Raw genomic sequence first — 96,517 nt, 5'->3', positions numbered from 1 at the left:
GTGCCGCCCGGAGTCGGAACGGGCGGCACGAAGTGCGACCGGAGTGCGACCGGAGTGCGACCGGAGTGCGACCGGAGCCTGACCGGAGTGCGACCGGAGTGCGACCGGAGGGCGGGGGAGGGCGGCGGGAAAGTGACGGCGGTTGGCACTTCCGGTGGTCGACCGATGTCGGAGGCCACTGGGAGGATCGGAGGATGTCACGAGCCACGTCCGGCGACCCCGGGATCCGCACCGATGCCGGAGCGCCGAAGGCGCAGGGGCCGCTCGTACTCATCGCCGCGCTGGTCACCGTGGTGCTCTGGGCCTCCGCGTTCATCGGCATCCGGGGTGCGGGGCCGCACTACGACCCGGGCGCCCTCGCGCTGCTGCGGATGGCGGTCGGGACGGTGGTGCTGACGATCATCGCTCTGCGCCACGGCATCCGCCTCCCCGCGCGTCGCCACTGGCTGCTCATCGCGGTGTGGGGCGTGGGCTGGTTCTGCGTCTACAACCTCGCCCTGAACAGCGCGGAACTCACCCTCGACGCCGGCACCGCGGCCATGGTCGTGAACCTCGCACCTCTCATGGTCGTGGTCTTCAGCGGACTGTTCCTGCGCGAGGGCTTCCCGAAGCCGCTCGTGATCGGGGCTCCCATCGCCTTCCTCGGAGTCGTGCTCATCGGCATGAACTCCTCCACGAGCGCGGGCCCCGACATCACGGGTCTGCTCCTCGCCCTCCTCGCCGCGGTCATGTACGCCGGGTGCACGCTCGTTCAGAAGCGGCTGCTCACCTCGGGTGTCGACCCGACCACTCTCACCTGGCTCGGCGCGGGCGTCGGCACCATCGCGCTGTTGCCGTGGAGCGGCCCCCTCATCGGCGCGCTGCAGACCGCACCGCTCGATGCGACGCTGTGGGTCGTCTACCTCGGCATCTTCCCGACGGCGATCGCCTTCACGACCTGGGCCTACGTGCTGCAGCGCAGCACCGCGGGGCAGACCTCCGCCACCACCTATGTGGTCCCGGCCATCGCGATCCTGATGTCCTGGGCGATCCTCGGCGAGGTGCCGACGCCGCTGATGTTCCTCGGCGGCGCGCTGTGCCTGCTCGGCGTGCTCATCACCCGACTGCGGTGGGGCCGACGAGCCTGACGCCGATCAGCGACCGGTGATCACGCCGCGCGCGATCCCGAGCTCGGCGAGCCGCGAGGCCGCCAGACTGCGCTTGAGCTCGAGCGACTCCCCGATCTCGGCGGCGAGGCGGGGACGCGTACGAATCAGTGCGTCGATCGTGGTGAGCGGCAGCACGACCACTGTCAGGATCTCGCCGGCGACGGTCACGGCCTGCGTGCGCTCGCGGGTGAGGGCGGTCTGCCCGATGAGATCGCCCTTCTCCGCGGCGGCGAATTCCACCCGACCCTCGTCGACCTCGAGGGCGAGCACCGCCCGGCCCGACAACACCACGCGCACCTCGTCGGGCACGACTCCGCTCGGCAGCACGATCTCGCCGACGCCGTAGCGCTCCAGCCGGGCCTCCGAGAGGATCGCCTCGATGTCGTCGTCCCGCAGATGCAGCGTCGGTGCGATCTCGTGCATCGCCTCGACCAGACGCTGGGGTTCGGCGAGCGGATCGGTCGAGTCGCCGTCGAGCGCGAAACTGCGACGTCGCGCGGCGTACCAGAGCCAGGACAGGTACATCGACAGCGCGCGAGACGCATCGGCCGGACCCGCGACGGGGATCGACACCGCGTAGGCGCCGGCGCCCGAGTAGTCGACCGTCGCCCGCTGCCGCTGCAACCGCATGGGCAGCGAGTCCGCCACCTCGACCAGCAGCGCCATCACCTCGTGCGGCGGATCGTCGGTCGAGAACTTCACGGCCGCTTCGGCCGAGTACGGCCCCTCCGGCTCGCTCAGGTTCGTGAACGATGCCCCGGAGAGGGACGAGTTCGGCACGATCTGGATGCCCGAGCCCGTGTCGATGTGCACCGCGCGCCAGTTGACCTCGACGACCCGGCCCCGCACGCCAGCGGCATCCAGCCAGTCGCCGATCTTGAACGGCTGCTCGAACAGCAGCAGCAGACCCGAGATGACGCCTCCCACGGCGTTCTGCAGGGCGAGACCGATCACGATCGAGCCGACACCGAGCGCGGTGAACAGTCCGCCCACGTCCGCGTCCCACACCCACGAGAACAGCAGCGCGAGCCCGACGCCCACCAGGACGAGCCGACCGATCTCCACGAAGATCGACGGGATGCGCTCCCGCCACGAACCCGGCTTCGCGTTCGCGAACAGGGCCACGTTGAACGCCGAGAGCACGAGCAGGATCACGAGGAACCCGAACACCGTCGCGACCACGCGCGTCCACACCTGATCGGCCGGGGACTGGATGGCGAACACCAGCAGCGCGAACAGTGCGCCCACCGGGATGACCCAGTTGCGCAGCATCCGCAGCGGCTTCGCGACCGGGTTGCCGCGGCGGGTCAGAGCGCCGATCAGCTCGGTGAGGACGACCAGGAGCACGGGGACTCCGACCGCGAGCGCGAGCACCCACCAGCCCCAGCCGCCCGTGAACACGTCGCCCATGATCAGACCACCTTCCACACGGTCTCGGTCCTGCCCTGCGTCTCCACCGTCCCCGCCTCGACGTAGGTGACCAGCTCCTGGGTGCGGTCGCGCACGGTCTGGCTCACGTAGATGCCCGGCTCCCCGCTGACCGAGCGCACCCGGTAGGCGAGGTTCACGGCATCGCCCCAGAGGTCGTAGGCGAGGCTCGTCCGCGCGACGAGTCCGCTCGTGACGGTTCCGGTGTCGACGCCGGCGCGCAGCGAGATCTGCGTGCCGTTCTGCGCGTTGAAACGCTCGAGGACCCCGAGCAGACTCCGCGCGAACTCGACGGTGCGGCGGATGTTGTCGACGCGCGGCACGATGAGTCCCGACGACGCGAGGTAACCGCCGCGCAGCGTGCGCACCTTCTCGACGCCGGCCTTCTCCGCCGCCTCGTCGAACCCGCGCATCAGCGTGTTCAGGAGTCCGATCTCCTCCTCCGCGCTCATCTCGCGCGCGAGGTCGTCGAATCCGACCAGCTCGGCGAACACCACCGACACGTTCTCGTGCGCCTCGGTGATGGCCTCCTCGCCCTGTTTGTACTTCGTGGCGACGCTCGCCGGCATGAGCGTGTGCAGCAGCTTCTCGTTCTCCTTCTGCTGCTCATCGATCAGCTCCTGCTTGATGCGCAGACTCGACGCCATGTCGTTGAAGGCGCTGCCGAGGTCGCCGAACTCGTCGCGCGATCCCTGCGGCACCTGCACGTCGAGATCGCCCTCGGCCACCCGGTGCACGGCGCCGACGAGACGGTGGATCGGACGCGTGAACACCTGGGCGAGCAGCAGTGACAGCAGCGAGACGCCGAGCATGATGCCGAGCAGGGACAGCAGCACATTGCGGGTGAAGACGTTGACCGGCTCGAACGCCTCCGCGGTGTCGATCCGCGCGATGACGACCCAGTCGAGCCCCTCGATCTCGAGCGGGGCGTAGGCGGTGACGCTCTCCCCTCCGATGAAGTCCCGGCCGACGACCGTGCCGCTGCGGCCGGCCTGCGCCTCCTGCACTGCCCTGGTGTTCACCGGCTGCAGCAGGACGGTGCCCTTGATGGCGGCGACGCGGTCGACGATGGTCGGCGCCATGCCTCCGGCGATCAGGCGCTCCACATAGTCGTCCGGGTCTTCCACGAGGCGGCGGGCGGTGCTGCGCATGAGGTCGTCACGTCCGACCAGGTAGACCTCACCGGTGTCTCCGAGGCCCTGCGCCTTCCAGTTCTCGTTGCCGGTCATCACGTCGTTGATCGTGTCGATCGAGATCTGGAACGCCATGGCGCCCGTGATGCCGCTGTCGTTCCCGACCGGTGACACGACCCACATGCCGGGAACGTTGAGGGAGGGGATCCAGCGATCGAAGTCGGTGAGGACGACCGTGTTGACCGAGTTCGTGGCGATCGCCTCGGAGTATGCCCGGGACAGCGCGGAGTCCCGATACGGCCCGGTGAGGAGATTCGTGCCCAGCTCGACGCCCTTGTATGCGGAGTAGGTCACGTCGCCGTCGAGGTTCAGCAGCAGGGCATCCTCATATCCCGCCTCCTGGACGAGGCGCGTGAAGTAATCGCCGTAGCGCCCGGTCGCCGCCGAATAGGTGCTTCCGTCGCCGCTGTCGTTGAGCGCGAGCTGGGCGTCGTAGTCGGCGTCGAAGTCCTTGTTGCCGGTGACGTACTGGGACTGCACGTACTTGCCGGCATCGGACTCCGGGATGAAGGCCGTGTCGCCATACTCCTCACCCGAGCGCTCCTCGAGCTTCGGGATGAAGACGTCGCCGTAGTAGGCCTCGAGCTGCGCCTGGGTGCTCTCGTCGAGCTCCACGTCGGCGAGGTCGGCGAATCCCGCATTGACGGCCGAGGACATGTTCTGTGCGCTGAGGTTGCGGGAGTTCAGAGACGCGTCGCGGCGCACGCTCTCGATCGCGGTCGTGATCTCGGCGGCCCGCATCGAGCGGATGGTGATGAGCTGATCCACCGCCGAGTCGTGCAGCGACTGCCGCCCGTTGACGAAGCCGATGGCCCCCACGATCACGGACGACACGAGACTCACCGCCAGCAGCATGATGAGGAGTTTGGACTGGATGCTGAGCCCTGCGCGCTGGAAGCGTCGTCTCTTCTTCACCGCGCCCGCGTCGACCGAGTCCCTACCGCTGTCGCTCATCTGCCCCTCCGCCATGCGCGCACCTGCGTGAACGGTCCGACGATATCGATATATCAGTCCCGCGGTCTATGGATTTCTGCCGCTACAGTTGCGACCGGAGGCGAACATGACGACGACCTGGTGGCCTTATGTGCGAATCGCCGCAGCCGTTCTGGCTGTCGCGGCGATCGTGGCGCAGCTCATCCGCTCCCTCGAGATCGCCGGCGCGGCGACGACCGAATGGGGCGCGCACCTGCCCACCGTCGTCGCGAACTTCTTCAGCTTCTTCACCATCGAGGCGAACGTGCTGGCGGCGATCGCGCTCGCATGCGGCGGTTTCTGGGCGCTGGCGCACCGGAGCACGACGACCGCCGAACCGCGCTGGCTGGCGGTACTTCTGATGTGCGCGAGCACCTACATGATCGTCACCGGCGTGGTCTACAACCTGCTTCTGCGCGGCATCGAGCTGCCGCAGGGGTCGACGGTCGGCTGGTCGAACGAGGTTCTCCACGTGGTGATCCCGATCATCATGCTGGCCGACGTGCTCTTCGCGCCGAGACGCCGGGCTCTCGGCTGGGGCACCGTCGGCATCGCCGCGATCTTCCCGATCGTCTGGGTGATCTACACGCTCATCCGCGCGAACCTCGTCATCGCGCCGGCGACGGGGAACGCCTGGTGGTACCCGTATCCGTTCCTCGACCCTCGGGTGAGCGGCGGCTTCGTCGGCGTTTCTCTCTATGTGCTCCTCATCGCCGCGATCATCATCGCGGCCGCCGCCCTCGTGGTCTGGGTCGGCCGACGCCGGGCCGTCGTGTCCGACTCGACGGCCGATGCCACCGTGCCGCCCGCCGACCTCGCGCTCTGACCTCGCGCTCTGACACCGCGCTCTGACATCGCGCTCTGACCTCGCGCTCGACGGCACGCGTGGGGCGGAGATCTCACCGTAGGGCGGAGTCTTCCGGATGAAAGCTCCGCCCGACGGGGAGGATCCCGCCCCACGCCGCAGTGCGAGGGCGGGCGAATCCGCGATCAGACGGCGGCGAGCGCCTCGCGGTCGTCATCGCGCGGCTGCCCCGCGATGAGGCGCGCCTGTTCGACAGCATCCGGATCCACGTCGAGGTAGCGCTCGAGCGAATCGTCGAGCTCCTCCAGCCACGGGGTGTGGTGCACGACCGCGAGGGTGCCGGTCATGACCGACTCGTACACGCGGTCGCGGTAGCCCATGATGTCGTCCTGCTTGTCGTGCTTCCACGCGAGGAAGATCTCGACGACGCGGTCGATGTCGAACTCCGGGTAGTCGGTGAGCTCCAGCAGGTCGCGGATGTAGTCGGCCTGGAAGCGGATCTCCGCTGCCGCCGAGTCGATCTGCCCGAATCGCGTGCGCCACTCGGCGATGGATGCCGCGCGCTGAGCCTCGTCCGGCAACGCGATGCGGCCGAGGATCAGGTCGCGCACGTACCAGGCCTGCACGTCGAACATGTTGAACGTGAACCACTGGTCCTGCGCGCCGAGGTAGGTGAGGCGCGGATTGCCCTGCCAGACCACGCCGCGGTAGAGGCCGTCGGGGTAGACGTTGTTCGGCGACGAGAGAGCCAGGTCGTCGGGCAGGAACGGGTACTTGTGCAGGTACCCGGTGCACATGATGACCGCGTCGACGTGTTTCGAGGTGCCGTCGACGAAGAAGGCGGTGCTGCCCTCGAAGCGCTCGACGACCGGGCGCTCCTCGATGCCCTCCGGCCAGGCATAGCCCATCGGTGCCGAGCGGAAGCTCGCCGTCACCGAACGCGCACCCATCTTGAACGCCTGGCTGCCGATGTCCTCCGCCGAGTAGCTCGCGCCGATCACCAGCACGTCCCTGTCGGCGAACGCCTCGGCGCCGCGGAAGTCGTGCGCGTGGCTGATGTATCCCGGGAAGGTCTCGATACCGGCGAAGTCCGGCATGTTCGGAAAGGAGAAGTGTCCGCTCGCGACGATGACGCGGTCGAACTCCTCGACGGTCGACTCACCGGTGGGCAGGTGCTCGCTGGTGAGCGTGAACACCTCGCGCTCGTCGTCGAACTCGATCCAGCGCACCACGGTCTGGAAGCGGATCAGGTCGCGCACGTCGCTCTTCTCCAAGCGGCCGGCGATGTAGTCCCACAGCACCGGACGCGGCGGGTAGGAGGAGATGGGTCGGCCGAAGTGCTCGTCGAAGCTGTAGTCCGCGAACTCCAGCGCCTCCTTCGGGCCGTTCGACCACAGGTTGCGGTACATGCTGGAGTGCACCGGCTCCCCGAACTCGTCGAGCCCGGTGCGCCAGGTGAAGTTCCACTGTCCGCCCCAGTCGGCCTGCTTCTCGAAGCAGACCAGTTCGGGGATCTCCGCCCCCGCACGGGCTGCGGACTCGAAGGCCCGCAGCTGCGCCATACCCGAGGGGCCGGCGCCGATGATCGCTACTCGTTCTCTACTCGTCACGTATCGTCCTCATACTCTTCAGTCATGTATCGGTCAGCGGCCGCATCCGAGCGAGGAACAGTTCTGTCCCGGTGGGAGCGAAAGGCTCGACCTGCCCGGAAAGCGGCTGCCCTTCGACGCTATCAGTGTCGGTCGTCGACGCCGGCGGGTGGGGGCCGGGTGGGGGTACGCCCCGGGGCGGAGATCTCGACGTGGGGCGGAGAGTTCGCGATCAGAGCTCCGCCCGACGGGGAGAAACCCGCCCCACAGGCGCAGCTATTACGCTGGTCGGCGGGGGGACGCGCCGCGCTCCTCAGGAGGAGAGAGCATGCATGACGTGAACGCCGCATCCCCGTATCCGGCCGCACCTCCGCCCCCGCCCGCTCCGGCGCGCACTCCCTCTCCCGCTGCCGCCCCGACCGCGACGGCGACACCCGCGAACGGCGCACCGACGGATGCCGAGATGGCCAGGGCCACCGAGGTCCTGCGCATCATCTCGACCTCTTACTCGGCGAAGATGGTCGGCCAGGAGCGGCTGCGCACCAGCCTGCTCGTCTCGCTCATCGCCGGCGGCCACATCCTGCTCGAGAGCGTGCCGGGCCTGGCCAAGACCACCGCGGCCAGCACGCTCGCCGACACCGTGAAGGCGCAGTTCAAGCGCATCCAGTGCACGCCCGACCTGCTGCCCAGCGACATCACCGGCAACCAGATCTACGACGCCGCGACCGGCTCGTTCCGCACGGTGCTCGGCCCGGTGCACGCGAACTTCGTGCTGCTGGACGAGATCAACCGCTCGAGCGCCAAGACGCAGAGCGCGATGCTCGAGGCGATGCAGGAGCACCAGACCACCATCGGCGGCGAGATCCACCACCTGCCGAAGCCGTTCCTCGTGATCGCGACGCAGAACCCGATCGAGCAGGAGGGCACGTACGAGCTGCCCGAGGCGCAGATGGATCGCTTCCTGCTCAAGGAGATCGTCGAGTACCCGAGCCCCGCCGAGGAGCTCGAGGTGCTCAGCCGCATCGACTCGGGTGTGCTCGACCCGGATCGGCATGTGACCAGCGCCGTGAGCCTCGACGACGTGCGCCTGCTGCAGAATGTCGCGAGCCGCATCTACGTCGACCCCGCGATCCGCAACTACATCGTGTCGATCGCCTACGTCACCCGGAACCCCGCGCCGTACATCGGCGAGGAGCGCGCCCGCTTCATCAAGTACGGCGCGAGCCCGCGTGCGAGCATCGCGTTCCTGCAGGCGTCCCGTGCGCTGGCCCTGCTGAAGGGCCGCTCCCACGTGCTGCCCGAAGACATCCGTGAACTGCGTCACCTGGTGCTCCGACACCGCGTGCTGCTGACCTTCGAAGCGGATGCCGAGGGTGTGCGCAGCGAGGAGATCATCGACCAGATCTTCGCGTCGGTCCCCACGCCCTGACCCCTCCGATGGCCAGCCTGATCACGCAGGTGAAGAGCAAGCTCTTCATCCACTCGACGCGCAAGTCGCTGCACGCGCTCGACGGCGCCTACGCGTCGCTCCTGCACGGGCGGAGCCTCGACTTCGAAGATCTGCGCAAGTACGAGTACGGCGATCAGGTGCGCGACATCGACTGGCGGGCGACCGCGCGCCTGGGCACTCCCCTGGTCAAGCGCTCCCGCGCCACCCGCATGCACACCGTGCTGTTCGTGGTCGACACGGGTCGCTCGATGTCGGCCCTCGCCGCCGACGAGCGATCGAAGAAGGAGCTGGCGACCCTCGCGACCGGGGTGCTCGGCGTGCTCACGCTGCGCCACGGCGACGACTTCAGCACCGTCTACGGTGATTCGGCGAAAGTGCGGCGTCTCGCCCCCGGCCGCAGCGAGGGTGCGCTCGAACACGCCCTGCGCACGATCGACCGGGCGATCGACGACAGCTCGGCGCCCAGCGACCGCGACGCCCTGCTCTCGTTCGTGACCCGCACGATCTCCCGCCGCATGATCGTGGTCGTCATCACCGACGAGGCCCCCGTGACGAGCGAGACCGAGCGGATGCTGCGCCGCCTGCGCGTGCAGCACGACGTGCTCTGGCTCACGCTGCGCGACGCCGACCCCGTGCTGGATCACTCGACCGGACGCATCCGCAGCGATGCCGACAGCCGCTGGCAGGTGCCGGATTTCGTGCAGGGCGACCGCGCCATCGTGCAGGAGCTGACCGCGCAGCACGATGCCGACGCCGCGCGCCGCGATGAACTCCTCACCCGCCTCGAGATCAGCCACTCCTCCCTCGACGGGCAGGACGACGCCGTCGCGCAGCTGCTGCAGCTGCTGAACCGGAGGTCGAATGCCCGGCTCTGAAGAGCTCTACCCGCCGGCGCAGTACGGCTGGGGCTGGATGCTGCTCGCGATCGGCATCCTCGTCCTCCTGGTCCTCGGCGCGTGGCTGCTGATCGTGCTCACCCGTCCCCGCCGCACCCTGCCAGCGGATGACGCCACTGGGCATCCGCCGCTGATCATCGACGTGCTGTCGCAGCTGCGCACCGAGTACATGGGTCGCATCCAGCAGATCGAGAACGACTACCGCGAGCGTCGACTCAGCGCCCGGCAGGCGAACCTCGAGCTGAGCCGCGTCGTCCGCACGTTCGTGAACGAGTACAGCGGCCTGGAGGCTCCGGTGCTCGCGCTCGACGATCTCGTGGCGCGGGGCGTGCATCCCGCGCTCATCGACGCCATGGGCCGGCACTACTACCCCAGCATCTTCCGCCCGGGGCCGGCCATCGATCCGATCGCGGGTGCCGAGGCCGCACGAACGGTGGTGCGGGCGTGGCACTAGCGAACGTGTGGATGCTGGTCGCCGCGGTCGCCGTCGTCGTGGTCGCCGTCGCGATCGGCCTGGTCCTCGGCCTGCGGCGGGGCGGGCGCGGTGGCGGCGGGGATACGGCGCGCGTCGCTCGGGCGGAACGGCTGCGGTCGCTGCCGACGTTCCGCAGGGCACTGGCTCGGCGAGCCCTCGCCCTGTCCGGCATCCTCGCCCTGGGCGCGGTCACGGCGATCGTCGCGGGGGTCGTGGCCGCTCGGCCGATGTCCGCGCAGACCATCCAGCCGGTCAACACGAGCCGCGACATCATGCTGTGCCTCGATGTCTCCGGCTCGATGTCCGAGGTCGACGTCGAGGTGCTGACGGTCTTCGAGGAGCTGCTCGACGACTTCGAAGGAGAGCGGATCGGGCTGACGATCTTCAACAGCTCGCCCGTGCAGATCTTCCCCTTGACCGACGACTACGACTTCATCCGCGAGCACCTGGACAGCATGACGCGGAGCTTCGACTATGTCGACGAGATCCCCGAGCACTGGGTCGGCACCCTCAACGGCGACGGCGCCTCCCTGATCGGAGACGGTCTCGCCGCCTGCACGATGGGGTTCGATCGCCCAGGCGATGACCGTTCGCGGTCGGTGATCTTCGCGACCGACAACGAGGTGAACGGCGCCTCCATCGTCACGCTCGAGGAGGCCGCGGCGTATGCGGCCTCGAAGGAAGTACGGGTGTTCGCACTGAATCCGGTGCAGGGGAAGGATGCCGACGTCAGCGCCGAGCTCTCCGCCGCGGCCGAGTCCACCGGCGGGGCCGCGTTCGGCCTGCGCGACACGACGACGGTCTCCGACATCGTCGAGCAGGTGCAGGAGCAGGAGGCGACCGAGCTGCGCGGCGAGGCGCAGGTGGTCTGGACAGACGCCCCGAACCTCTGGATCGCGGTCCTCGCGGTCTGCCTCCTCGGCTTCGTCGTGGTGCTGTGGAGGGTGCGGCTGTGATCTTCCAACCCGTGCTGAACCCGCTGCTGATCCTGCTGCTGTGCGCGCCCGTCGCCGCACTCGCGATCTGGGTCCTGGTGCGACCGCCCCGGTCCGCCGGAGGGGCGCCCGCCGACACGCGCACGATCGCCGGACACCGTGCGCTGTGGGCGATGCGCCTGGTACTGGTACTCGCCTGCGCCGCGCTGCTGCTGCGCCCCGGCCTTCCCGGCGGCGCCACTCAGACGCTCGCGACCGACACCGACATCGTGCTCGTCGTCGACACGACCGCGAGCATCGTGGCCGAGGACTGGGGCGACGGCGAACCGCGGCTCGACGGCATCCGCGACGACGTGCGAGCGCTCGTCGAGGAGTACCCGGGAGCGCGCTTCGCCCTCATCACCTCGGATGCGGCGGCCGAACTGCGGATGCCGCTCACCACCGACACCACGGCGCTCATGGGGTCGCTGGAGGTGCTACGGCCCGAGGTGACGAGTCAGTCGCGCGGCAGCTCGATCGGCATCGCGGCACCCCTGCTGACCGAGACCCTCGCGTCGGCCGCGGAATCATCCCCCGACCGCTCGCGGATGGTGTTCTACTTCGGCGACGGCGAGCAGACGGTCGACAGCGAGCCCGAGTCGTTCAGCTCAAGCGAGAAGTACACCGACGCAGGGGCCGTGTTCGGCTACGGCACCGCGGAGGGCGGGCCGATGCGCATCACCACGGGTGGACTGTCCGAGGGCGGTGCTGAGTACATCCAGTACGAGGGCTCCGACGCGCTCTCGGTGATCGACGAAACGAACCTGGGGGCCATCGCCGATCAGCTGGGCGTGGACTACGAGCATCGAACGGCGGAGGCCGAGCCCGCACTGCCGGAGGCGCCGGCCACCACGACCAACTACGCCGAGTCTGGCGAGGTCGGCAACGTGACCGAGCTCTACTGGGTCGCCGCGCTGGTCATCCTCCTCATCCTCGGCATCGAGCTCGCCCGTGCGACGACCCTGATCGCGAAACTCCGGCACCTGCGTCCGACCCGGCAGCGGCACCCCGGCGGCTCCGCGCGGTAGCACCGGCCGCGACCGGTGCTACTTCACGGAAACCGGTATGCAGGGGCAGGATCCGTGGCGCTCCCGCCCACCGTTCCGTATCGTCTTACCTGCCAGCGGCTGACCTGCCGTGGCATGGGTTCGTCGCTGCAAACCGACCGGATCAGGGGCTCGTGGGGAAGCCGTCTCGGTCAGGGGCGCACGGCGATGTCATGTCGACCCGAGGGTCGACATCGAACACTGGGGAACACAAATGGGGAAGAACCTTGCGCGCAAGCGCGTCCGGAAAACGGTTATCGGCGCCGTCGTCGGTGTCGTGGTCGTGAGCGGGCTGGTCTCGTTCGGTGGCGGAGCGGCTGCGGCGGAGGCCTCGCCGCCACCATTGCTGCAACGCGACGACACGGTCGTCTCGTCGGATCCGATTCCGACGGTCCAGATCGACAACGGCTACGTGTGGGCGCAGACGACGATCGGATCCACCGTGTACGCGGTCGGCAAGTTCGACAACGCCCGGGAGCCGAAAGCCGCACCCGGCACCGCCGTCACCGCACGCTCGAACGTGCTCGCCTACGACATCGAGACCGGTGCTCTGCTGCCCTTCGCACCCCAGGTCAACGGGGTCATCAAGGCCGTCGCCGCCTCACCGGACGGCAGCCGGATCTACATCGGCGGCTCGTTCAACTCGGTCAACGGCAAAGACCGTTGGAACATCGCCGCTCTCGACGCGAAGACCGGCGAACTGGTGCCGGGGTTCGCCCCGTCCATCGGCGGATCGGGCGTGTATTCGCTGACCACCTCGGGATCGTCGGTGTACGCCGGCGGTCTGTTCACGCAGGCCAGCGGCACCGCGCGGAAGAACCTCGCCGCATTCGACTCCACCAACGGGACCGTTCTGCCCTGGGCGCCTCAGACCGACCAGCAGGTCGACGCGATGGTGATGGACCCCGCCGGGGCGAACGCGATCATCGGCGGGCGGTTCACGCAGATCAGCGGCGACGCCACACGGCGGGGCATCGGCGCCGTCGACGGCGCCACCGGTGCGGTGGACTCCGCCTGGCAGGCCTCCGAGACGATCACGAACGTGCAGACGGCGAGTGCCGCGGGCCGAGCCGGCGTCTTCGGCCTCGCCACCGACGCGACCGGCGTCTACGGAACTGCATGGTCCTACGGCACGGGCGCGACGGTCGGCCTGGAAGGGGCGTTCGCCGCCGAGGCCGGCACCGGCGCGATCCGCTGGGTCGCCGACTGCCTCGGTGACCACTACGGCGTCTACTCCACCGGCACGGTCGTCTACACGACGAGCCACACCCACGCCTGCGAGACGGTGGGCCTGCACCCGGAGCAGCGGCAGCCCACGCATCGGTACTCCGAAGCCTTCACGGCCGACGCACGGGGGACGCTGGGCCATCAGCCGAACGCCAACTACAAGGACTGGGCGGGAACGCCGGCCCCGTCGGCGTATTCCTGGACTCCGGACTGGGGCGTCGGTCAGACCACCGGGATGGGCCAGGCTGGTCTGTCGATCACCGGAACGGGGAACATGATCTCCATCGGGGGTGAGTTCCGCTCGGTCAACAACGGGCAGTTCGAGGGCATCGTCCGCTTCTCCACGACGCCTCCCGGCGGAGCGAAGGACGGTCCGCGCCTCTCCGGCGACAACTGGACGGGAAGTTCAGAACCGAGCGCCGTCGCCTCCGAGGGCGTCACCGTCACCCTTCCCGCCAACTGGGACCGCGACGATCTGGCCCTGACATATGAGCTCTACCGCTCGGGCGTCTCGACTCCGGTGGCGACCACCACGGCCGACGCGACCTGGTGGAATCGACCGGGCGTCACGCTCGTCGACACGACAGCGACCGGCGAGACACCGCGGGAGTACACCGTGGTGGCGAAGGATGGCGACGGCAACACCGCCACCAGCGGCGGCATCACCTGGAACGCTCCGAACTAGCCGAACTTCTCCCGGCACCTGCTCCGCGCCTCCGCGACGGAATGGCAGAGAGCCGACCTCGGGCTGCCCCGAGGTCGGCTCTGCTGCCCCCGCCGCGGAGGCCGAGGACGTCGGATTCGCAAACCAGCATCCGATATGCTATTATTTTACATGTCGATAGCTATCATGCTTCGACCTGGGGGTTCGTCGTTGCGAACCGACCGAGCATGGCTTCTGGGGAGCCGTTTCCGTCGGTAGCGCACGGCGATGACATGCCGATCTGGGGTCGGCGAACAACACACTGGGGAATCAAAATCATGGGGAACAACTCTGCGCTGAGGCGCGCCCGGAAGGCGGCCTTCGGCGCCGTCGTCGGTGTCCTGGTCGTCAGCGGCCTGGTCTCTTTCGGCAGCGGAGCGGCGGTGGCGGCGGAAGTCTCGCTGACGCCGCCGCCGTTGCTGCAACGCGACGAGAACGTCGTGACGTCGGATCCGATTCCGACCGTCCAGATCGACAACGGCTACGTATGGGCGCAGACGACGATCGGATCCACCGTGTACGCCGTCGGCAAGTTCGACAACGCCCGGGAGCCGAAGGCCGCACCGGGAACCGCGCTCACCGCGCGCTCGAACGTGCTCGCCTACGACATCGAGACCGGGGCGCTGCTGCCGTTCGCACCTCAGGTCAATGGAGTGATCAAAGCGGTCGCCGCCTCACCGGACGGCAGCCGCATCTACATCGGCGGCTCGTTCAACTCCGTCAACGGCAAAGACCGCTGGAACATCGCCGCCCTCGACGCGAAAACCGGCGAACTCGTCCCCGGGTTCGTGCCGTCGATCGGTGGAACGGGCGTCTACGCCCTGGCGACCTCGGGCACCAGCGTCTATGCCGGCGGCCTGTTCACGCAGGCCAACGGCACCGCGCGGAAGAACCTCACCGCGTTCAATGCCTCCGATGGCGTTCTGCTGCCCTGGGCGCCGACGACTGATCTGCAGGTCGACGCGATGGTGATGGATCCCGCTGGGGCGGACACGATCATCGGCGGACGCTTCTCGCAGGTGAGCGGCGACACCACGATGCGGGGACTCGGTGCCGTGGACAAGACCACCGGCGCCGTGGACACCGCCTGGCTGGCATCCGACTCGATCAAGAACGGATCGAACAGCGGCACCGCCTCAGGCAAGGCCGGAATCTTCGCGCTCACGGCCGATGCCACCGGCGTGTACGGCACCGGCTGGGTATACGGGGGTACTGATGTCGGAAACCTCGAAGGCACGTTCGCGGCCGAGGCCGGCACCGGCAAGGTCCGCTGGATCGCCGACTGCCTCGGCGACCACTACGGCGTCTACTCCACCGGCAAGGTCGTCTACACGACCAGCCACACCCACGCCTGCGGCACCGTCGGCCTGCACCCGGAGCAGCAGCAGCTCACGCACCGTTACGCCGAAGCATTCACTGCCGACGCCAGGGGCACTCTGGGGCACCAGCCCAACGTCAAGTACAAGGACTGGGCAGGGACCCCGGCGCCGTCCGCATACAACTGGTCTCCGGACTGGGCCGTCGGCGTGACCTCCGGACTGGGTCAGGCCGGACTGTCGATCACGGGCACAGGGAACATGATCTCCATCGGTGGCGAGTTCCGCTCGGTCAACAACGGCCGGTTCGAAGGCATCGTCCGCTTCTCCACGCAACCTCCGGGCGGGGCGAAGGACAAGCCGCGCCTCTCCGGAGACACCTGGACGGGAACCGTGGCGCCGAACGCCGCAGGCACCCAGGGCGTCACCATCACCATCCCCGCCAACTGGGATCGGGACGACCTGACGCTCACGTATGAGCTCCACCGCGCGGGCAGCTCGACGCCGGTGGCCACGACGGCCGCCGACGCGACGTGGTGGAACCGATCGACGATCACCCTCGTGGACCCGACAGCGACGAGCGACACACCGGCGGAGTACACGGTGGTGGCGAAGGACGGCGATGGCAACACCGTCTCGAGCGGCGTCATCGCCGCGAACGCGACGGGCTAGTCGGGAGTCCGGGACGAGCCCGTAGACGCACTAGCGTCCCATATGCTATTATTTTACATGTCGAGAGCTATCGTGCTCCGACATGGGGGTTCGTCGATGCGAACCGACTGAGTCCGGTCTCGTGGGGAAGCCGTCTCGGTCAGGAGCGCGCGGCGATGTCATGTCGGCCTGAAGGTCGGCATCAGATCACTGGGGAATCAAAATCATGGGGAACTACCTTGCGCTGAAGCGCGCCCGAAAGACGGCCATCGGCGCCGTCGTCGGTGTCCTGGTCGTCAGCGGCCTGGTCTCTTTCGGCAGCGGAGCGGCGGTGGCGGCGGACGAGCCGGCGTCACCGCCGCCTCTGCTGCAACGGGACGAGAACGTCGTGACGTCGGATCCGATTCCGACCGTCCAGATCGACAACGGCTACGTGTGGGCGCAGACGACCATCGGCTCCACGGTCTACGCCGTCGGCAAGTTCGACAACGCCCGCGAACCGAAAGCCGCACCGGGAACCGCGCTCACGGCGCGGTCCAACGTGCTCGCCTACGACATCCAGACCGGTGCTCTGCTGCCCTTCGCACCCAAGGTCAACGGAGTGATCAAAGCCGTCGCCGCCTCGCCCGACGGCAAGCGGATCTACATCGGCGGCTCGTTCAACTCGGTCAACGGCAAGGACCGGTGGAACATCGCCGCCCTCGACGCCGCAACCGGCGAACTGGCTCCCGGCTTCATCCCGTCGATCGGCGGATCGGGCGTCTACGCCCTCACGACATCGGGATCGTCGGTCTACGCCGGCGGACTGTTCACGCAGGGCAACGGCACCGCGCGGAAGAATCTCGCCGCATTCGATGCCTCCAACGGCGCGTTGCTGCCCTGGGCGCCGCAGCCCGACGCACAGGTCGACGCGATGGTGATGGATCCGGTGGGGAAAGACACCATCATCGGCGGACGCTTCTCGCAGATCAGCGGCAACACCGAGTTGCGGGGCATCGGCGCTGTCGACAAGACGACCGGAGTCGTCGACGCGGCCTGGGAACTCCCCCGCACGGTCAAGAACGGCCTGACCACGGGCGCCACCGCGGGAAAGTCCGGAATCTTCGGACTCGCAGCTGACGCGAACGGCGTGTACGGCACCGGATGGGCCTATGCCGGGGTCGAGACCGCCAACCTCGAAGGCACGTTCGCCGCCGAGGCCGGAACCGGCAAGGTCCGCTGGATCTCCGACTGCATCGGCGATCATTACGGCGTCTACTCCACGGGCAAGGTCGTTTACACCACGAGCCACACCCACGCCTGCGAGACCAATGGCCTCCACCCGGAGCAGACGCCGCGCACGCACCGGTATTCCGAAGCCTTCACCGCCGACGCACGAGGCACGCTGGGCCACCAGCCGAACGTGAACTATAAGGACTGGGCCGGAACCCCAGCCCCCTCGGCATACGCCTGGACACCCGACTGGGCCGTCGGCGTCACCACCGGGATGGGCCAGGCCGGCCTGTCGATCACGGGCACCGGCGACATGATCTCCGTCGGCGGCGAATTCCGCTCGGTCAACAACGGCCAGTTCGAAGGACTCGTCCGCTTCTCCACGGCACCTCCCGGAGGAGCCAAGGACAAGCCCCGCCTCGCCGGAGAGAAGTGGGGCGCCACGGCCACGCGGGCAGCGGACGACGCCCGCCGCGTCACCGTCTCGATCCCGGCGAACTGGGACCGCGACGATCTGACTCTGACCTACGAGCTCTACCGGTCGGGCACCTCGACACCGGTGGCGACCACCACCGCCGATGCGACCTGGTGGAAGCGTCCGAACCTCGCGCTCGTCGACACGGCGGCCCCGACGGGTCCGCTGCCGCAATACACCGTCGTCGCACGGGACAGCAACGGCAACACCGCCACGAGCGGCGTCGCCACGGTCGCACCACCCACCGGAACCGTCGCACTCGTCGCACGGGACAGCGGGAAAGCGGTCGGGGTCTCCGGCACCGCATCTCCCGCCGTGCAGCAGGCGATCACCGGAGCCGCGTCCCAGCAGTGGACCGTCGTCCCGAAGGCGGACAACAAGTTCCAGCTGAAGAACGTCGCAACCGGAGCCTGCCTGGCCGTCTCCGGCTCGGGCCAGGCCGACGGCACACCGGTGCTCCAATGGACCTGCTCCGACAGCCCGAACTTCCTCTGGAGCCGCAACGACGTGGGCAACGGCTACAGCCAGCTCGCCGCCAGCCACTCCGGCAAATGCCTCACCCTCCGCGACGGCAACATCGCCGACGGAGCGAGCTACGGCCAGTGGAACTGCGGCGTGACCTCCGGGGCCAGCTACCTCCAGTTCGAACTGCGTCCCGCCGGCACGATCACGATCGTCGCCGAAGAGAGCGGGAAGGCCGTCGGGGTCTCCGGCACCGCATCTCCCGCCGTGCAGCAGACGATCACCGGAGCCGCATCCCACAAGTGGACCATCGTCCCGAAGGCGGACAACAAGTTCCAGCTGAAGAACGTCGCAACCGGAGCCTGCCTGGCCGTCTCCGGCTCGGGCCAGGCCGACGGCACACCGGTGCTCCAATGGACCTGCTCCGACAGCCCGAACTTCCTCTGGAGCCGCAACGACGTGGGCAACGGCTACAGCCAGCTCGCCGCCAGCCACTCCGGCAAATGCCTCACCCTCCGCGACGGCAACATCGCCGACGGAGCGAGCTACGGCCAGTGGAACTGCGGCGTGACCTCCGGAGCCGACTACCTGAAGTTCGAACTGCGCCCCGCGGCCTAGTCGAACGCGTCAAGAGAAGGGGCGGGGCGGGATCTTCCCACCCCGCCCCTTCTGGGATGAAGCCGAAAGCATCCGCGGATAGGATGTTCAGCGCCTCGTCCGCGCCCATTCCGAGGATCACTCGTCTCCCACCGCGCGGTCGACGACCGGTGAGGGGGTGGGCGTGACCGAGCTTCGCACACACCCCGTCACGCGCTCGTCCGGCCCCTCGGATCAGGCGGAACGTGCAGCCGCGCTGCTCCGGTCGAACCGTCGTCGCCGCAGCATCCGCCGCTGGGTCGCGATCGGGACCATCCCGCTCACCCTCGCCGCCCTGCTCTTCGTGGGAAAGCTGCTGAGCATGTACGCGTTCGCACACCAGGCGATCACCGCCTACGTGGTCGACGACTTCGCCGGATCCGAAGCATCAGCGCGCGGACAGGACTTCCTCAACTGGTTCGAGCCGTACAAGGCGCCGTTCAACATCGGGACCACCCTCGGCGCGGCCGAGCAGCTTCCCGAGGCCAGGACCGAGCTCGAAGAGGCACTCGACCTCGCGACCGGACTCGAGGTGTGCGGAGTGCGCATCAACCTCGCACTCGTCGTCGAGCGTATGGGCGACGCCGCGCGTGCCGACGGCGACGGTGCCGCCGCGGCCGAGTTCTACGGCGAGGCGCTGACCATCACCGTCGAGACTCCGGAGGAATGCCACAGCGACGAGGCGCAGCAGCAGTCCTCCGACCCGCAGCGCGACATGTCGGACACCCTCGACGGCACCGAGGATCGCCTCAAGCAGAAGCAGCAGGAGCAGCAGCAGGAGCCGCAGGAACCCGAGCAGCAGCCCGGCGAAGACGAACAGCCCTCCGAGGGCAAGCTGGACGAGCTCGAGGGCAAGCTCGAGCAGGGCACGCAGGAGCGGGATCAGCAGCAGGGCGACGATCCGGGCGGCACGGGAACGGACAAGCCGTGGTGATGGATCCCGAGCAGCAGCGGGCCCGCTACCTGGCCGGCAGCGAGGGCGCTCCTCCCGTCCCTCCGCCCGGCGGCTATCGCGGTGCGCGACGCGAAGCGTTCACACCCGCTCCGGCGCCCGCCGTCGCCCCGATGCCGTCCACAGAGGAACCCAAGCCCTCCGCGAGCGCCCTCGGCTGGATCGCGCTCGCCGTAGCCGTTCTCTTCGCGCTGACCCTGCTCGGCACGTTGATCGCCGGCGGCACCGACCTCCTCTATGGCCTCACGATGCTCACCGCGCAGCTCGTGGTCGTCGCCGTGGTCGTCGCCGCACTGTTCTCGCCGCAGGCGCGCAAGCTGGGGGCGATCGCCTTGATCGTCACCGTCCTGTTCAACGTCGCCACGGTCGGCGGCATGAGCGCCCTGCAGACCTCGGCCGCCGGCAGCTATCAGGGCGCCAAGACCGCCGATCAGAAGCACGCCGAGGCGTACCCCGGGATCAAGGGCACCGATCCGCAGGAGACCCTGTCGCAGCAATCCCTCGAGGAGGTGCGGGCGCAGTCCGAGGAGCTCTTCGCCGACATCCGCACTCGGCTCACGCAGGAGTTCGGATACACGTGGGTCCCCGTGGGTGACGAGGATCTGCGCCCCGAGCGCAACGGCTACGGCGGCGAGTCGATGCTCGTGGAGTACACCTCGGCGGCATGGGCGACCGAACAGCCCGTGCAGGGATACGCACGCAAGCAGGAGGTGATGGCCGCGATCGACGAGGTGGTCGTGCAGCACGGGCTGTGGAACCTGTACTCCTTCAACGACCCCACGGGGTCGGGCATCGACCCGTCGATGATCGCCAAGCTCTACGGCAGCGACGATCCCCGCACGCAGCACACGTGGGAGTACTACACCGAGAACTACCCCGATCCGATGCGGTTCTACGCCAACATCTACGACCTGTCGAACGACCGGGACGGCGGCTTCCACGCCGCACGCGAAGCGCAGAGCGCCCGTACCGGCGAACCGCTCGAGGGTCTGCAGCTCGTCGTGATCGCCAGCGGTGTGCTCGGCGAGGCCGACCGAGCCGAGTTCGAGAAGAAGCTCCAGGAGTACCCGGGCTTCGAGTGATCGGGCGCGGCATCCGCCCCGCCACGAGCGCCCCACCCGCACAGGATGAGTGTCGCACCCGCACCCCTGCGCCGCGTGTCACACTCAGGCATCACCTCGAAGGAGGATGCATGGACGCGCTTGTCTCCGCGAACCTGATCTGGACGACCCTGGCCCTCGCGGCCCTCGCCATCAATGTGGTCGCACTCATCTACATCCCTCGCGGCCGCAAGCCCACCGCGGCGATGGCATGGCTGCTGCTGGTGTTCCTGGTGCCTTTCGTCGGCATAGGTCTCTACCTGCTGATCGGCAACTTCCGGTTGCCCAGGAAGCGCCGGGAAGAGCAGCAGCGCGTCACCGAGATGATCGCCGCGGAAGCCGTCGACCATCCGGACGCGGGGGCCCCGCGCTGGCTCCAACGCGTGGCTCAGCAGAATCATGCGCTCACGGGACTGCCAGTGGTCGGGGATTCGTCGGCTGAACTGATCGACGACTATCAGGGATCCATCGACGCGATGGCCGCCGCGATCGACACGGCCGAGCGATACGTCCATGTCGAGTTCTACATCGCCGCACGAGACGCCACCACCCACGGGTTCTTCATGGCGATGGAGAGGGCAGTCGCACGCGGAGTCACCGTGCGATTGCTGGCGGATTACATCGCGTCACGCAAGATCCCGAAGTCCGAGGAGACCTTCGCCGAGCTGGACCGGATCGGTGTCATCTGGTCGTGGATGCTGCCGGTGCGGCCGTTCAAGGGGCAGTACCAGCGCCCCGATCTGCGCAACCACCGCAAACTCGTCGTCGTCGACGGGAGGGTCGGCTTCGTCGGCTCCCAGAACCTCATCTCGCGCGACTACAACGCCGAGAAGAACATCAAGCGCGGGCTGATGTGGCAGGAGCTGATCGCACGCGTCGAGGGCCCGGTCGTCGCCCAAGTCGACGCCGTGTTCCTCTCCGACTGGCTGATCGAGACCGGAGAGGATCTGTCGACCGTCGAACGGGTCCCGGCATCCGCCGTGCCGAAGCCCGCGGGCGCGGACCTGCACTGCCAGATGGTGCCGAGCGGTCCGGCGTACGGCACCGAGAACAATCTGCGGATGTTTCTCTCCCTCATCCACGGCGCTACCGAGAAGGTCATCCTCACCAGCCCGTACTTCGTACCCGACGAAGCCATGATCTACGCCATCACCACGGCGTGCCAGCGCGGACTCGACGTGCAGCTGTTCGTCTCGGAACTCGGCGACCAGGGGATGGTCTATCACGCTCAGCGCTCGTACTACGAGACGCTGCTGCGGGCGGGAGTGCGCATCTTCCTCTACCCGGCGCCGTACATCCTGCACGCGAAGCACTTCTCGATCGACGACGACGTCGCCGTGATCGGCTCGAGCAACATGGACATCCGCTCGTTCAGCCTGAACTCGGAGATGTCGCTGATGGTGCGCGGCGAGTCCTTCGTGGCTCAGATGCGCGCAGTCGAGCAGAAGTACCGCGCGGCGGGGCGTGAATTGACCCTCGAAGAGTGGTTGCGCGAGCCCGCGAAGTCGACGTTCCTCGACGGGGTCTTCCGCCTGACGTCGGCGCTGAACTGAGGCGACCTGTTCAGGACCCGAGCGTCAGCAGCATCCGGGCGAGCACATACCGTGCGTGCCCTCGAGGTGTGCGCGGGTCATAGCCGAGGCCATCGACGAGCGCCGTCAAGCGCTCCTGCACGCTCGAGTGATGCCGACCGAGGCGCATGGCGGCGGCACGTACGCTCTGCTCCTCGGCGACGGCATCGAGCAGCTCGCGACCGCGGTCGTCGAGGGCGGCGAGCGCAGCGGCATCCGGATGGAGCGATCCCTGCTCGGCGGCCTCCGCGACGAGCAGAAGGGCGCCGAGGTCGGCGGCGTCGACGACCGGTTCGGCAGGGCTGGTCAGTCGGACCGCCACGAGTGCGGAGGACCACGACCGGGGAAGCTGTTCCCCCGGTCCCGCGGTTCCGAGGCCGAGTCGCAGCCCTTCGCCGTCGGCCCAGGCGCTCACGGCCTCCGTCTCGGCATCCAGGATGGTCGCCCGGGTGAGGCCGTGCCGGGTGGCGACCACAGCCGACGGATGCTGCGGCAGGGGCGCGGGATCGGGCGGCGAGGCGACCAGCCGCAGCGCACTCGCGCCGAGCCGGAGCCGAGGCAGCGCAGCAGCCCGCTCGTCGGCTCCCGCATATGAACTGATCGCGAGCTCGACCGCGCTCTCCGGGCCGACCGAGCGACGAGCCCGGATGATGCCGAGGGCGAGGCTGAGACGTTCCAGGATCATCGCGTCGTTGGTGTGCGCAGCGCCGTCACGCTCGATCCACGCGATCGCTCCCGGTCCGCTCTCCCGCACCGGCCAGGCATGCGAGGGCTCGACCGGATCGATGCGCACCCCATCGGCACGCACACGTACTATCTGTCGGCCATCGCGCTGCCCGACAGTCGCGCCACTGAGCACCGCGGCACCGCGCAGCATGCTCTCCACGCCGACCGATCGGGCGACGAGGGCATCGAAATAGGTGACGACCTTGAGCGTCTCGCTGGCATCCGGGTCGAGGGCGGTGAGCCGCCCCAGCAGATCTTGCATGTCGGGCTCCATCGCGCGCGGGGATTCCACCCTACGGGGTCCTGCCCTCCGGGTTCCCGTCGCACTTTCCGTCGTTCTGAGACCCTGAAACCGACAGAAAGTGCGACGGGAGGAAGCCGCGTAGGGAGGTTGGGGCTCAGGAGAGCAGGCGGTTCACCCAGTTGTCGCGCGCAGCGAGCATGGCCTGCGCGACGGCAGCGTGCGGGGCGAACATGTCGAAGCCGTGGAAGCCGCCGGCCCAGACGTGCAGCTCGGCCTGGACCCCGGCCTCCCAGAGCTTCGTGGCGTAGGCGACGTCCTCGTCTCGGAACACCTCGGCGCTGCCGCAGTCGATGAACGCGGGCGGCAGACCGCTGAGGTCGGTGGCGCGGGCCGGGGCGGCATAGATCGACACGTCGTCGGTGCCCGTGCGGTCGCCCAGGAGCGCCGTCCACCCGGTGACGTTCGATCCGCGGTCCCAGACGCCGATGCCGTCGATCTGTCGGGTCGAGACCGACTCGTCGCGGTCGTCGAGCATCGGGTAGATGAGCAGTTGCCCGATCAGTTCCGGGCCCCTCCGGTCGCGGGCCAGCAGCGCGGTGCCGGCAGCCAGACCGCCGCCCGCGCTGCCGCCGCCGATCATCAGTCGCGACAGGTCGATGCCGAGCTCCCCCGCATTCTCGGCCGCCCACAGCAGCGCGGAATAGCAGTCCTCCACCGGGTACGGATCGGGGAACTCGGGAGCGAGCCGGTATTCGACCGTGACGATCACACCGTTGAAGCGCTCAGCCCAATCGAGGAAGCCGACGACCCCGAGCCAGCGATTGCCGATGATCATGCCGCCGCCGTGGGTGTGGAAGAACCCGGGGCCGGTGCCCGTCCGTCCTTCCTTCTCGATCACGGAGACGACGATCTCGTCACCCCCGTGCCCGGGGATCGTCACGTCGCGATAGGTGAACCCGCGGTCGGCGAGCGCGGCGAAGATCTCGTCCTCGCCACTGACCGGGGACTGGCGCAGGAGCGGGATCATCTCCGGCGTGAGAGTGGACGGCAGCTGGTCGCCGACGAGGGCGAGTGCGGCTTCGAGTTCGGGGTCGAAGGGCGGGCGTGCCAGGGTCGTGTCAGTCATCAGAACTCCTTTGTCCTCGGCCGCGGAAGGGGCGGCGTCCGGCCAGCCTCGTGCACGTCGCCCCCGAGGATAACCCGCCAGTCGAGGCGTATCCGGCGCTTCCCGTCCGCCGGGTGGCGGGGTCGCGATCGACGGAGCGCCTCGCCCGAAGGCCTCCGGAGCGCTGACTACACTGGCTGCAGAGGGAAGGAACGCGCATGATCCGAGAACTCGATGAACAGCAGTCCTACGATCTGTTGAGCACGACCACGATAGGACGCATCGGCTTCGTCCACGACGGACGTGTGCGGATCCATCCCGTGAACTTCGCCGTCTCCGGACACGATCTGTTTCTGCGAACGTCGCCCGATGGCCCGCTGGCCGATCTGACGCGCGAGACGGTCGACGTCTCGTTCGAGGTCGATTACCACGATCCGCTCGGGAGCACGGCGTGGAGCGTGCTTCTGCACGGCAGTCTCTCCCGCGCGCCGGAAGGCGATGCCGCCGCCGTCGCCGCGCGCATCCACCCCTGGGCGGGTGAGGATCGGAGCCTTCCTCTGGTCCTGCACATCGAGAGCCTCTCCGGTCGCAGCGTGCGACGGGACTCGACGCACGGAAAGATCTGAGTCGCGGCGGCGGAGTCTGCCGTCGCGCGCACTCTCACGCCAAAGCCAGCCCTGCGGCGAGCGCGAAGCCCAGCACGGTGGCGAGCCCCGTCGATTCCTTCGCCTTGGACTGGGCCTCGGGGATCATCGAGTCGACGAGCATCACCAGCAGCGCTCCCGCCGCGAACCCGCTCGATGCGGATCGGAAGGCGTCGCCGGTCACACTCGCCAGCGCGAATCCCGCCACCGTCGCCGCCGCACAGATCACGGCCACTCCTGCCCAGAGCAGCAGCACCCGGGATCTGGCCATGCCGCCCTCGAGCAGGTCGGCGGCCGACCCGATCGACTCGGGCAGGTTGGATACGAGGATGGCCACCACGAGCGCGATGCTCACCGGCTCGCCTGACGCCAGGCCGATGCCGAGCACGAGCTGCTCGGGGATGCCGTCGAGCAGGGCGCCGACGGCAAGCTGGCCGCCACCCGCCTGCGACTTGGTCTTCGCCGCGCGGGCATCGAGGATGCGATCGGCGATGTAGTAGCTGATGGCGCCGGCCGCGACGCCGATCACCAGCGGGACGGGGCCGGCGAGGTCGAGCCCCTCTTCCCAGAGCTCGAACGCGATCGAGGCCATGAGGGCACCGGCGCCGAACCCGAGGACGATGCCGAGCCACCGCGGCGGCCACTTCCGGAGCAGGGCGAGCACCGCTCCGACGAACAGCGGCGCCGCCGCGACCACGCCCCACAGCACTGCTGCACCCATATCGCACCTCCGTGGGGCCTACTCTCCCACTTCGTCCGGCGTCTCCCGGCTCGACGCACCAGGGGAGAACGCGGTGAATAGGATGACAGCAGCGGGTGGCGACGGAGCGGGGCGGTATGAGCGACAGACCGACAGAGATCCTGCGCGTCCCCGCGTTCGCCCTCTTCTGGTCGTCGTCCACTCTCGGCGCGTTCACCGGGGCCGTGACCGCGATCGCGTTCCAGGTCCTGATCGTGACGACACTGGACGCCACGCCGTTCGAGATCGGCCTGCTCAACGCGGCCAACGTCGTGCCCTACCTGCTCTTCGGCCTGGAGGCCGGCGCTCTGATGGACCGATGGCGACGCAAGCCCGCTATGGTCTTCGCGAGCATCGGTCGCGCTCTGATGCTGGCGCTCGTGCCGGTGCTGTGGCTCACGGGGACTCTGACCGTCTGGTCGTTCGGCGCCCTGTTCCTGCTCTACGGCGCGCTGACCCTCGTCGCGGACTCGGCCGCGCAGCCGATGCTCCCCCGACTGGTGCCACGACACCAGCTCGTCGCGGCGAATGCGCGCCTCGGACAGGCGGGCACCGTCGCCCAGACCACCGGCCCGGCGATCGGCGGTGCCCTCGTCGGCTGGTTCGGGGCCCCGTTCGCCATCCTCATCGATGCGGTCGCGTATCTCGTGAGTGCGGTCCTGCTGAGTCGGATCCGCGTCGAGGAGGTGAAGGCGCGACGCCGGACGGACGGTCGCCACCTCGGGCACGACATCACGGAGGGCCTGCGCTGGACCTACTCCCATCGCATCCTCGCGCCGATGGCGGCGTCGGTGAATGTGTGGTTCCTCGGCAACAGCATCGCGCTGACCGCATTCGCCCCCTATGCGTTGAGGGAACTCGAACTGAATCCGCTGGCGTTCGGCATCGTCCTGGCGATGGGCGGCGTCGGCGGATTCATCGGAGCCCTCCTCGCCCCTGTGGCGGGGAGACGTTTCGGCGTCGGCGGCGCCGTGCTCACCGGACGCATCCTGTCGGCGGTCGCCTGGACCGCGATCGTCGTCCTCCCCCTCTCGGACATCGCCTCTCTCGCCATCGTCGCCATTCCCCTCGGAATCGGGCAACTCCTGTTCGGGTTGGGCATGGGCCTGGAGGATCCCAACGAGATGGGCTACCGGCAGGCCGCGGCCCCCGACCACATGCAGGGGCGGCTGAACGCCTCGATCCGCACGGTCAACCGCGTCGCCTTCCTCGTCGGCGCGCTGGTCGCCGGCGGACTCGCCACCGCGTTCGGCTACCGCGCGACGATCGCGGTAGCCGTGGTGGTCTTCGCGCTCGCCGCGCTGATCGTCCTGTTCTCCCCGCTGCGCACGGCACGCCACGAAGATGTCGCCCAGTCGGAGTAGTCGGCATTCGGTGTGACCAACGCCACCGCGCACTCTCTGCACGCGAGCCGCTGATATCAAGCACAGGAATCCTCCGAAGGACATGGCGCCGGTCCGCGGGCGCATGCCATCGTGATGACATGAAGGCACACATGGATAAGTCGGGACGGATCGTCATTCCCGCCGCTCTCCGCGAATGCGTCGGACTGGTCCCCGGCCCTGTTGAGCTGGTCCTCGACGGCAACGGCATCCGTTTCGAGATGAACGCCCCGGACAACTCCTTCGAGCGGACCGCCCCTCACCCCGGAAGACGTCCGAGAGCTCCGACTTGCTGACCAACGCTGATCTCCGCATCAGCACCACGGCCGCCTCGCATGCCGCGTCGCGGGTCGAAATCCTACGCGTCTGAAGCGGGGGTCTCCGCCGTCACGCGGCACGGGGCGACACGCCGGTCGCGGATAGACTGGAAAGCATGTCCAAGGTCCTCCAGTCCCTGCCCGTCGGCGAGCGCGTCGGCATCGCCTTCTCCGGAGGACTCGACACCTCCGTCGCCGTCGCGTGGATGCGCGAGAAGGGCGCGGTGCCTTTCACCTACACCGGCGACCTCGGACAGTACGACGAAGACGACATCGCGTCGATCCCGGGCCGCGCGCTGGAGTACGGCGCCGAAGCCTCGCGGCTGATCGACTGCAAGACCGCGCTGGTCGAAGAGGGTCTGGTCGCCCTCTCCTGCGGCGCCTTCCACATCCGCTCCGGCGGCAAGACGTACTTCAACACCACCCCCCTCGGCCGCGCGGTCACCGGCACGCTCCTGGTGCGTGCCATGAAGGAGGACGGCGTCGACATCTGGGGCGACGGCTCCACCTACAAGGGCAACGACATCGAGCGGTTCTACCGCTACGGCCTGCTCGCCAACCCGCGTCTGCGCATCTACAAGCCGTGGCTCGACGCCGACTTCGTCACCGAGCTCGGCGGCCGCAAGGAGATGAGCGACTGGCTCGTCGCCCGTGACTTCCCCTACCGCGACTCCGCTGAGAAGGCCTACTCGACCGACGCGAACATCTGGGGCGCGACGCACGAGGCGAAGACCCTCGAGCACCTCGACGTCTCGCTCGAGACCGTCGACCCGATCATGGGCGTGAAGTTCTGGGACCCGTCGGTCGCGATCGAGACCGAAGACGTCTCCGTCACGTTCGAGGGCGGCCGCCCCGTGGCGATCAACGGCGTGGAGTACAGCGACCCGGTGGCCCTCGTCATGGAGGCGAACACCATCGGCGGACGCCACGGCCTCGGCATGAGCGACCAGATCGAGAACCGCATCATCGAGGCGAAGTCGCGCGGCATCTACGAGGCTCCGGCCATGTCGCTGCTGTTCATCGCCTACGAGCGCCTGGTCAACGGCATCCTGAACGAAGACACCCTCGCGACCTACCACGAGCAGGGTCGCCGCCTCGGACGCCTGATGTACGAGGGCCGCTGGCTCGAGCCCCAGTCGCTCATGCTGCGCGAGTCGATCCAGCGCTGGGTCGGCTTGACGATCTCGGGCACCGTGACGATCCGTCTGCGCCGCGGCGACGACTGGACCATCCTCGACACGGTCTCGCCGAACCTGTCGTACGGCCCCGAGAAGCTGTCGATGGAGCGTGTCGGCGACGCCGCCTTCGGTCCGGTCGACCGCATCGGTCAGTTGACCATGCGCAACCTCGACATCGCCGACTCCCGTGCCCGCCTCGAGCAGTACGCGGGGCTCGGCCTCGTGGGCGGCGCGACCGGGGAGCTGGTCGGTCGCGTGACAGCGGGCGAGTCCGCCGAGATCACCGAGTCGGTCCACGGCTCCATCTCCGAGGCCGACGAGAGCCTGGCGGATGCGGTCGACACCGTGTCCGAGGGCGCGGCGTTCGATTCCGGCACCGACTGACGTCGCTCGTCCGTCGCACGCGCCGCGCGCGACGGCGTATGGCCGCGCGCGGGGCCGGAGGGTTGCCGACGCGGCGGCAGACCTCGCTGTGATCGACTCGATCAGCGCCGCTCGTCGGCGCGGTCGAGCTCCTCGGTGCGGTCGATGATGCTCGGCAGCACCGAGTCGAAGAGCGTCACGATGGCCGCGCGGGTGGCGCCGGCGTCGCGCTGGCGAACGGCCTCGCGGATGGCGTTGGTGGACTCTTCGACCGCCGCCCAGTCGAACGTGCCGCGCGCGTGCTGCGAGAAGCGGCGGATCTGCGGCCCGAGGAACTCGATGACGTTCACGCGCGTGGAGTTGCCCTCGATGCGCGCGAAGCCGATCGTGATGGCGCGCAGCGCTCCCCCGAACTCGAGGACATCCTGATCCAGGATCGCGGCGGACATGTCTTCGGTGAGGTCGACGAGATACGTGACGTCGTCGGCCTGGATCAGCGGCATCGCGTGGCGTACCGAGCCGATCCAGATGTCGCCGAAGAGGGCGATCGCGTCTCGGATCTGGTCGAGGTCGAGAGGCGCCACCCGCGTGTAGCGGTTGCGCTGCATCTCGACGAGTCCCCCTTCGGCGAGCCGTGCCAGCGCGTGCCGCACGGGCGTCTTCGATGTCCCGAGATCCGCCGCGAGTTCGTAGTCGCGAATCCGTTCGCCCGGCCGCAGCTCGCCGCTGACGATCGCATCCCGCAGCCGGTGATAGACGTCTTCACTCACCGAGCGCCGTTCCAGCGCACCATCCATGCCCAACAAATCACACCCTCCTTCGACCACCGTGGTTCCCCCACCACTCGATGCGGCCGATAACGGCGGCCCCGACGCTCTCGCGCCGAGCCTCCGCATCGTCCCCTTGTCGCGCGTAGCGCAACGGGTAACATAACACATTCACCTGAATGGGAACCGAACAGCTCCGCGGTCTCTCCAATTCTTCCGGCCCGGCCTCATCGGATGATCCACCGAGCGCTTGCCCGGGACACTCGCGGCGAGCGCTCTGGCCGATATGATGCGAGGGCGCGACCCTGATACGCGCACTGGGGCTCGGTGGGACTGAGTTCCACCTGTCTACCCGAAAGAGTTCTCGACGATGATGACCGATTCGCAGGAGTCCGCCGTACCTTCTCGCCCCTCAGTGGGCGTTCGCATCGGACGTATCGCGTTCCTCGTGGTGGCCGGGATCATCGTGATCGCCGTCGCTGCCGCGTTCTTCGTGACCTGGACGATCCAGCGGTCGTTCCCGCAAACCTCGGGCGCCATCGAGCTCGACGGTCTGAAAGCCGAGGTCACGGTGCAGCGTGACGACCGCGGCATCCCGACGATCACCGCGGACTCGACCGACGACCTGTTCTACGCGGAGGGCTTCGTGCACGCCCAGGACCGGTTCTTCGAGATGGACTTCCGCCGGCACGTCACCGCGGGGCGCGTCGCCGAGATGTTCGGGGAATCCCAGGCGGCGACCGATGCGTTCCTGCGCACACTCGGCTGGCGCGCCGTCGCCGAAGCCGAGGTGGAGGCGATGGACGACACCACGCGCGGCTACTACGATGCCTACGCCGACGGGGTCAACGCGTACCTCGCCACACGGTCCGGCGCGGAGCTCTCGCTCGAATATGCCGTTCTCGGCATCCAGAACCCGGACTACACGCCCGAGCAGTGGGAGCCTGCCGATTCGGTCGCCTGGCTCAAGGCCATGGCCTGGGATCTGCGCGGCAACATCGAGGATGAGACCGAACGCTCCCTCCTGGCCGCCGAGCTGGACGCCGGTGCGGACGACGCGGGCGAGGCGGTCGACACCGGCGAGCTGCTCGCGAAGCTCTACCCCGAGTACCCGTTCGACGAGAATCCGGTGATCGTCCCGAAGATCTCGACGGTACCCGCACTCGACACCGACGCCGAACCGGCCGCGTACACCCCGACCGAAACGGACGACGAGATCCAGCAGGCGACCACCAGGATCGAGTGGAAGGAGACCTCGAGCGTCATCGAAGCCGCGAGCGAACTGGTCGGGGACGTCGGCGAGGGGATCGGGTCGAACTCCTGGGTCGTCTCCGGCGACCTCACCGAGACGGGCATGCCGCTGCTCGCGAACGACCCGCACCTCGGCGCCTCGCTGCCGTCGGTCTGGTACCAGGTGCAGCTGAAGTGCTCGACGGTCGACGACGCCTGCCCGTTCGATGTCGGCGGATTCTCCTTCTCCGGGCTTCCCGGCATCGTGATCGGCCACAACCAGCACGTCGCGTGGGGGTTCACAAACCTCACGACCGACGTGACCGACCTCTACGTCGAGCGGGTGGTCGGCGACGAGTACTGGCGCGACGGGGCACTGGTCCCGCTCGAGCAGAGCACCGAGACGATCAAGGTCGCCGGCGGCGACGACATCGAGCTGACGATCCGCTCGACCGTGCACGGGCCCATCATCTCGGGACTCACCGACGACTTCACCGCGATCGCCGATGACCCGGAGCCGGCACTGGCGGAAGGAACCGAGGCGCCCGCCGCCCCGCCCGCCGGGCAGGACGACGCCGAATACGCTGTCAGCCTGCGCTGGACCGCCCTCGACCCCGGCACGACCGCGACCGCGATCTTCGCCCTCTCGACCGCGCAGGACTTCGACGACTTCCGCTACGCCGCCTCCCTCTTCGACGTACCCGCGCAGAACCTCATCTACGCCGACACCGAGGGGAACATCGGCTACCAGACACCCGGGCGCCTCCCGATCCGCGGTGCCGGCGACGGATGGATGCCGCAGCCGGGATGGGACAGCAGCTACGACTGGACGGGCTACATCCCGTTCGAGGAACTGCCCGTCTCGTACAACCCGAGCTCGGGGTACATCGTCACCGCGAACAACGCGATCGTGACCGACGACTACGCCTACTTCCTCTCCCGCGACTGGGATTACGGCTACCGTGCAGCACGGATCGCGCACCTGATCGAGCGACACGCGGCCGTCGCCCCGCTGACCGCACAGGACATGCGCGACATCCAGATGGACGACGAGATGTGGATCGGCACGCAGTTGGCGTCCGCCATGGCCGACGTGGACGTGAGCCGGGCGGACGTGCGGGAGGCCGTGGACCTCCTCCTCCCCTGGGACGCCCAGAACACGGCATCCTCGCCCGCGGCCGCCTACGCCAACGTGCTCTGGTCGAACCTGGTGCAGAACATATTCGGCGAGCGCGAGCAGCCACTCCCGATCGACGGGCAGGCACGCCTGTTCACCGTCGTCGCCGACATGCTCGACGACCCGTCCGATCCGCTCTGGAGCAACCCGAAGATCGACGTCGACGGGATGGACGCCATGCTGGCCCTGTCCGCCGAGGAGGCCTACGACGAACTCGTGTCCCTGCAGGGTGACGTCCCTGCGCGGTGGAACTGGGGCGACCTGCACGCGATCACCCTCACCAGCGACACGCTCGGTACCTCGGGGATCGCGCCCATCGAGGCCCTCTTCAACCGCGGACCGTACCCGGTGGGCGGCGGAGCATCGGTGGTGAACGCGACCGGGTGGGAGCTCGGCGTTTCGTACGCCACCACGACGGTGCCGTCGATGCGGATGGTCATCGACCTGTCCGACTTCGACGCTTCGACCTGGAACCACCTCACGGGTGCTTCGGGTCACGCGTTCCACGAGCACTACACCGACCAGACCGCCGACTGGGCCGTCGGGGTGCAGAAGCCGTGGGCATATTCCGCGAAGGCGGTGGATGGCTCGACGGTGGACACGCTGATCCTGTCGCCGGCCGGCTGACCCGTGCGCTGCGCCGTCCTGAAGGGGCGGCGCAGGTTGCTCCGATACCGTGGGTGGGTGCCATCCAGCTACCTCGCCCCGAAGGGCACCACCGTCACGCTCCTCGAGTTCGAGCACTCCGGCGCCACACTGATCGCCGAGACGTTCGGCGAAGGCCCGCACACCTACCTCCTGCTGCACGGCATCGGCATGGGGCGGAGCGTCTATCTCGACGTCGTGCAGCGGCTCGACGGCCGGGTGATCGCGTTGGACCTTCCCGGTTTCGGCGAGGCACCCGAGCCGGAGCGCACGTTCACCATGGAACGCCACGCCGACCTCGTCGCGGCATACCTGAAACACGTGGACTCGGGCGCGGTGGTCGTGATCGGCCATTCGATGGGCAGCCAGATCGCGGCGGAACTCGCAGCTCGGCATCCCTCGCTGGTGGAAGGGGTCGTGCTGGCAGGACCCACCGTGAACAAGGCGGCGCGCAACATCGCGTCTCAGGCCCGCTACCTCTTGACCGACCTGGTCGGCGAGCGGCCGCTGGTGATCTGGCGCGGCGCCCGGGAGTACCTCCGTGGGGGCCCGCACCTGATCCGCAAGATCCGTGCCACCGTCGTGCACGAGCCCGAGGACGCCTTCGTCCGCATCGAGTGCCCGGTGCTGGTACTGCGCGGCGAGGACGACCCGCTCGCCCCGATGAGCTGGTGCCAGGAGATCCTCGACGCGATCCCCGGTGCCAAGCTCGAAGTCATCCCCGATCACGGCCACGGCACGCTCATCAGCGACTCCGAGCCCGCCGCCCGCCTGATCCACGAATTCGCCGCCCGTCTCTGACGCTCGGACCGTGCTCGCGCGGGGTTGTCGCGGCAGGTCATGTTCACGCGAGAACAGGCAACCGCTCCGATTCAGGCTGTTTCTGCGCCGAACTGCCTGATCCCGCGCGCTTGCCTGATCCCGCGCGGGTTCCTGAGGCAAACTCGGCGGGTAGCTCAGCCGGCGGCGGGAGGAGTCTGCTTCGATTCGGCGAGCTCATCCACGACGAGACCGCGCTGTTCGATGGTGCCGTTGCGGTAAGCCTGCCGCCCGACCATGTGCGCCGACAGCGGGGCGGTAGCGAACTGCATCAGCACGACGGGGGCGACGAGCACGAACCCCAGCAGGATGCCGCCGATCGACCGCTGCGACAGGGCGATCGCGATGCAGATCAGCAGCAGGCCGAGCACCTGCGGCTTGGTCGCCGCGTGCAGACGGGACGGCACGTCGCGGAAGTGCAGCAGCCCGACCGCGGCCGACAGGCACAGCAGCGCACCGAGCAGGATGAGCACCAGCACGGCCACGTCGATGACCGGATCGGGGATCATGAAACCGAGGATGTTCATGAGGTCGTGTTGTCCCTTCTCGCGACGAACCGGGCGACGGATATCGAACCGAACACCCCGATCGCGGCGATGATGAGGAGCACGGGGATGTTGCGGGTATGCCCGTTGATGGCCATCTCCGCCCCGAGCACGCACATGACCTCGGTGAGGAGCACGTCGGAGGCGACGGCGCGGTCGAGGATCGACGGCCCGCGGACGATGCGGATCAGTGTGAGGATGGCGGCGATGCCGAAGACCACCATGATCAGCAGCAGCAGGATGTTCATCGGGCGCCTCCCGTCGATCCGGTCAGGCCGGCGCGCTGGTCGGCCTTGAGCGCACGGTACTGCGCGGGGTCGCCGAGAGCCCGCACGACCCGTCGCTCCCAACGCAGAACTCCGGCGCGCTGCTTCTCGACGTCGTCGAGGTTCCTGACCCCGATCACGTGCAGGTACAGGATGCGCCTATCGCGATCGGTCTCGACCACCAGCGAGCCGGGGATGAGCGACGACACGACGGCGACGTGCGTCATGACCAGGTCGTCCGCGTAGCGCAGCGGCACCGCGATGATCGCCGTTCCCGGCTGGCGTCGGAAGTCGAACACCTGCACGGTCACCGAGATGGCTCCGCTGAGCACCGCGAACAGGAACTGCACCACGAACAGCGCGGCGTAGCCGATGTTGATGCGGCCGGAGAGCTCGACGGTCGGCAGCCGGAAGACGCGGGTCACGAAGATCGCGACGACGAGTCCAGTGAGGAAAGACAGCACAGTGAACTGCGCCCACAGCAGCATCCACAGCACGACGAGCCAGGCCAGGAAGGGCAGCTGCACTCGGATGTCGCGCCAGAGGTGGCGTTTGGTCTGTCGTCTCATCCGCCCACCTCCTCTTGCAGCTGCACGAGGCTGACCGGCTGCAGCAGTGCGGCGCCGATGCGGTCGCAGAGCGCGTACAGAGGTCCGGCGAAGATCGTGAGCGAGACGGTGACCGCGACCATACCCGCCGTGGCGACCGTCATGATCTTCGGGATGCGACGACGCTCCTGCTGCTCGTCGGCGGCCGGCGCGTTGCCGAGGTACGAGATGCGCCCCTCGGTCTCGGTGGAGTCCTCCTCCTCGCGCCAGAAAGCGAGGTTCCAGGCGCGCATGAGTGCGTACAGGGTCAGCAGCGAGGTGACGATGCCGCCGAAGATCAGCACGATCATGATCGGGGTGCCGACGGATGCTGCCGCTTCGAAGAGCGCGAACTTGCCGATGAATCCGGAGAAGGGCGGGAGCCCACCCAGGTTGATCGCGGGCACGAAATACAGCACGGCGATCACCGGTGCGACCTTGAGCAGTCCCTTGACCCGCAGGATCGAGGTGCTGCCGGCTCGTCGTTCCACGAGTCCGACCGCGAGGAACAGGGTCGTCTGCACGACGATGTGGTGGACGATGTAGTACACGGTCGCGCCGATCGCGGCGGGTGTCGCTATCGCGAGGCCGAAGATCATGTACCCGACATGGCTCACGAGTGTGAACGACAGGATTCGTTTGAGCTCGGCCTGCGCGACCGCGCCCAGCACACCGACGATCATGGTCGCGAGCGCGATGATCAGCAGCAGGGTGTCGATGCTGTTCGAGGCGAAGAGCTGGGTCTCGGTGCGGATGAGGGCGTAGACGCCGACCTTGGTCAGCAGGCCCGCGAACACCGCGGTGACCGGCGCGGGGGCGGTCGGGTACGAGTCGGGCAGCCAGAACGACACCGGGAAGATGGCCGCCTTGATGCCGAACGCCACCACGAGCATCAGATGCAGCACGAGCTGCGTCTCCTGCGGCAGCTCCGACATGCGCTCGGCGATCTGGGCCATGTTGACCGTGCCGAGCGCGCCGTAGATCATCGCGATCGAGGCCAGGAACAGGATCGACGACACCAGCGAGACCACGATGTAGACGGCGCCGGTGCGGATGCGCGACTCGGTGCTGCCGAGGGTGATGAGCACATACGAGGCGACGAGCAGGATCTCGAAGCCGACGTAGAGGTTGAACAGGTCGCCCGCGATGAACGCGTTGAAGATGCCGGCCGCGAGGATCAGGTACGAGGGGTTGAAGATCGAGATCGGGGTCTCGTCGGTTCCGTCCGCGGCTCCCTGGCCGATCGAGAAGAGGAGCACGGCGAGCAGCACGATGCTCGAGACGAGCACCAGGAGCGCCGCGAGCCGGTCGACGTAGAGCACGATGCCGAACGGCACCGGCCACCCGCCGACCGAGACCGCGAGCGGGTCTCCGGAGTCGACGACCACCAGGAGGACGGCGGCGATCACCGAGACGGCGGCGAGAGTCGCCACCGTGACGACGACCTGGAGGCGCGCGTTCCGGCCGAACACGAGCGTGATGGCGGCTCCGAGGAGCGGCAGAGCCACGAGGAGCGGAACGAGAGAGGTCATGGGCGGCCCTCCTCGTTCTCGTCGTGGTCGTGGGGTTCGTCGGGGGTGCTCGAATCACTCTCGGCGGGGCCCGACGAGTGTTCGTCTCCCCAGCCGGTGGGCGCATCGAACGGCGCATCGTCGTGGATGGCGGGGTGGTCGCGCATGTGCAGCACCGTGATCGGTGCGGTCTGCACACCGACGAAGTCGGTGGTCGCCTCGTCCTCGTCGGTCTCGGACTCGTCGTCCATGAGGTCTTCGTCGGCGTCGGTGCGCTCGCGGAGCGCGATGTCGGCCTCGTCGTCCTCGACCGTGTCGGCCTGACCGAGCTGCCAGGAGCGGTAGATCAGGGCGAGGAGGAAGGCCGAGACCGCGAACGTGATCACGATGGCGGTCAGGGTGAGGGCCTGCGGGAGCGGGTCGCTCATCTCGCCCTCGGTGCCGAAGAACGGCGCATTGCCCGGAACGCCCATCACGATCAGCAGCAGCAGGTTCGTGGCGTTGCCGAGCAGGAGGAAGCCGATCAGCACACGGGTGAGGCTGCGCTCCAGCATCGCGTAGACACCGCACGCGAAGAGGATGGCCATGATGACGATCAGGGTGAGCGAGACATCCATCAGCTGCTCCCCCTTCCGCGCGAGAGGAAGCCTTCAGGGCCGGGGGTCGAGCGGAGCGCCGCCTGCCGGTCGACCTCGGCCCCGAGGCTGCGCAGCACGTCGAGGACGAGCCCGATCACGACGAGGTACACGCCCACATCGAAGATGGTCGAGGTGACGAACTCCATGTGCCCGATGCCGGGGATCTCCCACTCCCAGAACGTGCTCGTCAGCGGCGCGAGTCCGAAGAAGAGCGGGACGACGGCTGTGCCCACGGCGAGGATGAGGCCGGTTCCGAGAAGTCGGCCGGCATCCGTCGGGGCGGCGGCACCGAGCTCCCAGCGTCCTCCGGCGATGTAGCGCATGACCAGGGCCATGCCTGCCACGAGTCCGCCCGCGAAGCCGCCGCCCGGGAGGTTGTGCCCGGAGAACAGCAGGAAGATCGACACCACGATGATGGTGTGGAAGAGGATGCGGACGATGACCTCGAGCAGGATCGATCTGTTCTCGGGCTTCATCTTCTGGCCGCCGACGAGCCACGCCCGCGGGCTGCTCTCGTTCTCGGAGTTCTGGAACCGGATGCCCTCGGTCGTCTCGACGAGCGGACGGCTGCGTGCGGCCTTGCGCGTCGCCTTCGGCAGGTTCTTGGTCGCGGCGAGCAGGTCGGCCCGGTGCGTGACGAACACCAGCGAGGCCACGCCGGTCGCGGCGAGCACGAGCACCGACAGCTCGCCCATCGTGTCCCAGCCGCGCAGGTCGACGAGGGCCACGTTCACGACGTTCTTGCCGTGACCGATCTCGTAGGCGATCTGCGGGAAGACCTCCGAGATCGGATCGGCGATGCGGGACTGCGTGGCGACCACCGCGACGAAGGCCATCGTCACGCCGACGCCGATCGCGAGGAGCGCCCGGGGGACCCGCCCCACCGAGGCGTTGTGCTCGCCCATCCGCGCGGGGAGGCGGCGGAGCACCAGCGCGAACGTGACCATCGTGACCGTCTCGACGAGGATCTGCGTGAGCGCCAGGTCGGGTGCGCCGCTCGTCGCGAACAGGACGACCATCCCGAGCCCCGTGACCGAGACGAGCACGACGCCCGTGTAGCGCTTCTGCGCCCGGACGGCGAATACCCCGGCGATGGCCATGATCGGGGCGACCACGATCTGGGCCGGCGTGTGCCAGGCGGAGAGGTTGTACCGATCGATGTCGCTGGCGATGAGGGCCGTGACCTCCGCGGCGACGAAGACCACGAAGATGGTGCCGACGTACACCGGCAGCGAGCCGCGCTGCGTGAGGGTCGTGCTGAGCACCGAGAGACGGTCGATGCCGCGCATGACCAGGTAGTACGCGTCGGCGGCGGTGAAGGGCAGGACGCGTGGTCGGCGATCCCAGCCCGTTCTGCGGGTGAGCAGGAAGAGCCCGATGCCGAGCAGGATCGACAGGATCGAGATGCCCAGGGCCGGCTCGAGGCCGTGCCACAGCGCGAGATGCCCCGGTCCCTCGACGGCTTCGCCCGCGTGGTCGAGCCCGGGGGTCGCGGTGAGGGCGTATCCCTGCAGAGCAGTGTCGAGCGCAGGAGCCCCGATGCCCGCAGCGAGCGTGACGCCGGCGAGGATGATCGGTGCCGACAGGAATCCGACCGGCGGATCGGGCCAGGCGGTGTCGGGCAGCTGGCCCTGGTCGTCGCGCTTCTTCCAGAAGGCTCCCCAGAGGAAGCGCGCGCCATATGCCGCGGTCAGCATAGAACCGAGCACTACGCCGATCAGGGCCACCAGACCCCACGGGGAACCACCCTGGGCGTCGTCGAGCAGAGCCGTGAGCGTGGACTCCTTGGCGACGAACCCGATGGTCGGCGCGATACCGGCCATCGACGCCACGGAGATGAATGCCGCCGTCGCCATGACCGGCGCCTGCCGCCCGACGCCGGAGAGCTCGGTGATGTCACGGGTCGACAGCTGGCGGTCGATGACGCCGACGATCAGGAAGAGCGCCGACTTGAACAGGGCGTGCCCGATCACGAGCGCCAGTCCGGCGAGCGCCGCCGCCTGCGTGCCGTATCCGACCACGATCGCGAAGAAGCCGAGCTGGCTGACCGTGCCGAACGCGAGGATGCGCTTGAGGTCGGTCTCGCGCAGCGCCTGGATGCCGCCGATCAGCATCGTCAGGATGCCGAGCGTGATCACGATCGGACGCCAGGGAGCGCTGAAGGCGAAGATCGGAGCGAATCGCGCGATCAGATAGATGCCGGCCTTCACCATCGCCGCGGCGTGCAGATACGCGCTCACCGGAGTGGGCGCGGCCATCGCGCCGGGAAGCCAGAAGTGGAACGGGAACAGGGCCGACTTGCTGATCGCGCCGATCAGGAGCATGACGATCGCGGCATCCACCGCAGGACCGGTCGGTGCGATCTCGAGGATCTCCCGGATGCTGGACGTTCCGGTGTCGACCACGAGGATCACGACACCGACGAACATCACGAGTCCGCCGAGCGTGGTCACGAGCAGGGCCTGCAGTGCCGCACGGCGGCTGGCCGCACGGCGGCGGTAGTGACCGATGAGGAGGTACGAGAGGATGCTCGTCACCTCCCAGAACATGACCAGCATGACGAGGTCGTCGGTGAGCACGAGGCCGTACATCGCCCCCGCGAAGCCGAGCAGCACCCCGGCGAACTGACCCACGCCGGCAGAGTCCTCGTAGAAGTACCACCGGCAGTAGAGGAGCACGAGGGCGCCGACGCCCGTGACGATCAGCGTGAGCACCCACCCGAGCACGTCCATGTTCATGGACAGGTTCAGCCCGAGCTGCGGGATCCACTCGACCGACTCGAACGGGACCGGGCCGTCGAGCACCTGCGGCGTCATGACCAGCGCATGCACGAACGCGGCAGCCGGGACGAGGGCGGCGATGGCGAAGGCCTGAGCTCCGAGCCAGCGCACCAGAACGGGCATCAACAGCGACCCGAGCAGGAACACGGCGAGGAGCATCAGCATATACGCGGCTCCCTCGGGGGTCGTCGGCCTTGCGGCCAGGCGGGGGGTGTCATAAGCAGTTTACCCGGGCGAAGAGTCCGCCCGGCGCGCGGGTTGCACGATCGTGCGAGAGTGGTCGCATGCGGCGGGTCTGGGTGCGGGAGCTGGCCGGGTGGTCCGGCGCCGTCGGGCTCGCGCTGATCACCACCGCACAGGTCGCATCATCCGCACGGTCGGAGCTGTTGTTCCGCGACGGGGATTCCCTGATCGTCGCCATGTTCGCGCGCTCCATGCTTTCGGGCGAACCGATGGACTGGGCGATGTCGAGCGTGCTCTTTGTCCCCGAGTCCACGGTGTTCGCCGCGCTCGACGCGATCTTCCCGCTGGACGTGAACGCGCTGCTCGCGGTGAACGCCGTGATCAACGTGATCGCCCTGTACGGTGCCCTTCGGCTCGCGGCGGGTCGACGCAGAGAGGGCCGGGCACCCGTGGCATGGTCCCTCTTCGGACTCGCCGTGTTCTGCGCCATCGCCGTGACCGAGCTCTCGGCGTCCCGCGATGCTCTCGAGCTCGCCTCGCTGCAGCTCACGACCACCTACTACTCGGCGTCGGCGGTCGCCGTCGTGCTCTCCGTCGGGCTGGTGCGTCGAGTTCTCGATCGCGAGTCGATGAGCGTCGGTCTCCTTGCGGCTCTCGGCGTCACGGCAACGGTCTCGACCCTGTCGAATCCGCTCTACGCGGCCTGGGCGACGGTGCCGATCACGGTGCTGCTCGCCCTCCTGGCCATCCGATCACAGCGACGGTTCCGGTGGACACTGCTGCTCGCGGTGCTCCTGGTCGGCACGGCGCTCGGCTTCCTCGCACGTATTCCACTTCAGGCATGGATCGCCAACACCGGTGCCGGCTACGCGCAGCCCGAGCGGTGGCCCGAGTCGATCGGCTACTACGCCGAGCTCGTCTCCGCCCGGCTGTCGACCCCACCGGGGGTGCTCGGCTGCCTGATCGTGCTCGCCCTTCTCGTGCTCGCAGCGGTCCGCACGGCACGCGCCTCGGACGAGGGCTCACGGTTCGTCGCCGCGCTCGCCTGGCTCATGCCCGCGCTCGTGGTGATCGGCGCGATCGCACTCGGCACCCACGCGGCCCGCTACCTGCAGCCGCTGGTGTTCGCTCCCGTGCTGGCCCTCGTCGCCATGCCGCGCACGGGATGGATGCCGCTCCGCCTTCGATCCGTGCTCGCGGCCGTCGTCGCGGTGCTGCTCGCGATCGGCGGCATCCTGAGCATCCCCCGGCTCGCTGCGGCCGCCGAGGCCGCCGACCCCGACCTCACCTGCGTCACCGACTGGGTGAACGCCTCCGGCCGCACCGGAGCCGGTCAGTTCTGGACCGTCCGTCTGCCGAAGCTGCACCTCGACGACCCGGCGCAGCTCGTGCAGGTCGATCATGAGCTGCGCGGCTACGCCTGGCTGGTGAACCGTCGCGATTTCGACGTCGGCGAGGTGACGTTCCTCGTGGAGGATGCGCAGACCGTCCCGTGGAACCTGCCCGCACCCGCCATCCCCGACGAGGTGATCGACTGCGGCCGCTACCGCATCCTCGATCTCGGCGATACGGTGCTTCCGCTCGGACCGCAACGCAGCTGACCGCGGCTGCCGACGCGTCCGAGGACGGCGCTCAGCGCGGCGCAGGGCCGGTGGTGCTGCCGGCGCGGAATCGGCAGGTGAGATGCTGCGTGATCCCCGGTTCCCCTCGCAGCATGCGGGCGACCTGCTCCCCCGCCGCACGGCCCTTCTCGACCGCCGGCTGCACGCTCGTCGTGAGGGTGAGGTCGCCGAGGCCGTCCAGTGCGATGCCGTCGAAACCCGCGACCGAGAGGTCTTCCGGGACGCGGAGCCCCAGCTCCTCGGCCGCACGGATGACGCCGACGGCCAACAGGTCGCTCTGCGCGAGCACCGCCGTCGGCCGGGTGTCGGGATCGGCGAGCAGCATGCGTCCGACCAGCACTCCTTCGTCGATGAGGCTGCCGGATGCCGAGATCGCGGGGGCGTCGGGGAACACTTCACGGGTGCCGGCCAGCCGATGGACCGTCACGTCGACGGTCGCGTTCGCGAGGCGCTCCGGCGTGACCGCCGCACGTTCCCGGTCGCTGTCGAGCGGAAGCGTGACCAGCGCGACGTCGCGGTGGCCGAGGTCGCGTACGTGCTTCGCGATGTCAGCCGAGGCCGCCGCGTTGTCGAGCGTGATGCGGGGGATCGCCTCTCCGGCGTCGCCCTCGATCACGACGACCGGGAGTCCGCGGCCGACGACCACCTCGAGGGATGACCGGGTGCGTCCGGAGCAGCCGATCAGCACGACGGCGTCGACGGGAGCATCGGCGATCGCTGTGCCCTCCCCCGGCTCGTCGCGCATCAGCAGGATGCCGGCGCTGAGTTCGGCGAGCCCGTCGGTGAGCCCGTCCATCATGGCGGTCGTCACGGGGTCGAGGAAGGCCGCACGCAGGTGACCTTCCAACACGACGGCGACGATGCCGCTGCGTCCGCGTCGCAGGGAGGCCGCGCGGGGGTCCGGTCCGGCGTAGCCGAGCTCGGCGGCCGCGGCCAGCACGCGCTCGCGGGTCGCGGGGGCCACCTTCGCCTTTCCGCTGAAGACGACCGAGGCGGTGGACGTCGCCACACCCGCCTCGCGTGCGACGTCGGCGATCGTGGGCCGACGCGGCGTCTCCTGACTGCTCATGCTTCGAGGATAGCTCGCTTCCGTTCCCCCCGGTCGAATCGATTCGATAGGCTGTCCGGCATGGAAGCAGCCCTGACCCGTTCGCAGTTCGTCCGCTGGCGTGCCGCGATCTTCGCCATCTTCCTGGCGAGCGGCCTCTCGATCGCGACCTGGGCGTCCCGGGTTCCGGGAATCAAACTGGCGCTCGAGCTGGACAACGCGCAGGTCGGGATGCTGCTGCTCGGCATGGGTGTCGCGTCGATCATCGGCATCTCGACGAGCCCGGCGGTGATGGCGCGCACCGGTGCCCGCCGCGGCATGCTGGCGGCGATGCTCATGTTCGCGGTCGGCATCGCGCTCGTCGGCCTCGGCGCGACTGTGTTCGGCTCGGTGACCGTCGTCCTCATCGGCATGGCCTTGTTCGGATTCGGCAACGGCTGCGTCGACGTCATGATGAACGTCGAGGCCACCGCGATCGAGCAGCAGATGGGCCGCACGATCCTCCCCGTCTTCCACGCCTTCTTCAGCTTCGGAACCGTCATCGGTGCGGGGATCGGCGCCCTCGCCGCCCACCTCGCGATCGATGTCGCGACGCATGCGGTGTCCATGGGCGTGCTGATCGCCGTGATCGCGGTGGTCTGCTTCTTCCAGGTGCCGGTGCGCGAGGCCGCTCTCGATCCGGAGGACCACGTCAAGCCTCCGTTCCGCGAGCGGATGCACACCGCGCTCGAGGCCTGGCGCGAACCCCGCACCTACCTGCTGGGCACGGTGATGCTCGGGATGTCGTTCGCCGAGGGCGGCGCGAACGACTGGATCGCGCTCGGCACCGAGCAGGGTCATGGCTTCGCGGAGGGCACGGGAGCCGTGTCGCTCGCGGTGTTCTCCATCGGGATGACGACCGTGCGGCTGTTCGGCGGGCCCCTCGTCGACCGCTTCGGACGCGTCGCGGTGCTGCGCATCCTCGCCGTCGCCGCGGCGTCCGGGATCCTGCTCTTCATCCTCGCGCCCACCTTCCCGCTCGTGCTCGTGGGAGCGGCGCTGTGGGGCGTCGGCGCCTCGCTCGGGTTCCCCCTCGGCATGTCCGCCGCGGCGGACGACCCTGCCAAGGCCGCGGCCCGGGTGAGCGCGGCTGCCACGATCGGCTACATCTCGTTCCTCGGCGGCCCGCCCGTGCTCGGCGTCATCAGCGAGCACATCGGCCTGCTGAACACGCTGTTCATCCTGGTCGGCCTGGTCGTACTCTCCGGACTGTTCTCGGGTGCCGCCCGCCCGCTGCGGGAAGACGAGAAGACCCCCGCGGCGAGCGCCGAGCAGGGCTGAGCGCGCTCAGTCCTCGCTGCCCCGCACGATCGCGGCCGCGTGCGACCTGCTGCGCGCGCCGAGCTTGGTGAGCACGTTCGACACGTGCGTCTTGACGGTGGGCACCGAGATACGCAGCCGCGCCGCGAGTTGCGCATTCGACCAGCCCTGCAGGATGCCGTCGAGGACTTCTCGTTCGCGAAGGGTCAGGTCGGCCCGCTCCGTCGCGCCCGATGCCGACGGCAGCGCCTCCACCCCCTGGGCCACGGCGGCGAGCGCACGCCGCGTCACCCGCGGATCCAGCGCCCCTTCTCCCGCGGCGACGGATCGCACAGCCTGGACGAGCGCGGGGGCATCGACCGTCTTGAGGAGGAAGCCGACCGCACCCGCGCGTATCGCCCCGAGGACGAGTTCATCCTCGTCGAAACTGGTCAGCACGAGCACGTCGCCGAGTCCGCGTTCGACGATCTCCCGCGTGGCCGAAATGCCGTCCCGGCCGGGCATCCGCAGATCCATGAGCACCACGTCGGGTCGCAGCGCGGCCGCATTGCGCACGGCGATGTCGCCGTCCGCGGCCTCGCCGACCACGAGGATCCCGTGTGCCTCGAGCATGATGCGCAGCCCCGCCCGGATGGCGCCGTGGTCGTCGGCGAGCAGTACGGTCGGCGCGCTCACACCCGCACCTCGAGTGGAAGTCGACCCTCGACCGACCACCCGTCCGCGTCGGGGCCGGCAGCGAAGAATCCGCCGAGCGCTCCCACGCGCTCCCGCAGCAGTTGCAGACCCCAGCCTTCTCCCCCGTGCGTGGCCGCCGCGCTGGCGACGCCTCCGCGGGAACGTACGCGCACCTGCAGTTCGGCGTTCCGCTCCTTGATCTCGACGTCGACGTCGGCGCCGCCCGCGTGCCGGGTGCAGTTCGTCAGGGCTTCCCGCACGATGCGGACGACTGTCTGCTCTGCAGCAGCTCCGAGCTCGGGCGCATCCGGGGCGTCGAAGCGGACGACGAGCCCCGCGCGTTCGGCCTCTCGGACGATACCCTCCAAGTCGGCCCAGCGCGGTGTGGGCACGAGGGCGCCGTCGCCGCGGCGGAGCACCGAGATCATCGACCGCAGCGCGCCGTGGGCATCCAGGCCTGCATCGCGCACGGCCTGCAGTGCTTCCCGGTCCTTCGTCTGGTCGGGCGTCGTGGAGAGGGCGGCTTCCGCTCGGATCGCCATCGCCATCACGTGGCCGGCCACCACGTCGTGCAACTCGCGCGCCATCGCCTCGCGCTCGCGCTGCACGGCCTCCACGCGATCCCGCTCGGCGACGGCCGCCGCGTCATCTGCGCGTTGGCGGTGCAGTTCGGCGAGTTCCTGCGCCTGGGAGACGGCGACCGCCCACCAGTAGTCCGTGCCGAAGATCGCGCCGAATTGCACCCCGACGAGGAAGGCGACCGCGAAGGGCATGTCGGTGAAGAGCCAGGCGGCGACGAAGAGGATGACCGTCGATGCGCTGAGGAGCACCAGCAGCACGCGGCGACGACGCGGGCCGGAGAGGAAGACCGCCGTCCACAGCACGTCGAGCAGCACGACGACCGTCCCGATGCCGCCGACCGTGAGGAGGTCCGCGACGAAGAGAAGCGACACGAGGCCGAGCACAGTCACCGGCAGGCGTCGCTTGGCGAGCGCGAGCCCACAGGCCGGAAGTGCGAAGGCGAGCGCCCACCACGGCGACACCGGCCCCGACAGGAGGGAGAACGACCCCCACACGCCGCGGAATCCCAGCGCCGCCATCACGACGGCGAGCAGTGCCATCGCGACCGGGTCCGCCCACCAGCGGTGCCGGGAATACCAGGCTCCGGGTACGTCGTCGACCTGCTCGTGCATGACCTCATGCAACCACGGAGCGGTCGCCGTCGCATCCGTCGAAGGGATGAGCAGCCCACGACGAACGCTACTTTCGCCCGATCCGCGGTCACCCCCGCCCGGGCGACGGTGGAGCCATGGAACTCTTCGGCGGCCTGCCGCTCCCCCTCTCCCTCGCGCTGCTGGCGCTGCTCGACGGCCTCAGCGTCGGCACACTGCTCATCCCGGTCTTCCTCCTGCTGCACCCCGGCCGCGTGCGCGCCGGACGCATCCTCCTCTACCTCGCGACGATCGCGGTGTTCTACCTCGTCGTCGGGCTTCTCTTTTTGTGGGGGCTGGTGAACCTCGTCGACGTGGCCGCGGACTTCCTGGCGTCTCCGGCGGGACTGATCGTCCGCCTCGTCGTCGGAGCCGCACTCCTCATCACCGCCTTGGTGATGCCGACGGGCGAAAAGCAGCCGAAGAGGGGCGCCGCTGCGCCCGAGGCTGCGCCCGTCGCGTCCGCGCCGCAGGTCTCGCCGTGGACGGGGATGCCCGTGCGTGACAACCCTGCTCCGGCGACGATGGCGCCGCCCCCGCCCCCTGCCGCTGCGGACCGGACCGGAGTGGCGGCAGCTCCCCGTCCGGGCCGCATCACGCGATGGCGTGAGCGCCTGCTCGATCCCCGCACCCGGGGCACGGCCGTGATGGCCGTCGCGATCGCCGCGGGGCTCGTGGAGATCGCCACGATGCTGCCGTACATCGTCGCGATGACGATGCTCGCGGATGCTGCGGTCGACACTCCTGTGCGGGTGCTGTCGCTGGCGGGATACTGCGCGCTGATGATCCTCCCTGCGATCGTGCTGCTCCTCCTCCGCATCGTGGCCGCTCCTCTCGTGCAGCGTCCTCTCGAGCGCTTCGCCGCCTGGATGGAGCGCACCGGCGCAGAGAACACCGCCTGGATCATCGGCATCATCGGGTTCCTCATCGCCCGCTCCGCGGCCACCGAGCTCGGGCTCTTCGAGGCACTCGGGAACGTCCTCGGTAACTGATCGCCACGCGCCCCGGGGCGGCGAAGAACACCGCGGCGACGAAGTAGGCTCGACGGGTGCGTCTCGTCATCGCCCGCTGCTCGGTCGACTACACCGGTCGGCTCAATGCCCATCTCCCGCTCGCCACGCGTCTGCTCGTGCACAAGGGAGACGGGAGTCTGCTCGTGCACTCCGACGGCGGCAGCTACAAGCCGCTGAACTGGATGAGCCCGCCCTGCTCGCTGTCGAGCGAGGAACCCGGCGAAGAGGAGGCGAGCGCAGGCGTCGTCGAGGTCTGGCGCGTCACCCACAAGAAGACCGGCGATGCGCTGCGGGTGCAGATCTACGAGATCCTCCACGACACCTCCCATGAGTTGGGCATCGACCCCGGGCTGCAGAAGGACGGCGTCGAGGCCGACCTGCAGCGACTGCTCGCCGAACAGGTCGAGCGCATCTCGGAGGGTGCGACGCTCGTGCGCCGCGAATACCCGACGGCGATCGGCCCGGTCGACCTGCTCGTGCGGGACGCCGACGGCGCCGCGATCGCGGTGGAGATCAAGCGCCGCGGCGACATCGACGGCGTCGAACAGTTGACCCGGTACCTCGAGCTTCTCGGCCGCGACCCGCACCTCTCCCCTGTGCAGGGTGTGTTCGCCGCACAGGAGATCAAGCCCCAGGCCCGCGTGCTGGCCGAGGACCGCGGCATCCGTTGCCTGGTGCTCGACTACGACGACATGAAGGGCATCGAGTCGGGCATCCCCCGCCTGTTCTGAGTCAGCTCCGTCAGCGCGCGGCGATGAGCCGCGGCGGCGGACCCTCCAGTCGCGCGATCGCGATCTTCACCTCGAAGATCTCGTTCTCCACGCGGTCGAGCCGCTTGTCGACGCGGTCGAACCGCGCCTCGAACTTCGCGTCCTGCGCCTCGAACCGCGCCTCGAACTTCGCGTCCTGCGCCTCGAACCGCGCGTCCACCTCCGCGAAGCGCGCATCCATCCGAGTGATCATCCAGCCGAACCCGCTGACGATCGCGACCAGAGTCGCCGCTGCTGTCGCCAGCATCGTGATGACTTCCACCGACACGTACATGCCTCCATTCTCACCTGTGACTCCGCTCTTGTCACGACCTTATATGAGGACATTGCGCTCTCACATAAGGTGTGAACAAGCTTTTTCGGGGCACAGCTGTGCAGGAAGAATGACCGTCGCCGTCGGGCCCATAGGCTGGAAGCATGCCCCACTCCCCCTATTCCTGCGTGCTGTGGGACGTCGACGGCACGATCATCGATGCCTCCGTCGGCATCCTCCGACGCCTGAACGTCGCCCTCACCCACTTCGGCCGGCCGGCACCGACGCGCGAAGAGCTCGTCCACTGGATCGGGCCACCCATGTTCCAGTCGTTCCAGGACCAGGCGGGAATGACCCCCGAGGAGTCCCGCGAGGCGGTCACGTTCTACCGCACGCTGGGCAAGGCCGACGGTTACACCACCGACGTGGCCACATACCCCGGCGTCACGGACCTCATCCACGAGCTGGCGGCGGCGGGCATCCCGCAGGCGACGGCCAGCTCGAAGCCGGAGATCCAGGTCGACGCCCTCGTCGACCATTTCGGCCTCCGCCCGTCGTTCCTGACGACCGTCGGTGCGACACCTGATGAGTCGACGCTCGCTTCGAAGACCGACATCGTCGCCGAAGCGCTGCGGCGGCTCCGCGAGCTCGGCGCCGACACGTCACGGCCGGTGCTCATCGGCGACCGTCATCACGATGTCGAGGGCGGCAAGGCCAACGGCGTCCCCGTGATCTTCGTCGAGTGGGGCTTCAGCAACTCGCACGAGGGCGATGAGGCGGAGTTCCGCGTCACGACCGTGGCCGAGCTGCGCGCTCTCCTCATCGGCTGACACCGGCTACGGCACCCGCGAGCACCTGACGCTCACCGTGCCTGCGCGCCGGAGCGCACCCGCCGGAAGCACAGAACTCCCCGCCGGATGACGCCGTCATGGCGCTCCGGTCGGGGAGTTCGTGTTCCCGCCCGTCTCAGACGGGGCGGATGTTCTCTGCCTGCAGGCCCTTGGGGCCCTGTGCCACATCGAACTCGACTCGCTGGTTCTCTTCGAGAGACCGGTAGCCGGATGACTGGATGGCGGAGTAGTGCGCGAAGACGTCAGCGCCTCCGTCGTCGGGGGAGATGAAGCCGAAGCCCTTCTCCGAGTTGAACCACTTGACCGTGCCCTGGGTGCTCATGTACTGCCTGTTCTGCTGATGAAGAAGCCGACGCAGGTATGCCCCGACATCGCTAACGCTAGTGGAGGAGCCCCCGAGCGGAATAGCCGCTGCAAGAAGGTAATCCAAATGTTGCATGAGCGGCACACGGCCGTCATCCGGGGGATTCAGCGGCACACGAGCGGAAGGCGCCGAGAAAATGGTGTGGCCCTCACCGCGGGGGGAGCGATGAGGGCCGAAGACGACCGGAGGGTGCGTCAGAAACAGCCTAGCTCCTTTTCGGAGTGCTTGTCCCCCTTTTGGGGGACAAATCCGAAAATCACGGCGCGGGACGCGATAGCGACCCCCTCGAGCAGCCCATTGGGGACTGAGCTACTCGAGGGGGCCCAATCGCGTGCACGGATCGTCTTGCCCCTGGGGTGGGCGGTTCGTCTCCTGGGGAGAGACGAAGACGATCGATCCCCGTGTGCACGCACCTTCACCCTAGGGGAGGACGCGCGGTCCCGTCACGGGCCTCGCCCGGGCGAGTCCCGACCGGGCGCAGGCGCCGATCCGCGCAAGGGAAACGATGCGAAGGTAGCCTGATGCGGTGACGCTGCTCAACAAGGACATGACGCTCTGCATCTCGCTGTCGGCGCGGCCGAGCAACAACGGGACGCGATTCCACAACCACCTCTACGAGGCGCTCGGGCTCAACTGGATCTACAAGGCCTTCGCCCCGACCGACCTCGCCCAGGCCATCGCCGGCGTGCGCGGACTCGGCATCCGCGGCTGCGCGATCTCCATGCCGTACAAGGAAGAGGTGATCGCGCTGGTCGACCGGATGGACCCCTCGGCGAGCGCGATCGATTCGGTCAACACGATCGTGAACGATGCGGGCGTGCTCACGGCGTACAACACCGACTACTCCGCGATCGCGCAGCTGATCGCGCGCAACGAGCTCGACCCGGCGGCCTCGGTGCTGCTGCGCGGCTCCGGCGGCATGGCCAAGGCGACCGCAGCCGCCTTCCGCGACGCCGGCTTCACCGACGTCACCATCGTCGCCAGGAACGAGTCGAACGGACGCGCGCTTGCCGGTCTGTACGGGTTCCGCTGGAGCGCGGACGTGTTCGATTCGACGGCGGACATCCTCGTCAACGTCACCCCGATCGGGATGGCCGGGGGGTCGGAGGAGCAGTCGCTGTCGTTCTCTGAGGCGGCGATCGCCGCGGCATCCGTCGTCTTCGACGTCGTCGCACTGCCCGCCGAGACGCCCCTGATCGCCGCGGGTCGGGCCGCCGGCAAGATCGTGATCACCGGCGCCGAGGTCGCGACCCTGCAGGCGCTCGAGCAGTTCGTGCTCTACACCGGCATCCGCCCGAGCGCGGAGCAGGTGCAAGCAGCCGAGGAGTTCATGCGCGCCGGAACGGCGTGATCCGGAGCCCGATACATCGGTACCCTTGGCGCATGAGCGCGCCTCGCACCGCACGAAGGACCACCATCCGGCGAACACCTGTCGCCCTCGCGACGGCGGCGATCGTCGCGCTGGTGCTGGCAGCCTGCACCGGCGGGGGAGAAGAGCCCACCCCCGACGGCAGCCAGGGCTTTCCCGACGACGGCTGCACGCACATCACCGTGGCGACCTCGTCGGAGAAGGTCAACATGCTCGATGAGCTGGCTACCGCGTTCAAAGACTCCCCGGAGCACGAGAAGCTCGACACCTGCGCCACCGTGCGGCCCACCAACGTCTCGTCCGGCAATGCCGCCCGCTACCTGACATCCGGCGAGGACTGGCCGAGCGACGACCGCGCCCTGTGGCCGACCCTGTGGTCGCCCGCCTCCACGGTCTGGACCGACCGCGTCGCGGCAGCCGCCTCGCAGAACCTCGTCGGCACGCCCGCATCCTTCACGCGCACACCCGTCGTGTTCGGGATGCCCGAGCCGATGGCCAAAGCGCTCGGCTGGCCAGACAAGCCGATCAGCATCACCGACCTGGAGGGCCTGTGCCAGGACCCCGACGGCTGGGGGAGCGTGGGCAAGGACATCTGGGGCGCTTTCAAGATCTCGAAGACGAACCCCAACACCTCGACCACGGGGCTGTCGACCATCCTGATGCAGTCGTACGAGGCGTCGGGCAAGGCCGAGGGGCTGACGTCGGCGGATGTGGATGCCGCGGCCGACTTCTCCCGCGTGTTCGAGGAGTGCGTGATCCACTACGGCGACACCACCGGCAACGTGCTGTCGACCCTGTACGACGAGACGCAGAACGGCGCCAACGGCTCGGCTTACGTCTCGGCGGTCGCGCTCGAGGAGACCTCGCTGCTCAACTACAACAAGGGCAACCCCGACTCGCACACCGTGCAGCCGGGAGAGACCCTGGTCCCGCCGAAGACCAAGCTGGTCGCGGTGTACCCCGCGGGCGGCTCGATGTGGTCGGACAACCCCGTCACCGTGCTCGGCGCCGACTGGGTGACGCCCGAGCAGCGCACAGCAGGTGAGGCCTTCGCCGCCTTCCTCCAGACCGAGGCCGCGCAGAAGATCCTCCCCGAGTACGGCTTCCGTCCGCTCGACGAATCCGTCCCGCTGGGCAACCTGTTCACGGCGAACTTCGGCGTCGATCCCGCACAACCCACCGTCACGCTGCCGAAGCCCGAAGTAGACGTGATCTCCACCGCGATCGACCAGTGGACGCAGGTGCGCAAACCCTCGTCGGTGCTCGAGCTCATCGACATCTCCGGCTCGATGGACGAGCCGATCGGCGACGGCCGCTCCCGGCTCGACGGGGCGATCCAGGGCGCCCAGACGACGCTCGACCACTTCCGCTCCACCGACGAGGTCGGCGTCTGGGCATTCACCACCGGTGTCTCCTCCGACGAGGGCGAGCACATCCAGGTGCTCCGCGGGGTCACCCCGCTGGGCGCCGACGGCGAGAAGCTCGACTCCTCCCTCGACGACCTCCGCTACGCCGAGCGCAACGGCACGCCGCTGTACGACGCGGTGCTCACCGCGTACGAGGCCATGAGCGAGCGGGCCGAGCCGGGACGGATCAACGCGATCGTGGTGCTCTCGGACGGTGAGGACACCGACTCCACGACATCGCTCGACTCGCTGATCGCCAAGATCGGCAAGAGCACGAAGGAGGGCGGCACCGACGCCCCGGTGCGCATCTTCCCGATCGCCTACAGCTCGGCGGCCGACACCTCGGTGCTGCAGCGGATCGCCGATGCCACGGGCGGCCAGATGTTCGACGCTTCGGATGCCGAGCGCATCGACCTCGTCTTCGCCTCCGTGATCAACAACTTCTGAGGTGGGAATGATCAGCTCCACGGCATCCGACCCGAGCGGGGTCACCGACGCGATCGCCGCGCTGCAATCCGGTGATGTCTACGTCGCACCCAGCGTGCAGGGGCAGTCGGCGATGACCGATGCTCTGCTGGCCACCGTGCCGGGAGACCGGACGATCGCCGTCGTGGTGCTTCCGAAGGATGCCGACCTGGGCACGGTCTACCCCCTGGAACTGCTCGATCGGCTCAGCGAGCGCGTTCCGCAGACCACCGTCGTCCTCGCCGTGGGCGACGACGTGCAGGCGAGCTCTACCGTGATCGACAGCAACGACGTGCTGCGGATCGCCAACGAGAACGAGGCCGCGGCGGGCGGCGACACCCAGACCGCGCTCGTCGAGACCGTGCAGCAGATCGTCGAAGAGGCTCCGTCTTCTCCGGGTGTGGAAGCCGGGGGAGGGACCGACTGGCTGCTGCCTGTGGTGATCGGCGGGGCGGTCCTGCTCGCGGCCGGCGGCACGGCGATCGGACTGCTCGCCCGTCGCCGTCGCGCGCCGAAGACCGCAGCGGATCCGGTTCCTCCCGGCATCCGACTGCGGGTGGACCGGCTGCGCGAGCTGCGGGTCGACTACGCGAACCTGCCGACCAACCCGGTGGCGGCGGAGACGGCCGCAGGCATCGATGCGCTCGCCTCCCACGTCGAGCAGCTCTTCGTGCGACTCGACGCCAAGGCCGAGCGCGACCAGGTCGCGCTGGCCGAGGCGGAGTACTCGGACAAGCTCGCCCGACTCGTCGCGGCACTCGAGCCCGATTATCTGCTCGACCTGCTCACCCGTCCCGACCTGTGGGATGCACCGGACGAGCGGATCGCCGAGGTGCGCGAGGCGCTGGCGGCCGTGACCACCCAGATCGTCGACAACATCAAGCAGGTCAACGCCCGCAAGGGGCTGCTCTTCCAGGTGTCGCTCGACTCGCTCATCGGACGCTCCGAGCTGCGCGACTGGGAGCGTCAGTTCAAATCGAACTCGGGGGAGTGAGCCCCGAGGGTCACTCCCACCGACTCAGCCAGCTCCGGCCTCGGCGAGGTACGCCAACCGGTGCAGCGTCTCGGCGTTGCGCCACCGCAGCATCGGTGTCGTGATCAGAGCCGGGACGAAGGTGGCAGGCCCCTTCACCGGCTCCTCGTCGATGCGCACCTGACAGCCCGAGGGAATCGTGCGCGCGCGGATCGTGACCCGCGCCTCGCCGACCGGCCAACCGCGAGCGCGCAGGACGGCCCGGTGCGGCGGGTTCCATTCCTCGACCCAGGTCGTGTCGTCCAGGAGGGCGGGCCAGACACCGAAGGAGTGATGCAGGCGGGCACCGGGATCGGGCCAGGTGTCGTCCACGTCCCGCATGCGGGAGGCGCCCACCACCCATCCCGGATAGAGCCAGCCGTTCGCGAGCACTCGGAACACATCATCCGGTGTGCACGCCATGTCGCGGGTGTTCGTCGCCATCATGCCTCCATTCGTGCCCCATCCTGTGCCGGAGGATGTCGTGGGGCGAGGTGCTTGACAACCGGCGCGGCGCGGGCGCTAGCACACTCGGTCGCGGCCGACAGCCCCCTGGAATGCCCGGGTGCCGCCTGTCATGGTCGACCCATGCTCCCCAGATCAGCCAAGCCCGCGTCGAACCCGCCGACCTCGATCCTTCGGGACGACTCCCTCTCGCTCCTCACCCGCGGCTACGACTTCGGCGAGCGCATCTGGCGTCGCGCGCGACCCGGCGCCCGTTCCGCGCCGATGCGCCTGCTGGGCGACGAAGCCGCCCTCGTGCGCGGAGTCGAAGGCGTGGAGCTGTTCTACGACGAGACCCGCATCGCCCGCCACGGCGCCATGCCGGCGATCGTGCAGGAGACGCTGTTCGGCCACGGCTCGGTGCACAGCCTCGATGGAGCCGCGCATCGGCACCGCAAGGCGACGTTCGTGGAGGTCGCCTACGAAGACGCGCAGGTCGAACGCCTCACCCCGTGGCTCGAGCGGGAATGGCAATCGGAGCGCGAGGCCTGGCTCGACGGCGGCACACGCAGCGCGTACGACGCAGCGGTCGGTGCGCTCGGTCGCGCCATCATGGGCTGGGCGGGCCTTCCCGGAACGCCGGCCGCCAAGACGCGGTGGGCGGCACGGCTCGCGCAGATCGTCGACGGCTTCGGCGTCCCCCACTCTCCCGAGTTCGTCGCCGCCGCCGTCAACCGACTGTGGTCCGATCGGCACTCCCGACGGCTCATCGAGGCCGTCCGCGCCGGGTCGCTCCCTGCCAAGGACGGCACGGCGCTCGCGCTGTGGGCGTCGCACCGTGGCCCTGACGGCACGCTCCTGCCGGCGCGACTCGCCGGCGTCGAGCTGCAGAACAGCATCCGACCCATGATCGCGGCTGCGCGGTTCGTCGCCTTCGCGGCGAAGGAGCTGCATGACCGGCCGGAGTGGCGGGAGCGAATCGCCGCCGAGACCGAGGAGCGCGGCGTGCTCGTCGGGGGAGAGCTGGCGACCCTGTTCGCCCAGGAGGTCCGTCGGACGGGACTGTTCGTGCCGATGCTGCCCGGTCGGGCGCTCGTGGACATCGAGATCGGTGATGTGAAGGTTCCCGCCGGCGGGCGCGTGGTGCTCGACATCCTCGGCACGAACACAGACCAGCAGTCCTGGGCGCATCCGAACCGCTTCGCCCCGGAGCGGTTCACCGGGGTCGGCGACTACGAGGACGTGCGGACGTTCATCCCGCAGGGCGGGGCGGATGTCGCGACCGGGCATCGCTGCCCGGGGGAGAAGCTCGTGATCGCCGGGCTCGCCGGTGCGATCGCGGTGTTGAGCGATCCGCGGCTGCGCGTGCTCGACTCCGGGCTCGACGTGAATCGACGACGACTGCCGACCAAGCCGGCATCCGGCGGCAGGGTTCGCGCGGCGTCCGGCTCCGGACGGAGCTGCCCGTTCCACTGATCGACGACGCCGCTGATCGGCGACGCCGCACGATCGCGCGCGCCTGTCAACCGGGTGGGCGGGTCGCCCGGCAACGACGACCCTGGACAGGACGACAGCATCCGACGATACGGAGGACGATCATGAAGGCACTCACCTGGCAGGGCAAGCGGAGCGTGACGGTCGAGGAGGTCGCCGATCCGGTCATCCAAGAACCCACGGACGCCATCATCCGTGTCACATCCTCGGCGATCTGCGGATCGGACCTGCACCTGTACGAGCTTCTCGGGCCATTCCTCGACCGCGGAGACATCCTCGGGCACGAACCCATGGGAATCGTCGTCGAGGTCGGCGCGGGCGTCACGACCCTCTCGGTCGGCGACCGCGTGGTGATCCCCTTCAACATCGCCTGCGGCGAGTGCTTCCTCTGCCGCCGCGGGCTGCAGTCGCAGTGCGAGACCACGCAGGTGCGGGAGTACGGCAGCGGCGCGGCACTGTTCGGCTACACAAAGCTCTACGGGCAGGTTCCGGGCGGGCAAGCCGAGTATCTGCGGGTGCCCCTCGCGGATTACAACCACATCCCGGTCGGGCCCGACCTGCCCGACGAGCGCTACCTGTTCCTCAGCGACATCCTTCCCACGGCCTGGCAGGGCGTCGAGTACGCGCAGGTGCCGGAGGGCGGCACGCTCGCGGTGATGGGTCTCGGGCCGGTGGGGCAGTTCGTGGCTCGGGTGGGCCGGCACCGCGGGTACCGGGTGCTCGCGGTCGATCCGGTGCCGGAGCGGCGGGCGATGGCGGAGCGGCACGGCATCGAGACGTTCGACCTGACGGACTCCGTCGTCGAAGAGCTGCGGGATCTGACCGAGGGGCGCGGTGCCGACTCGGTGGTGGATGCCGTGGGACTCGAAGCGCACGGCAACTCGGGAGTCGAGTTCATGCAGAAGGCGGTCGGACTACTGCCCGATCCCGCCGCACGCCAGGTTCTCGACAAGGCCGGGGTCGACCGGCTCGCCGCCGTCTACGCCTCGATCGACGTCGTGCGCCGCGGCGGAACGGTGTCGCTGAGCGGTGTGTATGCCGGGGACGCCGACATCATGCCGATGAAGACCCTCTTCGACAAGCAGATCACGCTGCGGATGGGGCAGTGCAATGTGAAGAACTGGGTCGACGACCTGCTGCCGCTCGTGGAGGACGCTTCCGATCCGCTCGGCGTCATGGACCTGACCACCCATCACGCGCCCCTCGACGACGCACCCGACCTCTACCGCACGTTCCAGCAGAAGGAGGACGGCTGCATCAAGGTCGTCCTGCACCCGTCGACGGTGTGAGGGCGGAGGGGCTCAGGCGCGACTGCCGGGGTCCCCGTCGTCGCGGTTCGCCGCGTCGACGTCGGCGCGGCGGGTGCCGATGCCCGGTTCGTCGTTGTGAGTGGATTCGTCCGGGATGGACGCACTCGATCCGGGCTCCACTCCCACGGTGCCGGCGGCGCCGGAGTCGGCACCGGCTCCGCCGGCCGGAACCTGCCCCGCGGTATCGGTGCCTTCACCCGTGCGCTCAGCGAGATGCTCGGCGATCCGCGCATCCGCATCGGCGTCGGCCGCGGATCGGACGTTCTCCGGGCGCGCGCCCTGGTCCTCGATACCGCTCATCGCACACTTCTCCGCGCACTCGCGAGGGTTTCTGGAATCGACATGCTGCGTCCTTTCGTCGGAGAGACAAGGGTGGGTCGGATGCCGAGGCGCCGCAGGACCGTTGACACCGCCGCCAGGGCGGAGTAACCGGGTTCGGCCCTGAGCAACCCAGGTTGACATGCGGCCGGTAAGCAACGTAGGTTGACGGCATGGAATCCCTCGACGTCGCGCAGATCGCCGCGGATACGACAGACCCCCGAGCGGGACTGCGGGCCGTCGCATCGCTCCGCACCCTCGCCGACACGCTCGAACTGCGCCAGGTCGAGGCCGCCTTGCGCGCTGGCATGAGTTGGCAGGCGGTCGCCGATGCCCTGGGCGTCACCAGACAGGCCGTGCACAAAAAGCATTCGAAGCGGATCGACCCCACGATCACCGTTCCCCGGAGGAACTCGTGAGCCGGTTCACGCAGGCGGCCGCCACGATGCACACCCTCTCGCTGGCAGCCATGGAGGAGGCCTCCCGGTTCGGTGTCCGTGACGCGGACATCGATCACCTCCTCCTCGCATTGACGATCGATCCCGACACCGGCGGCCAGACCATCCGCGGAATGGGCGTCAGCCTGGAGACGGCGCGCGTGGCCGTCGCGGCGCAGCACGCGGCTCAGCTCGGTCTCGTGGGCATCGCCGCCGCTCCGGACAGCCCCGGTCGCATCGTCTTCCACGAGACCAGCGGCTATGAATGGACGGATCGCGCGATCACGGTGCTGAAAGACGCATCGAGCGGGGAGCGCCGCGGCGACTCGACGGCCGTACTCCGCGCTCTGGTCGACGAGCCGAGCGGACTCATCGATCAGATCCTGAGGCGGCTCGATGCGGATCCCGACACCCTGCGAACCCGCCTGGACGAGGTGCAGCGGCTACGCCTCGTCGACCCCTCCCCGTCGGCCGACCAGAACCTCTCCGGCTCCCGCTCGATCTTCGTGCCCGCGCCGATCGAAGACGTGTGGGCGCTGTTGTCCGCTCCCGCGCGCATCCCGGAGTGGGACCAGGGCATCGCCGCGGTCGATGCGGACCACGAGACGAGTGGGCCGTGGGAGGCCGAGACCGCGACGACCATGCCCGACGGCAAGCCGATTCATGTCAAGGATGACTTTCGGCGTCAGCGCGTGCACCTCGCCCAGCGCGAGGAGCTGACGAGCATCCAGTGGCTCTTCACCCACCCCGATGCAGCGCGCTCGAACCCGCGGTCGGTGGCGTTCGCACTCGAACATGCCGCAGGAGGAATGCAACTCCGCGTGACTCTGACATGGCTGACCCCTCCGCGACGCGGCGGCCGTCGTATCGTCCGCGCGCTGATGAAGCCGCTCTTTCGCTTCGTGCTCTTCATCCAGCTCACGCAGCTCGAAAGCGGCATCACCCGCGTCTTCCGCTGACACCCGGACGCCCGGATGACCGGACGCCGGCGGCGCATCATCCGCGTCCGGGACGATGCGCCGCCGGCTGGATTCCCGTCAGCCCTTCGCGCCCTTGCGGGGCTTCAGGAACTCGTCGGGTGCGCTCTTCTCCCGCTTCGCCGCACGCTTCTCCTTGAGCGTGAGCTGCGGCGCCTTCTTGCTGTCGCGACCCTGAATGGACTTTCCGGACATGGTTACTCGCTTCCCCTTCGGTGGCTGGCGTAACCTCCGACCATAGCCAGCGCCCCGCGGAAGTCAAATCTCCCCCTGATCGGGAAATTTTTGCTAGGATTGCGGAGTCAGAAAGTGCGTTGACACAACGCTGCGACCGGGACGGCCCGCTCGTGGTCATCAGTCGGGGACGGCCCCACCTCGAAGGAGTCCGGCGATGTCACGCACGGAACTGAAACAGCTGATCAGACCGACGGACATCGTCCGCGTCGCTCTCGGATGGGGAGCTTTCGTCGCGATCCTCCTCCTCCACCCGGTCCTGGTCGCGCCGGTGCCGGGACCCGTCCTCGTGATCGCCCTCCTCGCGATCATCGCCGTGATCCTCGTCTGCGCGTTCGGTGTGGTCAAGCAGGCCGAGGCGCTCGCGCACCGACTCGGCGACCCCTACGGCTCCCTCGTCCTGACCCTCTCGATCGTGCTGATCGAAGTCATCCTCATCTCCGCCGTCATGCTCGGACCGGGTGAGCACGCCACCATCGCCCGAGACTCGGTGATGGCCGTCGCGATGATCATCATGAACCTCGTCATCGGCCTGGCACTGCTCGTCGGCGGGCTCCGTCACCGCGGCATGGCCCACAACCGCACCGGCACCTCGGCCTACCTGTCGATGCTGGTGGTGCTGGTCGCCCTGGCGTTCGGACTCCCCGCCCTGATCGGCACGGACGGGTCGTACACGACCGCGCAGGAGATCCCCATCGTGGTGCTGACCCTCGCGCTGTACGCGTTCTTCCTCTACCGGCAGATGGGCGCACAGGCGAGCGACTTCACCGAGGTCGACCCGCGGCTGCGTCAGCGCGTCGAGCGTCAGGAGAAGGCGGAGGAGACGGGCGGGATCCGGCAGGTACTCAGGGAGCACCGCACGGAGGTGATCGTGCGGCTCGCGCTGCTGGTCGTCACCGTCATCCCCATCGTCCTCCTGTCGCACGACATGGCGGCGCTGCTCGACGACGGGCTCGGCCGACTCGGCGCTCCCGTCGCGCTCGCAGGCGTGCTCATCGCCGGGATCGTGTTCCTGCCCGAGTCGATCACCGCGGTGCGCGCGGCGCTCGGCGGCGAGGCCCAGCGCGTCAACAACCTGTGCCACGGCGCACTGGTGTCGACGGTGGGCCTCACGATCCCCGCGGTGCTCATCATCGGGATGCTCACGGGGCAGACGGTGATCCTCGCGGAATCGCCCGCGAACCTGCTCATGCTCGGCGTCACCCTGTTGCTCTCGGTCACGACGTTCGCGGCGAAGCGGGTGACCGCGATGCACGGCGCCGCGCACCTCGTGACGTTCGCCGTCTACGTGATCGTCCTGTTCAGCTGAGGGTCCGGCTGCCTGCTCGATGGGGCGGGCGGCCGACCTAGACTGGCCGCATGGAGGCGATCCGGCGACCGGCGAACTCGGCCGCGACGGCCGCCGCGACGTGGGGACGTGTGTACTTCGCCGCCCAAGCCCTGGCGGGCGCGGGCTGGTGGATCGGGGTGTTCACGCTCCCCTGGGTGCGAACCGCGACGCTGGGCACGCTCGACGTCCGGCTCCTCGCTGCGCTGGACATCCCGCTCTTCGTGATCGCCTCGGCCCTCGTCGGCTGCGGGCTCCGGTTCGCCGCATGGATCGCCGCACCCTGGACGGTGCTCGTCGCCACCGGCATGGTCCTGTACGCCACCGTGACCGCGAGCGCAGGGTGGGGCGCGTTGCTGATGGTGGCGGCAGCAGCCGGCTCCACGGCTGCCGCGATCGTCGTCCTCGTGGGTCGCCTGCCCTCGGAGTGGCTGTTGATCGGCCCCTTCCGCTTCCGACCCGCGGCGCCGACCACGACCGGGGCGCTCATGGTGAGAGCCGCGGTGCAGACCCTCGTCTTCTCGGGGATCTTCCTCGTCGCGCTCCCCGGCATCATCCTGGCGCTCGAATGGCGCTGGGGCCTGCACCTGGACTTCCCGGCGGCCTTGCGCATCGGAGGGGTGGTCCTGTTCGCCGCGGCGCTCGCGCTGTCGCTCTGGTCGTCGGCGGCGATGTCCGTGCGCGGTGCAGGGACTCCGCTGCCGTCGGAGATGCCGCGCCGGCTCGTGATCTCCGGGCCGTACCGGTTCGTCCGGAACCCGATGGCGGTCGGCGGGATCGGACAGGGTGTGGCGATCGGCCTGATCGCTGGCTCCTGGCTCGTGGTGCTCTACGCCCTCGCCGGCTCCCTGGTGTGGAACACGCTGGTTCGGCCGCTCGAGGAAGCCGACCTCGAGGAGCGGTTCGGCGCGGAGTTCCGCGCGTATCGTGCGGCGGTCTCCTGCTGGGTCCCCCGGCGTCCGGCGGTCGCGGTTCAGACCGCAGCCGACCTCTCCTGACGCCGGTTCGCGTATTGCGAGCACGTTCGACAGCTCAGGTTATTTTGAATGACTCAAAATAACGTGATACGGTCATGGGGAACCGGACGGCCGGATCCGAACCTCCCCGCCATCGCCGATGGCACTCGAAGCAGCGGGCTCCCGGCCGGCAGACAGCGCGCCGTTCTTCCGGGGCTCATCGCCCCACGGCGGTGTTCGGCGCGCCCGCCGCGCAGAGCACATGCGCGCGCATCCACCTGCCCCGGTGCGAGATGAGAGGAACCGCTGATGGAAGAGACCCGAACCGGCTGGAAGCCGAATCCGGTGTTCAGCTCGATGCCGCACTCGATGGGCCGCGGCTCGCGCGAGGACATCGTCTGGGAGGCGCTCGACCGCGTGAACGGCAAGCCGGCACCCACGATGGGCACCATGCAGGCAGCCATGAGCAATGAGGCGCAGATCCGCATCGTCCACGACACGATCCGCGCCTACCTCGACGCGCACGGTCTGCGCGACCTCGCCGACCTCGGCGCTCGTGCCGGAGGTTCCGCATGAGGGCGCGGACGGCCCCGGCCGACGTGACCATGCGCATCCGCCCCTCAGACCTGTGCCGCACGCCCCCGACCGCCCTGGATGAGGGCCGCTTCGTGGGGCAGCTGTGCTCGACGGGCCTCGGCAGCGTCTCGTTCGTGGTCGGTCAGCGTGACCCCGACGCTCCCGAGTGGATCGCTCTCGGGTACTCCACCGGCGGACACGAGCGGGTGTGGCGGCGAGGACGACCGTCAGCCGACGGCGTGATCACGTACCTCCTCGTCGAAGACGACTCCTCGAGCGGATACGTCAGCGTCGCCTGAGTCGTCGCACAGGCGGTGGCGGCGTTAGCGGTGTCACGTCACCGCCGGCCCGAGGGCGACCATCCACAGGACCACGTCTTCCGTGCCGTCATTCACGCCCTCGTGGAGATGGTCGGCACCCTCGAGGAACGCCTCTCCTGCGCGGTAGAACCGCGTGCCGGCCGGGTGCGCGGCGGCGTGATGGGTGAGGGAACCGCACTCGACCATCACGAGGATCGGGCAGTCGTGACGATGCTCGCCTGTCGTGCCGCCGGGTGCGATCCTGACCCTGCTCAGCGCGAGAGATGATCCCTCCACGACGCGCATCGCGAACGATGTGGTCGCCGTGGTGACGGCGACCGTGGTCATGTCGATCGCGGCGTCCGGCGTGCTGTGGTCGGTCGTCCTGCCGTCGGTCATGAAACCCCCCGGTTAGCGCGCCTCGATCAGACGTGCATCGCGCCTCGACCGCGGAGTGGGGGTGATCGGGCTGTCTGCCTCCACGGTACTTCGGCGGTCGATGCTTCGGGGCTCACCCCACCGCGACGTGGGTGTTGCGACTCGTCAGCGGCGCCCCATCCGAGCCGACGGGAACCGGCGCCGTCACACGCTCGCCTCCGACATCGACGAGAGTCGAGTGCTTCTCCCCGTCGGCGAAGGCGTGGCGCTCACCCCAGCTCCGAAGGGCCAGGATCACCGGGAAGAGCTCTTCGCCGGCCGGGGTGAGCTCGTAGTGCTTGCGCTTGGCCGGGGGAGCATCGACCTGCTCGATGAGACCGTATGCGGCGAGGCGGCGGAGCCTGTCGGCGAGCATATTCCGTGCGATACCCGTGCGTTTCTGGAAGTCGGTGAACGTGCGGGCGCCGTCCATGGCGTCGCGGATGATCAGCATGCTCCAGCGGTCTCCGACCAGGTCGACGGTGCGTGCGACGGGACAGTTCGGATCGGTCCATTGCGGACGGTCGGGGGCATCGCTCATGAGATCTCCAAGAGTTGCAATCTGCAACCATTATGCCCTACCTTCAGTTTGGTAGCAATATGCAACCAAAGGAAGTGACGTGACTCTCAGGTTGAAGACACTGCTGGCCGCCATCTGCGCCGTCGCCGTTGCGACGGTGTATGCCGCGCAGCCCGTGCTCGGCCAGATGGGGCGAGATCTTCACGTGCCGACGGATGCGCTCGGCTGGCTGGTGTCGGCGGGACAGCTGGGCTACCTCGTCGGGCTCGTCCTGCTCGTCCCCCTCGGCGACCGCTTCGACAGGCGGCGCCTGATCGCCCTGCATCTGGGCCTGGTGGGCGTCGGGATGCTCGCAGTCGCACTCGCTCCGGCCGCGGGGGTGGCGTTCGCCGGTCTCGCGCTCACGGGGATCTTCGCCGTCGTCGTGCAGACGACCGTGGCCTACGCCGCCGCGGTGTCGGAACCCGGCGAGCGGGGGCGGAACCTGGGCTTCGTGACGTCGGGCGTCGTCGTCGGCATCCTCGGGTCACGACTCATCGCGGGCATCCTGGCCGACCTCTGGGGGTGGCGCAGCATCTACGTCGTCCTCGCGACGCTCTCGATCGCGCTGGCGGCCACCGCACTTCGCCTGCTGCCCACCGACGTGGGCCCACCCTCCCGCCGCTCTGCGGACCTCGTCGGAGGCATCGGCCGGCTGCTCACCGAGCCCGTCTTCCTCAGCCGCGGCATGATCGCCTTCTTCCTCTTCGCCTCCTTCGGCACGCTCTGGAGCGGGATGGCGCTTCCCCTGTCGGGCACGCCGTGGCAGCTCACCGAGAGCCAGATCGGACTCTTCGGTCTGGCCGGTCTCACCGGCGCGCTGGGAGCGACCCGCGCGGGTCGCTGGGCCGACGCCGGCAAGGCGAACCGTGTCACCGGTGCGGCCCTCGTCGCCCTGGTCGTCTCCTGGGTGCTGATCGCGCAGCTCCCCTGGTCACTGGCGCTGCTGATCGTCGGCATCGTCGTGCTCGACTTCGCCGTGCAGGCCGTGCACGTCAGCAACCAGCACATCCTGACCACGCAGCATCCGGATCGCGTCTCCACCACCATCGGCGGCTACATGGTCTTCTACTCGCTGGGGTCGGCCGTCGGCGCGGCGACGACCACCCTGGTGTTCAGCACGTGGGGGTGGACGGGGTCCGCGATCCTCGGAGCGGTTTTCGCCGCAGCCGGCCTCGTCGCGTGGGTTCTCGGCATTCCCGCCGTGCGCCATGCGCAACGACGAGAGCCGGCTCCGGTTCGCGCGTCACGCTGAACGGGGGCGGTGAGGGATGCCCACACCTCGAACCCGCCCCCACGGTCTACGACGCGACCCGCTGAGCGGTCAGCTCAGCGTGCACCGGCTTCGGGATGAACATCGAGAAGACCAGCGCTCCGACGAGCACGACGGCACCGGTGACCAATGCGGCGACGTATCCGGCACCCGCTCCCGCCGAGTCCGAGGCGAACGAGGTCTGGGCGGCGTAGATCACGACGAAGCTCAGTCCCGCGCCCAGGTTGATGGCACCGGTGTTCAACCCGGGAAGCGACCCGGGGCGCTCCTTCGGCGAGAGGACGACGCCCAGGCCGTTGAGCATGATGTTGCCGATCCCGGCGTAGGTGATGCCGACGGCGACGGAGAGTAGCAGCAGGACGAGGCGCGAGGCGGTCTCGACGTTGGCGACCATGAGCCCGAGCACCACGATCGTGCCCCCGAGGCCGATACGCAGCATCGTCCGGTATCCGACCGTGGCAGCGAGCCTCCCGCTGAGCGGCCCCATCAGCAGGCCGGCGAGGGCGTACGGCATGAGGATCCACAGCGACACCTCTTCGGCACTCATCCCGAGGTTCATCAAGGAGTCCTGCGCGAGGGCCGGCACGACGCCGTTCATGATCGCGAAGATCCCGGAGAGAGTGAGGAGCGACGTGGCGCTCAACGCCCATGTGGCGCGCTGCTTCAGCTGGGGGATCGAGACGAGCGGATGATCGAGCCTGCCCTCGAGCTTCCAGAAGGAGAGGAACGACACGACGGCGACCACGGCGAGGACGATCACGAGGATCAGGTCCGCATCGGCGAGCTTCCCGAGCTCGTTCAGCGCGACGAGCATCGAACCGACCGAGACGACCAGCAGCAGCGATCCCCACCAGTCCATCCGCGGGCGGTCCTCGGCCATCGTCTCGGGGGCGAGGAAGCGCACGACGAGTGCCGCGGCAACGGCCACGCCGGCCATGGTCCAGAAGATCGAGGCGAAGCCGTGGTTCGTCGCCAGATAGCCGCCGAGCAGCGCGTCACCGCCCGCGATGCCTCCGTTGACCGCCGTGACGACACCGAGCAGGGTGCCGTACACCTTCGGATCCTTGACGGCTGCACGCAGCATGATCAGGCAGAGCGGGACGACGGGTCCCGAGACGCCCTGGATCAGGCGGCCGATGAACAGCATCGGGACGTTCGTGGCCAGCGCCGCGACGACGCAGCCCACGGCCATGACCACGAGCATGCCGACGAGGACGCGACGGCGCCCGATCAGGTCACCCAGACGCGGAAGGAAGAGGGTGAAGAGGGCGGCGGCGGTGAAGAAGACGGTCTGCGTCGCCGCGATCTCGGATGCCGACGCATCCAGTTCGCGCTCCATCGTCACCAGCGCGGGGCTCAGCATGCTGGCGTTGAGCTGGAAGGCGAGGCATGCGGCGAGGAGCGCGATCATCAGCGAGACCACGTTGGTCCGGGTGCGAATCGCATCTGTGTGATTGGTCATTACTCACTTCTTCGTGTCGAATCGTTGGCTGTTCGCGTGCGTAATCCTTTACGCACGCTCTATCTTTGAGTCGTGGTGCCACAGCGGCGCCGGGGGAGATCGAGGTCGTGATGAAGAAGGCGTCCGTCACGCTGCACGAGGTCGCCGCCGCCGCCGGTGTCTCCATCGCGACGGTCTCGCGGGCCCTCAACGGCAAGGACCGCGTGTCCGGACGCACGGCCGAGCATGTCGCACAGGTGGCCGAGCAGCTGGGCTACCGGGTCAACCTCATCGGTCGAGGGCTGCGCGCCGGCACCGGCGCCACCATCGGCGTGGTCGTCCCGGTCATCAGCAATCCCTTCTACGGTGAGCTCATACACCGCCTCGAGGACCACCTGCAGCGCCGCGGGCTCGACCTCGTCATCGCGGACTCGCACGGCGATGTCGACCGCGAGCGCGACCGTCTGCGCATGCTGGTCGAGCGGCGCGTCGAAGGCATCTTCGTCGTGCCCGCCGATGCCGAGCTCTCGTTCGAGGCGGTCGCCGACACCGCACGGAGGGTCCCGCTCGTGCAGCTGGACCGGCATGTGCTCGATCTTCCGGCCGACTTCGTCGGGGTGGACAACGATGCCGGCATCGACCTCGCCGTGGAGCACGTCACGTCCCGCGGCGCGCGGCGGGTCGTGCTCGTCTCGGGCAACGACGTCACCTCGGTGGGTCGAGAGCGGCGAGCCGCCTTCGAGGAGACGGTGCGCACGCGTGCCCTGCCCGCGGAGGAGAACATCTTCGGCGAGTACCTGCTGTCGTTCGGCGAGAGCGCTGCGGAAGCGCTGCTGGCACGAGGCCCGCTTCCCGACGCGATCATCGCGGGAGACGACCTCGTCGCGGCCGGCACGATCGCCGCATTGAAGCGTGCGGGCAGGAGCGTGCCCGCCGACGTGCAGGTCACCGGGTTCGACGGCACGATGCTCGCCGACGTCTGCGAGCCACGGCTGACCACTGTGGTCCAGCCGTTCGACGAACTCGCGCGCGAGGCGACGGAGGCACTCGTGCGACGGATGGAAGACCCCGACGCCCCGTTCGTCCTCCGTCGGCTCGCGCCGAGTCTGCGGGTCGCCGAATCGACGACTCCCGCCCCGCCTCGCTGAGCGTCAGGCCAGCGCGCCGACGGCATCCGTCACCAGATCCCAGAACTTCGGCACGTCGAGCGTGATCGCGACGTCGGTGTTCGGCTCCTTGCCCAGCATGTCGTGCAGGTCGACGCAGGTCGCGCCGGCCGTGAACTCCCCGGTCGTCTCGATGTCGACGTGGCAGCGCTGGATCGTGGCGACGGCCCGATCGATCGCGATGGCGACGGTGATGGGATCGTGCAGCGGGCCTTCCGGCATCCCCTCGGCCTTCTCGTACGTGCCGCAGAAGAAGCGCAGCAGCTCGACGCCGAACGCCGAGGTCTCGTTGCCGACCGCACCGATGCGCTGGATCACGTCTTCGGTGATCAGTGCCTGGTGGGAGATGTTGAGCCCGACCATGGTGAGCGGAACGCCGGAGGCGAAGACCACGGCTGCCGCCTCGGGGTCGGCCCAGGCGTTGAATTCCGGGTACGCGCCGACGTTGCCCCGTCCGGTGGAGCCGCCCATCCAGATGATCTCCTTGATCTGGGGGACGACCTCCGGGTGCTGCTGCAGGAGCAGCGCGATGTTGGTGAGCGGGCCGGTGGGGATCACGGTGATCGGCTCCGGCGCGGCGGCGAGGGTGTCGGCGAGGAACTGCACGGCATGGCGCGGGTCGAGGGGCACGGTCGGCTCGGGGAGGACCGGTCCACCCAGCGCATTCTCGCCGTGGATCCACGCGCCCGGGGTCAGCTCTCGCACGAGAGGCTTGTCGGCTCCGGCGGCGACCGGCACGTCCGTCACGCCGGCGACGGTGAGTGCGATCCGCGCGTTCCGGGTGGTGTGCTCGAGGTAGCCGTTGCCGCCTACCGTCGTCACACCGCGGAGGTCGATGGCGTCGTTTCCGGCCGCGAGCCAGATGGCGAAGACGTCGTCGTGGCCGGGATCGCAGTCGAGAAGGACGGGAATAGTCATGGTGCTCCTTTGCAGATGTGCGTGCGTAAACGTTTACACTTTCTAGCATGAACGTCAAGTCGGCCGCGATGTCCGCGTTCCGATGCCTCCGCTCGATCCGAAAGCTGCTGCCATGACCTCTCCCGTGCTTCCCTCCCTCGTCGTCGTCGGCAGCGCGAACGTCGATGTGACCGCGTTCGTCGATCGCCTTCCCACGGCCGGCGAGACGGTGGCCGGCGGGCGGCTCTCCCGGGATCTGGGCGGGAAGGGCGCGAACCAGGCGGTCGCCGCGGCGAAGCTGGGCGGACGAGTGCGGATGATCGGTGCCGTCGGCGATGACGCCGACGGATCCTGGACCCGGGAGGAGATGAAGCGGGCCGGCGTCGACGTCACCGACCTGCGCACCGTGGATGACGCCACCGGAACCGCGCTCATCGTCGTCGACGCGGATGCCGAGAACCAGATCGCCGTCTGCCCCGGTGCCAACGATCACGTCTCGCTGGACGGTGTGACCTTCGGCGCAGACGAGGCGGTGCTCATGCAGCTGGAGATCTCGCTCGCGGTGGTCGAGGATGTCGTCGCCACGGCGGAGGGCTTCATCGCGATCAACGCCGCCCCTGCCCAGCCGTTGCCCGAGGCTCTGCTGCGCCGGGTCGACCTGTTCATCGTGAACGAGACCGAGCGGGAGCTCATGCCCGAGCTGGCCGGGGCAGAGCTCGTCGCGGTCACCTACGGCGCGGCCGGCGCTGCGCTGTACCGCCGTGGCGAGGAGATCGCCCGGGCCGACGGCGTCCCCGCGGAGGCCGTCAACACCGTCGGCGCCGGTGACGCCTTCTGCGCGGCGCTCGTACTCGCGCTGCGCGCCGGCCATGCACCCGCCGATGCGCTGGCCGCCGCCTGCGCGGTGGGATCCGCGGCCGTGTCGCACCTGTCATCCCAGCCGCCGTTCGAGCACCTGAGCCGGTACCTTCCGGGGGCCTGAGCGACGCTCGGAGACGGAGGTGGCCCGGCTTCCTGGATGGAACCGGGCCTTCTTCGGAACGACAAAGGCCGAACCCTCTGGGCCCGGCCTTGTGTCATTCGCTGTGCGCGAGGGGGGACTTGAACCCCCACGTCCTTACGGACACTGGCACCTGAAGCCAGCGCGTCTACCATTCCGCCACTCGCGCGAGTGTCTCGTTCCGAAGAACTCAACTTCCCAAAGATATCACGCGATTTCACCCCCTGATGCACACCTCAGACCCCGATCGGCGGCGTTCCCCCAGGTCACCTGGCTACGATGTGTCTACCGGTCGGCATGCCAGAGGAGCCCAGTGGGACTACTTGACAGCTTTGAGAAGGGTCTCGAGCGCGCAGTTAACAGCGCGTTCGCGAAGACCTTCCGCAGCGGCATTCAGCCGGTGGAGATCGCTTCGGCGCTCCGCCGCGAGGCCGATACGAAGGCGGCGGTCGTGAGCCGTGATCGCATCATCGCGCCGAACAGTTTCGTCGTGCGTCTCAGCCCGGACGACGCGGAGCGGATGCGCGGACTCGGCGGTGCCCTCACCGATGAGCTGCTCGCGCTGCTGACCAAGCACGCCAAGGCCCAGGGGTACAGCTTCTCCGGCGCGCTGTCGATCAACCTCGAAGCCGATGAGAAGGTCGCCACGGGAACCGTGCGCGTGAACTCCGGCACGGTCGAGGGCCGCGTGAGCTGGCAGGCCGTGGTCGACGTCGACGGCCGTCGCCACGCGATCAACCGCGCCCGCACGGTCATCGGCCGGGGGACGGATGCCGACATCACGATCGCCGACGCCGGATCCAGTCGCAAGCACGCCGAGATCCTGTGGGACGGCGAGCGCGCCATGATGCGCGACCTCGGTTCCACGAACGGCACAAAGGTGAACGGCCAGAAGCTCCGCGAAGCCGCGCTCCCCACCGACACCACCATCACCATCGGCCGCACCGACCTGGTGTTCCGGATCGTCCCCGTGGCCAGCCCGTCGGGTCCTGCCCCGCGTGGCGACGACGCCACCCGAGCGTTCGGAGCCCTCGGTTGAGTGAACTGATCCTCCTCCTGCTCCGCATCGGGTTCCTCGTCCTGATGTGGTTCTTCGTGTTCGGCGTCGTGTACTCGCTCCGCGCCGATCTCTTCGGCGTCCGCGTGCGCAAGTTGCCCGCCGAGGCGACCGCCGGCGCATCCGCTCCCGCAGCAGCACCGGCAGCGGCCCCGGCGGCGAGGCCGGCCTCCGCACGCCCCTCGACCGGACCGGCCACCGTCGCCACGGCCAAGCGCCTGGTCATCACCTCCGGCCCGAAAGCCGGCCTCGAGCTGCCGCTCAGCGCCGACTCGCTCACGATCGGCCGCTCCAGCGAATCGGCGCTGGTGATCCGTGACGACTACACGTCCAGCCACCACGCCCGCCTGATGCTGCGCGGAGACAGCTGGGCGATCCAGGACCTCGACTCCACCAACGGCACCTTCGTCGCGGGCCAGCGGGTCTCGGGCTCACCGGTCGCCCTCTCGCTCGGAACCCCCATCAAGGTGGGCGCCACGACCTTCGAGCTGCGAGCCTGACCCCGGCATGGTCTTCGAAGGCTCGAGCGTCGCGATCTCCCACACCGGGAAGATCCGCTCCAACAACCAGGACTCCGGGTATTCCGGGGCGAACCTGTTCGCCGTCGCCGACGGCATGGGCGGCCACGCCGGTGGAGATGTCGCTTCGAGCATCGCGATCCAGCGGCTGCAGCCCCTCGACCAGGGCTACTCCTCGGTCGAAGACGCGCAGGCCTCGCTGCAGGCCGCCGCGACGACCGCCGCGGGCGACCTCATCCGCGCCGCCAAGGAGCGTCCCGAACTCGCCGGCCTCGGCACCACGGTCAGCGCGATCATCATGGTCGACGAGTACGCGGTCATCGGCCACATCGGCGACTCGCGCATCTACCTGTACCGCGACGACGCACTGACTCAGATCACCGCCGACCACACCTTCGTGCAGCGCCTGGTCGACTCCGGTCGCATCACTCCGGAGGAAGCGCGCTACCACCCGCGCCGATCCGTCCTCATGCGCGTCCTCAGCGACATGGACGCCGACCCCGAGCTCGACATGTTCGTCATGCACACGCAGCCCGGCGACCGCTGGCTGCTCTGCTCCGATGGCCTCTCCGGAGTCGTCGACGAGACTCGCATCCTCAAGGCGATGCAGCTCGGTGTGGCCCCCGGTCGCACGGCGGACTACCTGCTCAAGCAGGCTCTCGACGGCGGCGCTCCCGACAACGTCACGATCGTGCTCGTCGACGTCGGCGGACAGCATCCGATCCACTCCGGCACACCGACGATCGTGGGCTCGGCGTCGAACCCCGACGGCGTCTACGTGCCTCCGGTGCGCCCGCCGCGCGGGAACTGGCTGCACCCGGTACGGCAGGCCGCGAACGAGCCCAGCCACTTCGAGCCGGCCCCGGAGTACCTCGAAGAGCTCATCGAAGAGGATCGCCGTCGCGCGAAGCGCCGCCGCGCGGGTTGGATCGCCGCCGCGCTCCTCGTCGTCGCGATGCTCGTGGTCGCCGCCTTCGCCGCATACAGCTGGACCCAGACGCGCTACTTCATCGGCGCCGACGACGACAGCGTCGTGATCTTCCAGGGCGTGCAGCAGAACATCGGCCCGATCACGCTGTCGACCCCGATCGAGGACACCGACATCCTCCTCGCGAACCTCCCGGAGTATCAGCGGGCGTCCGTCGAGCGCACGATCAACGCGCGCTCACTGTCCGACGCGATGGCGATCGTCGATCGCCTACGGGCCGGCGCCGACGCGAACGTGATCGAGCAGACCCCGCTGCCGACACCGCTGCCCACCCCGGCGCCCTCCCAGACCCCCGCTGGGGGTGAGGGATGAGCACCGACGTGCAGGCCGACACCACCGTCATCAAGGCTCTCAAGCGTCTCCGGATGCCGCAGACGCAACGCAACCGCGAGTTCTGGCTGCTGCTGTTCGCGTGTGTGATCAGCGGCGCCGCGCTCACCCTCGTGCAGCTGGGTGCGCTCGGCGTGATCGACCCGATGATCCTCGCGATCGGCGGAGGCCTCGCGGCGCTCGCCTTCGCCCTGCACATCGTGCTGCGTTTCGTCGCCGCCGATGCGGATCCGTTCGTCGTCCCGATCGCGACGCTGCTCAGCGGCCTCGGCATCGCGATGATCTACCGCATCGACATCGCCTTCAAGAACACCGGCTGGGACGCGTACTCGACCAAGCAGTTGGCCTGGACCGCGATCTCTCTCGCGGGCGCCATCGCGGTCGTGATCCTGCTGCGCAACTACCGCATCCTGTTCCGGTACACCTACATCTTCGGCCTCGCCGGAATCCTGCTCCTGCTGCTGCCGTTCGTTCCCGGGCTGCGCATCCCCGACGCGAACGCGGCCGTCTGGGTGTCGCTGGGCGGCGCCTTCGCATTCCAGCCGGGCGAGCTCGCCAAGATCTGCCTGGCGATCTTCTTCGCCGGATACCTCGTGCGCACACGCGAGAGCCTCACCTCGGTCGGAAAACGAGTCCTCGGCATCACCTGGCCCCGCATGCGGGAGCTGGGGCCGGTGCTCGTGGTCTGGCTCATCTCGCTCGGGATCATCGTCTTCCAGCGCGACCTCGGCACCGGAACCCTGATCTTCGGCATGTTCGTCGCGATGCTCTACGTGGCGACGGGAAAGACCAGCTGGGTCCTCATCGGCCTGGCCCTCGTGGTCGCCGGCGTCGCGCTCGCGACGCAGATCCTCAGCTACGTGCAGGGCCGCTTCATCAACTGGCTGTTCCTGTTCGACCCGAACCAGGTCGACCCCGACGGCGCCGGCTATCAGCCGATGCAGGGCCTGTTCGGGCTCGCCCGCGGCGGACTCATCGGTACCGGCTGGGGCCAGGGCCGACCGGAGGTCACCCCGCTCGCCCACAGCGACTACATCATCACCAGCCTCGGTGAAGAGCTGGGCCTGATCGGGCTGTTCGCGATCCTCTGCCTGTACATGGTCTTCGTCAGTCGCGGCATGCGCATCGGCCTCGCCGGTCAGGACGACTTCGGACGACTGCTCGCCACCGGCCTCTCGTTCACCATCGCGCTGCAGGTGTTCATCATGGTCGGCGGCGTCACCCGTCTGATCCCGCTGACGGGCCTGACCACGCCGTTCCTCGCCGCCGGCGGATCCTCGCTCGTGGCCAACTGGCTCATCGTGGCGCTGCTGCTGCGCATCTCCGACGGCGTCCGCCGCCAACCGAGGGTCGTGATCGGATGACCCGAGAGCTCCGCCGTCTCAGCATCATCATGCTGTTCATGTTCATCGCGCTGTTCGCAGCGACCAGCTGGATCCAGGTCGTCGAGGCCGACACTCTCGCCCAGAACAGCAACAACCAGCGCACCCGCCTGGACAGCTACGAGATCCAGCGCGGCGCGATCATCGTCGACGGTGCCACCATCGCCAACTCGGTGCCCAGCGACGACAGGTACCAGTTCCAGCGCGTCTACACGGATGCCGCGATGTGGGAGCCGGTGACCGGCTACTTCAACGCCGCTCTCGACTCGCGCACCGGCATCGAACGCGCCATGAACGCGGAACTCTCCGGTACCGGCGCGAACGCGCTGCTCGCCGAGGTCGAGCGCATCATCTCGGGCCAGCCGCAGCGCGGTTACAGCGTCGAGCTGTCGCTGAACACGGCGGCTCAGCGCGCCGCCTACGAGGCCCTCGGCGGGCTCCAGGGCGCCGTGGTCGCGATGGAGCCGAAGACCGGACGCATCCTCGCGATGGTCTCCACCCCCGGTTTCGACACGAACCAGATGGCGACGCACGACGCGGATGCGGCGAATGCCACTTACGATCAGCTCGCCGCAGACCCCGGAAAGCCGCTGTCCAATCGGGCGATCGCCGGCGACCTCAACCCGCCGGGCTCGACCTTCAAGGTGGTCGTCGCGGCGGCCGCGTACGCCAGCGGGAACTGGACTCCGCAGTCCACCCTGCCGAACCCGGTGTCGTACACCCTCCCCGGGTCCTCCAATCGCGTGTCGAACGCCTGGGGCGGCAAGTGCGGTCCCGGAGCCACGGTCACGATCGCCGAGGCCATCCGGCTCAGCTGCAACATCCCGATGGCGGAGCTCGCCGTCGAGCTCGGCGACGACACGATCCGCGAGATGGCCGACAAGCTCGGTTTCAACCGATCCTTCGAGACGCCTCTGGAATCGACCCCCTCGAGCTACCCCCGCGCCCTCGACGACGCGCAGACCGCACTCACCGGATTCGGTCAGGGCAAGGTCACCGCGACCCCCCTGCAGATGGCCATGGTGTCGGCCGGTCTCGCGAACGACGGCGTCGTGATGAACCCCCGGATGGTGGATGCCGTGATCGGGAACGATCTGTCGGTGATCGAGGCCTTCCAGGACAGCGAGTTCGGCCGTGCGATGGAGGCCGATGTCGCCGACGACGTGACCGCGTCGATGGTGGCCAGCGTCGCTACGGGCGCAGCCCAGGGTGCAAGAATAGACGGGATCGACGTGGCCGGTAAGACGGGCACCGCAGAGAACGGAAACAGGCCGCACACGTTGTGGTTCACCGGCTTCGCGCCGGCGGACGACCCCGCGGTCGCAGTAGCGGTCGTCGTCGAAGACGGCGGCGGACAGGGACAATCAGGCAGCGGCGACACCATCGCCGCTCCGATTGCGAAGAAGGTCATAGAGGCGGTGCTGGGCAGATGAGGCCGACGCAGGGTGTGTCGTTCGGTGGTCGTTACGAGCTGCAGTCGCGTATCGCGATCGGTGGCATGGGCGAGGTGTGGGAGGCGACGGATCACGTCATCGGACGTACCGTCGCGATCAAGATCCTCAAGGACGAGTACATGGGGGATCCCGGGTTCCTCGAGCGTTTCCGTGCTGAGGCACGTCACGCCGCTCTCGTGAACCATGAGGGCATCGCCAGCGTGTTCGACTACGGCGAGGAGAACGGCAGCGCCTACCTCGTCATGGAGCTCGTGCCCGGCGAAGCTCTGTCGACTGTGCTCGAGCGCGACGGTGCGCTCAGCGCCGACAAGACGCTCGACATCGTGGCCCAGACGGCATCCGCCCTGCAGGCCGCGCATGCGGCCGGTCTCGTGCACCGCGACATCAAGCCGGGCAACCTGCTGATCACGCCCGACGGCCGCGTCAAGATCACCGACTTCGGCATCGCCCGCATCGCCGACCAGGTGCCGCTGACGGCGACCGGACAGGTCATGGGCACCGTACAGTACCTGTCGCCCGAGCAGGCATCGGGTCACCCGGCCTCTCCCGCGACCGACACCTACTCGCTCGGCATCGTCGCGTACGAGTGCCTGGCGGGCAAGCGTCCGTTCACCGGTGAGTCGCAGGTGGCGATCGCGATGGCGCAGATCAACGAGCAGCCGCCGCCGCTGCCGCCGACCGTGCCGATCCCGGTGCAGAACCTCGTCATGGCGATGATCGCCAAGAAGCCCAGCGACCGCCCGTCTTCATCGGCGACGGTGGCGCGTGCAGCACAGGCCCTGCGTCGCGGAGACCTGAACTCCGCAGCCATCGCCGTTGCCGCGATCGCGACCGGTGGCATCGCCGGCGACGACGACGCGACCCGCATGCTCACGGCATCGGGCGACGACGGCACCACCCGCATCCTTCCCACCACCGCTCAGCTCTCCACCGAGGAGACGACGGAGGAGACGAAGAAGAAGAAGAAGAGCCCGTGGACCTGGCCGCTGATCGCGCTGATCGCGCTGCTGGTGATCGTGCTCGGCGGTGCCGTGTGGGCGATGCTGATGAACCAGGGGGATCCTGACGCCAAGCCGTCGGATTCGCCGTCTCCGTCGCAGTCCCAGTCGCAGACGCCGCCTCCGGCGACGACCCCTCCCCCCGAGGTGGTCCGCGTCGACGTGACCGCGTTGGGCCTGGCGGGCATGGACTGCGGCACTGCCACATCCACGCTCAAGGAGGCCGGTTTCACGGGCGAGATCACCTGCCCCGAGGGAGACCCGGCTCCGAGCGACGGTGAAGTCGGCAAGGTGTACCGTGTCGTCCCCTCCGGCAACGTCGAGACGACCCAGCCGATGACCCTCACGGTCTACGCCGCGCGCGCAGCCCTGCCGACCCCGACCGACACCCCGACCATCACGGGTGACCCGGTCGCCGGCAGCACGGTGACCATCTCCTGGGGCACCGGGTTCACGTGCCCGAGCGGCACGACCCTCTCCGGATACGTCGTGTCCCTGCAGAACGGCACCTTCGTGTCAGGCGGGCCGAACTTCCAGCCGACGCAGCGCAACACGCAGGTGCAGGTGGCGGATGCCGCGGGCCAGCAGCTCATCGTCACCTACCAGGGCATGTGCTCGGGTGGCGACCAGCGCACCTCGTCGGCATCGCCCCCGCTCTCGGTTCCGATCGTCGCGGCGACCGACCCCGGCGAGGGTGACGGCGGCGGCGGCACCGAAGGGTAGCCTTTAATCCAGCTCAGTCGCAGTCGTTTTCCAGGGGGTAGTACGTGTCCACAGAGCCACGAGTCATCGCGGGTCGATACCGCGTCGACGAGCTCATCGGGCATGGCGGGATGGCCAAGGTCTATCGCGGCTACGACCTGACCCTCGGCCGTGAGGTCGCGATCAAGATCCTCGACCCCGAGCTGGCTCGTGACACCGCCTTCCGCAACCGCTTCCGGTTGGAGGCGCAGGCGGCGTCCCGCATGTCGCATCCGTCGATCGTCCGCGTCTTCGATGCCGGTGACCCCTCATCGAACGACCCGTCGTCCGATGAGCCCCCGTACATCGTGATGGAGCTGGTCAAGGGCACGCTGCTGAAGAAGATCATCGCCGACGGACCGGTGCCGGTCGAAGACGCGGTGCGCTACGTCGACGGCATCCTCGAGGCGCTCGACTACTCGCACCGCGCCGGTGTCGTGCACCGCGACATCAAGCCCGGCAACGTCATGGTGACCGACAAGGGCCAGGTCAAGGTGATGGACTTCGGCATCGCCCGAGCCGTCTCCGACTCCTCGTCGACCGTGGCGGAGACCACGCAGATCATCGGCACCGCTGCCTACTTCTCGCCGGAGCAGGCCAAGGGTGAGCCCGTCGATGCCCGCGCCGACCTGTACTCAACCGGCGTCGTGCTGTACGAACTGCTCACCGGCCGCCAGCCGTTCCGTGGCGAGTCGCCGGTGGCCGTCGCCTACCAGCACGTCAGTGAGACCCCGATCCCGCCGACCGAGGTGAACGAGGATGCACCGGGCGCACTCGACCCGATCGTCCTGCGGGCTCTCGCGAAGGACCCGTATCAGCGCTACCCGGATGCCGCGCACTTCCGCGCCGCACTGGATGCCGCCGTGACCGGGGCGGCGCCGACCCGCAAGCAGCTGGGTGCGCTGACGAGCGAGCTCTACGGTCCGAGTCCGCGGCAGGCGCAGGAGACGGCGCGGTCGCTGCGCCAGCTCAGCTCCGACACCACCATGACCCGCACCCAGTCCGGCCCTCCGGTCGCCTGGATCTGGGCCGGTGTCGCTCTGCTCGCTGTGCTGCTCGCGTCCGTCCTGTTCTGGGTCGTGACGATCAGCATGCGTCCGCCCGAGGTGCCGAGCACCTCGCGCATCATTCCGAACCTCGTGAACGTGTCGTCCGAGCGCGCGCAGGACGACCTCGCCAAGCTCGATCTGACGGCGAAGATCGTGATCGAGTCGAGTTCCGAGATCACCGAGGGCAACGTCATCCGCACCGACCCCGAGGCGGGAGTCTCGGTGGAGGAGGGCTCGACGGTCACCGTGCACGTCTCCTCCGGCGTGGAGACCGTGGTGGTGCCGAAGATCGAAGGCATGGCGCTCGAGGATGCCACCAAGGCGCTGAAAACCGCCGGCCTCGAACTCGGGACGGTGATCCAGAAGAACGACAAGGGTCTCGCCGCGGGAACCGTGATCTCCGCCAGCGAGGCGGCGGACACCGAAGTGGCTCCGGATACCGTCGTCAACCTCGTCGTCGCCAGCGGAAAGGTCACGCTGACCGACCTCGTCGGCTGGACAGTCGAGGCGGCGACGACGAACCTCACCGACCTCGGTCTGACCCCGAAGTCCGTCGAAGAGGCGGATTGCGCCCCCACCGAGCCGCCGACCGTGCACTCGATGTCGGTCGCCCCGGGCGATGTCCCGATCGGCTCTACGGTCGAGCTCCGTTACTGCGCCGCGCCCTGAGTCCCTCCTGACGCGCCTCGTGCGCCGAGGCGTCAGCGCGCGAGCGGGTGCAGGCTCTCCGACCGAGCGACGGCATCGCGGTCGCCGCAGAGTTCCAGCCAGTTCGCGAGGAGCCGGTAGCCGCCTTCCGTGAGCACGCTCTCCGGGTGGAACTGCACGCCGTGCAGCGGCAACTCGCGGTGCGAGAGCGCCATGACCGTTCCGCTGTCCGTCCAGGCGGTGACGACGACCTCGGGCGGGAGGTCGGATGCCGCGAGCGCCAGGGAGTGATACCGGCCGGCGTCGAACGGCGACGGGATCCCCGCGAACAGCGCCGATCCGTCGTGCGTGACCGCGGAGACCATCCCGTGCATCAGCTCGGGTGCCTCACTGACCGCGGTGCCGAGCGCTTCACCGATGGTCTGATGCCCGAGGCAGACCCCGAGCGTCGGCGTCCGCAGTCGAGCAGCGATCCGCACCGCTTCGACGGAGATTCCGGCATCGGCAGGGCGCCCGGGGCCGGGGGAGAGCAGCAGGGCCTCGTATCCGGGCAGCATCCGCTCGAACTCGGCGGCGCTGAGCGCGTCGGATTCGACCATCGCGGTCTCGGCGCCGAGCTCGTGGAGGTAGCCGACGAGGGTGTGCACGAAGCTGTCGTGGTTGTCCACCACGAGCACTCGGGTCATTCGACGTCGACCTCGCCGGGGGCGATGATCGGGCTCAGCCACGGGAACACGTACCAGAACAGTCCGTACAGCACGGCGGCGACGAGGACGATCAGGATGAGGACGCGCAGCCACCACGGACCGGGCAGCAGGCGCCAGAGTGCGGCGTACATCAGTGTTCTCCCTCGTGGGTGTCCATGGTCACACCGATGGGGCGGCCGGAGGAGGCGGCGGGTCGGTCAGCGCGGTCGGGAGTCCCTCGGCGCGGGGCTGGAAGCTCTCGAACACCCCGTAGGCGACGATGCGCTCCGCGAGGGAGTAGAGCGGAGAGCAGGCGGTGAGCGTGATGTACTGCTCGCCGGTCTGCTGTGCGGGCATCTGCGGCACGTCAGCGAGGACGTCGGTCTGCGTCGGCTTGACGTATTCGAGGGTGCGGAACCGGTATGTGTACCAGCCGTCGGGGGTCTCGACGACGATCGCATCGTTCAGCTGCAGCTTGTCGAGCTGATTGAAGGGCTTGCCCCAGGTGGTGCGGTGTCCGGCCATCGAGAAGTTGCCGACCTCGCCGGGCATCTTGGAGTCGGTGTAGACGCCGATCCCCTTCTGGTCGAGGGTCCGTGCGCGGCTCGTTCCGCCGTAGATCCCGAAGTTGTAGTCCGCGCCGAAGCGGGGGATGTGCATCTGTCCGAACCACTCGGCGTCGGCCGGGGCCGCGGGAACCGGGGGGACGTAAACGGTGGCGCCGTCTTCCGTCTCGACGACAGGCGGGAGCTCGGGCGCCTCACCCTGCGCGAGCTCCTGCGAGATCGCCGCACCCTCGTCGTTCTTCTGTGCACTGATGATGATGTCGCCGATCCACATCTGCCACGCGACGAAGAGCAGGACGAGCACTCCTGCGGTGAGGAGAAGTTCGCCGAGCACGCTCGCGAAAGTCGCGCGAGAGCGTGGTCGCTCCCGCCGCGGGCGTCGCCCCCCAGGCACGACGGATGCAGTCATGGCGCGATCATATCCCGGGACGCTGAACGGATGCCCGCCATCCCCGCTCGTCCGTTGCGATCGCCGCCTCGTCGGATGACAGGTCTCATGGGTACAATGACGGCATGGCACGAGACCGTAACACCGAAGAACCCGCTGTCGAGCGCGCCGAAGGCGACGCCGCTCCCAACGCCGTGTGGTTCAAGCCGGTGATGATCGGCTTCATGCTCCTCGGCCTCGCGTGGATCCTGGTCTTCTACATCTCGGGCATGCAGTTCCCGATCCCGGGTCTCGACAACTGGAACCTCGCGATCGGCCTCGGCATCGCCCTGATCGGCTTCCTGATGACCACCCGCTGGCGCTGACGCCACTCCTTCTCGAAAGGCCCCTCGCGCAGCGAGGGGCCTTTCGCATGCTCAGAGCGAGCTATGGCTCCAGGCAAGGGCGCGGGGTTGTTCCCGGAGCGAGCATCGGGAGGGCCCCGCGAAGCGGGAGGGACCCGCTCTGCGAGCGAAGGGAACGACCCCGCGCCCGACCCACAAGACGAACCGAGCGAAAGTTATCCACAAGGCTCTCCACAGCCTGGGGAGAATTACACCGGTGTTATTCACAGGGGTTAACAACCCTGTTAACAACTCGGGATCAGGACAAAAGGATCAGCGGCGGGATGAAGGCGACGATGACGATCAACAGAACGACGAGTGCGGAGAGCAGGACGATCTGCCAGGTGCGCTGGTCTCGACGCCTCGTCTTGGTGTAGATGAGGGCGACCAGGGCGCCGACGATGGCGCCACCCAGATGCGCCTGCCAGGAGATGCCGCCGGCGAAGAAGCCAAAGGCGAAGTTGATGCCGAGGATCACGAGGATGCCGGTCACGTTCGCGCCGATGTGGCGGCCGATGATCAGCAGTGAGGCCAGCATTCCGAAGATCGCACCGGATGCGCCGACCGTCGGGTCCAGGGGTGCGAGGAGAGCGACCGCCACCGATCCGCCGAGGCCGCTGATCAGATAGAGGGCCAGGAAGCGGGCGCGACCGAGCATCGGCTCGAGGCTCTGTCCCAGCATCCACAGGGCGAGCATGTTCAGCGCGAGGTGGATGAACCCGCCGTGCACGAACAGCACGGAGAGGAGGCGCCAGGGCTCGAAGCCCGCGCCGAAGAGGTTCGGATAGAGATAGGGCGCGTAGAAGGCGAGCGCCTGCGTGATCGGCCCGTTCATCCCGGGTATCAGCTGCACCAGGCCGATGAACGACGTGACGGCGAGCAGCACGTACGTGACGATCGGCTTGCCGCCGCGGGCGATCGCCATGGTCCCGCCGCTGCGAGCACCCCACCGGCGCTGGGCCTTCTTCTGCGCGGGGGTGCGGTTCTTGCGCTCGGCGTTCATGCACTCCGGGCAGATGACGCCGACGGGCGCCTGGGTCTGGCACTCGGGGCAGATGGTGCGCATGCACCGCTGGCAGAGCACGAAGCTCTGCCGATCCGGATGCCGGTAGCAGAAGTTGTCGCGATTGCTCGTGAACTCAGGCGTGGTCATCCGGATCGGCCGCAGCTGTCGTCAGGCCGCGACGATGTCGATCGACTGCAGCACGACGGGCTCGATCGGACGGTCGCCGCCGCCGGTCGGAACCGCACCGATCTTGTCGACGACAGCGCGGGAGGCGTCATCGGCGACCTCGCCGAAGATGGTGTGCTTGCCCTGCAGCCACGGAGTCGGGTCGGTGGTGATGAAGAACTGCGAGCCGTTGGTGCCCTCGGGCTTGCCGGTGATGGCGTTGCGGCGGAGGCCGGCGTTCGCCATCGCGAGGATGTACGGCTTGTTGAAGTCGAGCTCCATGTTGATCTCGTCGTCGAAGTTGTAGCCGGGGCCGCCGACGCCCTGTCCGAGCGGGTCGCCGCCCTGGATCATGAAGTTCGGGATGATGCGGTGGAAGATGACGTCCTTGTAGAGGGGACCCTCGCCCGGCTTGCCGGTGGCGGGATCGGTCCACTCCTGGGTGCCGTCGGCGAGACCGACGAAGTTCTTGACCGTCTTCGGTGCGTGATCGCCGAAGAGGTTGATGACGATGTCACCGTGGTTGGTGTGCAGGGTTGCGACGTGGGAAGCGTGAGCCATGCCCTCATTCTCGCAGAGCTTTCGGTGAGTTCGCCCGGTGTACCGCGGATCCGTCAGCGGCGCAAGGGCCGGGCGATTCCCGCCCGGTATCCAGCCTCTCGTGGCAAGATGGGGAACCCGTACTCCAATGGACAGGAGAGCATCGTGAGCCTCAGCCGCAAGCGGAAGAAGGAACTGCGTCGTCTTCAGAACGACGCGAACCAGCTCTGGGAGAACCAGCAGGTGCTCGTCGGTCACGCCGCCGATGTCGCCCGCGAGGCCGGACGTCAGCTCGGAAACATCAATCGCGAGCAGGTCGTCCCCGTCATCCAGGACACGTACAACCGCCGTGTCGCCCCGGTCGTCGACCGTGGCGTGAAGATCGGCAAGCACGTCGTCGACGACAAGGTCGTCCCGATCGTGGGTGGAGTCGTCGGTTCGGCTCTCACCGCCTGGGATGTCGCGAACGCCAAGCGTCACGGCGTGGCAGCACCCGCTCGTCGCGGCGACTTCGGCAAGAAGCAGAAGTCCGGCCCCGGCCTCGGTTCGGTCATCGCGATCATCCTCGGTGCTGCTGCTGCCGTGGGCGTGCTCTACGCCGCATGGCAGGCGCTGCGTGCCGACGATGAGCTCTGGGTCGCGGACGACCCGCTCGCCGCGCCCGACGCGTGACCCCGTCTGATCCCGCCTCCGTCGCCTCTGGTGACGGAGGCGATCGGCATGCGCGGGTACGAGACGCGGCCGCTGCTCGCGGTCTCGACATCGAGATCCGCGAGCGCCCCGCGGCCGACAGCCTGTTCGAGGCGGCCGAGCTGCTCGGCATCCCGCCGTCCGGCATCGTGAAGACGCTCGTCGTGAAGCGTTCGGACGACACCTTCCTGTTCGCCCTCGTGCCCGGCGGACGCTCGATCTCCTGGCCGAAGCTGCGCGCACTGGTCGGCGTGAACAAGCTGCGCCTCCCCGAGCCCGAACTCGCACTCCAGGCGACCGGCTACGAGCGGGGCACCATCGTCCCCATCGGCAGCACGACGGACTGGCCGATCTACGCCGACGAGTCGATCGTCGGTCAGCGCATCGCGATGGGCGCGGGTGCCCACGGTTACAGCCTCTTCGTCGACGCGGACGACCTCATCGCCGCCTATGGAGCGACGGTCGCCGACATCTCGGTTCCCGAGGAGCGCTGAGGTCAGAGAAGGCCGGCCATCCGCATCGCGATGTCGACGAGCTTGACGCGCTGCAGCTCGGCCACGGCCTTCAGAGGGAACCACTCGGCCATGTCGGTCGAACCTCCGGTCTCGAAGCGCAGCTTGCCGCCCGTGACCTCTGCCCGATAGACGATGCGCAGCGTGTGCAGCGGATCCGCGGCCTTCTGCACGCGGCGTCCCGCAGGGATGACCCGGGAGTGGATGCCGAGGAGCTCGCCCACCTTCACGGTGTAGCCGGTCTCCTCACGGAGCTCGCGGCGCACCGCATCCTCGGGCGATTCACCGGGCTCGAGTCCCCCGCCGGGCATTGTCCACGCCACGCGGCGGCCCTCGGTCCAGCGCGCAAGCAGCAGACGCCCGTCGTCATCGGTGACGACCGCGTACGCCGCGACACGCAGGTCCATGGATCACACACTATCCGGCGGCGCAGACCGCCGATGACCGTGTGTCAGGCGACCCTGGTGCCGCTCACATAGGTCGCCATCACCTGCGTCTCGGCGAGGTCTTCGGCCGAGACCGTGAGGGGATCGCGGTCGACGACGATGAAGTCGGCCAGGAGTCCGGGGGCGAGGGCGCCGACCTCATGGTCGCTGAACAGTTGCCACGCCGCGTTCACGGTGTGCGCGAGAAGGGCCTGCTCGCGCGAGACCGGGGTTCCGCCCGGCATCCGGTATCCGTTGCGCGTGGTGCGGGTCTCGGCGACGGCCATGTTCCGGAAGGGCTCGTTGGGGGTGACCCATCCGTCGTTGTGGAAGGTCGCCCGGTGACCGGTGGCGAAGGCTGCTCCGGCATCGGCCCAGGCACCGCCGCGCTCCGGACCGAAGAGGTCGTCGACCAGCACCTCTCCCCAGTACGTGATGTGGTCGACGAAGAGACTGACGGTCACGCCGAGAGAGGCTGCTCGCTCGAACTGCGCCGGCGTCATGGCCCCGCAGTGCTCCAACCGGAAACGGTGGTCGGTGAGCTCGTGCTGCCGGACGAGCTGCTCGTACACGTCGAGCGTCGCGTCGATCGCGAGGTCTCCGTGCACATGACAGGCGAGCTGCCAGCCGGCGGCGGCATAGGGCTCTGCGATCGTCCGCAGCTGCTCGGCGGTGTAGTTCGCCCGCCCGATGTGATGCGGTTCGAGCCCGAGCGAGCGGGTCGCCGCCGTGTCGAGGTAGGGGAAGGATGTGGCGATGTTGCCCACCCACGGAGAACCGTCGGACCAGGTCTTCACGCCTGTCTGACGGAACACGGGATCGTCATCGCTGCGCGGGGCGGCGACACCGCCGGGGCGGGACATCTCGTACCACCGCAGCCGTACCGGCATCGCGCCCTGCGCACGGAGAGCGTCGATGAGCGGGTTCAGCTCGGGGTTCCACGACAGGTCCGACACGGTGGTGATGCCACGGGATGCGAGGTCGTGCAGATGCGCGGGGAGGATCCGGGGGAGATGCTGCTTCGCCTTCGCGAGCATCGGCGCCACGACCTGCTCGACCGCGGCGGCCTCGAGGGCGACCCCCGTGAGCTCCCCCGCGGCGTCGCGACCGAACGATGCGCCGACCGGATCGGGGGTGTCCCGATCGAGGCCCGCGGCGAGCGCGGCCGCAGTGTTGAAGTACACCGAGTGACCAGAGTTGTGGATGACGACGAGGGGCACGCTGCCGGCGAGCTCGTCGAGGAAGCGGATGTCGGGGTCGGGGAGTCCGCGCTGCAGCAGCGCATCCCACCCGTTCGCGAAGATCGCTTCGCCACCGGCATCCTCGACCGCCGCTCGGAGCGCCCCGAGGACGCCTTCCGCGTCGGGGATCATGACGGGACGCAGGTCGACCACGAGATCGGACAGCAGGATCGCGGAGAAGCCCGGATGCCCGTGCGGCTCGATCAGCCCGGGCATGACCCATCCGTCGAGGGCTATGGTCTCCGCGTCCGGGAAACGGTGGCGAAGCTCGTCCGCTGCCCCGACGGCCACGATCGTGCCGTCGTCGACGGCCATCGCCTCCGCTTCGGCGTCTGCGCTCGGCGAGAGCGGACGGATGCGGCCGGTGAAGACTGTCGTCATGGCGCCAGTCTGGCAGCCGGGGCGGCTTCAGGGATCGATCACGAATCGAGAAGCACACGGAGGATCGACCTCCGTAGTGTGAATCCCACACCGGAAGCACTTCGAGAGGACCGATCATGGCCGAGAAAGAGAAGAACTTCAGCGCCGAAGAACGCGAGGCCATGCAGGCCGCCGCGAAGGAGGCCCGCACCCGACGCTCGCGCGCGAAGAAGTCACCCGAGGAGCTGCGCGCCGCGGGGGAGGCCGACATCAAGGAGGCGATCGAGAAGCTGACCACCGAAGACCAGGCTCTGTCGAACAAGCTGCACGCCCTCGTGTCCGAGGTCGCCCCGGAACTCGTACCCCGCACGTACTACGGGATGCCTGCGTGGGGTCGGGATGGCAAGGTGCTCTGCTTCTTCCAGCCGGCGAGCAAGTTCAAGGTGCGGTACGGCACGTTCGGTTTCGAGCCCATCTCGAACCTCGACGACGGCAACGTCTGGCCGACCGCCTACGCAGTCACGGATCTCACCAAGGCCGACCTGGAGTTCCTCGCCGAGCGCATCCGCCTCGCGATCAGCTGACCTTCCGGTGCTGAGAGGGTGCGCGGCCTGGCGCCGCGCACCCTCTCACTCAGCCGTTGATGACCTGCGGCACGGCGACCGACTTCAACCCTTCGACGCCGAACTCGAGGCCGTAGCCGGACGACTTGTGGCCTCCGAACGGGATCATCGGGTGCACGCCGCCGTGCGAGTTGATCCACACCGTTCCGGCCTGGATGCGCGCGGCGACCTTGCGGGCCTCGTCGCGCTCACCCCAGACCGACGCTCCGAGGCCGACGTCGAGTCCGTTGGCGCTGGCGATCGCGTCGTCCACATCGGTGTACCGGATGATGGGCAGCGCGGGACCGAACTGCTCCTCGTCTACGAGCGCGACCCCGTCGGTCACGTCCGCGACGAGGGTGACCGGATAGAAGAGCTCGCCGAGCTCGGTCGCGGGTGCGCCGCCCGTGACGATACGGCCGCCAACTCGCGCCGCGTCATCGACCAGGTCGCGCACGATCTCGAACTGCGCACGGTTCTGCAGCGGACCGAGCACGTTCTGCTCATCCAGACCGTTGCCCATCGGCGTCTGCCGCGCGACATCCGCCAGCGCGTCGACGACCTCGTCGTAGACCGAGTCATGCACATAGAGGCGCTTGAGTGCGGCGCAGGTCTGACCCGTGTTGATGAAGGCGCCCCAGAAGAGGTCCTGCGCGATGGCCGCCGCGTCGACGCCCGGCAGCACGATCCCCGCATCGTTGCCGCCCAGCTCGAGCGTGAGCCTGGCGAGGTTCTTCGCCGAGCTCTCGACGATGCTGCGGCCGGTCGCGGTCGAGCCCGTGAACATGACCTTGCCGATGTCGGGGTGCGAGGCGATCCGGGCTCCCACCTCTCGGTCTCCGGCGACCCCGATCAGCACGTCGCGGGGGAGAACCTCGTTCATGACCTCGATCAACGCCAGCACGCTCAGCGTCGTGTACCCGCTCGGCTTCACGACCACCGTGTTCCCCATGCGCAGCGCCGGGGCGATCTGCCAGATGCCGATCATCAGCGGCCAGTTCCACGGTCCGATCGCGCCCACCACGCCGATCGCGCGGTAGTGCAGCTCCGCATGCGTGTCGCCGTCGTCGACCACGAGCTCGGGCTCGAGGGCTGTCGCGGCCGCGGTGCGCAGCCAGGCGGAGCACGCGCCCACCTCGAAGCGGGCGTTCGGGCCGTTGAGCGGTTTCCCCTGCTCCCGCGACAGCAGGCGGGCGAGCGGCTCGGCGTTCGCGTCGATCGCATCGGCCACGCGGTTCAGGAGCGCACTGCGCTCCGCATGGCCGAGCGCGTCCCACGCCGGCTGAGCCGCCTTCGCCCGCGCGACCGCGGCGTCGAGTTCTTCGACCGTGTGCACGGGTGCCCGACCGATGGGCTCCCGTGTCGCCGCATCGACCACTTCGCGACCCTGACCCGCGGGGACGCCGACGCGCTCCAGCAGGGCGGCCTCATCCAGAACCGGGGCGATCTCCGACATCACTGTCTCCTCACGATGGGATGCACGACAGGTTCATCGCGCAGTTCGAGTCTGTGCTCACGGGTCGAGCTGAGTTTGACTGCCCGCGCGGCGCGCTTGCCGGTCCGTGACCGAAGGGCGTCGCACGGAAGCCATCAATGTCCACCGCCGCGGTATGCACCGACGGTCGCCAAGCGGTCGAGGTGGGCGCCCAGCGAGAAGTGCGGGTCGATGTCGGATGCGCTCGGCTGGGTGGCGAGCCGAGCCGCCCATTCCCCGAGCACGGGCGCGAACTTGAAGCCATGCCCGGAGAGTCCGGTCACGGTCACGACCCGCTCACTCTCGCTCACATCCACGATCGGCGTGCGATCGGGCGTGTAGGCGCAGTGGTGCACACTCGACCGCACCGGTTCGGGGTTCAGGCTGGGGAAGAACTCCTTGGCCTGCTGCCCGATCTTCGCGAGTTCGCGTCGCGTGTACTCCCGCGGAACCTCGTCGACGTCGCGGGCGACCGGCCAGGTCGGGTTGCTGCTCGCCTTGATCGAGTAGCCGTCGAGGCTCGGCGCCCCGAAGAAGTGCACGGGTCCGACATCGCGCAGGAACGCGGGGAAGCGCTCTGGAAGGAAGTCGGCGATGTCCGTGGGCATGAACCAGGTCAGACCCAGCACCTGCAGCCGCAGCAGATCGCGCAGGCGACCGTCGAGTCGGGTGGACCAGGAGCCGGAGGCGAGGATCACGGTGTCGGCCCTGATCGCCTCGTTCGGGGTGCGCACCACCACGCCTCCCGGCTCTTCCTCGATCGCGAGCACCGGGGTATGGAAGTGCAGCTGTGCGCCGGCGGCCTCGGCGAGGTCGAGTGCTGCCAGGAGCGAGACCTCCGGACGGATGCCGCCGCCGTGGTGGTCGAGCACCCCGACGTCGCCGTCGCGCACGTTGTGCTGCGGGTGGGCGCGCCGCAGCTCCTCGGTGTCGTACAGCGTGTGGGGCAGGTCGAACTCGCGCGCGGTCTCGAGGGTCGTGCGCATCTCGACCCGGTCGGGCTGGGCGATCGACAGGGCCCCTACCTCGAGGTAGAGCTCCCGGCCGGACTGCTGCTCGAGATCTCGCCACAGTCGCCGCGACTCCTGGAGCATCGGCACGTAGCGCCCGCCCTCGTGGTACGCAGTGCGGAACACTCGGGACTCCCCGGCATACGAGCCCCTGTCGTGCACCTTGCCGTACTGCTCGACGCCGACGACCTCGACATCATCGCGCTGCGACAGGCGCCACGCGGCGAGAGCACCCACCGCCCCCAGCCCGACGATGACGATCCGCTTCCTGACCTGCGCACTCATGGGTACTCCCGACGAATGATCGATGCGAGACGGACGCCGGTCATGCGAGAGCCGGCGTGTCCCAGAGCAGCAGCTCGGTGCCGATGCCCTCGGCCACCGCGCGCCGGTAGACGACGGTTCCCCAGGCGACGTCCTCCACCGGCATCCCGCCGACGGAGTACAGGAAGATCTCGTCGTCACCCCGGCGGCCCTCGGCCTCGCCGCTCATGATCGCCGGCAGGTTCTCGAGGGTCTCCGCGCCCACGTCGCCGGAGCGGATGCGGTCGAGCAGGTACATGCCGTGGAGACCGATGTGCTCGTGCGCGGGATGGGGCACTTCTTCGCTCCACGCCTCGTACAGGCCGCGGAAGTCCGCGATGTGGCGCGCACCGTGGAGCAGCTCGTCGTCGATCATGATGTCGGCGGGCAGGCTCACCAGCGCGCCGGGCTTGATCCACTGCTTCTCGATGCGCACGTAGTTCGCCGACCCGGCCGCCGTCGTGGGGGCGATGGTGACCAGATCGCTGCCGCGCACGGCATCCTCCACGCTGTCGACGACCGTGACCGTCGTGAACTGCGGGTACTCGCGCCGGACCCACTCGACGAAGGAGTCGATACCGGATCGGCTGCGGCCGGCGACCTTCAGCGTGTCGAGCTCGGGGCGCACGGCCACGAAGGCTTCGAGCGTCGTCCGGTTCATGACGCCGGGGGCCACGATGCCCACGCTCCGGGCATCGGCGTTCGCGAGGTGTCGCGCGCCGACACCCGGCACGGCGCCGGTGCGGTAGGCGCTCAGCAGGTTCGCCGACATGTGTGCGAGGGGTGCACCGGTGTCCTTGTCGCTCAGCGTGAGCATCAGGATCGATCGCGGCAGACCGTTCTCGCGGTTGGCCATGTTCGACCCGTACCACTTGCATCCGGCCGTCTGGAAGGTGCCGCCGAGATACGCCGGCATCGCCATCATCCGTCGATGCGGACCGTCCAGGGGCATGCCGTCGTGAGGGGACTCGGTGGGGAAGGTGACCATCGACCCGTGGGAGTTCCCGTCCGGCCCACCCATCCGGTAGTCACCGGCGTCGACGAGGCGCAGGGTCTCCTCCATCACGTCGACGCACAGACTCATGTCTGTGACGCCCGCCGCAACCGTGTCCGGCTCGGACAGATATCGGAACGTCAGCCTGGTGTCGGGGGCGCTCACAGGTTTCCTCTCGTCGCGTCGACCACTGGCTCACCGAGGAGTGATGCCTCCGGCAGCTCGGTGCCGTGGCCGATCTGGCGGTAGACCTCGGGCCGCGCCCTGCGCAGCCACAGCGCCCACACCACGGCCAGCGCCGAGGGCACGAGCAGCACAGCCGGGAGGATGAAGGTCGTCGGGGTGGACTCGGCCTGACCGAGCAGCACGTCCCAGTTCAGAAGGATCAGCACCCACACGATCCCGAGCGCCACGAACGCGATGATCGGTGCGACCAGCCTGCTGCCGGCGCCCACCTCTCGGCTGTCGCGTCGGAAGAAGCCGATCACCGCGACGGAGACGAGCACCAGGAGCAGCACGAGCCCGAAGGCACCGAGATTGGTGAGCCAGGTGAAGAGGGTGATCACCGGATACGGGCCGTTCTCGGGATTCCAGCCCTGCTCGCCGATCGCGAAGCCGATGATCACGACCACCGCGATCGCGGACTGCAGCAACGACCCTGCCCACGGTGCACCGCTCGTGATGCGGACGGTTCCCAGCACCCGCGGCAGCACACCCTCGCGACCGAGCGAGAAGGCATACCGGGCGACCGCGTTGTGGAAGCTGACGAGGGCGGCGAACAGGCTGGTGATGAAGAGGATCGACATCACGTCGACCCAGATCACGCCCAGGTGCTCGGCGACGAAGTTGAAGAACAGCGGAGGGCCGGCCTCTTCCGGCGAGATGCCCGCGGGGTCGGTGATCTTGCTCGGGCCGACGGCGAGCGCGAGCGCCCAGGAGGAGATGGCGTAGAAGATGCCGGACACGCAGACAGCGAGGAATGTCGCGCGCGGGATGGTGCGCTTCGGATCCTTCGACTCCTCGCCGTAGATCGCTGCCGACTCGAAGCCCATGAACGCGGCGATGCCGAACGCGAGGACCGCTCCCACTCCAGGAACGAACAGGGCCGCGGGGGTGATGGGTGCCGCCGTGAATCCCTCAGCCGGGTTCCCGAAGGCGAACAGATCGAACACGATCACCGCCACGAACTCCAGCGCGACGAGCACGCCCAACACTTTCGCCGAGAGATCGACCCGGTGGACGCCGAGCACACCGACCAGCACGATCGTGAGGAGCACCCACACCCACCACGGACTCGCCCACCCGGTCTTCGACTCGATGAACGAGCTGATCTGGAAGCCGAGCATCCCGTAGATGCCGATCTGCATGGCGTTGTAAGAGAGGAACGCGAGCACCGACGCCCCGACGCCGGTCGGGCGACCGATTCCCTGCGCGACGTACGCATAGAACGCACCGGCATTCGTGACGAACCGGCTCATGGCGGCGTAGCCGATCGCGAACACGGCGAGTGCCACCGCGAGCACGATGTAGCCGAAGGGGATGCCGTCGACGTGTGTGACCGCGTAGGCGCTGGTCACTCCGCCGGCGAGAACGGTGAGCGGCGCGGAGGCCGCGATGATCATGAAAGCGACCGCGAAGACGCCGAGGCGCCGATGCTCGGCCGTTCTCGTCGTCGACGTTGTGGGAGGGGACGTCACCATGGCACAGCTCCTTCGATGCTCGGGTCAGTCCTCATACTCGCCAGGGGGAGCCGTCGTCGATTGACGGCGAGGGCAGAACACTTGTCTACGCGGGCACACCGACCGAGTGCTAAAATGCGTCATCGTATATGATCGGCCACAGTGAGGTGAGCCCTGATGCAGAGTCTGTCGTTCCTCGACTATCGCCATGCGGTTTCCCGCGCTGTCGTCGCGCTCGACGTGACGGCGCCGGAGCAGGATCGCTTCCGTGGCGCGATCGATGCCACCGCTGCCGGAGACATCCACGTCTTCGCGATCGACGCCGACGGGCATGGCGTGCACCGCACCCCCTCGCTCATCTCCCGTGCCCCGCAGCAGTATTTCAAGTTCTCCCGCATCGAGCGCGGCAGCGGCATGATCGTGCAGGACGGCCGCGAGACCGCCCTCGGCAGCGGTGACATGGCCCTCTACGACACCGACCGCCCGTACTCCCTCCTCTTCGACGACGCCGTGCAGATGTCGGTGGTGATGTTCCCGAAGGTCCTCCTCGACATCCCCACGGAGGACACCAGCCGCATCACCGCGACCCGCCTCAACGCCGGTGGGGCGCTGGGCGCGATGGTCGGCCCCTACCTCGGCTCGCTGGCCGAAGGTGCGCACCACCTCGACAGCCGCGTCGCCCGGCGGATGCTGCGAACCGCCGTCGACATGCTCAGCACGGTGCTCGAGGCGAACCTCGCCGCGACCGACGGCCCGGTGAGCGCGCATTCCACGACGCTGACGCACATCCTCACCTACATCGACGTGCACCTCGCCGACAGCGAACTGTCTCCCTCGCAGATCGCGGCTGCGCACTACATCTCGGTGCGTCACCTGCATTCGATGTTCAGCGAGCAGGGCGCCTCGGTGTCCACGGTCATCCGACGGCGGCGACTGCAGCGGTGCTACGACGCTCTGATCGACCCGTATCAGGCCCAGCGCTCCATCGCCGAGATCGCGATCGGCGCGGGGTTTGTCGATGCAGCGCACTTCAGCCGCGTGTTCCGCGCCCAGTATGGAGTGCCTCCCCGCGCGGTGCGCGGCCGCTGACCCTCGATCACAGAACCCGCATGCCGCTGCGGGCACCCGCGCAGTAGCGTGGAACCCGTGAGCACACTGCCCTTCCCCGCCTCCGTGTACGCCGCCCGTCTCGCCCGTGCCGCATCCCTCGCCGCCGAATCGGGCCTGGATGCGATCATCGTCGGGCCGGGACCCGACCTGCAGTATCTACTGGGCGTCGAGGGCGACACGATCGAGCGGCTGACCGCCCTGGTGATCGGCCCCAACATCGCTCCGACGGTCGTGGTTCCCCGGATGGAGCTCGCGAAGGTGCGCACCACGGCGGTCGGCGAGCTGGGTCTGACCGTCGCCGACTGGGTCGACGGCGAAGATCCCTACGCGCTCGTGACCGCGGCCGCGGGGGAGGTCTCCCGCGTCGGTGTCTCGGATGCGCTGCCCGCACTGCACGTCGTCCCGATCGGCGAGCGTCTCGACGTGCGTCTCGAGCTGGCGACACCCGTGCTCCGCGAAGGACGCATGATCAAGGACGCCGAGGAGATCGCCGAGCTCCGCCGAGCGGGAGACGCGATCGACGCGGTGCATCGCCGCGTGCCGGAGTGGCTTCGGGCCGGGCGCACGGAGCGCGCGGTCGCCGCCGACATCGCGGAGGCCATCGTGGCGGAGGGCCACCGCACCGTCGAGTTCGTGATCGTCGGATCGGGCCCGAACGGCGCCGACCCGCACCACGAGGTCTCGGACCGGGTGATCGAAGAGGGCGACGTCGTCGTGGTCGACATCGGCGGCGCGGTGCCGAGTGGCTACAACTCCGACAGCACGCGGACCTACGTCGTCGGCAGCCCCGACCCCGAAGCGGCCGAGCGCATCGCGGTTCTCGTGCGGGCGCAGCAGGCCGCGGTGGATGCGGTGCGCCCTGGCGCCACGGCCGCCGAGGTGGATGCCGCAGCTCGCAGTGTGCTCGCCGAGGCGGGACTCGGCGAGGCATTCCTGCACCGCACCGGCCATGGCATCGGCGTCTCGGTGCACGAGGAGCCGTACATCGCGCCTGGCAACGACCTCGTGCTGCGAGAGGGGATGGCGTTCAGCATCGAGCCCGGCATCTACTTCGCCGGTGAATGGGGCGCACGCATCGAGGACATCGTGATCGTCACGGCCGACGGCGGTGAGCGGCTGAACGTCGCGCCGCACGAGCTGACCGCGGTCGGCTCGGCCTGAGTTCCAGCGTCGTCACCCAGCGGTAACATCAGCGCATGCGCCGCCCCCGCAAGGTCTCGTCCGCCAACGCGTCGCCGGCGACCCGAGCCCGCTATGCCAAGCGGCGGAAGAATCGGCTCGCACGCGTCGACAACGACCTCACCGACGCACAATGGCATGACCTCATGGATGCCTGGGGCGGATGCGCCTACTGCGGCGGTGAGGGGGCTGCGTTGCAGCGCGACTGCATCCAGCCCATCTCGCGCGGTGGCCGCTACACGATCGAGAACGTCGTCCCGGCCTGCGCCTCCTGCAACGCCAGCAAGCACAACGCCGAGGTGACCGGTTGGCTCCGGCGCAAGAAGCTCGACGAGCGCACCTTCCTCGTCCGGCACGCGACGATCCTGCGGGACCTGCGTCCGGTCGACTGAGGTCGTCGCGCCCGACGTCGCCTTACACGTCGATCGAGGAGACCTACGACGAGACGAGCCCGGCATCTGTCCGGGTCCAACCCGAAAGTGAGCACCCCTGATGGCAAGAAACGACCGGAACAACCAGCAGGGAAAGCTCGGCGAGCTTCGCGTGGCAGAGGTCTTCGTCAAGGCCGGATGCGCGGTCAACTTCCTGCCGTTCATGGATTTCGGTCTCGACCTCCATGTCCAACTTCCCGTCAGGGTCCCCGAAGCGGATGATGAGTCCTGGTCGATGTCGGGCTCGACCGCGCATGTGCAGGTCAAGACGACGAGGACGACGAGCTTGCCTGCAATCACGCGAGAGACGGCGGCTGCGTGGCAGCTCGGTGCACAAGCGGGAACACCGACGTTCGTCATAGCCGTCGTCTCCCACGAGCCCACAGCCGTTCACTACCGCTTCTTCGATCCTCTCGTCGTCAAGCAGTACGTCGACAAGAGCAAGGGCGACAGCTTCAAGCTGCCCATCAGCCGCGGGGTCGTCGTTCACCCCGAAGACCTCTACGATCACGTTTCGGAATGGGTCGTCAAGGCCCGGTACTACCTTTCGGCTGCGATCGGGTTCTTCTGGTCCGACGTGAAGGCGGAAGTGTGGGAATCCGCTGTGATGATGGTCTCGCAATTGACGCTCATCCATGAACGAGCGTTCCACGATCCGTCGACGTCCGCGCAGCTTCAGCCGTGGGCAAATACTGCACGCACGCTGATGTCCGCTTACCTCGACGGCGCCGGGTACCCTCCGGAGACGCTCGACGAACCCTTCGGTGCCCAGGCTGATTCACTTCTCCATGTCATCGAGCAAGACGCCTTCGACAAGGTCAACAACGGCGGTTCTGAGAAGCACGGATGGAACGAGTGGGTCGAGCCCCTGGCCTCGGTGTCGCCGGAGGGCGACGAGAGCGGTTCCCTGACCTACCTCGCGGAGATCTGCCGTGCCTATGGTCGGGTCTCGAACCCCGACGGCGATGCGCGCTGATGGCCAGAAAACGTGGACCAATGAAAGAAGCCCCCGGCAGGTGCCAGGGGCTTCTCGATCCTGTGGAGCCTAGGAGATTCGAACTCCTGACATCCTGCTTGCAAAGCAGGCGCTCTACCAACTGAGCTAAGGCCCCGTGAGGGAATTTCTTGAGTTAAAGGGTGGGGCTACCAGGACTTGAACCTGGGACCTCTTCATTATCAGTGAAGCGCTCTAACCGCCTGAGCTATAGCCCCGTCAACCTCCAAGACTTTACCGGAGAAACACGGAAAATCCGAATCGAGGGGGAGGACCCGGGAGAGTCCTCCCCCTCGACGACGTTCAGCGGCCCGGGCGGATGGTCGCCGTGCCCGCGGAGAGCGACACGTCGATGGTCCTCCGCGCACTCGGGGCCTCGTCGACCTTGGCGTTCAAGGTGCCGGCGCTGACGTTCTGAGTGATCGCGTATTCGACATCGGGCACCGTCAGATCGAGCGTGCCGGCGCTCACATCGACCGTGGTCTGCGTCGGCGCCGTACCGGTCAGCTCGACCGTGAGGTCGCCGGCGGAGACGCCGAGGTCGGCGCGGGTGACCCCGTCGAGGAGGATGTCGGCGCGACCGGCGTTCATCTCCGCGTCGAGCTCGACGGCCGATCCTTCGACATCGAGGGCGCCGGCGTTGACCCGGACGTCGAGCACTCCGTAGTCTCCCACCACATCCAGGCTGCCGGCGTCCAGATCGAGGTCTGCGTCCAGCGCGTCACCGCGCAGGCTCTCCGGCAGGGTGAGCACGGCGATCTCCTCATCGCCGAACCAGTTGCCGAACCACCAGCCGAACACGCCGTCAGGGCTCCGGACGATCAGTTCGTCACCGTCGCGGTCGAAAGTCCACGCGGTGCCGCGGCCGTTGGTGATGGAGAGCTGCGCCTCCTCGACATCGCCGAACTCGACGCGCATGCTGCTGGCGTCGGCGTCGACGTCGATCCCCTCGATGCCATCCACGCCCACGGTCTGCACCGAGTCGGGTCGGCTCGACGAGATGATGTTCCCGGCGGCGGCCGCGGCGGCGGTTCCCCCGGAGCCGAGCAGGGCGATGCCGCCGACCACGGCCGTGATGACCATGACCGCGGTGGTTCCCGAGGAGCGACCGCCCGAGGCCCCGGGCGGGGGTGCCGTCGGAGCCGCATGCGGGGCGGGTGTCGGGGGTGCCGGCGTCTGCGGCGCGGAAGCGTGCGGGGCCGAAGCGGGCGGCGGGGTGAGCGGGGTGTGCTCGCCTGCGGCGACGTTGTTGTCGGTGGTCATCGTGCCACTCCTGTCTGGCCGGTCGGCGGCGTCGGGCCACCGGTGTTCTCGATGTGGGCGAGGGCGGCGAGCACGCGGCGGTTGCCCGACTCGTCCTGCTCGAAGCCCAGCTTCTGGAAGATGGAGGTGATGTGCTTTTCGACACTGGCCTCCGAGAGGAAGAGGAGGCCGGCGATCGCCTGATTCGATTTGCCCTCCGCGATCAGCGCGAGCACGGTGCGCTCCCGTTCCGTGAGACGCATCATCCTGTCGTCGCGGTTGCGCCGCGTCAGCAGCTGCGCCACCACTTCGGGGTCGAGCACCGTGGCCCCCTCGGAGATGCGCTGCACCGAAGCCAGGAACTCCGAGACGTCGGCGACCCGATCCTTGAGCAGGTATCCGAGCGGACCGCCCTGCGCCGCTATCAGATCGGAGGCGTAGCGCTCCTCCACATACTGCGAGAGCACGAGGATGGCGAGCGACGGATGCGTGGACCGCAGTCCGAGCGCGGCGCGGATGCCCTCATCCGTGAACGTGGGAGGCAGCCGGACATCCAGGATGCAGAGGTCCGGTGCCGTGTTCAGCACGGCTTCCTCGAGTCCCTGCGTGTCGGGGAGAGCGGCGACCACCTCGTGGCCGGCGTCCTCGAGCAGACGGACGAGACCTTCTCGCAGCAGGACCGAGTCCTCGCAGATCAAGATGCGCACGGGACGTTCACCTCCAGGCTGGTCGGTCCGCCCTGCGGACTGTCGAGGCGGAACG

At 68.6% G+C, this 96,517-nt stretch carries 91 protein-coding genes and 3 tRNA genes (1 of these 94 cut by a window edge); 52 read left to right on the top strand and 42 right to left on the bottom strand.

Annotation, left to right across the window (positions count from 1 at the left end; genetic code table 11):
* Window positions 1-194: 194 nt before the first annotated feature.
* Complete coding sequence (locus ACWGO6_RS09185) at window positions 195-1,127, top strand: DMT family transporter (protein WP_452326521.1); 933 nt, start codon at window positions 195-197, stop codon at window positions 1,125-1,127.
* A 6-nt stretch (window positions 1,128-1,133) separates the two neighbouring features.
* Here the strand turns inward: ACWGO6_RS09185 and ACWGO6_RS09180 are convergent, their stop codons facing one another.
* Both ACWGO6_RS09180 and ACWGO6_RS09175 read right to left on the bottom strand, forming a co-directional pair.
* Entirely contained in the window at window positions 1,134-2,558 is a 1,425-nt protein-coding gene (locus ACWGO6_RS09180; protein WP_136041285.1) for a mechanosensitive ion channel domain-containing protein, read from the bottom strand.
* Between the two features lie 2 nt (window positions 2,559-2,560).
* Window positions 2,561-4,723: an adenylate/guanylate cyclase domain-containing protein gene (locus tag ACWGO6_RS09175; RefSeq protein ID WP_452326520.1), complete on the bottom strand. Its 2,163-nt coding sequence runs from the start codon at window positions 4,721-4,723 to the stop codon at window positions 2,561-2,563.
* Window positions 4,724-4,829: 106 nt separating this feature from the next.
* Here ACWGO6_RS09175 and ACWGO6_RS09170 point away from each other — a divergent pair, with 106 nt between their 5' ends.
* A complete protein-coding gene (locus ACWGO6_RS09170; RefSeq protein ID WP_136041287.1) occupies window positions 4,830-5,567 on the top strand; it encodes a Pr6Pr family membrane protein in 738 nt (245 codons plus the stop codon).
* A gap of 164 nt (window positions 5,568-5,731) precedes the next feature.
* Here the strand turns inward: ACWGO6_RS09170 and ACWGO6_RS09165 are convergent, their stop codons facing one another.
* Entirely contained in the window at window positions 5,732-7,156 is a 1,425-nt protein-coding gene (locus ACWGO6_RS09165) for an NAD(P)-binding domain-containing protein (protein WP_452326519.1), read from the bottom strand.
* 307 nt (window positions 7,157-7,463) lie between these two features.
* Here ACWGO6_RS09165 and ACWGO6_RS09160 point away from each other — a divergent pair, with 307 nt between their 5' ends.
* The 11 genes from ACWGO6_RS09160 to cls all read left to right on the top strand — a co-directional run bounded on the left by ACWGO6_RS09160 (window position 7,464) and on the right by cls (window position 22,263).
* Window positions 7,464-8,564: an AAA family ATPase gene (locus ACWGO6_RS09160; protein ID WP_446724447.1), complete on the top strand. Its 1,101-nt coding sequence runs from the start codon at window positions 7,464-7,466 to the stop codon at window positions 8,562-8,564.
* 8 nt (window positions 8,565-8,572) lie between these two features.
* Window positions 8,573-9,460, top strand: coding sequence for a DUF58 domain-containing protein (locus ACWGO6_RS09155; RefSeq protein ID WP_136041288.1), 888 nt, complete (start codon window positions 8,573-8,575; stop codon window positions 9,458-9,460).
* Window positions 9,447-9,935 (top strand): hypothetical protein, encoded by a 489-nt coding sequence (locus ACWGO6_RS09150; RefSeq protein WP_136041289.1) that lies wholly within the window; start codon window positions 9,447-9,449, stop codon window positions 9,933-9,935. The genes ACWGO6_RS09155 and ACWGO6_RS09150 overlap by 14 nt, the downstream gene beginning before the upstream one ends.
* A complete protein-coding gene (locus tag ACWGO6_RS09145) occupies window positions 9,926-10,912 on the top strand; it encodes a vWA domain-containing protein (RefSeq protein ID WP_240745014.1) in 987 nt (328 codons plus the stop codon). Before ACWGO6_RS09150 ends, ACWGO6_RS09145 begins: the two co-directional genes overlap by 10 nt.
* The gene (locus tag ACWGO6_RS09140; protein WP_452326518.1) at window positions 10,909-11,958 is read left to right on the top strand and encodes a VWA domain-containing protein; all 1,050 of its coding nucleotides are present in this window, start codon (window positions 10,909-10,911) and stop codon (window positions 11,956-11,958) included. Before ACWGO6_RS09145 ends, ACWGO6_RS09140 begins: the two co-directional genes overlap by 4 nt.
* A 232-nt stretch (window positions 11,959-12,190) precedes the next feature.
* The gene (locus ACWGO6_RS09135) at window positions 12,191-13,888 is read left to right on the top strand and encodes a hypothetical protein (RefSeq protein WP_452326517.1); all 1,698 of its coding nucleotides are present in this window, start codon (window positions 12,191-12,193) and stop codon (window positions 13,886-13,888) included.
* A 296-nt stretch (window positions 13,889-14,184) separates the two neighbouring features.
* Window positions 14,185-15,894 carry a hypothetical protein gene (locus ACWGO6_RS09130; RefSeq protein ID WP_452326516.1) on the top strand — a complete coding sequence of 570 codons (1,710 nt, stop codon included), beginning with the start codon at window positions 14,185-14,187 and terminating at the stop codon, window positions 15,892-15,894.
* Window positions 15,895-16,099: 205 nt separating this feature from the next.
* Window positions 16,100-18,640 (top strand): RICIN domain-containing protein, encoded by a 2,541-nt coding sequence (locus ACWGO6_RS09125; protein ID WP_452326515.1) that lies wholly within the window; start codon window positions 16,100-16,102, stop codon window positions 18,638-18,640.
* Window positions 18,641-18,803: 163 nt separating this feature from the next.
* Window positions 18,804-19,592, top strand: coding sequence for a hypothetical protein (locus tag ACWGO6_RS09120; RefSeq protein WP_452326514.1), 789 nt, complete (start codon window positions 18,804-18,806; stop codon window positions 19,590-19,592).
* Window positions 19,592-20,692 carry a hypothetical protein gene (locus tag ACWGO6_RS09115; RefSeq protein WP_452326533.1) on the top strand — a complete coding sequence of 367 codons (1,101 nt, stop codon included), beginning with the start codon at window positions 19,592-19,594 and terminating at the stop codon, window positions 20,690-20,692. Before ACWGO6_RS09120 ends, ACWGO6_RS09115 begins: the two co-directional genes overlap by 1 nt.
* Before the next feature lie 110 nt (window positions 20,693-20,802).
* Window positions 20,803-22,263 carry a cardiolipin synthase gene (cls, locus tag ACWGO6_RS09110; protein ID WP_452326513.1) on the top strand — a complete coding sequence of 487 codons (1,461 nt, stop codon included), beginning with the start codon at window positions 20,803-20,805 and terminating at the stop codon, window positions 22,261-22,263.
* A 10-nt stretch (window positions 22,264-22,273) separates the two neighbouring features.
* Here cls and ACWGO6_RS09105 read toward each other — a convergent pair whose 3' ends face one another.
* On the bottom strand, window positions 22,274-23,269 hold the full coding sequence (locus ACWGO6_RS09105) for a hypothetical protein (protein WP_376101856.1): 996 nt from the start codon (window positions 23,267-23,269) through the stop codon (window positions 22,274-22,276).
* A gap of 136 nt (window positions 23,270-23,405) precedes the next feature.
* The gene (locus ACWGO6_RS09100; RefSeq protein WP_452326512.1) at window positions 23,406-24,377 is read right to left on the bottom strand and encodes an alpha/beta hydrolase fold domain-containing protein; all 972 of its coding nucleotides are present in this window, start codon (window positions 24,375-24,377) and stop codon (window positions 23,406-23,408) included.
* A gap of 197 nt (window positions 24,378-24,574) precedes the next feature.
* Between ACWGO6_RS09100 and ACWGO6_RS09095 the strand changes: the two genes are divergently transcribed.
* Window positions 24,575-24,982 (top strand): pyridoxamine 5'-phosphate oxidase family protein, encoded by a 408-nt coding sequence (locus tag ACWGO6_RS09095; RefSeq protein WP_136040491.1) that lies wholly within the window; start codon window positions 24,575-24,577, stop codon window positions 24,980-24,982.
* Window positions 24,983-25,016: 34 nt separating this feature from the next.
* On the opposite strand, the gene ACWGO6_RS09090 is transcribed toward ACWGO6_RS09095, so the two are convergent.
* Window positions 25,017-25,721, bottom strand: a complete 705-nt coding sequence (locus ACWGO6_RS09090) for a ZIP family metal transporter (protein WP_136040490.1) — start codon at window positions 25,719-25,721, stop codon at window positions 25,017-25,019.
* Between the two features lie 116 nt (window positions 25,722-25,837).
* On the opposite strand from ACWGO6_RS09090, the gene ACWGO6_RS09085 reads away from it, so the two are divergent.
* Together ACWGO6_RS09085 and argG are read left to right on the top strand one after the other, a co-directional pair.
* Window positions 25,838-27,103, top strand: coding sequence for an MFS transporter (locus ACWGO6_RS09085; RefSeq protein WP_452326511.1), 1,266 nt, complete (start codon window positions 25,838-25,840; stop codon window positions 27,101-27,103).
* Between the two features lie 451 nt (window positions 27,104-27,554).
* Window positions 27,555-29,000: an argininosuccinate synthase gene (argG, locus tag ACWGO6_RS09080; RefSeq protein ID WP_136040488.1), complete on the top strand. Its 1,446-nt coding sequence runs from the start codon at window positions 27,555-27,557 to the stop codon at window positions 28,998-29,000.
* A 101-nt stretch (window positions 29,001-29,101) separates the two neighbouring features.
* On the opposite strand, the gene ACWGO6_RS09075 is transcribed toward argG, so the two are convergent.
* Window positions 29,102-29,776, bottom strand: coding sequence for a GntR family transcriptional regulator (locus ACWGO6_RS09075; protein ID WP_452326510.1), 675 nt, complete (start codon window positions 29,774-29,776; stop codon window positions 29,102-29,104).
* Between the two features lie 343 nt (window positions 29,777-30,119).
* On the opposite strand from ACWGO6_RS09075, the gene ACWGO6_RS09070 reads away from it, so the two are divergent.
* Both ACWGO6_RS09070 and ACWGO6_RS09065 read left to right on the top strand, forming a co-directional pair.
* On the top strand, window positions 30,120-32,780 hold the full coding sequence (locus tag ACWGO6_RS09070) for a penicillin acylase family protein (protein WP_452326532.1): 2,661 nt from the start codon (window positions 30,120-30,122) through the stop codon (window positions 32,778-32,780).
* Between the two features lie 57 nt (window positions 32,781-32,837).
* Window positions 32,838-33,599, top strand: a complete 762-nt coding sequence (locus ACWGO6_RS09065) for an alpha/beta fold hydrolase (RefSeq protein ID WP_452326509.1) — start codon at window positions 32,838-32,840, stop codon at window positions 33,597-33,599.
* Window positions 33,600-33,754: 155 nt separating this feature from the next.
* Here the strand turns inward: ACWGO6_RS09065 and mnhG are convergent, their stop codons facing one another.
* The 6 genes from mnhG to ACWGO6_RS09035 are packed head-to-tail and all read right to left on the bottom strand — an operon-like array spanning window position 33,755 to window position 40,109.
* Window positions 33,755-34,144 (bottom strand): monovalent cation/H(+) antiporter subunit G, encoded by a 390-nt coding sequence (gene mnhG / locus ACWGO6_RS09060; RefSeq protein ID WP_136042618.1) that lies wholly within the window; start codon window positions 34,142-34,144, stop codon window positions 33,755-33,757.
* The gene (locus tag ACWGO6_RS09055) at window positions 34,141-34,410 is read right to left on the bottom strand and encodes a monovalent cation/H+ antiporter complex subunit F (RefSeq protein WP_136042617.1); all 270 of its coding nucleotides are present in this window, start codon (window positions 34,408-34,410) and stop codon (window positions 34,141-34,143) included. The genes mnhG and ACWGO6_RS09055 overlap by 4 nt, the downstream gene beginning before the upstream one ends.
* Entirely contained in the window at window positions 34,407-34,997 is a 591-nt protein-coding gene (locus ACWGO6_RS09050) for a Na+/H+ antiporter subunit E (RefSeq protein ID WP_136042616.1), read from the bottom strand. The genes ACWGO6_RS09055 and ACWGO6_RS09050 overlap by 4 nt, the downstream gene beginning before the upstream one ends.
* Window positions 34,994-36,547: a Na+/H+ antiporter subunit D gene (locus ACWGO6_RS09045; protein WP_136042615.1), complete on the bottom strand. Its 1,554-nt coding sequence runs from the start codon at window positions 36,545-36,547 to the stop codon at window positions 34,994-34,996. The genes ACWGO6_RS09050 and ACWGO6_RS09045 overlap by 4 nt, the downstream gene beginning before the upstream one ends.
* Window positions 36,544-37,143, bottom strand: coding sequence for a Na(+)/H(+) antiporter subunit C (locus ACWGO6_RS09040; RefSeq protein WP_136042614.1), 600 nt, complete (start codon window positions 37,141-37,143; stop codon window positions 36,544-36,546). The genes ACWGO6_RS09045 and ACWGO6_RS09040 overlap by 4 nt, the downstream gene beginning before the upstream one ends.
* Window positions 37,143-40,109 carry a Na+/H+ antiporter subunit A gene (locus tag ACWGO6_RS09035; RefSeq protein WP_452326508.1) on the bottom strand — a complete coding sequence of 989 codons (2,967 nt, stop codon included), beginning with the start codon at window positions 40,107-40,109 and terminating at the stop codon, window positions 37,143-37,145. The genes ACWGO6_RS09040 and ACWGO6_RS09035 overlap by 1 nt, the downstream gene beginning before the upstream one ends.
* A gap of 119 nt (window positions 40,110-40,228) precedes the next feature.
* Here ACWGO6_RS09035 and ACWGO6_RS09030 point away from each other — a divergent pair, with 119 nt between their 5' ends.
* On the top strand, window positions 40,229-41,728 hold the full coding sequence (locus tag ACWGO6_RS09030; RefSeq protein ID WP_452326507.1) for a hypothetical protein: 1,500 nt from the start codon (window positions 40,229-40,231) through the stop codon (window positions 41,726-41,728).
* A gap of 31 nt (window positions 41,729-41,759) precedes the next feature.
* Here ACWGO6_RS09030 and ACWGO6_RS09025 read toward each other — a convergent pair whose 3' ends face one another.
* Window positions 41,760-42,818 (bottom strand): LacI family DNA-binding transcriptional regulator, encoded by a 1,059-nt coding sequence (locus ACWGO6_RS09025; RefSeq protein ID WP_136042611.1) that lies wholly within the window; start codon window positions 42,816-42,818, stop codon window positions 41,760-41,762.
* Window positions 42,819-42,878: 60 nt separating this feature from the next.
* Between ACWGO6_RS09025 and ACWGO6_RS09020 the strand changes: the two genes are divergently transcribed.
* The gene (locus tag ACWGO6_RS09020) at window positions 42,879-44,117 is read left to right on the top strand and encodes an MFS transporter (RefSeq protein WP_136042610.1); all 1,239 of its coding nucleotides are present in this window, start codon (window positions 42,879-42,881) and stop codon (window positions 44,115-44,117) included.
* A 6-nt stretch (window positions 44,118-44,123) separates the two neighbouring features.
* On the opposite strand, the gene ACWGO6_RS09015 is transcribed toward ACWGO6_RS09020, so the two are convergent.
* Entirely contained in the window at window positions 44,124-44,771 is a 648-nt protein-coding gene (locus tag ACWGO6_RS09015) for a response regulator (protein ID WP_452326506.1), read from the bottom strand.
* Window positions 44,768-45,964 carry a sensor histidine kinase gene (locus tag ACWGO6_RS09010; RefSeq protein ID WP_452326505.1) on the bottom strand — a complete coding sequence of 399 codons (1,197 nt, stop codon included), beginning with the start codon at window positions 45,962-45,964 and terminating at the stop codon, window positions 44,768-44,770. The genes ACWGO6_RS09015 and ACWGO6_RS09010 overlap by 4 nt, the downstream gene beginning before the upstream one ends.
* A gap of 116 nt (window positions 45,965-46,080) precedes the next feature.
* Between ACWGO6_RS09010 and ACWGO6_RS09005 the strand changes: the two genes are divergently transcribed.
* Together ACWGO6_RS09005 and nucS are read left to right on the top strand one after the other, a co-directional pair.
* Window positions 46,081-46,974 carry a GAP family protein gene (locus ACWGO6_RS09005; RefSeq protein WP_136042607.1) on the top strand — a complete coding sequence of 298 codons (894 nt, stop codon included), beginning with the start codon at window positions 46,081-46,083 and terminating at the stop codon, window positions 46,972-46,974.
* 56 nt (window positions 46,975-47,030) lie between these two features.
* Window positions 47,031-47,726: an endonuclease NucS gene (nucS, locus tag ACWGO6_RS09000; protein ID WP_136042606.1), complete on the top strand. Its 696-nt coding sequence runs from the start codon at window positions 47,031-47,033 to the stop codon at window positions 47,724-47,726.
* A gap of 10 nt (window positions 47,727-47,736) precedes the next feature.
* On the opposite strand, the gene ACWGO6_RS08995 is transcribed toward nucS, so the two are convergent.
* Window positions 47,737-48,039, bottom strand: a complete 303-nt coding sequence (locus tag ACWGO6_RS08995) for a response regulator (protein WP_452326504.1) — start codon at window positions 48,037-48,039, stop codon at window positions 47,737-47,739.
* 143 nt (window positions 48,040-48,182) lie between these two features.
* Between ACWGO6_RS08995 and ACWGO6_RS08990 the strand changes: the two genes are divergently transcribed.
* Complete coding sequence (locus ACWGO6_RS08990) at window positions 48,183-48,848, top strand: HAD hydrolase-like protein (RefSeq protein ID WP_452326503.1); 666 nt, start codon at window positions 48,183-48,185, stop codon at window positions 48,846-48,848.
* Window positions 48,849-48,984: 136 nt separating this feature from the next.
* Here ACWGO6_RS08990 and ACWGO6_RS08985 read toward each other — a convergent pair whose 3' ends face one another.
* Window positions 48,985-49,191 carry a cold-shock protein gene (locus ACWGO6_RS08985; protein WP_017203899.1) on the bottom strand — a complete coding sequence of 69 codons (207 nt, stop codon included), beginning with the start codon at window positions 49,189-49,191 and terminating at the stop codon, window positions 48,985-48,987.
* A gap of 568 nt (window positions 49,192-49,759) precedes the next feature.
* On the opposite strand from ACWGO6_RS08985, the gene ACWGO6_RS08980 reads away from it, so the two are divergent.
* The 3 genes from ACWGO6_RS08980 to ACWGO6_RS08970 are packed head-to-tail and all read left to right on the top strand — an operon-like array spanning window position 49,760 to window position 53,467.
* Window positions 49,760-50,584, top strand: coding sequence for a shikimate 5-dehydrogenase (locus ACWGO6_RS08980; protein ID WP_275087530.1), 825 nt, complete (start codon window positions 49,760-49,762; stop codon window positions 50,582-50,584).
* Window positions 50,585-50,616: 32 nt separating this feature from the next.
* Entirely contained in the window at window positions 50,617-52,455 is a 1,839-nt protein-coding gene (locus ACWGO6_RS08975) for a substrate-binding and vWA domain-containing protein (protein WP_452326502.1), read from the top strand.
* A 7-nt stretch (window positions 52,456-52,462) separates the two neighbouring features.
* Window positions 52,463-53,467 (top strand): hypothetical protein, encoded by a 1,005-nt coding sequence (locus ACWGO6_RS08970; protein WP_452326501.1) that lies wholly within the window; start codon window positions 52,463-52,465, stop codon window positions 53,465-53,467.
* Window positions 53,468-53,491: 24 nt separating this feature from the next.
* On the opposite strand, the gene ACWGO6_RS08965 is transcribed toward ACWGO6_RS08970, so the two are convergent.
* A complete protein-coding gene (locus ACWGO6_RS08965) occupies window positions 53,492-53,929 on the bottom strand; it encodes an SRPBCC family protein (RefSeq protein WP_136042628.1) in 438 nt (145 codons plus the stop codon).
* Window positions 53,930-54,073: 144 nt separating this feature from the next.
* Between ACWGO6_RS08965 and ACWGO6_RS08960 the strand changes: the two genes are divergently transcribed.
* Both ACWGO6_RS08960 and ACWGO6_RS08955 read left to right on the top strand, forming a co-directional pair.
* Window positions 54,074-55,405: a cytochrome P450 gene (locus tag ACWGO6_RS08960; RefSeq protein WP_452326500.1), complete on the top strand. Its 1,332-nt coding sequence runs from the start codon at window positions 54,074-54,076 to the stop codon at window positions 55,403-55,405.
* Between the two features lie 122 nt (window positions 55,406-55,527).
* Window positions 55,528-56,712, top strand: a complete 1,185-nt coding sequence (locus ACWGO6_RS08955) for a zinc-dependent alcohol dehydrogenase (protein ID WP_452326499.1) — start codon at window positions 55,528-55,530, stop codon at window positions 56,710-56,712.
* 12 nt (window positions 56,713-56,724) lie between these two features.
* Here the strand turns inward: ACWGO6_RS08955 and ACWGO6_RS08950 are convergent, their stop codons facing one another.
* A complete protein-coding gene (locus ACWGO6_RS08950) occupies window positions 56,725-57,033 on the bottom strand; it encodes a hypothetical protein (RefSeq protein WP_452326498.1) in 309 nt (102 codons plus the stop codon).
* A gap of 191 nt (window positions 57,034-57,224) precedes the next feature.
* Between ACWGO6_RS08950 and ACWGO6_RS08945 the strand changes: the two genes are divergently transcribed.
* Both ACWGO6_RS08945 and ACWGO6_RS08940 read left to right on the top strand, forming a co-directional pair.
* Window positions 57,225-57,470: a hypothetical protein gene (locus tag ACWGO6_RS08945; protein WP_376101805.1), complete on the top strand. Its 246-nt coding sequence runs from the start codon at window positions 57,225-57,227 to the stop codon at window positions 57,468-57,470.
* Window positions 57,467-58,447 carry a Clp protease N-terminal domain-containing protein gene (locus ACWGO6_RS08940; RefSeq protein ID WP_452326497.1) on the top strand — a complete coding sequence of 327 codons (981 nt, stop codon included), beginning with the start codon at window positions 57,467-57,469 and terminating at the stop codon, window positions 58,445-58,447. Before ACWGO6_RS08945 ends, ACWGO6_RS08940 begins: the two co-directional genes overlap by 4 nt.
* A 78-nt stretch (window positions 58,448-58,525) precedes the next feature.
* Here ACWGO6_RS08940 and ACWGO6_RS08935 read toward each other — a convergent pair whose 3' ends face one another.
* The gene (locus ACWGO6_RS08935; protein ID WP_376101801.1) at window positions 58,526-58,660 is read right to left on the bottom strand and encodes a hypothetical protein; all 135 of its coding nucleotides are present in this window, start codon (window positions 58,658-58,660) and stop codon (window positions 58,526-58,528) included.
* Between the two features lie 196 nt (window positions 58,661-58,856).
* Between ACWGO6_RS08935 and ACWGO6_RS08930 the strand changes: the two genes are divergently transcribed.
* The 4 genes from ACWGO6_RS08930 (at window position 58,857) to ACWGO6_RS08915 (ending at window position 61,857) form a co-directional block, all read left to right on the top strand.
* A complete protein-coding gene (locus ACWGO6_RS08930; protein WP_136042597.1) occupies window positions 58,857-60,008 on the top strand; it encodes a calcium:proton antiporter in 1,152 nt (383 codons plus the stop codon).
* 50 nt (window positions 60,009-60,058) lie between these two features.
* Window positions 60,059-61,024 carry a methyltransferase family protein gene (locus ACWGO6_RS08925; protein ID WP_452326496.1) on the top strand — a complete coding sequence of 322 codons (966 nt, stop codon included), beginning with the start codon at window positions 60,059-60,061 and terminating at the stop codon, window positions 61,022-61,024.
* A 267-nt stretch (window positions 61,025-61,291) separates the two neighbouring features.
* Entirely contained in the window at window positions 61,292-61,558 is a 267-nt protein-coding gene (locus ACWGO6_RS08920; protein ID WP_136042596.1) for a hypothetical protein, read from the top strand.
* Complete coding sequence (locus ACWGO6_RS08915) at window positions 61,555-61,857, top strand: hypothetical protein (RefSeq protein WP_136042595.1); 303 nt, start codon at window positions 61,555-61,557, stop codon at window positions 61,855-61,857. Before ACWGO6_RS08920 ends, ACWGO6_RS08915 begins: the two co-directional genes overlap by 4 nt.
* A gap of 33 nt (window positions 61,858-61,890) precedes the next feature.
* Here ACWGO6_RS08915 and ACWGO6_RS08910 read toward each other — a convergent pair whose 3' ends face one another.
* Window positions 61,891-62,256 (bottom strand): hypothetical protein, encoded by a 366-nt coding sequence (locus tag ACWGO6_RS08910; protein ID WP_452326495.1) that lies wholly within the window; start codon window positions 62,254-62,256, stop codon window positions 61,891-61,893.
* A 112-nt stretch (window positions 62,257-62,368) separates the two neighbouring features.
* Window positions 62,369-62,815, bottom strand: a complete 447-nt coding sequence (locus tag ACWGO6_RS08905) for a winged helix-turn-helix transcriptional regulator (RefSeq protein WP_452326494.1) — start codon at window positions 62,813-62,815, stop codon at window positions 62,369-62,371.
* Between the two features lie 79 nt (window positions 62,816-62,894).
* Here ACWGO6_RS08905 and ACWGO6_RS08900 point away from each other — a divergent pair, with 79 nt between their 5' ends.
* Entirely contained in the window at window positions 62,895-64,088 is a 1,194-nt protein-coding gene (locus tag ACWGO6_RS08900) for an MFS transporter (RefSeq protein WP_452326493.1), read from the top strand.
* Between the two features lie 46 nt (window positions 64,089-64,134).
* On the opposite strand, the gene uriT is transcribed toward ACWGO6_RS08900, so the two are convergent.
* A complete protein-coding gene (uriT, locus tag ACWGO6_RS08895; protein ID WP_452326492.1) occupies window positions 64,135-65,568 on the bottom strand; it encodes a uridine transporter UriT in 1,434 nt (477 codons plus the stop codon).
* Between the two features lie 65 nt (window positions 65,569-65,633).
* On the opposite strand from uriT, the gene ACWGO6_RS08890 reads away from it, so the two are divergent.
* Window positions 65,634-66,695: a LacI family DNA-binding transcriptional regulator gene (locus ACWGO6_RS08890; protein ID WP_452326491.1), complete on the top strand. Its 1,062-nt coding sequence runs from the start codon at window positions 65,634-65,636 to the stop codon at window positions 66,693-66,695.
* A gap of 3 nt (window positions 66,696-66,698) precedes the next feature.
* On the opposite strand, the gene ACWGO6_RS08885 is transcribed toward ACWGO6_RS08890, so the two are convergent.
* Window positions 66,699-67,631: a nucleoside hydrolase gene (locus ACWGO6_RS08885; protein ID WP_452326490.1), complete on the bottom strand. Its 933-nt coding sequence runs from the start codon at window positions 67,629-67,631 to the stop codon at window positions 66,699-66,701.
* A gap of 112 nt (window positions 67,632-67,743) precedes the next feature.
* Between ACWGO6_RS08885 and ACWGO6_RS08880 the strand changes: the two genes are divergently transcribed.
* Window positions 67,744-68,592 (top strand): ribokinase, encoded by an 849-nt coding sequence (locus tag ACWGO6_RS08880; RefSeq protein WP_452326489.1) that lies wholly within the window; start codon window positions 67,744-67,746, stop codon window positions 68,590-68,592.
* 104 nt (window positions 68,593-68,696) lie between these two features.
* Here ACWGO6_RS08880 and ACWGO6_RS08875 read toward each other — a convergent pair.
* Window positions 68,697-68,779, bottom strand: a tRNA-Leu gene (locus tag ACWGO6_RS08875).
* A 144-nt stretch (window positions 68,780-68,923) separates the two neighbouring features.
* On the opposite strand from ACWGO6_RS08875, the gene ACWGO6_RS08870 reads away from it, so the two are divergent.
* From ACWGO6_RS08870 to pknB, 7 genes are read left to right on the top strand one after another with little or no spacing between them, the layout of a single operon-like run.
* Window positions 68,924-69,649 carry an FhaA domain-containing protein gene (locus ACWGO6_RS08870; protein ID WP_452326488.1) on the top strand — a complete coding sequence of 242 codons (726 nt, stop codon included), beginning with the start codon at window positions 68,924-68,926 and terminating at the stop codon, window positions 69,647-69,649.
* Entirely contained in the window at window positions 69,646-70,167 is a 522-nt protein-coding gene (locus tag ACWGO6_RS08865) for an FHA domain-containing protein FhaB/FipA (protein ID WP_136042587.1), read from the top strand. Before ACWGO6_RS08870 ends, ACWGO6_RS08865 begins: the two co-directional genes overlap by 4 nt.
* A 7-nt stretch (window positions 70,168-70,174) precedes the next feature.
* Entirely contained in the window at window positions 70,175-71,485 is a 1,311-nt protein-coding gene (locus ACWGO6_RS08860) for a PP2C family protein-serine/threonine phosphatase (RefSeq protein WP_136042586.1), read from the top strand.
* On the top strand, window positions 71,482-72,867 hold the full coding sequence (locus ACWGO6_RS08855) for an FtsW/RodA/SpoVE family cell cycle protein (protein ID WP_136042585.1): 1,386 nt from the start codon (window positions 71,482-71,484) through the stop codon (window positions 72,865-72,867). The genes ACWGO6_RS08860 and ACWGO6_RS08855 overlap by 4 nt, the downstream gene beginning before the upstream one ends.
* A complete protein-coding gene (locus ACWGO6_RS08850; protein WP_136042584.1) occupies window positions 72,864-74,318 on the top strand; it encodes a penicillin-binding transpeptidase domain-containing protein in 1,455 nt (484 codons plus the stop codon). The genes ACWGO6_RS08855 and ACWGO6_RS08850 overlap by 4 nt, the downstream gene beginning before the upstream one ends.
* Window positions 74,315-76,060 (top strand): serine/threonine-protein kinase, encoded by a 1,746-nt coding sequence (locus ACWGO6_RS08845; RefSeq protein ID WP_452326487.1) that lies wholly within the window; start codon window positions 74,315-74,317, stop codon window positions 76,058-76,060. The genes ACWGO6_RS08850 and ACWGO6_RS08845 overlap by 4 nt, the downstream gene beginning before the upstream one ends.
* Window positions 76,061-76,104: 44 nt before the next feature.
* A complete protein-coding gene (gene pknB, locus ACWGO6_RS08840) occupies window positions 76,105-77,796 on the top strand; it encodes a Stk1 family PASTA domain-containing Ser/Thr kinase (protein ID WP_452326486.1) in 1,692 nt (563 codons plus the stop codon).
* A 32-nt stretch (window positions 77,797-77,828) separates the two neighbouring features.
* On the opposite strand, the gene ACWGO6_RS08835 is transcribed toward pknB, so the two are convergent.
* The 3 genes from ACWGO6_RS08835 to ACWGO6_RS08825 are packed head-to-tail and all read right to left on the bottom strand — an operon-like array spanning window position 77,829 to window position 79,436.
* On the bottom strand, window positions 77,829-78,461 hold the full coding sequence (locus ACWGO6_RS08835) for an anthranilate synthase component II (protein ID WP_452326485.1): 633 nt from the start codon (window positions 78,459-78,461) through the stop codon (window positions 77,829-77,831).
* On the bottom strand, window positions 78,458-78,613 hold the full coding sequence (locus ACWGO6_RS08830) for a DUF4175 domain-containing protein (RefSeq protein ID WP_136042581.1): 156 nt from the start codon (window positions 78,611-78,613) through the stop codon (window positions 78,458-78,460). The genes ACWGO6_RS08835 and ACWGO6_RS08830 overlap by 4 nt, the downstream gene beginning before the upstream one ends.
* A 28-nt stretch (window positions 78,614-78,641) precedes the next feature.
* The gene (locus ACWGO6_RS08825; RefSeq protein ID WP_452326484.1) at window positions 78,642-79,436 is read right to left on the bottom strand and encodes a class E sortase; all 795 of its coding nucleotides are present in this window, start codon (window positions 79,434-79,436) and stop codon (window positions 78,642-78,644) included.
* 104 nt (window positions 79,437-79,540) lie between these two features.
* On the opposite strand from ACWGO6_RS08825, the gene ACWGO6_RS08820 reads away from it, so the two are divergent.
* Window positions 79,541-79,780 carry a cell division protein CrgA gene (locus ACWGO6_RS08820; protein WP_136042579.1) on the top strand — a complete coding sequence of 80 codons (240 nt, stop codon included), beginning with the start codon at window positions 79,541-79,543 and terminating at the stop codon, window positions 79,778-79,780.
* A 277-nt stretch (window positions 79,781-80,057) separates the two neighbouring features.
* On the opposite strand, the gene ACWGO6_RS08815 is transcribed toward ACWGO6_RS08820, so the two are convergent.
* Complete coding sequence (locus ACWGO6_RS08815; RefSeq protein WP_136042578.1) at window positions 80,058-80,951, bottom strand: rhomboid family intramembrane serine protease; 894 nt, start codon at window positions 80,949-80,951, stop codon at window positions 80,058-80,060.
* A 21-nt stretch (window positions 80,952-80,972) separates the two neighbouring features.
* On the bottom strand, window positions 80,973-81,530 hold the full coding sequence (locus ACWGO6_RS08810) for a peptidylprolyl isomerase (RefSeq protein WP_136042577.1): 558 nt from the start codon (window positions 81,528-81,530) through the stop codon (window positions 80,973-80,975).
* A gap of 144 nt (window positions 81,531-81,674) precedes the next feature.
* On the opposite strand from ACWGO6_RS08810, the gene ACWGO6_RS08805 reads away from it, so the two are divergent.
* Both ACWGO6_RS08805 and ACWGO6_RS08800 read left to right on the top strand, forming a co-directional pair.
* Window positions 81,675-82,181, top strand: coding sequence for a DNA helicase (locus ACWGO6_RS08805; protein ID WP_136042576.1), 507 nt, complete (start codon window positions 81,675-81,677; stop codon window positions 82,179-82,181).
* The gene (locus ACWGO6_RS08800) at window positions 82,178-82,693 is read left to right on the top strand and encodes an aminoacyl-tRNA deacylase (protein WP_452326483.1); all 516 of its coding nucleotides are present in this window, start codon (window positions 82,178-82,180) and stop codon (window positions 82,691-82,693) included. Before ACWGO6_RS08805 ends, ACWGO6_RS08800 begins: the two co-directional genes overlap by 4 nt.
* 2 nt (window positions 82,694-82,695) lie before the next feature.
* On the opposite strand, the gene ACWGO6_RS08795 is transcribed toward ACWGO6_RS08800, so the two are convergent.
* Together ACWGO6_RS08795 and ACWGO6_RS08790 are read right to left on the bottom strand one after the other, a co-directional pair.
* A complete protein-coding gene (locus ACWGO6_RS08795; protein ID WP_136042575.1) occupies window positions 82,696-83,118 on the bottom strand; it encodes an NUDIX hydrolase in 423 nt (140 codons plus the stop codon).
* 44 nt (window positions 83,119-83,162) lie between these two features.
* Window positions 83,163-84,758, bottom strand: coding sequence for an amidohydrolase (locus ACWGO6_RS08790; RefSeq protein ID WP_452326482.1), 1,596 nt, complete (start codon window positions 84,756-84,758; stop codon window positions 83,163-83,165).
* A gap of 116 nt (window positions 84,759-84,874) precedes the next feature.
* Between ACWGO6_RS08790 and ACWGO6_RS08785 the strand changes: the two genes are divergently transcribed.
* Window positions 84,875-85,321, top strand: coding sequence for a DUF1801 domain-containing protein (locus ACWGO6_RS08785; RefSeq protein WP_136042574.1), 447 nt, complete (start codon window positions 84,875-84,877; stop codon window positions 85,319-85,321).
* Window positions 85,322-85,370: 49 nt separating this feature from the next.
* Here ACWGO6_RS08785 and ACWGO6_RS08780 read toward each other — a convergent pair whose 3' ends face one another.
* The 4 genes from ACWGO6_RS08780 to ACWGO6_RS08765 form a co-directional block, all read right to left on the bottom strand.
* Window positions 85,371-86,795 carry an aldehyde dehydrogenase family protein gene (locus tag ACWGO6_RS08780; protein WP_452326481.1) on the bottom strand — a complete coding sequence of 475 codons (1,425 nt, stop codon included), beginning with the start codon at window positions 86,793-86,795 and terminating at the stop codon, window positions 85,371-85,373.
* A gap of 134 nt (window positions 86,796-86,929) precedes the next feature.
* Complete coding sequence (gene solA, locus ACWGO6_RS08775; RefSeq protein WP_452326480.1) at window positions 86,930-88,108, bottom strand: N-methyl-L-tryptophan oxidase; 1,179 nt, start codon at window positions 88,106-88,108, stop codon at window positions 86,930-86,932.
* Between the two features lie 40 nt (window positions 88,109-88,148).
* Window positions 88,149-89,285 carry a tyramine oxidase subunit B gene (locus tag ACWGO6_RS08770; protein ID WP_452326479.1) on the bottom strand — a complete coding sequence of 379 codons (1,137 nt, stop codon included), beginning with the start codon at window positions 89,283-89,285 and terminating at the stop codon, window positions 88,149-88,151.
* Window positions 89,282-90,820, bottom strand: coding sequence for an APC family permease (locus tag ACWGO6_RS08765; protein ID WP_452326478.1), 1,539 nt, complete (start codon window positions 90,818-90,820; stop codon window positions 89,282-89,284). The genes ACWGO6_RS08770 and ACWGO6_RS08765 overlap by 4 nt, the downstream gene beginning before the upstream one ends.
* 156 nt (window positions 90,821-90,976) lie before the next feature.
* Here ACWGO6_RS08765 and ACWGO6_RS08760 point away from each other — a divergent pair, with 156 nt between their 5' ends.
* The 4 genes from ACWGO6_RS08760 (at window position 90,977) to ACWGO6_RS08745 (ending at window position 94,495) form a co-directional block, all read left to right on the top strand.
* Window positions 90,977-91,888, top strand: a complete 912-nt coding sequence (locus ACWGO6_RS08760) for an AraC-like ligand-binding domain-containing protein (protein ID WP_452326477.1) — start codon at window positions 90,977-90,979, stop codon at window positions 91,886-91,888.
* Window positions 91,889-91,945: 57 nt separating this feature from the next.
* Window positions 91,946-93,070 carry a M24 family metallopeptidase gene (locus ACWGO6_RS08755; RefSeq protein ID WP_452326476.1) on the top strand — a complete coding sequence of 375 codons (1,125 nt, stop codon included), beginning with the start codon at window positions 91,946-91,948 and terminating at the stop codon, window positions 93,068-93,070.
* Between the two features lie 35 nt (window positions 93,071-93,105).
* Window positions 93,106-93,480, top strand: coding sequence for an HNH endonuclease (locus tag ACWGO6_RS08750; RefSeq protein WP_376101741.1), 375 nt, complete (start codon window positions 93,106-93,108; stop codon window positions 93,478-93,480).
* A gap of 100 nt (window positions 93,481-93,580) precedes the next feature.
* Entirely contained in the window at window positions 93,581-94,495 is a 915-nt protein-coding gene (locus ACWGO6_RS08745) for a hypothetical protein (protein WP_452326475.1), read from the top strand.
* A gap of 63 nt (window positions 94,496-94,558) precedes the next feature.
* Here the strand turns inward: ACWGO6_RS08745 and ACWGO6_RS08740 are convergent.
* The 5 genes from ACWGO6_RS08740 to ACWGO6_RS08720 all read right to left on the bottom strand — a co-directional run.
* A tRNA-Ala gene (locus ACWGO6_RS08740) sits at window positions 94,559-94,631 on the bottom strand.
* Between the two features lie 26 nt (window positions 94,632-94,657).
* Window positions 94,658-94,731, bottom strand: a tRNA-Ile gene (locus ACWGO6_RS08735).
* An 85-nt stretch (window positions 94,732-94,816) separates the two neighbouring features.
* A complete protein-coding gene (locus ACWGO6_RS08730; RefSeq protein WP_452326474.1) occupies window positions 94,817-95,776 on the bottom strand; it encodes a hypothetical protein in 960 nt (319 codons plus the stop codon).
* Window positions 95,773-96,462, bottom strand: coding sequence for a LuxR C-terminal-related transcriptional regulator (locus ACWGO6_RS08725; RefSeq protein WP_452326473.1), 690 nt, complete (start codon window positions 96,460-96,462; stop codon window positions 95,773-95,775). Before ACWGO6_RS08725 ends, ACWGO6_RS08730 begins: the two co-directional genes overlap by 4 nt.
* Window positions 96,450-96,517, bottom strand: the 3' portion of a protein-coding gene (locus ACWGO6_RS08720) for a histidine kinase (RefSeq protein WP_452326472.1). 1,222 nt of this gene lie beyond the right edge of the window; only the last 68 of its 1,290 coding nucleotides appear in the window; its start codon lies beyond the right edge, outside the window; the stop codon is at window positions 96,450-96,452. The genes ACWGO6_RS08725 and ACWGO6_RS08720 overlap by 13 nt, the downstream gene beginning before the upstream one ends.

This window comes from Microbacterium sp. NPDC055665, from assembly GCF_053618035.1.
The sequence above is the reverse complement of the archived record's forward strand: the minus strand, read 5'-3'. Positions and strand labels throughout refer to the sequence as shown.

Coding starts and splice junctions, on each gene's coding strand:
- ACWGO6_RS08880 (WP_452326489.1), top strand. CDS start 67,744: ATGACCTCTCCCGTGCTTCCCTCCCTCGTCGTCGTCGGCAGCGCGAAC.
- solA (WP_452326480.1), bottom strand. CDS start 88,108: ATGAGTGCGCAGGTCAGGAAGCGGATCGTCATCGTCGGGCTGGGGGCG.
- argG (WP_136040488.1), top strand. CDS start 27,555: ATGTCCAAGGTCCTCCAGTCCCTGCCCGTCGGCGAGCGCGTCGGCATC.
- ACWGO6_RS08990 (WP_452326503.1), top strand. CDS start 48,183: ATGCCCCACTCCCCCTATTCCTGCGTGCTGTGGGACGTCGACGGCACG.
- ACWGO6_RS09040 (WP_136042614.1), bottom strand. CDS start 37,143: ATGGATGTCTCGCTCACCCTGATCGTCATCATGGCCATCCTCTTCGCG.
- ACWGO6_RS09025 (WP_136042611.1), bottom strand. CDS start 42,818: ATGAGCAGTCAGGAGACGCCGCGTCGGCCCACGATCGCCGACGTCGCA.
- ACWGO6_RS09070 (WP_452326532.1), top strand. CDS start 30,120: ATGACCGATTCGCAGGAGTCCGCCGTACCTTCTCGCCCCTCAGTGGGC.
- ACWGO6_RS08970 (WP_452326501.1), top strand. CDS start 52,463: ATGATCAGCTCCACGGCATCCGACCCGAGCGGGGTCACCGACGCGATC.
- ACWGO6_RS08850 (WP_136042584.1), top strand. CDS start 72,864: ATGACCCGAGAGCTCCGCCGTCTCAGCATCATCATGCTGTTCATGTTC.
- ACWGO6_RS09130 (WP_452326516.1), top strand. CDS start 14,185: ATGGGGAACAACTCTGCGCTGAGGCGCGCCCGGAAGGCGGCCTTCGGC.
- mnhG (WP_136042618.1), bottom strand. CDS start 34,144: ATGAACATCCTCGGTTTCATGATCCCCGATCCGGTCATCGACGTGGCC.
- ACWGO6_RS08950 (WP_452326498.1), bottom strand. CDS start 57,033: ATGAGCGGTATCGAGGACCAGGGCGCGCGCCCGGAGAACGTCCGATCC.
- ACWGO6_RS09035 (WP_452326508.1), bottom strand. CDS start 40,109: ATGCTGATGCTCCTCGCCGTGTTCCTGCTCGGGTCGCTGTTGATGCCC.
- ACWGO6_RS08835 (WP_452326485.1), bottom strand. CDS start 78,461: ATGACCCGAGTGCTCGTGGTGGACAACCACGACAGCTTCGTGCACACC.
- ACWGO6_RS08795 (WP_136042575.1), bottom strand. CDS start 83,118: ATGGACCTGCGTGTCGCGGCGTACGCGGTCGTCACCGATGACGACGGG.
- ACWGO6_RS08790 (WP_452326482.1), bottom strand. CDS start 84,758: ATGACGACAGTCTTCACCGGCCGCATCCGTCCGCTCTCGCCGAGCGCA.
- ACWGO6_RS08930 (WP_136042597.1), top strand. CDS start 58,857: ATGTCACGCACGGAACTGAAACAGCTGATCAGACCGACGGACATCGTC.
- ACWGO6_RS09125 (WP_452326515.1), top strand. CDS start 16,100: ATGGGGAACTACCTTGCGCTGAAGCGCGCCCGAAAGACGGCCATCGGC.
- ACWGO6_RS08915 (WP_136042595.1), top strand. CDS start 61,555: ATGAGGGCGCGGACGGCCCCGGCCGACGTGACCATGCGCATCCGCCCC.
- ACWGO6_RS08975 (WP_452326502.1), top strand. CDS start 50,617: ATGAGCGCGCCTCGCACCGCACGAAGGACCACCATCCGGCGAACACCT.
- uriT (WP_452326492.1), bottom strand. CDS start 65,568: ATGACCAATCACACAGATGCGATTCGCACCCGGACCAACGTGGTCTCG.
- ACWGO6_RS08945 (WP_376101805.1), top strand. CDS start 57,225: ATGGAATCCCTCGACGTCGCGCAGATCGCCGCGGATACGACAGACCCC.
- ACWGO6_RS09185 (WP_452326521.1), top strand. CDS start 195: ATGTCACGAGCCACGTCCGGCGACCCCGGGATCCGCACCGATGCCGGA.
- ACWGO6_RS08960 (WP_452326500.1), top strand. CDS start 54,074: ATGCTCCCCAGATCAGCCAAGCCCGCGTCGAACCCGCCGACCTCGATC.
- ACWGO6_RS08820 (WP_136042579.1), top strand. CDS start 79,541: ATGGCACGAGACCGTAACACCGAAGAACCCGCTGTCGAGCGCGCCGAA.
- ACWGO6_RS08830 (WP_136042581.1), bottom strand. CDS start 78,613: ATGTACGCCGCACTCTGGCGCCTGCTGCCCGGTCCGTGGTGGCTGCGC.
- ACWGO6_RS09050 (WP_136042616.1), bottom strand. CDS start 34,997: ATGAGACGACAGACCAAACGCCACCTCTGGCGCGACATCCGAGTGCAG.
- ACWGO6_RS08955 (WP_452326499.1), top strand. CDS start 55,528: ATGAAGGCACTCACCTGGCAGGGCAAGCGGAGCGTGACGGTCGAGGAG.
- ACWGO6_RS08905 (WP_452326494.1), bottom strand. CDS start 62,815: ATGAGCGATGCCCCCGACCGTCCGCAATGGACCGATCCGAACTGTCCC.
- ACWGO6_RS08985 (WP_017203899.1), bottom strand. CDS start 49,191: ATGAGCACCCAGGGCACGGTCAAGTGGTTCAACTCGGAGAAGGGCTTC.
- ACWGO6_RS09055 (WP_136042617.1), bottom strand. CDS start 34,410: ATGAACATCCTGCTGCTGCTGATCATGGTGGTCTTCGGCATCGCCGCC.
- ACWGO6_RS08750 (WP_376101741.1), top strand. CDS start 93,106: ATGCGCCGCCCCCGCAAGGTCTCGTCCGCCAACGCGTCGCCGGCGACC.
- ACWGO6_RS09075 (WP_452326510.1), bottom strand. CDS start 29,776: ATGGATGGTGCGCTGGAACGGCGCTCGGTGAGTGAAGACGTCTATCAC.
- ACWGO6_RS09045 (WP_136042615.1), bottom strand. CDS start 36,547: ATGACCTCTCTCGTTCCGCTCCTCGTGGCTCTGCCGCTCCTCGGAGCC.
- ACWGO6_RS08745 (WP_452326475.1), top strand. CDS start 93,581: ATGGCAAGAAACGACCGGAACAACCAGCAGGGAAAGCTCGGCGAGCTT.
- ACWGO6_RS08910 (WP_452326495.1), bottom strand. CDS start 62,256: ATGACCGACGGCAGGACGACCGACCACAGCACGCCGGACGCCGCGATC.
- ACWGO6_RS08860 (WP_136042586.1), top strand. CDS start 70,175: ATGGTCTTCGAAGGCTCGAGCGTCGCGATCTCCCACACCGGGAAGATC.
- ACWGO6_RS09030 (WP_452326507.1), top strand. CDS start 40,229: ATGCGGCGGGTCTGGGTGCGGGAGCTGGCCGGGTGGTCCGGCGCCGTC.
- ACWGO6_RS08825 (WP_452326484.1), bottom strand. CDS start 79,436: ATGACTGCATCCGTCGTGCCTGGGGGGCGACGCCCGCGGCGGGAGCGA.
- ACWGO6_RS08885 (WP_452326490.1), bottom strand. CDS start 67,631: ATGACTATTCCCGTCCTTCTCGACTGCGATCCCGGCCACGACGACGTC.
- ACWGO6_RS08785 (WP_136042574.1), top strand. CDS start 84,875: ATGGCCGAGAAAGAGAAGAACTTCAGCGCCGAAGAACGCGAGGCCATG.
- ACWGO6_RS09095 (WP_136040491.1), top strand. CDS start 24,575: ATGATCCGAGAACTCGATGAACAGCAGTCCTACGATCTGTTGAGCACG.
- ACWGO6_RS09105 (WP_376101856.1), bottom strand. CDS start 23,269: ATGCAAGATCTGCTGGGGCGGCTCACCGCCCTCGACCCGGATGCCAGC.
- ACWGO6_RS09005 (WP_136042607.1), top strand. CDS start 46,081: ATGGAACTCTTCGGCGGCCTGCCGCTCCCCCTCTCCCTCGCGCTGCTG.
- ACWGO6_RS08935 (WP_376101801.1), bottom strand. CDS start 58,660: ATGTCCGGAAAGTCCATTCAGGGTCGCGACAGCAAGAAGGCGCCGCAG.
- ACWGO6_RS08730 (WP_452326474.1), bottom strand. CDS start 95,776: ATGACCACCGACAACAACGTCGCCGCAGGCGAGCACACCCCGCTCACC.
- ACWGO6_RS09175 (WP_452326520.1), bottom strand. CDS start 4,723: ATGAGCGACAGCGGTAGGGACTCGGTCGACGCGGGCGCGGTGAAGAAG.
- ACWGO6_RS09090 (WP_136040490.1), bottom strand. CDS start 25,721: ATGGGTGCAGCAGTGCTGTGGGGCGTGGTCGCGGCGGCGCCGCTGTTC.
- ACWGO6_RS08780 (WP_452326481.1), bottom strand. CDS start 86,795: ATGTCGGAGATCGCCCCGGTTCTGGATGAGGCCGCCCTGCTGGAGCGC.
- cls (WP_452326513.1), top strand. CDS start 20,803: ATGGACGCGCTTGTCTCCGCGAACCTGATCTGGACGACCCTGGCCCTC.
- ACWGO6_RS08765 (WP_452326478.1), bottom strand. CDS start 90,820: ATGGTGACGTCCCCTCCCACAACGTCGACGACGAGAACGGCCGAGCAT.
- ACWGO6_RS09135 (WP_452326517.1), top strand. CDS start 12,191: ATGGGGAAGAACCTTGCGCGCAAGCGCGTCCGGAAAACGGTTATCGGC.
- ACWGO6_RS08855 (WP_136042585.1), top strand. CDS start 71,482: ATGAGCACCGACGTGCAGGCCGACACCACCGTCATCAAGGCTCTCAAG.
- ACWGO6_RS08760 (WP_452326477.1), top strand. CDS start 90,977: ATGCAGAGTCTGTCGTTCCTCGACTATCGCCATGCGGTTTCCCGCGCT.
- ACWGO6_RS09170 (WP_136041287.1), top strand. CDS start 4,830: ATGACGACGACCTGGTGGCCTTATGTGCGAATCGCCGCAGCCGTTCTG.
- ACWGO6_RS09100 (WP_452326512.1), bottom strand. CDS start 24,377: ATGACTGACACGACCCTGGCACGCCCGCCCTTCGACCCCGAACTCGAA.
- ACWGO6_RS09155 (WP_136041288.1), top strand. CDS start 8,573: ATGGCCAGCCTGATCACGCAGGTGAAGAGCAAGCTCTTCATCCACTCG.
- ACWGO6_RS09020 (WP_136042610.1), top strand. CDS start 42,879: ATGGAAGCAGCCCTGACCCGTTCGCAGTTCGTCCGCTGGCGTGCCGCG.
- ACWGO6_RS08995 (WP_452326504.1), bottom strand. CDS start 48,039: ATGTACGTGTCGGTGGAAGTCATCACGATGCTGGCGACAGCAGCGGCG.
- ACWGO6_RS09085 (WP_452326511.1), top strand. CDS start 25,838: ATGAGCGACAGACCGACAGAGATCCTGCGCGTCCCCGCGTTCGCCCTC.
- ACWGO6_RS08925 (WP_452326496.1), top strand. CDS start 60,059: ATGGAGGCGATCCGGCGACCGGCGAACTCGGCCGCGACGGCCGCCGCG.
- ACWGO6_RS08810 (WP_136042577.1), bottom strand. CDS start 81,530: ATGGCTCACGCTTCCCACGTCGCAACCCTGCACACCAACCACGGTGAC.
- ACWGO6_RS08965 (WP_136042628.1), bottom strand. CDS start 53,929: ATGGCGACGAACACCCGCGACATGGCGTGCACACCGGATGATGTGTTC.
- ACWGO6_RS09115 (WP_452326533.1), top strand. CDS start 19,592: ATGGATCCCGAGCAGCAGCGGGCCCGCTACCTGGCCGGCAGCGAGGGC.
- ACWGO6_RS09010 (WP_452326505.1), bottom strand. CDS start 45,964: ATGCACGAGCAGGTCGACGACGTACCCGGAGCCTGGTATTCCCGGCAC.
- ACWGO6_RS09160 (WP_446724447.1), top strand. CDS start 7,464: ATGCATGACGTGAACGCCGCATCCCCGTATCCGGCCGCACCTCCGCCC.
- ACWGO6_RS08815 (WP_136042578.1), bottom strand. CDS start 80,951: ATGACCACGCCTGAGTTCACGAGCAATCGCGACAACTTCTGCTACCGG.
- ACWGO6_RS08845 (WP_452326487.1), top strand. CDS start 74,315: ATGAGGCCGACGCAGGGTGTGTCGTTCGGTGGTCGTTACGAGCTGCAG.
- ACWGO6_RS09180 (WP_136041285.1), bottom strand. CDS start 2,558: ATGGGCGACGTGTTCACGGGCGGCTGGGGCTGGTGGGTGCTCGCGCTC.
- ACWGO6_RS09150 (WP_136041289.1), top strand. CDS start 9,447: ATGCCCGGCTCTGAAGAGCTCTACCCGCCGGCGCAGTACGGCTGGGGC.
- ACWGO6_RS08920 (WP_136042596.1), top strand. CDS start 61,292: ATGGAAGAGACCCGAACCGGCTGGAAGCCGAATCCGGTGTTCAGCTCG.